The organism is Polaribacter cellanae (assembly GCF_017569185.1).
In the GTDB taxonomy this organism is placed as follows: Bacteria; Bacteroidota; Bacteroidia; order Flavobacteriales; family Flavobacteriaceae; genus Polaribacter; species Polaribacter cellanae.
The window spans coordinates 749,728-865,070 of the sequence record NZ_CP071869.1 but is presented as its reverse complement, the minus strand read 5'-3'; the positions used below and the strand labels follow the sequence as shown (position 1 = coordinate 865,070).

Here is a 115,343-nt window from a genome sequence, read left to right as displayed (position 1 = left end):
TCTTACTATTCTTATATCAACTATAAGAAAGGAGATGGGTTTAGACCCAACTCTAATTTCAATTCTAAAAATGCCTTTGTTCATGTAGCATATAAGCCAAGTGATAAAAATGTTTTTAGTGCAGAGTTAACCTATTTAGATTATTTGGCACAACAAGGAGGAGGTTTAACCGATCAAATGTTTAGAGAAAATCCGTACCAAAGCAATCGAAAAAGAAATTGGTTTCAGGTAAATTGGTTGTTGTATAATTTAAAATGGGAGCATACTTTTTCAGAAAAAACAAATTTTTCTTTCAACTTTTTTGGGTTGAATGCTTTAAGAGATGCCTTAGGGTTTCGAACGAATAGAGTAAATCAAGTAGATCCAGGAAACGAAAGAGATTTAATAAAAGGAACTTTTAAAAACTTTGGTTTCGAATCGAGATTGGTACATAAATACAGCGTTTTTAATAAAAAAGGAACGTTCTTAATTGGTTCAAAATTTTACAAAGCAGAAAATACCAATATGCAAGGCCCAGGTTCAAATGGTTCGGATGCAGATTTTTCGATGAAATTAGATCAATATCCTAACTATCCAAGACAATCGAATAGTACGTTTCCGAATTTGAACGTGTCTTTATTTGGAGAAAATATTTTTTATATAAATGAGAATTTTTCAATTACTCCAGGCTTTCGGTTCGAATATATAAACACACAAAGAGACGAGATTATTAAAGATATAGTTTTGGATCAAGCTTTAAATGTTATCAACGAAAATTTAAGAGACGAAGAAGAAACCAACGAAAGAAATTTCTTTCTTTTTGGTGTGGGAACAAGCTATAAGTTGAATAGATCACTAGAGTTTTATGGAAATATTTCTCAGAATTATCGTTCTGTAACTTTTTCTGATATTAGTACTGCAAACCCAGCTTTCGAAATTTCGCCAGATATTACAGATGAAAAAGGATTTACTGTAGATGCTGGTTTGCGTGGAAATTATAAGAATTATTTTTCTTACGATGCCAACGTTTTTGGGTTGTTTTATAATGATAGAATTAATATTTACACACGATCAGATGGAAAAGCAGAAAGAGACAATATTGGTGATGCCAGAATTTTAGGAATAGAGAGTTTAATCGATTTTAATGTGAAGAAAATTTTCGAAATGAATCAAGATTATATCCTTAACTATTTTATCAATTCTTCCTTTATTACTTCAGAATATACAAGTTCAGAAAAAAGTGGAGTGGTGGGTAATGAAGTTGAATTTATACCAAATGTAAATTTAAAAACGGGTATTCGTTTTGGGTATAAAAATTTCTTATCGAGCATTCAATATTCGTATTTGTCGAGTCAGTTTTCAGACGCAACCAACGCCAAAGGCGGAAGCATTAGTGGCGTAACAGGAGAAATACCTGCTTACGATATTTTAGACCTTTCTTTATCTTATAAATACCGATTCTTAAAATTAGAAACAGGCGTAAATAACTTGTTAAACAACGCCTATTTTACCAGAAGAGCAACAGGATATCCTGGGCCAGGAATTATACCATCTGCTCCAAGAAATTACTATGTGACGTTAGAAGTTAAGTTTTAGTTTTTATGTTCAAGTTACTCTAATCGCCATCGTTATCTGTAAATGTTACAGTGATAGACAAAGTACTGGCTACATCCACTTTTATCAATACAATTAATTCTTTAATGTGTTGATATAAGTTATTTACTTTTAAATTCTTAGCATTTATAACTTCTTTAAGCGAAGAATTAGAGAATGAAGAAATATCATTTTCAATTGCTAAAAATTGATTTTTTATAGCTGTGTTTATATCATCATTATTAGAAATTAGGCTTACATAATCGTCTAAACCATAGGTGTTTCCAAAATAGGTAGCTTTTAATGACTCGATATTTTTTTCAATTATATCTAAAGAAATTCCACTTTTATCTGCTTGAAGTAAATTGGTGCTTACAGTTGTAGAATTCTCTAAACCAGAAGGTTCTCCGATCTTAAAACGTTTTATATTTTCTAATAAAACATTCATTTGGTTAACAATCCTATTTATACTTCCATCAAGGCCAGATGTTTTGTTTTTGATAAAAATGCTACTATAAGATTCCCATTGATCTTTTAATGAATTTACTTTTTTTAACAAATTTTCTCCTAAATAAATTAGGTAATCTAAACGTCTTTGATCGGAAAAAGCAGTAATTGTTTCTGCAGTAGTTTTTTCAAAAATTAAATATTCAATAGCGCTTAAACCTCTAGTTTTTGTGGGAGAACTGTTTATAGAACTTTCGGAAATTACATGAGTAGAAGCAATAAAATTTTCTATACCTGTTTCGTTTGCAGTCCAACTATAAATTGCTAAATGAATTCCGGTATTTTTGATGACTCCGAAATCACCAACTTCGGTTTTAGAATAAGATAAAGCTGCATTTTTCCAGGCAGTTTTTAGGCTTAATAAATTTTGATTATTTAGGTTTGTTGAAAATTTTAAAATAGCCTCGTTTAGTTTCTCTGAATTTAAAACAAATTCCTCATTGGCAGGAGTTATTGTATTATTTACAAATTCTGTTTGATACTTTTGAATGTCAAAGGCAACTTTTTCTGAAAAATTATCTTTATTACAAGCAATTATAGTGCAGAAAATAGCAATTAAAAATACTGTTTTTTTAATCATTTTAAAGAGAGTTAATAAAAGCCAGTACATTTGTTCTGTCTTCTTTTGTTAATTTTTTGTAGTTGTTTTTTGCGTTTTCAGCCTCTCCACCATGCCAAAGAATGGCTTCTTGAATGTTTCTTGCGCGTCCATCGTGTAAAAGAAATGTATGACTGTTTACTTCGTGAATCATTCCAATTCCCCATAAAGGTTGTGTTCTCCATTCTTTACCAGAAGCCAAAAAATCGGGTCTGTTATCTGCTAAATCTTCACCCATATCATGTAAAAGAAAATCGGAAAAAGGTCTAATCGTTACGTTTTGTAAAATAGGGTTAAAAGGATAATTATTAGAAGTTGTAAATACTTCTGTATGGCAACTTGTACATTTTAAATCTCTAAATATTTGTTTTCCTTTTAAAACTTCTTCAGCATTGTAATTTCTTCGAATGGGTACAGAAAGCGAGGATGAGTAAATCATTATATTATCTAAAGATTTATCTGTTACTTCTGGCGTTCCACCATTTTCTGCATCTAAACAATCTTTTTGTGGAGAAGGGCAATTTTTATCAGGAAATATAGAAGTGGTTAACCCCATATCTCCACTAAAAGCACCAGCAACTTGCTGACGTAAAGTAGGTTGATTCGCTTTCCAACCAAATTTACCCAATACCGTTTTTTTGGAAGAAAAGTCCCATACGTAATTTGCTCTTCCAGAAATTCCGTCGTTATTTGTATCCATCTCGTCTTCATTGGCAAGAATAGCTTCCTTAGATAAAGCGTCAATTAAACCTAAGCCAATAACTTGTTGCCCAACTCTTGGAGACGTTAATACATTTTGAAGTGAACCAAATTGTTCATTAGAAATGGTGTAAATTGGTTTTCTTAACTCATATTTTTCACCATCGCTAAAAGTGCCAGAAATAGTGTTGAATTTTACACTTACTTTTGCCTCAAACGAAACCCCTAAATTTGCGTGCTCTTGAATTTGATCTCCATAGTTTGCTACATTTTTGGGGCCACCAACTGCATTTTGTCCATGTTCGCTTATTCTCATTAAAAAACCTGCGGAAAATTCTTGTCCAACATCCAAAGGCATTCCTCTACCATCTTTATTGTGGCAAGAACTACAAGACCTGGCGTTAAATGTTGGCCCCAAACCATCTCTGGCGGTTGTTGAAGAGGGCGCACTCACCCAATTTTGTCTAAAAAGAGAATTTCCAACGAAAAAAAGTAAATCTGTATTCGTAGGCAAACCTGGTACTGCTTGGTCAAAAGCATTAGAACCTAAAAGGGTTGTGGTTAGTTTTCCTGCGGATAATTCTTCTCCTTCTTCATAATTTCCAATAGAAATATAAGTTTCTTTTTTACTACAAGAAATAATTAAAATTAGACCAAACAAAAGAGGTAAATGTTTCATTTATAAAAAAAGGTTTAATGCAAAAAACCAAACTATCTTTGCGAATAGAGATAGTTTGGTTACATAAAATATGATATTTCGTTAAGAAAATTTTAGACACTTGGGGCAATTGTTTTTCCTGTAATTGTTTTTCCAGATTGTGCTAATAAATCGCCTTGTTTTCTTAAAGATAAAACAGCAGCCATTACTGGTTTGTTAAAATTATCTAACGTTTCTCCGATAATTAAAAAATCGAAATATTTAGCATCAGAAATAGCTGTAACTTTGGTCATTACTTCGCTTGTAGTCGTAGCTAAATCTGTAGATTCTTTTGTGTTTATCAATGCTAAAACATCCAATAAAGAAGTCCCAGAAATACTTGTTCCGTCTATTCTTTTATAAGTTCCGTTAATAATATTATTGATAGATTTTGCATTTAAAAATATATCTCTATTTGTATTGTCAGAAAAACAAGAATGTTCGTCTTCTTGCGATTGATTTTTAACTGCAACCGCCATTCTTTCTCCGGCTAATTCACCTTTACTTAATTTTGCAGCACCTCTAAGAATCATGCTAATTGCATCATCTGCTGGCATTCCTAAAAAAGATTCTCTATAAGTTGCGCCTATTTTCCATTGGTTTGTAACAGATTTTAAATCGTCAATTAACAATTCTGTGGCAACTTTTAAATATTGCCCTCTTCGCGTTGCATTTGCATCTGTTGTATAATCTGTTAAAGGTCTTTGTCCGCTCATTTTTGCTGAAGGTGCTGTATTGTCTTGACCCCATAAAAGAAATTCAATTGCGTGAAAACCAATGGTTACATTCGATTCATTTTCATTATAACCAGAAATATTTTTAAGAGTTTCTTTGGTTAAATTAGGATATTTACTTGCATTACCAACAATATTTTGTCTATTATCAGACAAATCCTGTCCACCCGTTCCATTTGCCACATAATCTATTAAAGCCTCATCCAAAGGCCAGGCGTTAATGTAACCTTCTGGTTCTCCATCAGCACCATCAATTGGCCCATCATAAAAACGGTATGCTTCCGTTTGTCCATAAGGTTCTCTAGAAGCTAGCCAAGCAAGCTTAGCGTTTTCAAAAGTTGTAGTAGTTGGTGTTTCAACAAAAGCATCAACCGCTGCTTTTAACTCATTTAATTTTTTTACAGAATCTTCATAACTTGCCAAAACAATGTTTGCATAGTTTTCTACAAATGCTGTTTTCTTTTCAGCTAGGTTATTGGCAGGGTTTGTTGGATTATCGTCCTTTGAACAGCTTTTTAGGATAATTACTGAGCATAACAATAAAGTAATTTTAAATATACTTTTCATTTTTAAATTTTATTTAGATTAGTTTTAAATAGACTGCAAATTAAAAAAATGGTTTTCAATAAAACAAGATTTATTTAGATTAATTAAGGATAATGATTTTCAACATTTTAGATATGTTGTAAAATAATTATCAAACAATTCATTAATTAATCGTAAATTTGCACGCAATTATACTTTAATTGCACTATGACAGCACACAACAACAAAATTTTAGGAGAAGGTTTAACGTATGACGACGTTTTATTGGTTCCTGCCTTTTCAGAAGTACTTCCAAGAGAAGTAAGTATTCAAACAAAATTTACAAAAAATATTACCATTAACGTTCCAATAGCCTCAGCTGCGATGGACACTGTTACAGAATCCGCTTTGGCAATTGCCATTGCAAGAGAAGGTGGTATTGGCGTTTTACATAAAAATATGACAATTGCTCAACAAGCATTGGAAGTTAGAAAAGTAAAACGTGCAGAAAGTGGAATGATCTTAGATCCTGTTACTTTGCCTTTAAATGCAACTGTAGGAAATGCAAAAGCATTTATGAAAGAACACAGTATTGGCGGAATTCCTATTGTAGACGACAATGGAATTTTAAAAGGAATTGTTACCAATAGAGATTTGCGTTTCGAGCATGATGCAACAAGACCCATTGTAGATGTTATGACCAGTGAAAACTTGGTAACAGCAGCAGTGGGAACTTCTTTAACAGATGCAGAGAAAATTCTACAGAATTATAAAATAGAAAAACTTTTAATTGTAGATGATGTTTATAAATTAAAAGGATTAATTACTTTTAGAGATATTACCAAAGTGACTCAGAAACCAATCGCTAACAAAGATTCTTTTGGTAGATTAAGAGTTGCTGCTGCTTTAGGAGTTACTGGAGATGCTGTAGAAAGAGCAGAAGCGTTGGTAAATGCTGGAGTAGATGCAGTAATTATAGATACAGCTCATGGACACACAAAAGGTGTGGTGATGGTTTTAAAACATGTAAAAGAAAAATTTCCAGAATTAGATGTTGTGGTTGGAAATATTGCAACTTCTGCTGCAGCTAAATATCTAGTAGAAGCTGGTGCAGATGCTGTAAAAGTAGGTATTGGTCCAGGTTCTATTTGTACAACAAGAGTAGTGGCTGGAGTTGGTTTTCCTCAATTTTCTGCGGTATTAGAAGTTGCTGCAGCGATTAAAGGAAGTGGAGTTCCAGTGATTGCAGATGGTGGAATTCGTTATACAGGAGATATCCCAAAAGCGATTGCTGCTGGTGCAGATTGTGTAATGTTAGGTTCTTTATTAGCAGGTACAAAAGAATCTCCAGGAGAAACCATTATTTACGAAGGAAGAAAATTTAAATCTTATAGAGGAATGGGATCTGTAGAAGCGATGAAACAAGGTTCTAAAGATCGTTATTTCCAAGATGTGGAAGCAGATATTAAGAAATTAGTGCCAGAAGGAATTGTAGGGCGTGTGCCTTATAAAGGAGATTTAGATGAAAGCATCCACCAATTTATTGGTGGTTTGCGTGCAGGAATGGGCTATTGTGGCGCAAAAGACATCGAAACTTTAAAAGAAACAGGACAATTTGTTAGAATTACCGCAAGCGGAATTAATGAAAGTCATCCTCATGATGTGGCAATTACCAAAGAAGCACCAAATTATAGTAGAAGATAAATTTACTTTTTATAAATATGAAAACCGAGCAATTTGCTCGGTTTTTTTGTTTCTTCAATTTTGTTATTGAGGCTGATTTATTCTTTGCCTGTTGTAATAATAAGCAATTCCGATAATGGTTAAAATTTCTGCGATTACAGATAAATAAGAACCTTCAAAACCAAAAGCGCCTCCATTTACTAAATTTGCTTCATTTATTTTAAACTCAATAATGGAATAGGCGTCTTGACCACTAACATTAAATCCTAAAAGTGTTTGAAACAAGTTCCAACTTAAATGCATTGCAATTGGAAACCATAAATTTTTGGTATAAATATAAGATAAACCCAGTACAATTCCTGCTAAAAACAAATCAAATAAAGAAAATAAGTTTACATTTGGGTTGAAACTATGTGCCAAAGAAAATAATATGGATGATAGTATTAAAGCTATGTATTTGTGAAAAGAACTCATTAAGTTTTTTAAAACATAACCTCGAATAAGTGTTTCCTCAACAATAGCGACAATTGTAAATAAACATATTGATATTAATAATTCTTTAAAGTCGAAATTTATCTTAACGAAAAAGATTTCTTCAAAATATATTAAGAGAAAATAGCCTAACACCATAATTATAAAACCAATGATAATTCCATAAATAAAATCTTTGAATCTATTTTTAGTTTGAAAACCAAGTTCAATAAATTTCTCTTTATCTACAAACTTCATAAAAAGCCAAATCACTAAAAAAGTACCTGCTAAATCGAAAAAACTTGTTGTAAGCTGTTGAATAGATGTTTCTTTATATTCAAGGTTTGTATAATCGACACCAGCAAGATTCGCTCCAATTAGTTGAAATATGCCAACTATAAAGAAGTATGCAATTATAAATAGAAATATTCTTCCTATTGTGTTGCATTTTAGGGTTTTTCTATTCATTTATGATTGGCTAGGTTATTGATTTTTGTTAACAATAATAACATAAAACATTCTAATGATTTAAATAATAAGTTAGCGAAATTATAATGACACTTTCCCACAAAGTGTGTAAGTTAAAAATCAACAGGTACCCTCCCTAATTTCCTTTTTTTATCAACAAAACAGCCTTCTCAGCAAAACGCTCTCCCATGATTTTATAACCATTTTTAGACATATGTAAGTCGTTAATTATTTCTTTATTGTTTCTAATAATTCCGTCATTTAAGTCGTCTGTATTTATCCATGCAAAATTTGGTTGTGATTCTGCAATTTTTACTTGGGCTTCTCTAACGAGTGTCCAATCTGGGTATCTTTCATTTTTCATATCGAAATCGCACAATCTTCCAATGACAAAATTTACGTCTTTTCTTTCCAAATCATTAGAAAGCTGATTGTATAAACCCAATAAACTTTCTTCATACACATTTCCTTGGTTGGTTCTTGCATCGCGTTCGCCTTGCATCCAAATGAAAGTAACTGTGTCAAAATTTTTAGTTTTGATGGCTTTATTCACTTTTACCATTAAAGTATCGTATAAATTTCCGTTTTTAGGATCAATTTCTCCATGTAAAGGTTTCCAGTTTTTATACCAACGTTTTATAGGTTGCGTTCCTAAAGCATATTTTACGACAGTTACATTATTTTCTCCAAACGCCTTTTTTACGGCTGGCGTAAAAGAAACATTAGGATTTAGACGTGCCATATTAGACTGTCCAGAAAGAATAAATAAATGTTGCTGATTTTCTTTTTTATTACAAGAATTCAATAGTAAAGCGATACATACAATAAATAATATTTTTGATAATTTCATATGCTTAAACGGATTTTGGTTTTTTATTTTTTTGATTTTTCTACCAATTCTAATTTATCAACGGAAGTTTTTGTGGTAAAAAAACCATAGTTAATGGTTACTTTTTTCTTATCGATTTTATCGATAGTTCCCACAGAATTGGAATCGATAATTCGCACTCTGTCGTTTATTTTATATACGTATTCCAATTTTTCTTTGGCAATTTTAGCGGCTGTAATTTTCTTTTCTTTACGAACTTCTACTACTTTTTCTAAAACTTCTTTTTCTACTTTTTTAATAACTTGTTGCATTTGCTTTTCAATAACTTTGGCTTTCTTTTGCTGAGCCTTTGTAGTTTTTAAAGGTCTTTTTTTGGCATATTTTACTTTTTCATCTGCAACCCATTTGTTAAAATTGGTATTTAACTCTTTTTTGTTATTCGTTTGAAAGTATTTATTTAGTAATTCGTTTGTTTTTCTGCCTAAAGACAACATTTTCTGATTCTGGTCGTACAATTCTTGAAAACCAGATAATTTATCTTGAATTTTCTGTTCTTTTTCCTGTAAACTCTCTAAGTGTTCTTGTCCTTTTGTTTTCTGTTTCTCTAAACTGTCCGAATTTTTTTGAAGTTTATTTCGTTCTTTTTGAAGTTTAGAAATGGTTTTATCCAAACGAATTTTCTCGTTTTCAACACGCTTTTTTGCTTTGTTAATTAAACTATAAGGAATTCCATTTTTTTGAGCGACTTCAAAAGTAAAAGAGCTTCCTGCTTGCCCTACAAAAAGTTTGAATAATGGTTCCAAAGAACGCTCATCAAACTGCATATTGGCGTTGGTAACATTCTCCAATTCGTTCGCCAATACTTTTAAGTTGGAGTAGTGGGTTGTAATAATTCCGAAGGCTTTTTTATTATAAAATTCTTCCAAGAAAATTTCAGCCAAAGCTCCACCCAATTCAGGGTCGGAACCTGTACCAAATTCATCAATTAAAAATAAGGTATTTTCGTTACATTTTCGTAAAAAGTAACGCATATTTTTTAATCGATAACTATAGGTACTTAATTGATTTTCAATAGATTGGTTGTCTCCAATATCTGTTAAAATCGTATCGAAAATATACGTCTTACTTCTTTCTTCCACAGGAATTAAAAGTCCACTTTGTAACATTAATTGTAACAAACCAATGGTTTTTAAAGTGATGCTTTTTCCACCAGCATTGGGTCCAGAAATAACAATTATTTGCTGTTTTTCATTCAGTTCTATACTTTGTGGAACGATTTTTAGGTTTTTCTCTTTATTTTTTTTCCATAAAATAGGATGATAAGCATCTTTAAACAAAACCTTTTTTTCTCGAGAAATTTTGGGTAATAATCCATTAATTTCTTGCGCATATTTTGCTTTTGCGCCTATAGCATCTATATGTGTTACATATTCTAAATATTCGTGAATTAAATCGATCACAGGGCGAATGGTTTCCGCAAGATTTCGTAATATTTTTAAAATTTCTTGTTTTTCTTCGTATAATAGATTTTGATATTCTCTAGAAAAAGCCAAGGTTGCTTGTGGTGCGATATAAACAATATTTCCAGATTTGGAAGCACCTAAAAAACTACCAGCCACTTTTTTACGATGCATTGCTAAAACAGCCAAAACACGCTGATTGTCGATAACACTTTCCTTAATATCATCTAAATAACCAGCAGATATGGCTTTGCTTAACGCATTTGAAAAACTTTGCCCGATTTTTCCTCGAATATGATTGATATCTTTTCGGATTTGTTTTAAAGCAGAAGAAGCGTCGTTTTTTACAATGCCGCTTAATTCTATAATTTTTTTGATTTCATCATCTACAAAAGTGCTGAATTCAATTTCTTGCGTCAATTTATAAAACGTAGGAAACTGAACTTCAAACTTCTTAAAAAACTTAATATGTTCGTTTACAGTTAAAGCAATACTCGCAATTTTTAAATACGCTTCTGGTTCTAAAAAGCTATTTTCTATGGCAAGTCTGTGAATGTCTTGCGTAACATTATCAAAACCATGATTTGGAACTCTGTTTTCGCTCTGAAAAGATTTTAGATATTCGTCTACTAAATTCAGTTCTGTAAAAAGTGTTTTTTTATTTGAAATTGGTAGAATTTCGAGTACTCTTTCTTTCCCCAATCCAGAAATGCAAAACTCTGAAACATGTTGCAAAACTGTTGAAAATTCTAAATCTTGTAATGTTTTTTCTGAAATGTTTGTTCTCAAATTTGTAATTTTGATATTTACTATTATCTCTGTTCGAACGCAGTCGAGAACTATCTAGATAACCTTTCGATTAAACTAAAAAGAGACATTTTAATCTATTGAACTCAAAGCACAAAAATAACAAACAATGCAAGTAAAAATAGCTGATTCTTGGAAAAATATTTTAAATCAAGAATTTGAAAAAACGTATTTTAAAAAATTAATTGGTTTTGTAAAAAACGAATATAAAAACCATACTTGTTTCCCAAAAGGACAAGATATTTTTGCTTCGTTTGATTTTTGTTCTTTTAACGATTTAAAAGTAGTAATTATTGGTCAAGATCCATACCATGGACCAAATCAAGCAAACGGATTGTGTTTCTCTGTAAAAGATGGCATTCCTAATCCACCTTCATTAATTAATATTTTTAAAGAAATTTCTAAGGATTTAGGAAAAGAACCCCCACAAAGTGGAAATTTAGAAAAATGGGCAAAACAAGGAGTTTTACTATTGAATGCAACGTTAACAGTAAGAGCTCATGAGGCTGGAAGTCACCAAAAACAAGGCTGGGAAACGTTTACAAACGAAGTAATTAAACAGATTTCTAAAGAAAACGAAAACATTATTTTTCTACTTTGGGGCGGATTTGCAAAAAAGAAAGCAAAATTAATTGATAAAAAGAAACACTTCATTTTAGAATCGGGGCATCCATCTCCATTAAGTGCAAATAGAGGTTACTGGTTTGGAAATAAACATTTCTCGAAAACAAATGAAATTTTAAAAGATTTGGGGAAAAAGGAAATTTTGTGGTAATTACACAGCAAGGGAGCATGCTCCCTTGTCAAACAAGAATGCCACAAATTCACGAATAAAAACTTATTCCTGTAAGTGTTCTCGATACAAAATTCTTGAAAAAAGAATTTCACTCGATTTAACAGCATTTTCTTACGCATTCGTAAAATAGTAAACTCACGTTTTGTAAGCTCGAGTGATTTTCGACTTTAGGAGAAAATTGTATCGAGAACTTTTGAGTCTGTAATACCTCCTTTTCGGCTTCGCTTATGATAAACTCTGGCAGAAATCTAAACAAAAACGATAAAAACTCTATAACTATATTAAGAATTAACATTTAGTTTTTAATCAAGCCCTGATTGAACCTTCCGATTTTGCTTAATACATGCTAATTGTTTAATCTGTTTTTTTAAGAGATTATAAGTAGTGAAAGCAAGAAATAGCTCCAAAAAATAATTGCAAGAGTATAATTCGTGTATTAGAGGTATTTTAAAAAAGCTGAAACAAGTTTAGTATAAAAAAAATCCGCTAAAAAAAAAGCGGATTTATCGAATTTGAAATTAAGAAACAAACGGATTTTATAACAAATCTGACTGTTTTAATGTTGTTTGAATAGTTGTGTCTGCATCTGCTAAACCACAAGATTGGGAAGTGCTTCTACATGAAGAAAAACAAATAATCCCTAAAACACAAATTGCAACAAATACTATTTTTTTCATTTTTTACTATTTTACGGGTTAAATGTACATATTTTTTATGAACTCTCCTGAATTTATCTTCTCTTCAATAACGTTAAAAGAAATCATTTTATTTTGAATACGAGTAATTAAATTTTTTGTCATTGGTTTTCCATCATTCCACTCTGTTATTTTTAGCCATTTTTGGATGTCTTCTAACTTCTGTTCATAACGTTTTGCTAAGATTTTATCAATATTATTAATTTCTTTAAAATCTTCGGTTTCTTTGTTAATTATATCTAAAACCTTCTTTACTTCGTTTAAATTATTTTCTAAAACTTCGTTTCTAACAGCAATTACAAAACAGGGCCAAGGAGTAGGGCAGTCGTCAATTCTTCTAAATGTTCCATCGTTTACCAAAGGTTTTGTAGTAAAATGTTCCCACATAAAATAATCGGCCTCACCATTGGTTAAAGAATCGATACCACCTTGTAAATTACCAACTACTTTAAACTTTAATTTGTCGATATTCCAACCTTGATTATAAGCATTTACAATCGCCATTAAATGCGAACCAGAACCAAATCTGCTAATTGCAATGGTAGCATTTTCTAAATCTTTAATTTTTTTAAAAGACGATTTTGCGTCTACGTGAATACCCCAAATTAAAGGTGTATCTACGAAAGTTTGCACAATTTTTGATGGATTTCCGTTTGCAATATCTTTTATAATTCCTTCTGTTAAAACAATGGCAATATCTACATTTCCGTTTCTTAATGCTTTGCACATTTGCCCAGTTCCACCATAATAATCTTGCCAACGTAAATTAATGTTTTCTTTGGTGTATTCTTTATTTTTTAATGTGAGATACCAAGGATAATTAAAGTGTTCTGGTACACCACCGATTTTTAAATCTGTCATTATATAATAAGCTTTTTAAGCGTATATTTTATTAAATCTTCCACTACTTTTTTGGGGTTTTCGCTAAAAGTACCATTTGCTCTGTTGGCAATAATGGCATTTAACGAAACTGCTTTATGACCTAATAATTTAGACAAGCCGTAAATTGCGGAAGTTTCCATTTCTAGGTTGGTAATTTTATGTTTTTTATACTGAAAACTATCAATTTTTTTATTTAAATTTTCGTCTTCTAATTGTAATCGTAACACACGACCTTGTGGTCCGTAAAAACCACCAGCAGTTGCTGTAATTCCTGAAAATATTTTTTCTGAAGTAAATTTTTGAGCAAGTTCTTGGCTATTTTCAACCAAAATAGGATGTGCTTTTTTAGTACTCCAATTGGTATGTTCTACAAAAGCATTTTCAATTTCTGAATTTGAAATTGCATCAATTTGGTAGGAGTGAAGCATACCATTTAAATCTAAACCATAAGAACTCATTAAAAAAGAGTCTACAGGGATATCTTTTTGCAGGGATCCTGAAGTTCCAATTCGAATGATATTTAAAGATGTTAAATTGTTTTTTGGTGTTCTTGTTTCTAAATTAATATTTACCAAAGCATCTAATTCATTTAGAACAATATCGATATTATCTGGGCCAATTCCTGTTGAAATTACTGAAATTCTTTTTCCTTTATAAACTCCAGTGGACGTTTTAAACTCTCTTTTTTGTGTTGTAAACTCAACAGAATCGAGGTATTTGGTAATTTTTTCTACTCTGTTTTGATCTCCCACAAAAATAATATCTCTCGCAATATTTTTGGGTTTTAAATTTAAGTGATAAACACTGCCATCTGGATTTAAAATTAGTTCAGATTTTTTTATACTCATATTCTTAAGAGGTAATTTGCCACAGTTTTTCGGTGGCATTGCTGTACAAAAAACTGTATTTTTTAGAACCTCCAAGATACGTTTTTTCTGAACGTATTTCTCTATAAAAATTAGCCTGATTGTCTAAAACATTTTTCCCTTTCTTAGAAAGTTTTACAGGATTAAAAGAAGAAAATAATTTTTGAAGTTTGTTTAAATTATTATGATATTGGATATCTCCAAAACCAAAAACTTCTTGTTCGGCTAATAATTTTCCAACCAATTGATTTTTGGATGGTAAGCCATTGTTGTTTGCGGTTTGTAAAATAAAATTTTCCACGTTATTTAACCCATTTTCAATAGAAGGAAACCTTTTTAAATGCGCTTCTAATGCTTTTGTTAAATATTTAAAAGGCGACATTGGATTAAACTGGTGTACTTTTTCTAATCGCAAAGGACTGTCGGAACAATACAATTGCCAAATATAATCGGCATATTCGATATCGTCTTCCGAAAGCTCTATTCTGTTTTTGTAATGTTGTTGAATCTGTTGTTCCGAAAGTTCGGGAATAGCTAGCATTTTTGTGGCAGCTTTTACTTTTCCACTACAAACTAAAGAAATTTCATACCCTTTTCTGTAACGTTTTAACCAACTTATTACAGCAATCATATTAATTTGACAAAACAAATCGTACTCAAACCATAATACTATTTGTTTGTTTTCTTTCTTATTACAGAGTTTTCGATATTCTTTAACTGTGTAGTCTATAAAATTTTGTTTGCTTACTTTGTAAGCCGATTTAAAGAAATCGTATCTAGTTTTCCAAAAAATATCACTCCCAACATTGGTTGTGGTTTTTCCTTCACAGAGCATTTCTCTCCATGTAATAAAATCTCCAGAAATTTGTAGCTTTTTTAGATAGTTAGTAGTACTATCTCCATTTGTAATGTGTAAAATTGAAGAACTCATAATGAATTGACAACGTTAATAATTGATTTTTGTTGTGTTGGCATAAAAATTAACTATCCACCAACGCGTTTTACTTTAAAACCTTTATCTTTTAACATAGACATAATTTTGTCTCTAAAATCACCTTGAATAATGATTTTATCATCTTTAAAACTTCCACCAACAGATAGTTTTGTCTTAATTTCTTTGGCTAAAAGTTTAAAGTCGGATGTCGCGCCATTATACCCTTCTAAAATGGTAATTGGCTTTCCTTTTCGTTTTTCATATTTGCAAAGAATTGGTTCGTCTTGCAACCAAATATTCGATTTTTCTTTTTTTGGTTCCTCAGTTTCTTGGTGTTCTGGAAACAAATTTTTTAGTTGATCTTTTAAGTCCATTTTTAAGTATGCAGTTGGCAGTTTTTAGTTCTCAGTCTTCAGTTGGCAGTCTTCAGTAGATAGTTAGTTGTTTACTTGTAGACTGCTTACTTATTTTTTAAGTCCCAATTCCTTTAATCTTTCGTCTAAAAACTCTCCAGCAGTAATATCTTCGAATTGTTTTGGATTGTTTTCGTCGATGCAATTTTCTAAAACATCGAGTTTCATATCGGATATTGGATGCATAAAAAACGGTACCGAGTAACGAGAAGTGCCCCACATTTCTTTTGGCGGATTTACAACTCTATGAATCGTAGATTTTAACTTGTTATTACTATGTCTAGACAGCATATCTCCAACATTAATCATTAATTCATCGGGTTCTGCTATGGCATCTATCCATTCTCCTTTATGGTTTTGAACCTGCAAACCTTTTCCTTGAGCACCCATTAATAAGGTAATTAAATTAATGTCTCCATGAGCTGCAGCTCTTTCTGCGCCTTTAGGTTCTGTTTTTATGGGTGGATAATGGATTGGTCGTAAAATACTATTTCCGTTTTTAATGTAATTGTCGAAATAAGTTTCTTTTAAACCTAAATGTAAAGCCAAAGAACGTAAAACGTATTTTGCCGTTTTTTCTAACATTTGGTAGGTTTGCTTTCCAACTTCGTTAAATCTTGGTAATTCTTCTACAATAACATTTTTTGGATATTCGTTTTTATATTTGGAGTCGTCTTCTACATATTGTCCAAAATGCCAGAATTCTTTTAAATCTCCTTCTTTTTTTCCTTTGGCAGATTCTTTTCCAAAAGAAACGTAACCACGTTGTCCGCCAATTCCTGATATTTCATATTTTTCTTTGGTTTCAATTGGTAAATTAAAGAAATTTTTAACTTCTTCATATAAATTTGAAACTAACTTATCATCTAAAAAATGACCTTTTAAAGCTACAAAACCAATGTTTTCGTACGCGTGACCAATTTCATCTATAAATTTTTGTTTTCTGTTTTTATCATCAGATAAAAAATCTGCTAAGTTTACGCTTGGAATTTTATTCATTATTAGAAGTTTAATAAAGGGGGATAAAGTTACTAAAAAATTAGGAATATTAATTTATAACAACCAAAATTTACGTTGAAAATAACTTTCGAAATAAAATAATTATTTTTTTGCAAATGGAATTAGATAAGAAAGTGTGTAATTAAAACCAAAACCAGTGTTACTTTCAAAAATTCTGTTGAAACCTGGCGCATATAAAGATTTAAATTTTTTTGGATCTTTTACACTCATCATTATTTTGTAAGATACACTAAAGCTAATAAAAAGGTTCTTAAAAGTTTCTGCTTTTATACCAATCATTAATTCGGACCAATGTGCATTTAAACCTGTTGTAGTTTTTGGTGTTGTAATTGGAATTGTTGGAAAATAATCTCCAAAATCTTTGCTTGAAGTATTGGGAGTATAACTATTTAATGTTTGTTCGAATAAACTAAACCCATATCTGTAACCTACAAAAATTTCGTTGTTCATGTCTAACCAATTTTTATAGGCATTGTAATTAACTCCTAAACGAATGTAATTTCCTTTAGAAGTTGAATTTGTGTAATCTTCGAAAGAGATTTCTTTTTCATAACCAATTTCTGCAGCTATATATAAATTTTTTTTAATTCGATAATCTCCAATAATTTCGAATCCGCTATAAGATTTATCAAATTGTGCTCTTATAGGTTTACTAACATCAATTCCAAGACGCAAACCATAACCTGTTTTGTAAATGATGCTGTCTTTTGTTTTAATTGTTAAAGAATCTTTTTTCTGTTCTTGTGAAAAACCATTAACAAAAACAAAAAAGAAACAAATGCTAATGAAATATTTGTACATGAGCAGAATTTTGATTGTCTATAATTGTTACTGTTGTGGGTGTAAAATCGGTAATCCAAGTATTTGGTTCTGCAGAAAAGGCTACATTTTTAAAAATAACACGATAACCACAAGAACGAGAAATATATTCTTGTTCAGTTTCATAAGTTATTGTAAAAGTGGCAAATTGATTATCCTTTCTTGCGCCATTTACTGTATTCTTTTTTAAGGTATACACTGTTTTTAAAGCGTTTGTGTTTAAAGGAATAGCAATACTATCTAAACTAGAGTTATTTACGAATAAACTATCTAATCCTTTGCTCTTAGCTACTAAAGAAAAACGCTGTACTCTTTTACGTGTTTCTCTATTGGTATCATCAAAAAAAGTAATAATTAAACGTGGCGTTACTGGATTTTGCAAACAGAAATCGTCTTTTTCGCAGGCGGAAATAAATGCGAGTATTACTAACAGAAAAAGAAATGTTTTTTTCATAAACTTAGTCTTCAACTTCTACAATTTTATTAATTGCTTCTGCCAATTTAAAATCTAATTCAGTAACTCCATCTGCATCGTGTGTTGTTAAAGTAATATCTAAAGTATTATACACATTCGTCCATTCTGGATGATGGTTTAATGCTTCACATTCAAAAGCAATTCTGTTCATGGCAGACATACAGTCTTTAAAATTATCGAACTCAAAATCAGTATGAAGCGCATCATCATAAAAATCCCAATCTGGTAGGTTTTCTATTCTTTTTTCTATTTCTTGGTCTGTAAGTTTTTTCATAAGAAGGTTTTTTTCTTTGTTGCTAAAATAGTTTGATTTTTATAAATAAAATAAGATTCTTTTAGAATTATGAGTTGATTTAACATTTATTTCAGGAATTTATACATTTTTACAAAAACAAATTTTGTAGATTAATTATATTTTGAAGCTAATAAAATAGAATTCATTTTCAAAAGTAAAATAGATCAATAAAATTTTTATATTATTATAGATTTCCTAATATTTATACACGTGTAAATAATTAAAATAAAACACGTATATTTACAAAAAGAATTAAAATGAACACAAAATTAACTTTAACTTTAGAAAAAAAAGTGATAGAAATCGCCAAAAAATACGCGAAAGAAAAAGGGCAAAGCCTTTCTGAAATGGTCGAAAATTATTTTAAGTTTATAACCAAAAGTGAAAATGTAGTGGAAGAAAAAGAGCTTTCTTATAAAGTAAGTAAGTTAAGAGGAATTATAAAAACGGAAACAGATATCGATTATAAGAAAACTTTAACAGAAGAATTATCTAAAAAATATGGCGCATAAATTATTTATAGATTCTGATGTAGTTATTGATTTTTTTACTGATAGAACTCCATTTGCAAATGCAGCAAGCAGAATTTTTGAATTGAATGAAAATGAGAATGTGGTCTTATATTTATCTGCAGTAAGTATTAACAACATTTATTATATTGTAAGAAAATATCTAGGTCATAAAAAAACACTTGAAATTATTGATATTTTGATAGAAATGACTGAAATAATAGGAACTACAAAGCAAGAAATTATTCAAGCTTTAAGAAATAATTTTAAAGACTTTGAAGATTCTATTCAATATTCTTCTGCGTTAAAAATTAAAGGTTTAGACGCTATTATAACTCGAAATATTAAAGATTACAAAAACTCAAAAATTGCGATTATGACACCAGATAGTTTTTTAAAAATGAGAAAAACAATTTAACTTTTCTCAAATAAAACCACAGTCTCAATATGACTCGTATGCGGAAACTGATCTACCAAACTAATTTTCTTCATTACATAACCCGCTTCTCTTAACAATTCTGTATCTCTTGCCTGCGTTGCAGGATTGCAGGAAACATACACCATTCTGTCTGCATTTAAATTGATAATTTTTTGCAATGTTTTTGGTGCAATTCCTGCTCTTGCAGGGTCTAAAATAATGGTTTTTATTTTATTTTGATATTCAGGATGTTGATTTAAAAACTTACCAACATCTGCAGCGAAAAACTTTAAACCTTCAATATTATTTCTGTTGGCATTTTTTTTTGCATCTTCAATAGCGGAAGCTACAATATCTACACCAACAATTTTTGCATTATTACTTTTAGCAGCTACAATTTGTCCAATGGTTCCTGTGCCACAAAACAAATCCATTACAACAGTATTATCTACTTTGGTTTTGTCTTCTAACACATATTCTACTACTTTGTTGTATAGTTTTTCGGCACATTTTGGGTTGGTTTGAAAAAAGCTTTTCGTGCTTATTTCAAAATTTAAACCTAATAATTCTTCTACAATTTTATCTTTTCCATAAACGAGTTTTAAACTTCCGGAGGTAGCTATGGTTCTATCGCCAGTTTCGTCGTTAATGGTGTGTAAAAGTCCTGCTAAACGTTTTCCAAAAATGCTTCTCAAAAATTCTGCAAATTTCTGTAAATCGAATTTATCCAAATCAGGAGAAGTTGTTACTAGATTACATAACAATTCGTCTGTTTTAAAAGATTTTCGGACTACAAAATACCTGAAAAAACCTTCTTTTTTGGGGCCATGCCAAGGAGCCAAACCCGTTTCTAAACAATAGTTTCGTATGTTTTTTAAATTGTCTTCCAATTGTTTGTCAAATAAACCAGAATCTTTTTCTAAATTATCGCCCATCCACCAAACGCCACGTCTTTTAAAACCAAGTGTAAATTCGTCTTTGTCGGTTTTGTTAATTCTGTCGTAACCAATTGCAGAAAAACCATATTCCATTTTATTTCTATAATGAAACACGTTTGGCGAGGTTACAAATTCGTCGAATAAATCTTCTATATTTTCTACTTTTCCTATTCTTTTAAATAATGAAAGTGTGCTTTCTTTTTTATATTTATGTTGAAACTTAATAGGTAATTGAATATAAGGCGCACCAGGAATGTCTTGAAAAGGAACTTCCACTTCGTCTTCTGAAGGTTCTAAAACATCAATTAATTTGGCTTCTGCGTAGTTTTTGCTAGATTTACTAATTTGTGCTTTTACCAATTGTCCTGGCAACGTATTCGGAACAAAAACAACAAAACTTCCTTCTTCGGAATGAATTCTGGCAATTCCTTTTCCTCCAAAAGCATAATCTTCAATTTTTAACTCTAAAACTTGATTTTTTTTTACAAACTTGTTGCGTTCTCTACGTGGCATTTTCAATTATTTTGGTTTGCAAAATTAAGGAAATAGATGATTTTTATAGCTGAAAAACTTATTTATAATTAATTTATCTTTAAAAAATAAAAACGATTTGAACCTTTTCATTTTTTATACGTCTATGTTGTGTAATCGATTATGAATAAAAAAAGCATTCTTTCTGACAAAATTTTGATTGAAAACTACCAAAAAGGAGATAAAAAAATGATTTCTCTTTTGGTTGAAAAATGGCATATTCCGTTTTGTAAGTTGGCTTTTTGGATTGTAAAAGATGCGGATATTGCCAAAGATGTTGCCCAAGAAAGTTGGACAATAATTTTAAAGAAATTACCAACTTTAAAAGAATCAGAAAAGTTTAAAAGTTGGGCAATTAGTATTGTAAACAGAAAAGCAATTGATTTTATTAGAGCGAAAAACAGAGAACATTTAAAACTTGAAAAATTATATTTCGAAAGTGAAAAAGCAGCATTAATTTCTGAAAAAATAGAAGATAATTCTTTGCATAAAAAACTTTTAAAATCAATAGAAAAACTATCAACCGAACATCAAATGGTGGTTCGTTTATTTTACAAGGAAAGTTATAGTTTAAAGGAAATTAGTGATATTTTAAAAATTTCTGTAGGAACCACAAAATCGAGATTATTTCACGCAAGAGAAAGGTTAAAAACAATTTTAAAAGATATAAATTATGAGAGATAATATAGAAGAAATAGACAAATTAATTAAAGAAACGTTATCAAAAGAGGAAGCAAAATTTTACGATGGTTTAAAGGAACAAAACATGTTAGATTCTGTTCTTGGATTGTTTCAAGGAAAAAATAAATGGATTATGTTTTTAATGAATTTTATGACATTGGTTTTTTTTGGTCTTTTTGTGTATTGTACTGTTAATTTTTTTAATACAGATGTTACAAACGAATTAATTAAATGGGGAATTGGAGGCTTGGTTTTTCTTTTCGGAGTAAGTATGTTAAAGATTTTTGCTTGGATGCAAATGGATAAAAATACGTTGATTAGAGAAATGAAAAGATTGGAGCTTTTAATTTCGGCTACTCAAAAATAGTATTTTTTAAAAACTGTTTTTTAAAGTTGCAATTCGCGTTAGGGATTGCAGTAGAAATTCTTTTACTTTTTTTAAAGTAAAAGATTGTAGCCTTTCGACTGCGCTCAAGATAAACTCCAAGCCCGACTTTTTTAGGGAACGCCCAAATACTTTAGCAAGCTCTGTATTAAATATTGTTATTATTTTATTACTTTTGTAAAACTTCGGGGATGATTTCTTTCCCACGCTGAATTTCTGAAACTTTCAGAAGGATAAAGGTAGAACAGGAATGGTTATTTAATTATAAACATTTAAAAGCTTAAAAATGGCTGTTTTAGACAAATTAACTTCGCAAGAAGCAATCGAATTAGAGAACAAATATGGTGCGCACAACTACCATCCACTTCCTGTGGTTTTAAGTAGAGGAGAAGGTGTGCATGTTTGGGATGTTGAGGGTAAAAAATATTACGATTTTTTATCGGCTTATTCTGCCGTAAATCAAGGGCATTGTCACCCAAAAATTGTTGATGCAATGGTAAACCAAGCAAAAACTTTAACATTAACTTCGCGTGCATTTTATAATGATATGTTAGGGAAATATGAAAAGTTTGCGACTGAACTTTTTGGTTTCGACAAACTATTACCTATGAATACTGGTGCAGAAGCTGTAGAAACTGCTTTAAAAATTGCCAGAAAATGGGCGTATGAAGTAAAAGGAATTGATGAAAATAAAGCAGAAATAATTGTTTGTGAAAATAATTTTCATGGTAGAACAACAACAATTATATCGTTTTCTAATGATCCTGTTGCGCGTAAAAACTTTGGGCCTTATACAAAAGGTTTCATAAAAATTGAATACGATAATTTACAAGAATTACAGGAAGCTTTAGAAAGTAGCAACAATATTGCTGCCTTTTTAGTAGAGCCAATTCAGGGGGAAGCTGGTGTTTATGTACCTTCTGATGGTTATTTAGCGGCTGCAAAGAAAATGTGTGAAGACCATAATGTTTTATTTATTGCAGATGAAGTACAAACAGGAATTGCAAGAACTGGTAAAATGTTGGCTGTAGATCATGAAAATGTAAAACCAGATATTTTAATTCTTGGAAAAGCACTTTCTGGTGGAGCATATCCTGTTTCTGCAGTTTTGGCAAATGATAATGTGATCAATGTGATTCGTCCTGGAAATCACGGTTCTACTTTTGGTGGAAATCCAATTGCTGCTGCTGTTGCAATGGCGGCTTTAGAGGTAGTAGCAGATGAAAATTTGGCCGAAAATGCTGAGAAATTAGGAGAAATTTTTAGAGCTGAATTAAGTGAATTCTGTAAAAACAATCATTTAGTAGAATCTGTAAGAGGAAAAGGGTTGTTAAATGCAATTTTAATTAACGATTCCGAAGACAGTTCTACGGCTTGGGATATTTGTATAAAACTTCGTGATAATGGTTTGTTAGCAAAACCAACTCATGGAAATATCATTCGTTTTGCGCCACCTTTAGTAATGACAGAAGCGCAATTAATGGACTGTATTGCTATCATTAAAAAAACAATTTCTGAATTTTAGGATTCACTTTATATACTATTTATTATTTAGCCACAAATTTTAAAATTTGTGGTTATTTTTTTTATTATTTTTGAAAAACATTAACTATAAGAAAAAAAATTATGCAAAATGCAATTACAGAATTAGAAGAATTAACATTAACAAGTTCGGCAAAAAGCTTTTTAAAAGAAACAGCAAAATGGGCTAAATTTTTATCAATATTAGGTTTTATTGTTGTTGCTTTAATGTTACTTGGTAGTTTTTTTATTGGCTCTATTTATAACAATATGCCACAAGCACAAGGAATTCCTATGAATTTAGGGGGAATTATGACAGGTGCATACATTGTATTTGCACTAATTTATATTTTTCCAGTGTATTATTTATACCAATTTTCTGTAAAAATGAAAAATGCTTTGGTTTCTAAAGATGATGCTGTGTTGGCAAAGGCTTTTGAAATGTTAAAATCTCATTATAAATTTATTGGAGTTTTAGCAATAATTGTTTTATCGCTATACGCTTTAGCGTTTATTATTGGAATAATTGGTGCAGCTACAGCATTCTAATATTATTCTAATAAAATTTGATGTAGAAATAGATTGTTAAAATAGAAATAATAGGTTAACCTTAAGAAGACTAACAGGTTTTTTTATAAATTAGTTTTTCTTTTTAATGGTGTCTTTTTTCTTCTTCCCAAAAAGGCTACCTAAAACGTCCTTTACTTTGTCTTTCGTTGTTTCTTTTGTTTTAGTAGAATCTTTTGGGTTGTCTTTATTGCCACCTAACAAGTTTAAAATTTTGTCTTTCCCTTTGTTAAGTAAGTTTTGTTTTTGCTTCTCTACAATGGTTTTCATTAAATTAGAAGTCGCACCTTTAATGTTTGTAGAAAAATTAGGGCTTGAAAAACTCCCTGTTAAATTCGCATTTACTGGAATTGTTTTAATTTCATTTGCATCTTTTGCAGTTAATTTTGCAATGGCATTTGTAACAGTGGTTCCTAAATATTTTACGGGTAAATTAAATACAATATCGTAATTCATAGTATTGTCAAAACCATGTTTTCCACCAATTTGAATGCCAATATCTTTGTAATTTAGGTTGAAGGGTTTTACGGAAACTTCTCCATTATTAAATGTAAATAATACACTTGCTTCGTTTAAGCTTAGTTTGCTTACATCTAAAAAATTGACTTTAGAAGCAATCACACTCAATACTTTAGAATCGGCTACCTTTAGCTTTGTGTTTAATAACTGTCCCAATAAATCGCCTGAAATTGAGTTTAAAACAGGTGTCATATCTTCCGATAAATCTCCAGAAACATTAATTGTAGAATTTATTTTACCTTCTAAACTTTTTGCAATTGGAGCAATGGCTTTTAGCATTTCTAACTGAGAAAAAGATGCTGCAATGTTTAATTCTTGCAGTTTTAAACTCATCTTAAAATTCGATTTATTTCCTTTGGTAGAAATCTTTCCATTGAAACCCATTGTACCATTAAAAATAGTAGAACTTACATTTTGCAGACTTACAGTTTCATCTTTAATAAATAAATTACCAACCACGTTTTTTAGAGTGATGTTATCATACACCACATTGGTTGCTTTTGCATTTAATTTCACATCTAAAAAAGTTGGAATTTTTAAGGCTTTTGAAGTTGTAGTAGTTGTTTTTTCTTCAGTTTTGGCTAAAAAATCATCTACTTTAAAATTGTTAGAATTTAAAGTGAAATTTCCTTTTAATTGTTGATTTTTAAATAAATAGCCATATAAATTTTCTAAATTTCCAGAAATGTCTAAATCAGAAGAACCTGTTTTTGCGTTAAATTCTTCTAATTTAATGGTATTTGCATTAAATGTTACTGAGGTATTGTCAATAATAAATTCATTTGCAACATCTTCTCCTTTATATTTAAAATTAGAAATAGTAATATTTCCCTTATTTTTAATATTCTGATAATTTCCTTTATCAACAGAATTCATGTCGAAATTTGTAGTAATATCTGCTTTCAAAATTCCTTCTAATTGGTTTTTAAGTTTTACAGGATATACTTTGCTAATGTTTGCCAAATTAATAGTTCCGTTTGCTTTTAAGTTGGTATTGGCATTTTCTGTGATGTTCGAAATATTTCCACTTGCGTTAAAAACATCTTTATCAATTCTAAAAGATGTATTATTTATAGCAACATACGTGTCTTTTGCAAATCCTGTTTTGTTGATAATATTCGCATTCAAATTAATGTTCTGGACTGCTTTTGGTAAATCTGCATATTTAAACATTGCATTTTTAGAGATAAAAGAAATATCTAATTTTGGGATTGTAGTTTTAGAATACGTTCCTTTTACAGTTCCATTTAAATCGAAATTCCCTTCTGTGGTTACAGATGCTAAATTTCCTGAATATTGTTTTGGAACCAAAGCTAACAAGTTTTTAAAAGAAGATGTTGGTGTTTTAAAGGTAATATCATACAACTGATTTTCATCCACCAATTGAATGAAGCCATCAAATTCTAAAGGCAATTGATTGATATAACCCGTATTTTCCTTAAATGTATATTTTAAGTTTTTTAAATCGATTCCTAAAACAGCCTCTAATTTTATGGCCACATTTTGTAAATAGTTTACATTTTCCACATCAAAAGAAACTTTTGCGGTGGTTTTTGTATCTAAATCTAAAATATCTTTTGCGAAATTTCCTTTTCCTGTATGATAAATGCTATCCAAACTCATTTTTATTTGCGAACTTTCATCAACATAATTAAAACGCATATTTTCTAATTTATATTCTTGAATATTTAATGAAAGTGAGCTTTCAGTTGATGTTTTTTGCGTGTTTTCATTCTTTAAAGCAATATCATAATTCCCAATGTTATCTTTATTAAAAATAATATGTACCTCACCATTTTCAGCTGAAATACTTTTAATTTCTAAAGTTTTATCAGTACTTTTAAAAAGTTCTGTTATTTTTAAATTAAGGTTTAATTCCTTGGCATTAAATAAAGTATCTCCAAGAAATGGTTCTTTATTTATTACAGCAATATCGTTAATGGTTAAACTTGCTGAAGGGAAATTCCGAAACAAACTTAAATCGGTTTCTTTAAAAGTAACTTTAGCATTTATACTATTGTTCACGGTATTTGCTACCATTTGAACAATTTTATCTTTAAACAAAAACGGAATAGAAATCAGCCCAATTAGTAAAACTAACAGCGTAATTGCAACCCATTTTATTATTTTTTTAGCAGTAGATTTCTTTGCTTTTTCTGTTTTCATTATTACAAGTATTGTTACAAAACAAAAATACCCCTTTCACAGAGGTATTTTTGTTTAAATGATGTTAAATGTAACTCGTTTGAAAATCCATAAAAAATAATAGGTTTACTATTAATTACAAACTTTTATTAATTAGTAACAATCAAGTTTTTATACTTAATTCTAAAAGCGAAGCGATCTTAATGCTACTTCAAAGCTTACTTAAACATATCCATTCCAGGAATATTTGGCATTCCAGCTTTTGCAGCAACCGCCATTTCATTTTCGTTAATTGTAGTCGCTTTTTCAATGGCTTTATTCAAAGTAAGAATTAAATAATCTTCCAATTCTTCTGTATCAGAAAGTAAAGAATCGTCAATAGAAATTGTTTTAATTTGCCTGTTTGCTGTTAAAGTTACTTTTACTTTTCCGTCAGAAGAACTTTCATCAACCAAAACCGAATTTAATCTTACTTTGGTTTCTTCAACTTTTTGTTGTGCCTCCTTTAATTTACCCATCATTCCTGAAATATCTCCGAACATAATTTTATGAATTTAATTTTACAATTTATTTTGATGCAAATTTACTAAATTTACAAAGAATTAAAACCAACTAAAAATGAGGAAAATATTTATATTATCTACGTTATTAAGTCTTATTTTTGCTGTCGCTTGTAAAAATGAAACCATGAAGAATACAGATGCAAAAGCACCTATAGCACACAAACAACCAACTACTTTAGAAAAACACGGAGATGTTAGAAACGATAATTATTTTTGGATGCGTTTGTCCGACAAACAAAAACTAGCAGAAGTAAAAGATAAACAAACTCAAAAAGTAATTAATTATTTAGAAGCAGAAAATGCTTATTATAATAAGGTTACAGCACATACCAAAAGTTTCGAAGCAGAATTATTCGAAGAAATGAAAGGTAGAATTAAAGAAGACGATTCTTCTGTACCTTATAAAGACAATGGTTATTTTTACATAACTAGCTATAAAAAAGGAATGCAATATCCTATTTATAGTAGAAAAAAGGAGACTTTAGAAGCCGAAGAACAAGTAATGTTTAACGTAAATGAAATGGCAAAAGGTTTCGATTATTATCAATTAGGAGGTTTAAATATTTCGAATGATAATAAATTGGCTGTTTTTGCAACAGATACCGTGAGTAGAAGACAGTATTTTTTACGCGTAAAAAACTTAGAAACTGGCGAAATTTATAAAGATATTATAGACAATACAACTGGAGGTTCTGTTTGGGCGAATGATAATAAAACGTTTTTTTATACCAAAAAAGATCCAGTAACTTTAAGAAGTTCTAAGATTTACAGACATGTTTTAGGAACACCATCTGCTGAAGATGTAGAAGTATATCACGAAAAGGACGAAACATTTGGAACGTATGTAACAAAATCAAAATCAAACAAATACATAATTATTGGTTCTTATAGCACAGTTTCTACTGAAGCTCAGTTTTTAGATGCAGATAAACCAGCAAGTAGCCTACAAATGTTACAACCTCGTGAGCGTGATTTGGAATATAGTGTGGCACATTTTGGAGACGATTTTTATTTATTAACGAATAAAGATGGCGCAACCAATTTTAAATTGATGAAAACGCCTGTTTCTAAAACTGAAAAAGAAAATTGGGTAGATGTAATTCCACATAGAGAAGATACTTTATTGGAAGATTTTTCGATATTCAAAGATTTTTTAGTGTTAGAAGAGCGCAATAATGGTTTGAATAAAATCCGCATAAAACGTTGGGACGAGAAAGATGATTATTATTTACCTTTTGATGAAGAAACGTATGCTGTAAGTGTGTATTCGAATCCAGATTTCGATACCAATATTATTCGTTATTCGTATAACTCTTTTACAACACCAGCTTCTGTAATTGATTTTAATATGGATGTTAAATCTAAAGAAGTTAAAAAGGAACAAGAAGTTTTAGGAGGAAAGTTTAACAAAGAAAACTACAAAAGCAAGCGTGTTTGGGCAACAGCAAGAGATGGAAAAAAAGTGGCCATTTCTTTGGTGTATCATAAAGACACTAAATTAAACGCTGAAACGCCATTATTACAATATGCCTATGGTTCTTACGGATATACAATTCCTGATAGTTTTTCAACAACACGTTTAAGCCTTTTAGACAGAGGTTTTGTGTATGCTTTGGCTCACATTCGCGGAAGTCAGTATTTAGGAAGAGAATGGTATGAAGATGGAAAAATGTTGCATAAAAAAAATACTTTTAACGATTTTGTAGATTGTTCTAAATACTTAATTGAAAATAACTATACCTCACCAAAACATTTATATGCGATGGGTGGTTCTGCTGGTGGTTTATTAATGGGTGCTGTTGTAAATATGAATCCAGAATTGTACAATGGAATTATTGCAGCTGTACCTTTTGTAGATGTAATTTCTACAATGATAGACGATTCGATTCCTTTAACAACAGGAGAATATGACGAATGGGGAAACCCGAATGATAAAGAATATTATGAGTATATAAAATCATATTCACCTTACGATCAAGTGGAAGCAAAAGCATACCCAAATATGTTGGTAACCACTGGTTTTCACGATTCGCAAGTACAATATTGGGAACCTGCAAAATGGGTGGCAAAACTTCGTGAATTAAAGACAGACAACAACTTATTAATGTTAAGAACAAATATGGAAGCTGGTCATGGAGGCGCTTCAGGACGTTTTGATGCTTTAAAAGAAACTGCAAAAGATTACACGTTTTTCTTAGCTTTAGAAAACAAATTAGATACAGAGCCAATTAAGCCTTAAAATCAATTTTATATTTCATTTCGAAAATGTACTTTTGCAAGCGATAAAAGAAAACCTCACAGGTTTTATACTGAACTAAATTCAGCACAATAAACTCTGTGAGTTTTTTTTGAGTAAAAGATAGAATGATTAAAAACAAAGGGATAAATAATAGTATTTTAGAATTAGTAGGGGAGACTCCATTAATTAAACTTCAAAGAATTACTAAGAATTTAAAAGGTTCTTATTTCGCTAAAGTAGAGGCTTTTAACCCTGGTCATTCATCAAAAGATAGAATTGCCTTACATATTATTAACAATGCAGAAAAAAAAGGAATTCTTAAAAAAGGAGCAACAATTGTAGAAACTACTTCAGGAAATACAGGTTTTAGTTTGGCAATGATTAGTATTGTAAAAGGCTACAAATGCATTTTAGCAGTGAGCGATAAATCTTCTCAAGATAAAATCGATTTACTAAAAACAATGGGTGCAGAAGTGCATATTTGTCCAGCAAACGTTCCTGCAGACGATCCAAGATCTTATTATGAAGTAGCCAAAACGATTCACAAGAAAACGAAGAATTCTGTGTATATCAATCAATATTTTAATGAATTAAATATTGAAGCACATTACAAAACCACGGGTCCAGAAATTTGGGAACAAACAGCTGGTAAAATTACACATTTAGTAGCCGCAAGTGGAACAGGAGGTACAATTTCTGGAGCAGGAAAATACCTAAAAGAGCAAAACCCAGATATTAAAATCTTAGGTGTAGATGCCATTGGTTCTGTATTAAAAAAATTCCACGAAACTGGAGAATTCGATACGAATGAAATAAAACCTTATAAAATTGAAGGTTTGGGAAAAACATTAATTCCTACAGCTACAGATTTTGATGTGATAGATATTTACGAAAAAGTATCTGACAAAGAATCTGCTTTTGCAGCAAGAGAATTAGTAAAAAAAGAAGGTCTCTTTTGTGGATATACTTCAGGAGCAGTAATCCAAGCTACCAAACAATACAACGCTTTAAATATGTTTAATAAAAATAGTTTTGTAGTCTTAATTTTTCCAGATCATGGTTCTCGATATCAAAATAAAATCTACAACGATTCTTGGATGAAAAAACAAGGATTTCTCTAAAAATCTGTTTTTTCTCGCAAAGTCGCAAAGTTTTTTTATGTTGTAATCTTAGTGTATTAACTCGTAGAACATTTGTGAAATACGTGTCTTTTTAAATTATTGATAAAGTCTCACAATTCATAAGACTTCTGTAAATCTCTGTTTAATCTTTATGAAACAACCATACAAAATCCACCAATCTTCTTCTATTTGAATAACGCTATTTATTTGCTACCTTTGCACGCTCAAAAACAGTTGAAAAATGGCGGTAGATTTATTTGATAGAATCATTAAAGACAAAGGTCCTTTAGGAAAATGGGCAGCACAAGCAGAAGGATACTATGTTTTTCCTAAATTAGAAGGCCCAATTTCTAATAGAATGTCTTTTAATGGTAAAAAAGTTGTAACTTGGAGTATTAACGATTACTTAGGGTTGGCAAACCATCCAGAAGTTTTAAAAGTTGATGGAGAAGCTGCTTTAGAACACGGAATGGCTTATCCAATGGGCGCAAGAATGATGTCTGGCCATACACCTTTTCATGAACAATTAGAGCGTGAATGTGCAGAATTTGTAGATAAAGAAAAAGCTTATTTATTAAATTTTGGTTACCAAGGAATTATGTCTGCAATAGACGCTTTGGTAACAAAAAACGATATTATTGTGTACGATATGGACACACACGCTTGTATTATAGATGGAGTTCGTTTACATGCAGGAAAGCGTTTTGTGTATCGTCATAACGATATGGAAAGTTTCGAAAAGAATATAAAACGTGCTGCAAAAATGGCAGAAAAAACTGGAGGAGGAATTTTAGTAATTTCTGAAGGTGTTTTTGGAATGCGTGGAGAGCAAGGTCGTTTAAAAGAAATTGTTGCCTTTAAAAAACAATATAATTTTAGATTATTAGTAGATGATGCGCATGGATTTGGAACTTTAGGAAAAGGTGGAAGAGGAACTGGTTTCGAACAAGGCGTTCAAGATGATATTGATGTGTATTTTGCAACGTTTGCAAAATCTATGGCAGGAATTGGTGCTTTTTTAGCAGGAGATAAAGATGTTATTCAGTATTTGCAATACAACTTACGTTCGCAAATGTTTGCAAAATCGTTGCCAATGGCAATGGTTAAAGGTGCATTAAAACGTTTGGATATGATAAGAACAATGCCAGAATTAAAAGAGAAATTATGGGAAAACACTAATGCTTTACAATCTGGTTTACGTAATGCTGGTTTCGATTTAGGAACTACACAAACCTGTATTACCCCTGTGTTTTTAAAAGGAGATATTCCTGAAGCAATGGCAATGGTTAACGATTTACGTGAAAACCACGGAATTTTTTGTTCTATTGTTGTGTATCCAGTAATACCAAAAGGATTAATTATTTTAAGATTAATTCCAACAGCAACACACACACAAGAAGATATAGACGAAACCATTACTGCCTTTTCTGCAATTAGAGAAAAATTAGAAGATGGAACCTATAAAAAAACTGCAGCAGCATTGGTGTAGTTTTACTTTTTTATAATACAAAAGAGGCTATCTTAAAAATATTAAAATTTGTCATTTCGATACTGTAGTGGATAAATTTTATTTATTGAATTTCAATATTTTATATTTTTCGACTTCGTTAAAAATGGCAACTAAACTTACTTTTAAGATAGTCCTTTTTTGTTTGAGATAATTTCATCAAAAATAAATAAATTACTCTTTTGTTTGCTTTGGAACTGTAATCCCTAATTTTTTAATGACTAATTCTGTGATGTCGAATTTTTCGTCGATGTAAGCAAATTCATTTCCAGAAGTTGTTAAAATTTGAGTATAACCATTTGCTTTCGCAACTTCTGCGATTGCATTGCTTAATTTCTTATAAAGAGGACGCATTAACTCATCTCTTTTTAACTGCATTAATTTATTTCCATTTTCTTGATATTTTTGAATATCTTGATCCAAGGCAACTAACTCTTTTTGAGTTGTCTTCTTCATCAATTCGCCCATTTCTTTTTCTTTGGACTTATAGTCTGCGATTTTAGCTTTATAATCTTTTACTTTAATACTAAAAGAAGAATCTAACTTAGTAGCATAGGCTTGTGATAAGGTAACTACGGTTTTTGCTTCTGGCATTATATTAATAATATAATCGCTATTTACTGTGCCAACTTTAGATTGTGCATTTAAACTAATGCTTATAAAAGCAATTAAAAAAAGTGTAATTTTAAATTTCATTATTATTTTATTTTTTGTGTAACAAAGATATAAAAGCGAGTGACTTACCCAAATATCAATCGTATAAAAAAAGTTAAATTTTAATTTTTGTTTGAATTAGAAATGTACTCTTTCAGTTTATTAAAGTCATTTTTGTTTGCAATCTCTCTTTCTGCATCTTTTAACAATAGGTCTATTTCATTATTAACAACTTCTTTGTACGTATTTAAAGTGGCTTTCTTTTTCAAATTTTCTAACAAGACTAATAATTTTCTAACAATAATAACATCATGAGTACAATAGGTTCTCAATGGTGCCATTACATTATAAATTAAATCTTTAAAATTTACTGAGTTTAAAATAATTAAAATAGTATTCTTTTCTTGTACTAAGTCTATATCTTGTTTTTGTACACGTAGAATAAATAATTGAGAAAGGTAATCTATCGCGTTAATTGCGGTTCCTGGATCGTTAATTCCTGGTGACATTGATTTTACAGCAACTTCGGTTATTTGCTTAAAAGCGAGTAGATAATTATCGTCAATCAATTCACTTTTAGAGAAATTAAAATTTGAGTAAATTTTTTCAATTATAGAATTATCTATTTTTTTATCTACTTTAAAAAGTATTGCATCTTCGTTGCAGTAAGAACCTTTATTAGAAACTATTTCTATTTTAATATTATTTTCTTTGGCAATGTGTAGTAATGTTTCTGTTGAAATGGTATTAAAATAACCAGAAGATTTTGCATTATATGTAGTCCAGTTATTAGAATTTGGTTTAGAACTATCGATTTCTTTTTCTTTCTCTATAATTTTTTTCAATCTATTTTCCGAAGAAGAAAAAATATTATAAAGAATATTATTAATTTGAATTTCTTGTGAAATAGAATGTATAAAGTAGATAAAAGCCGCTAAGGAATTTACCATAAAGAAAATAGAAAGCAAAACAGAAAAACCTGGTAATTGGTATTTTTTTCCTGAAGGTTCTATAAAAACTAAAATAAAAATACAATAGATAATCGTAAACAAATAAATACCCAATATAATTTGGTGTCTTCGATTAGAAATTAAACCAGGCAATAAACGTGGCGAAAAATTACTAGATGCTTGGTTTAGCAAAATCATTACCATAGAAAAACTAAACACCATTATAGATATTAAACCACCAATAAAAGTCGTTAAAATAGCTCTTGCAGTTTCTGTGTCGTTTATAACCAATTCTGGAAGAAATTCAAGAATGTACTTAGAAATTCCTTTGTTTTCTAAATACATCATTATATACGCGAAAATAGCTCCTGCAATAGCAATTATGGATGGAAAAAAAGCGATTTTATCTTTTAAATTATATGCTTTATAGAGCAATTTTAGCAATTTGTCTTTCATTAATTTTTTATCTTTTTCTTAATTTCTTCCATAATTGCATTTACATCGGTTTTATAATCGAACCAAAGGGTGTCTTTATCTTTTTTAAACCAAGTTAACTGCCTTTTTGCAAAACGTCTGGTATTTTTTTTAATTTCTGAAATGGCAAATTCTTTGGTAAATGTTCCATTAAAATAAGAAAATAATTCTCTATACCCAACTGTTTGTAGAGCATTTAATTCTTTGTGAGGGTATAATTTTGTTGCCTCTTCTAACAAACCAGCATCCATCATTAAATTTACACGTTGGTTTATTCTGTTGTAAATTATTTCTCTATCTGCATTTAAACCAATTTTAATTGAAGAAAAATTTCTTGGTTTTTTCGGCTTGTTTTTAAAGGTAGAATAGGGAGTTCCAGTACCAATACAAATCTCTAAAGCTCGCATTAAACGATGTGGATTTTCGATTGCAATTGAATTATAAGTTTCTAGATCTAACTCTTTTAATCTTTCTTGTAACGTTTCAATTCCTTTTTCTGCTAGTTCTTTGGTTAGGTTTTCTCTTATTTTTGGATCTACTTCTGGAAAATAATCCAAGCCTTTTAATACAGCATCTACATACAAACCACTTCCACCAACCATAATTTGTACTGGGTTTTGTTGAAATAATTCTTCTAGTTTAGATAACGCATCTCTTTCAAACTCACCTACATTATAACTTTCGAAAATACTTCTATTTTGTATAAAATGATGTTTTGCAGCTGCTAACTCATCTGTATTTGGCACAGCTGTTCCAATGGTCATTTCTTTGTAAAACTGCCTAGAATCGCAAGAAATAATAGCTGCATTAAAAGCGTTCGCCAATTTTATGCTTAGTGCTGTTTTTCCTATTGCTGTTGGGCCAACAATGGTAATTAAATAATTATTAGAAGCCATTTTTAGTTTAATTTACTTCCACAATTGTAACAATGTTTGGCTTTGTCTTTATGTTTCTCTGCAGCACAAGTAGGGCAAGTTTGTGTATTAATATCTAAAGTTGTTTTTGTCATTTCCGAACTTACAATACCAGTAGGAATGGCTATAATACCATATCCTAAAATCATAATAACACTTGCAATTAATTGTCCAAGAGGTGTTTGGGGTGCAATATCTCCAAAGCCAACTGTGGTTAATGTAACAATTGCCCAATATACGCTTCTTGGAATGCTTGTAAAACCATATTCATCTCCTTCTATCATATACATTATAGTTCCAAGAATAATACATATAATAACGATAAAAAATATAAAAACGGCAATTTTAGCTTTGCTTGCTTTTAAAGCTAAAAGTAATTTATTTGAAGCGCCTACATATCTGGCCAATTTTAAAATTCTAAAAACACGTAACAAACGTAAAGCTCTAAAAGCGGCAAAATGATGAGAACCAACAAATATAATAGAGAGGTATTTAGGTATTGTTGAGAGGAAATCTATAACTCCATAAAAACTAAAAATATATTTGAATGGTTTTTTTATAGATATAATCCTCAATATATATTCAATTGAAAACAGGATAGTAATTATCCATTCACTTATATTTAAAAAATTATGATATTTATCATCAAAACTTTTTACACTTTCTAACATTACCAATATAATACTCGCAACTATGGCAATAAGTAAGACAACATCAAAAAGTTTTCCTTCTTTTGTGTCTGCTTCATAAATAACTTCATGAAGTTTCTCTTTCCAAGACGTATTATTCTCTGATTTATTCAAATTTGTGTTTGTTTTCTCCTACAATACTACAATTATTTACTGAATTTAAAAATAATTTCTATTAATTTTCTTTGTGTTTACAAGGGGTTTCAAAATAAAATAGAAATAAAGTACTTTTTTTAAAACCGTACTTACAATTTCCTCGTAAGTATATATGAGATTCAATTAATAATTAACTTAAAAACTCACACAATGAAAAAAAGTAAAATTTTATTAGGAACCGTTATTATTGCAATAGTCGGTTTAATTACAGTTGTTGCAGCCGACCATATTGATGCGCCAGCAGCAAAAGGAACAACAGCAGATATTACAGATTTCTATGCTTTTCAAGGAGAAAACACAAGTAATTTGGTTTTTGTAGCAAATGTACAAGGTTTGTTAGCACCAACTGCAACTGCAGGAGCATCTTTTGATGAAAATGTTTTAGTAGAATTTAATATTGATACTAATAACGACAATGTAGAAGATTTAGTAATTCAAGCAATACCAAGAGATGGCAAAATGTATTTCTTTGGACCTGTTGCGCCAAGTACTACAGGTTTAACAAGTAGCATTAACTCACTTATCTTACCATCGAGTGTAGCAATTACAAAGTATGGTTCTAATGCAGTTGTTGCAGAAGCAAATGGAATGAAGATGTTTGCAGGACCAAGAGACGATCCTTTCTTTATGGATTTTGCTAGATATGGAGAAATTATTGGTGGAAAAGCAACAGCTTTTAACAATCCAGGTACAGATACTTTTAAAGGTACCAATGTTTTATCTATTGTTGTAGAAGTTCCAAAAGCTAGAGTTGGTGGGAAAGGGAAAATTAACACTTGGGTAGAAACTAAAGTAAAGCAATAATCTAACGAATTTAAAAAACAAATATCATGAAATTTAATTTTATAAAATACACCACAGCAATAGTTATAACCTCTTTAATTTTGGTAAGTTGTAGTAAAAAAGATAACGATTCTGAACCATTAGGACCAGATTTTTCTGGAACTTATATGCAAAAAGATCAAATGGGTAGACCAGCAGTTAATACTGTTTTTGTATCTGCAAATAAAAAGGACGAATTTAATGTAACAGTTCCTTCTCAACAAAATGCAAAATTCCAATCGATGTTCGAAACAAATTTAAAAGGCTTAAGCCCTGCTTTTGCAAATCCTGGAGATAAAAATGCTTTAGGACAAGATGCAGCAGCTTTTACAGGTTTATTAGCAACAGATGTTTTAAATGTTTCTTTAGATGGAAAAACAACTTTTTTTGATGGTGTAGCAGCAAATACATTATCTGGTAGAGCTTTAGCAGATGATGTAATTACAGTTGAATTAATTCTAATCTTTGGAGGTGAAGATGGGTTAACAAATTCTGAAAACCCAACTTTGTCTGACGATAATGTAAGTGCAAACGATAAAGACTTCTTAACAAGTTTTCCTTACTTAGCTTCTCCTTGGTAGAAAGTAGAAATTTATAAAAGTTGAGAAATCTTAATCTCAACATTCAAACTAGCGCATGTTTAGGGGAATATGTGCTAGTTATTTAACTATTAAAAATACAAAAAATGAAATATATCCAACTAATTTTATTATTTGTAACTTTTTCAATGGCAATTAGTTGCAATACAAAAACAAACCAAAAAATTACAAACCCAGCAGATTATAACTCTTTTTTAAATACTGAAAAGAACGAATCTCTGGAAAATACTATTCTAGAATATAACTTTTGGAAAAAGAAGCTAAAAGAAACACCCAACCAATATCCTTACAATGCAAAATTAGCAGCAACTAATTCTTCAATTTTTCAATTAACAGGAAATATTAAAGCTTTAAAAGAAGCAGAACAAAACTTAATTATTGCAAACGAAAAAACGAATTACAATAATGCAGGATATTTAAGAAGCTTGGCAAGAAACTACATTTCCCAGCATAGATTTAAAGAAGCTTTAGAATTACTTAAAAAAGCAGAGGCAAATGGAGAAAAATTACAAGCTACACACTATATGTTAGTTGATGTAAATCTAGAATTAGGAAATTTAAAAACTGTAGAAAAACACCTAACAAAAGTTAGAAATTTTAAAGATTTCGATTATTTAATTAGACTTTCTAAATACAACGATCATATAGGAAACTTAGACAAAGCAATTGAATATTTAGAAACATCTTTAGAAATAGCAAAATCTTCTAATAACAAAGGTTTAATGCAATGGAATTATACAAATTTAGCAGATTATTATGGTCATGCAGGCAGAATTGAAGATTCTTACAATGCTTATTTAAAAGCTTTAAAATTAAACTCTAACGACAGTTATGCAAAAAAAGGAATCGCTTGGATTGTGTATTCTTATGAGAGAAATCCAAAAGAAGCATTGCGAATTTTAAAAAGTGTAACCAAAGAACATGCAGCACCAGATTACCATTTACTAAAAGCAGAAATAGCAGAATTTATAGGTAAAAACAATATGAAAGAAAAAGAAATTGCTTTGTATTTATTAAAAGTAAAAGATACAAATTATGGAGTTATGTACCATAAATACGATGTTTTATTATATGCAGAAGATGCCAAAAGTAAAGAGAAAGCATTAACAATTGCGCAGCAAGAAATTAGTGAAAGACCAACAGCACAATCTTACGATTTATTAGCTTGGTCTCTGTATAAAAATGGTGAAAAAGAAAAAGCTTTACAAATTTCTGAAAATTATGTAATTAATAAAACCTTCGAACCAGAAGCAATGTTACACACTGCTTATATTTTAAAAGCAAATGGTAGAGAAGAAGAGGCTTCGAAAATAAAAAAAGAGTTACTTGGAGCAGTATATGAATTGGGTCCTTTAGTTGAAAAAGAACTAAAAAGTATTTAAATTCGCAAAAAAATTTAAAAAATTAGAAATGAAAAATCAATTAATCATATTTTTTTCAGTTGTTTTTTGTGTAAATACTTACAGTCAACAATTAAAAGGTAGAGTTTTAGATGCATTTAACGAACCTATTGAAAATGCTTACGTATATAATTCGAATTCTAATTCGCATACACATACAGATTTAAACGGGCGTTTTGTATTAGACAATACAACTATTGGAAATACAATTCAAATAGGAATTTTAGGATATCAAAAAAAAGAAATAACATTAACGAAAGAGAGTTTTACGAACTTTAGTATTCAGTTGCAAACGAAAGTTTTTCAATTAGAAGAAATGGTTTTAAGAAAAGAAATAAATGCATTACAAACCATTGCAAAGGTAGATTTAAGTGTAAACCCTGTGAATTCTTCACAAGAAATTTTAAGAAAAGTTCCAGGTTTAATTATTGGACAACATGCAGGTGGAGGAAAAGCAGAACAAATGTTTTTGCGTGGTTTCGATGTAGATCATGGAACAGATATTACACTTTCTGTAGATGGAATGCCAATAAACTTGGTTTCTCACGCACATGGACAAGGTTATAGCGATTTACACTTTATCATTCCAGAAACCATAAAGAATATCAACTTCGGTAAAGGACCTTATTATGCGAACCAAGGTGATTTTAATACAGCTGGGTATGTAGACTTTTCTACAAAAAGCAGCATAAATAAAAATGTAATTTCTTTTGAAGCAGGACAATTTAATTCGAAAAGAATGTTAGGAATGTTTAATCTTTTAGAATCTAAAAAAGATGAAAACGCTTATGTCGCAATAGAATATATTGCTACAGATGGACCTTTTGAGTCGCCTCAAAATTTTACCAGATTAAATATTTTTGGAAAATACAGTGCATTTTTAAATGGAAAAGATAGAATTACCTTAACAGCTTCTCATTTTACAAGTAGTTGGGATGCTTCTGGGCAAATTCCAGAAAGAGAAGTTGCAAACGGAAATATAGGCAGGTTTGGTGCAATTGACGATACAGAGGGAGGTAACACAAGTAGAACCAATTTTAATGTTCAGTTTCATAAAACTTTATCCAACGAATCTATTCTAAAAAGTAATGTTTTTTACTCGAAATATAATTTTGAGTTGTTCTCTAACTTCACTTTTTTCTTAGAAGATCCAGTAAATGGAGATCAAATAAAACAGTTCGAAAATAGAGATATTTTTGGAGCAAATGCTCAAATAATTTCGAATAAAGAATTTGGAGATGTTGAGGTGAAATTTACAAAAGGAGCAGGTTTACGTTACGATTTAATAAACGATGTAGAGTTATCAAGAACTAAAAACAGAAAAGAAATATTAGAAAGAATTCAATTAGGAGATGTAAAACAAACGAATATGTATGCATTCTTTAACTCAGAATTTGAGATTGGTAAATTTAAAATATCGCCAGCTGTACGTTTAGATTATTTTAAATTTCTTTATAATAATGCTCTAACCCCAACTTATAAAACACTAACAAAAACGAAAGCAATTATAAACCCGAAATTAAACTTTTTATACACTCAAAACGATAATTTACAATGGTTTTTAAAATCGGGAATTGGCTTTCATTCAAACGATACAAGAGTCGTTTTACAACAAAATGCAGATAAAGTATTGCCAAGAGCCTATGGTTTAGATTTTGGAAATATTTGGAAACCCACAAATAATTTAGTGTTAAACACTGCTGCTTGGTATTTATTTTCGGAAGAAGAATTTGTGTACGTTGGAGATGCAGGAATTGTAGAGCCATCAGGAAAATCGGAGCGTTTTGGATTCGACTTAGGTATTCGTTATCAGTTTACAGATTGGTTATATTTAGATACAGATGCTACATTTACAAGGGCAAGAAGTTTAGAAAATGCTAGTGGAGAAGATTTTATTCCTTTAGCGCCAGATTTTACAATGGCAGGAGGTTTGTCTTTTAATAATTTAGGTAATTTCTCTGGAGGTTTACGTTACAGATATATAGATGATAGACCAGCAAATGAAGACAATTCTATAGTTGCAGAAGGTTATTTCGTATCCGATTTTAACATCAATTATAAAATGAAAGATATTACGCTAGGTTTGGCAATTCAAAATATTTTCGATGTAGATTGGAATGAAACACAATTTGCAACAGAGTCTAGACTACAAAATGAAACAACCTCTGTAGAAGAAATTCATTTTACACCAGGAACACCATTTTTTGCAAAAGCATCGATTAAATATCAATTTTAAAAATATTTAAAATTTTAACCATGTTTGTTTGGTTAATTTTAGTTGGATGAAGTGTCTATCACAGCAATGTGGTAGGCATTTTTTTAATTTATATTTTTTGATTCTTAATCCATTTTTTCGTCGGTTTTAACCAAGCATTTATAGGTTTGTATAGAAAACCATGTCCTAGATTTGTTTTTAACGCTATTTGCTCAAACTTAGTAGTTAAATTCTCTTTATTTTGCCAATAATCATAGTTTTTACCAGCAATTGTATCTGAAATTTCATAAATACAAAGTACTTGACCGTGAAACTTCCAATTTCTATTGTTTTCTTGATAATTATTATTACCAGCAAGTAAAACATAATTGATATAATTTTTATTGATAGTCGCAACATAACTCGCAATTATTGCTCCTTTTGAAGCTCCTATAACAGTTATGTTGTTTGGTTTTACACCCTTTTCTACAAGACGATTAATTTGCTTAGAAACTTTTTTAGCGTATTCTATATGATCTACATTATTATTTCTTATAACAGCTATAATACTATCGGTTTTATTGTTTAAAGCCTTTATAATATTATCAAATTCATATTTTCCATATACGTTACTTACAGCATTTTTTCCTTGTACTTCAATAATTCGTCCATGTAAATAATAGATATATTTTTTTTGATTTTGAGCACTACTTTTTAAGAATGAAAATATTGTAAGCAGTGTAAATAAGAACAAACGTTTTAATATCATTAATTTATAGTTGGATTCAAATAACATCGTTAAATTTTTAAAATCTAAATATCGCAAAAAAAAACCTCACTAAAAAGTGAGGTTTTTATATATAATTTATGTGAATTCTATGGAGCTGCTGTAACTGCACCCAAAGTATATAATTGCTCTAGAGTAGGAGATTCACTACCACCTGCAGGCTCTAAAGTAATACCAAATGCTTCTGAATCGTTTGTGTTTTCTATGGTAAATATCTTATTAGCATCTGCTGTAAATGTTTCTATAGTTCCTAAACTTGTTGGTGTTAAAGGACTTAATTTTAAAGACCAAACTTGGTACACTTTTCCTTTTGGTGGATCTGGTAAGCCTTTTGCATCTAAATAAATACTGTTCGTTTTCTTATCCCAATAAACTTTTGCATACGAGTTTGGCGAAACCTTTTGTCCAGCCAGAGGTACAGAAATAATATCTTTATCTCTAAAAATTGTAATTAACTTTTCTGCTTCAGCTAAATTATTAGAAGCTTTATCTATCTGCTCTTCTAACTGTTCTTTTTCTGTAGCGATTTGTTCTTTTAATTGGTTGTTTTTTGAAATAGACCAAATTAAAGCACTTCCAATAAGAATGGAAGCAGCCCAACCAGTATATTGTAACCAATTATTCTTTGGTTTAGAGATTGAAACTACTTTGGTCTCTTTGCCATCAATTTCTCTTTTTATGGTTGTAAATAAATAAGAAGCATCTTTTTTAGAAGCTGCTGCTGTAAGTTTTACAATCGCATTTTCTATTGATAACACTTCTGTTAACAACTCTGGGTTTTCTTGAATTGCAGCATGCACTTCTTCATTCTCTTTTTCAGAGAGCGAACCTGCAATGTACAGTTCTAAAATTCCTGATGCTATGTATTCTTTTATATTCATTTATTTAAACTCCAAGCATAGTACGTAATTCGCCTATACAATTTCTATTTCTTGTTTTTATAGTACCAATTGGCATTTCTAATTCTTCTGATGCTTCTTTTTGAGTGAATCCTTTAAAATAAAGCAATTCTATGACTCTTTTACATTTATTACCTAACTTGGTAACGAATTCTTTTAAACCAATGGCATCTGTAGAATTATCTAAACTTCGACTCGTCTCTAATATATCTACGAAAAAATCGGAGTTAAGGTTTTTTTTAGACTGTTTATATTTTTTAGAACGTGTATAATCAATCGCAGCATTTCTTGCAATGTTAAGTATCCATGTGAAAAAACGGCCTTTTTTGGAAGAGTAAGAAGCTGAGTTATTCCAAGCTTTTATAAAAACATCTTGTGTAATTTCTTGTGAGACATCATCATTTTTAACAATGTTGTTCACTACTCCAGAAATACTATTACAATACATATTGTATAGTTTTTCGTACGCTTTTACGTCTTTTTTCTGGAATTCTAATATAAGTAAATCTAAGTTCATAATTTTGACAATTGCTAAACTATAAAATAAAATTCACAAATTATTGATTTTCAAAAAAAATATCAAGAATAAATCTTGAGATTGTTAAATACTTCTTTTTCGTATATTGGAGAAATACACAATTTATATTTAAGAATTTTTTTTCAATATAAGCTTAGTCGGAATTCTTAAAACAATAGTTAAAATATTTTTTAAGATATCTTTATTTTTAATAAGAAAGATTACAATCGAATAATTTTTTGAACCTTATTTTTATTCAAATAATTTTTAATAATTGTTTTGGCTAATTCCTTATTTTCAATTGGAGTAAGTACTTTTTTTAAAATGTCTAATTTATTTTCTTGGTATGCCAAATTCGTGTAACCATAGCCAAAAACTTCGTTATTTTCTATTAAGATAACAGCATGTTCTTCAATTTCTCTTCCTTTATCGATTATAATAAAATCATTATTATTAAAATTTTGATGAAAAGGTTTTCTCTTTTTCTTAAAATTATATTTTGGTGATAAAGCTTCCAACTCTATATAATATTTTAAGCGTGTAAAAAGTTCATTACCAGTTTTTTCAAATGATATTGAATTTACTCTATCTTGAATTTTAATAGACCTTTTTGTGTCTTTTAAAAATAACCTATTTACTTCTGCTTTTATATTTTTTCCACGTCCTAAATAAATTACTTTTCCTTCGGAATCGTGTACGTAAAAAACTCCCATTACTTTGGCTGTGGAATCTATTAATTTTTGATGTTTGTCTTTCTCTATGCTGCGATTGTAATATTTTACAGAATTCTGAATGATATTTTTTTGAACATCTTTTTCTAATAGCAACTTAAATAATTGTACAGTTGCCAACGCATCTCCAGAAGCTCTGTGCCTATCTGTCATAGGAATTCCCAAAGATTTGGTTAGTTTTCCTAAGCTGTAAGAAGGTTGGTCTAAAATTAAAGCCTGACTCAATTCTACAGTACACAATGTATTTCTGTTAAAATCGTAGCCTAAACGTTCGAATTCTGTGCTTAAAATTCGATAATCGAAAGAAGTGTTGTGGGCAACCAGCGTACAATTGTCGGTAATTTCTATAATTCTTTTGGCAACTTCGTAAAATTTTGGTGCATTTTTTAACATGGTATTGTTAATACCTGTTAGTTTTACTACAAATTTCTGAATTTCCTTTTCAGGATTTACCAAGCTAATAAACTGGTCTACAATAGTATGTCCGTCAAATTTATAGATAGCAATTTCTGTAATGCCTTCTTCGTTAAACTTACCTCCAGTTGTTTCAATGTCTAATATTGCGTACAAATCGTTTTTTTATCGGGGAAATTTATTAATTATAATTTCTACTGCCAAAGATAGAACTTCCTACACGAATCATCGTACTTCCATTTTCAATTGCCAATTGATAGTCTCCACTCATCCCCATAGAAAGGGTGTTTAATTGGCAGTTTTTAGAAACAGTTTTTAGTTTTTGTACTTCAAAAAAGGTGTTTAATGCTGAAAATTCTTCATTTAATTGCTCTTGGTTGTCTGTAAATGTAGCCATTCCCATAAACCCAACAATTTTTATGTTTTCTAAATCTTTTAATTCTGATGAATTTAGGATTTCCTCAATATCTTCAAAAGACAATCCGAATTTAGTGTCTTCTTTTGCAATTTTCGCTTGTAACAAACAGTTGATAATTCTATCGTGTTTTTGGGCTTGTTTGTTAATTTCTTTTAATGTTGAAAACTTATCAACTCCATGAATTAAATCTACAAAATTAGCCATATATTTTACCTTATTACTTTGTAAATGACCAATCATGTGCCATTTTATATCTTTGGGTAAAACCTCAAATTTCTCTACCATTTCCTGAATCTTATTCTCGCCAAAAACACGCTGACCAGCATTATAAGCTTCCTGTAGATCTGCAACAGGTTTGGTTTTAGAAACTGCAACTAAGGTTACGTTTTCAGGAATGTTATTATGTATATTTTTTAAATTTTCTTTGATGTTCATTCTGTTTTTTTGAATTAAAATTTTGCGTTAAAAATGTTCTCGATACAATTCCGATGAAAAATCGAAATCACTCGAACTGACGATATTCAATAGTTTTACTTTAAAATTCTAAATAGTTAAAACTCATAAATTGTTAATGCACTTCTTAATTTAGGCTCGATATAAGTGGTTTTTGGAGGCATTAACAAATCGGAATCTACAATTTCTTTCAACTCATTAATATTGGTTGGTAACATTCCAAAAGACACTTTAAAATCGCCAGCATCTACTTTTGTTTTTAACTCTAAACTATCCGATTTATCTTGAGAGTATACAATTTTAGAGTCGTTTCTAATATCCTCTATTCCTAAAATTGGTTTTAAAACTGTGGAATATAAAATTTGAGCATCTAATTTACTTAAAGCATCTGTAAAATTATAGATAGATTTTCGCAAATACAACGCATAAAACTCTCCATTTAAGTACATACTAAAATGGTGTTTTTCTTTTGGTTTGTAGAGTTCTTGTTTTCGATTTTCAATTCTGAAAAAGGTGTCCAATTCAATTAGAAATTCATCCGCAGTTAAACCATTTAAATCTTTTATAAAACGATTAAATTCATAGATTTTCAAATTACTTTCTGGCAACAAATAACTCATAAAAAAGTTATAATCTTCTTCTCCTGTATGATTTGAGTTTTCCCTCGCCAACCTTTGTGCCAACAAACAAGAAGATGTAGACCTGTGGTGCCCATCAGCAATATATAATGTTTCCACATCTTTAAAAGCTTCTGTTATTTTTTCAATATCATTTGCATCATTTACTACCCAAAGTAGGTGTAAATCTTTATCGGTTGTAGAAAACTCGTATTCTGCTCTTTGTTGTTTGTATTTTTTAATGATGGCTGTAATTTCATCATTATCAGGATATGTTAGCAATACAGGTTCTGCATTAAAACCTGTATTTTTTAGATAATTTTCGAACAGTAACTCTCTTTTCTTAAGCGTTCCTTCGTGTTTTTTTATCACATTATTATGATAATCTTCCACAGAAACTGCAGCAATAATACCACAGAAAGTATTAGTAGGAGTTATTTTCTCGTAAATATAAAAAGCAGGCAAGCTATCTTTTTGAAAGACGTTATTTTCTTTAAATTCTAAATACCTGTTATGTACCAATTTAAATCGTAATTCTTCTGTAATATCTTGCTTATGATATTTATAACCAGGATTAACTACGTGTAAAAATGTAAAAGGATTAAAGGCTAATTTAGAATACAACATTTCTGGAGTATAAATTTCGTACGATTTCGAAGAAACCATCGCAACTTTATCTCTTGTAGCTCTTACTGCTTTAAAAGGTTTTACAATTGCCAACTTATTTTAAAAGTTTTATAATTTGATTTGCAATTTCTACACCAACTCTTTCTTCAGCTTCATTGGTGCCAGCTCCAATGTGTGGAGATAAAGACAAATCTGGATTCATTAATAACTGAATTTCTGGGGTAGGTTCGCTTTCAAAAACATCTAAGCCAGCAAATTGTATTTTTCCATCTTTTATGGCATTAACCAAAGCGACTTCATTTAAATTTCCTCCTCTAGATGTGTTTATGATTCCAACACCATCTTTCATTTCTTCGATTTCATTGGCATCAATTATATAACCATCTTGGTCTGGAGCGTTAATTGTAATAAAATCTGCTTCTTTTAATAATTCTTCTTTAGAACTCATTTCAATATTAAAATTTACTTTTTGTCCATTAAAAAAATCTAATGTAATGCTTTCAGAATCCATATTTTCGTCCATTGCAATTACTTCCATTCCAATTCCGATGGCAATTTTCGCCACTTCTTGTCCAATACTTCCAAAACCAATAATTCCTAATTTTTTACCACGCAATTCTGTTCCATTAGAATACGCTTTTTTTAATTCTCTAAATCTAGAATCTCCTTCTAAAGGCATTTCCCTATTGGCAGAATGAAGAAATCTTGCCATTCCAAAAAGATGTGCAAATACCATTTCTGCCACAGAAATTGTAGAAGATTCAGGTGCATTAATTACGTGTAGACCTTTATCAATCGCATAATCTACATCTATTGTGTCCATGCCAACACCTGCAAAAGCGATGAGTTTTAAAGATGGACATTCGTCAATTAAATCGTCTCGAACTTCTGTTAAACTCTTTACTACAAGTGCATCTATGTTGTGTTCGTTTATGTAATTTTCTAATTGATTTTGAGCTACTTTCGTATTTAAAACCTCAAAACCTTCTTTTTCTAAAGCGTCTATTCCACTTTTTGATAATCCGTCGTTTGCTAATATTTTCATTCCATGCCAACCTTCCCAAAGGGAAGGAGTTTTATTTATAATTTAATTTATTCTTTTAATATACCCACAGCAGTTTTCTTCCCTTAAGGAAGAATTAAAGATGGGATTTTTCTAATTCTTGCATTACATCTACTAAAGCCTGTACACTGTATAATGGCAAAGCATTGTACATACTTGCTCTGTAACCTCCAACACTTCTGTGTCCATTTAATCCGTTAATTCCTGCTGCTACCCACATTTTGTCGAATTTTTCTGTTAAAGATTCATCCGTTAACGTAAAAGTTGCATTCATAATACTTCTATCTTCTTTTGTTACCATTCCTTTAAAAAGAGGATTTCTATCAATTTCAGCATATAAAAGAGCAGCTTTTTTGTTGTTTACTTCTTCAATAAACGGAATTCCTCCTAAATCTTTTAACCATTGCAAAGTTAGCATCGAAACATACACAGGAAAAACTGCAGGTGTATTAAACATGCTATCTTTATCGATATGAACTTGATAATTTAGCATTGATGGAATGTGTCTTTCTACTTTTCCAAGGATTTCTTCTTTAATAATAACCAAAGTTGTTCCTGCAGGTCCCATATTTTTTTGTGCTCCAGCATAAATTAAATCGAATTTTTCGAAATCTAATTGACGAGAAAAAATATCGGAACTCATGTCACAAACCAAAGGAACATTCGTTTCTGGAAATTCTTTCATTTGCGTTCCTGCAACTGTATTGTTACTTGTACAGTGAAAATAATCTGCATCTTCAGGAATCGAATATCCTTTAGGAATGTAAGAAAAATGGTTGTCTTTAGAAGAAGCAACTTCTACCAATTCTCCAAAATGTTTTGCTTCTTTAATAGCTTTGTAAGACCAAGTTCCTGTGTTTAAATACGCTGCTTTTTTGTTTAATAAATTGTAAGCAACCATTAAAAATTCCATACTAGCACCACCTTGTAAAAACAATGCTTTGTAGCCTTTATTTTTTAAACCTAACAATTCTAAAGCCAAACTTCTGGCTTTTTCCATAACTTCTACAAAAGGTTTACTTCTGTGAGAAATTTCTATTAACGATAAATTATCGTTATTAAAATTTAGAATTGCTTCAGATGCTTTTTGTAAAACTTCTTGAGGCAGAATACAAGGTCCTGCACTAAAATTGTGTTTTTTCATTTCTTAAGTTTCAAAGTTTCAAAGTTTCAAAGTTGCAGAGTTTCAAAGTTGCAGAGTTGCAAAAGTTAAACTTTGTAACTCTGCAACTTTGCCTCTTTGCTATTATATTAAATTTCCGATAAAAATTGCAATGTATTTATACCATCAGCATAATCCCACAATTGCGGATTTTGAGTTTCACCAAAATCAACTTCATTTTCTATGAAGTCTTTTGCAACAATGCATTGTATCTTATCTTTATCTTCGTATAATTTTATTTTTAGATCTATTTCATTATCGTAATATTCATAAAAAACAGTAGCAATAGGAGAGGAGTAACTCTTATCTTCCTTAATCATTAAAAAACCGTTTTCTAACAAATCGAACTCACTCATTAAATACACAGCCTTATTATAATCGTAATTATTCGCATATTTCGCATTTTCTATTATGTCTTTTTTAACATACATTCCGTTAAAAAAGTTATTAAAATCATAGTTTTTTGGAACATAAATTTTAGAAACAGACCTACAACCTAACCCGAAATAGGTAAAAACATCGTCAGCTAATTTTTGTAAATCTTCTTCAGTTTCGTTTCCTTTTAAAACTGCTACAGAGTTCCTACTTTTTCTAATAATATTTGGTTTATCTTTGAAATAATATTCGAAATAACGCGCTGTATTATCGTTTCCAGTTGCAATTACGGCATCGAAATTTTCTAATTTTTCTTCTGTAAAAGTAATGTTTCCTTTAAATTCTTCTTCAACATATTCTAAATACTTAGCTAAAAAAGGCAATATATGTTTATCGCCAGAAGATTGTTTTACTAAAACAGAATGTCCAGAGATTAAAACCGATAAAAAATCATGAAAACCAACCAAAGGAATATTCCCTGCCATAACAATCGCAACTGTTTTTGGAGTTTTAATTTTTAAATTATTATTAAAAATCCATTTCTCTAAATTGCTTTTAGTTAGAGTTTTAGACCAACTTTCTAAAGAGAATAATAAGTTTTCTTTGGTAAACCAAGAGTTGTTTTCTTGTGCTATTTTTAATTGATGTTTAAAGCCATCAAAAAATAAATCGTTGTGTTCGATATTCTCTTTTTTTGCTACTTTTTCTTGCGAAAACTGACTTAAAAAAGTGCCTAATTTGGCAAAAGCAGTAATTCTATTTTGAATACTATCCATTTATTTTGGTTGTAACTTATTTTGGCGTTATTTTTGCAACTGCAAAGGTACAAATTAGAAAAGAAAATTATGGCAATTATAATAACAGATGAATGTATAAATTGTGGGGCTTGTGAACCAGAATGCCCAAATACAGCAATTTACGAAGGAGCAGACGATTGGAAATATTCAGATGGAACAGATTTAAGCGGAAATGTAGTTTTACCAAATGGAAAAGCTAAAAATGCTGATGAAGATCAAGAACCAATTTCCGACGAAATTTATTACATTGTTGCAGATAAATGTACAGAATGTAAAGGTTTCCATGAAGAGCCACAGTGTGCTGCAGTTTGTCCTGTAGATTGTTGTGTACCAGATGACGATAATGTAGAGACTGAAGAAGAGCTCTTAGCGAAACAAAAATTTATGCATAACGATTAATTTTTTGATTTTTAGAATTAAGAATTAAGAATTAAGAATTAAGAATTAAGAGTAAAGAGTAAACAGAATAATGTTTAGACTCAAGAAATAAGACAAAATAATTCCGAAATAAAATTCGGGATTTTTGTTGCTTAATACTTTTGCAAATATTCTTTAATTTTAGTTCTGTTTTTCCAGGGAGAATTTTCATATTTTTCTTTTGATAAATAGGTTGTTCTCTTTTTTAAATCTTCTTTCTTGAAAGTTTTTATTTTTGAAGCATCAATTATTGTGGGTTCTTTTAGTAAGATTTCCTCAGTATCAGAAATATTTACTTCCACTTTTATGTTAAATTTCACTTTTTCTCTTTCCTTTGTATTTTCTATAAATTTTATAGGTCTGTTTACATAAGCATAGCTTGTTTTTGTTTTATAATAGTAAGAAAGATAGATTTTTCCAGATTCGTTTTTTTCGTAAAATAAAGTAACTGAGTTTTTATTTTCTGAAAACTTAACCCCAAATAAAAATCTAAGATTTAAGTGTTCTCCACGTTTTCCAGTAGCAAATTTATAGGCTATTTTTTTTATTGAAAAATCAGAAGCATTAATGTAAATTTTACCTGCATATTTTGCTTTCGATTTTCTGGGTTCAAAAGAAATTACATAATATTTAGAAGATCCTAAAAACTCGTTTTTTTCTAGATGATGGTTGTAATATTTTCTATTAAAAAAGTTATGCTGCGCATCTTTATTAAAAAAAGTACTTTCTTTATTTGTATGCATTAAAAAATCTGAAATTCTTACATTACTAAAACTGTTACTTTTTTCGATAGAATCGTTTTTTTCGATTACTTTTTTTAATGATAAAGAATCTTCTACCTTAAACCAACCCGATTTTACTTTATAGGTTTTTTCTTTATTTAAATGTTTTAAAACGATATTTTGAAGTCTTTTACTGATGTTTTTAACGGTTATTCCTGCTCCAATATTTGCTTTGTTGTAACCTTGTATGGAATCTGGAATGTAAAAAGTAAGTGTTTTTTTTACTTTTGGCTCATAAATAGTTCTAGATTTTACAATCGTTTTATATTCCGATGAAAACTCTGGTTTTCTTTTTTGTAGGTTTTTAGAAAATTCTTCTAAATCTTTTTCTGCCAATTTTCTTTTTTTTCTACTTAATATAGAGCTAGATTTTAATGCTACATCTAATTTTTTAAAATCCATTTTCTGGCTCTCAATAGCATATATTTCTTGTTTTGTTGTTTCTTTTAGAAAGTTTTCTTTCATGCTTTTTTCAGACTTTATTAATAAAGAATCCAAAGAAATCGTTGCAAGGTTTAATTGAATTTCGTCTAATTGATTAACAGACTCAGCTAAACTCACCCGATAATTAAGTGCAATTAACTGTTTTTTAGAAAGTGTTTTTGTGGAATACCCTAAGAAAGAAAAGGTTATTGTTTCAACATTATTTAAATTGAGTGTATATTTTCCAAATGGGTTGGTTGTGGTTCCTGTTTTTAAATTGGTTGCTATCGAAACATTTTCTATAGGTTTTAAAGAGTTTTCTGAAACTACCTTTCCAGTAATTGTCTGAGAGAATGTTGCTAAACTTAACAAGAATAACAACAAAGAGATACGTAATTTTGGGCTCATTGATTTTTATTTTAGGGGAAAGTAGCTCAATTCTATATTTCTAAATAAAAGTCTGTTTAAGTTTAACAAAGTATTATCTTTGCATTCTGAAAATTTTAAGAAAGTTAACTTAATTTTAAGTAAAACAGACCTTTCGAAGATAATACATATATAATGAAAGCCGGAATTGTAGGATTACCAAACGTTGGAAAATCAACTTTATTTAACTGTTTATCAAATGCAAAAGCACAAAGTGCCAACTTTCCTTTTTGTACGATAGAACCTAATTTAGGAGTTGTAAATGTACCAGATAAAAGAATAGAAAAACTAGAAGAATTGGTAAATCCAGAACGTGTTTTACCTGCAACTGTAGAGATTGTAGATATTGCTGGTTTGGTAAAAGGAGCAAGTAAAGGAGAAGGATTGGGAAACCAATTTTTGGCAAATATTCGTGAAACTGATGCCATTTTACATGTGGTAAGATGTTTCGATAACGACAATATTATTCATGTAGATAATTCAATAGACCCAGTTAGAGACAAAGAAACGATTGATATTGAGTTGCAACTAAAAGATTTAGAAACGGTTCAAAAAAGATTAGAAAGAGTAAAAAGAACTGCAAAAACAGGAAATAAAGAAGCACAAGCAGAATTAGTTGTTTTATTAAAAGTTGAAGAAACTTTATTAAAAGGACAATCTGTAAGGACTTTAGATTTTTCTGAAAAAGAATTAGAATTTGTAGAACCTTTACAATTTATTACTTTAAAACCAGTTTTATATGTTTGTAATGTTGATGAAAAATCTGCAGTTTCTGGAAACAATTATGTAGAAAAAGTAAGAGAAGCTGTAAAAGATGAAAATGCGGAAGTTATTGTGTTGGCAGTAGGTACAGAAGCAGATATTACAGAGTTAGACGATTATGAAGAGCGTCAAATGTTTTTGGCAGACATTGGTTTAGAAGAAGCTGGAGTTTCACGTTTGGTACGTTCTGCATACAAATTATTAAATTTACAAACCTATTTTACTGCAGGTGTAAAAGAAGTAAGAGCTTGGACCATTCCTATTGGAGCAACTGCACCACAAGCAGCAGGCGTTATTCATACAGATTTCGAAAAAGGCTTTATTAGAGCCGAAACTATTTCTTACGAAGATTATGTTACTTATGGTTCGGAAGCAAAAGTGAAAGAAGCTGGTAAAATGAGAGTAGAAGGGAAAGAATATATTGTAAAAGATGGAGATGTAATGCATTTCCGTTTTAATGTATAAAAAAATATTGAAGGAAGCCAAATATGGCACATTAATTGAAAACGAATTGTTTAAACATTTTAATTATGAAGAAAATTATATTTTTAACAACATTTGTTTTTTTACTAATTTCTTGTGGAGGAGTAAAAAAAACACAAAAAGCTGTTGCTAGTGGAAATTATGATAAAGGCATTGATTTAGCAATAAGTAAACTTCAAAAAAATAAAACAAAAAAAAGCAACCAGCCTTATATTTTAATTTTAGAAGAAGCTTTTGCCAAAGCAACATCTAGAGATTTGGCAAGAATTTCCTATTTAAAGAAAGATAATAATCCAGAAAATATAGAAACTGTTTACGAATTATACGAAAACCTAAAAAGAAGACAAGAAATTTTAAAACCATTGTTGCCATTAAGAATTTTAGAAGAAAATAGAAATGCAAATTTTCAATTTAAAAATTACGACGATTATATTATAGCTACCAAAGAAAAACTATCGGACTATTTATACGCAAAAGCCAAAAAATACTTTAATGCAGATAATAAATTCGATTATAGAAACGCCTATTCAGATTTAGAATATATAGAAAGAATAAATCCTAATTTTAAAGATGTAAGAAGGTTAATGAATATATCGCGTGAAAGAGGTTTAGATTTTGTGTTTGTTTCTATGAAAAATAAAACACAAAAAGTTGTACCAAAAAGACTCGAAGAAGATTTATTAAATTTTAATACCTATGGTTTAAACGATTTATGGACTGTATATCATAGCACAAAAGACAAAAAAATAAACTATGATTTTGGTTTAGAATTAAACCTAAGAAATATTCAAGTTTCTCCAGAACAAGTAAGAGAAAAAGAATTTGTTAAAGAAAAAGAGGTAAAAGATGGTACAAAATATCTTTTAGATAAAAATGGAGATCAAGTATTAGACAAAAATGGTAAAAAAATTAAAGTAGATAAACTTGTAAAAGTACGTTGTGAGCTGTATCAATTTACACAATTTAAATCGGCAAAAGTAACAGGGCAAGTAAAATATATAGATTTTAAATCGAAACAGGTTATAGATACTTATCCTATTACCAGCGAGTTTGTTTTTCAGCATATTTATGCAAATTACAAAGGCGATAAAAGAGCTTTAGAATCTTCTTTTTTAGATTTAATTCGCTTAAAAGTAGTTCCTTTTCCTAGTAACGAACAAATGATTTATGATACAGGTAGAGACTTGAAACAAAAATTAAAATCTATCATAACCAACAATAAGTTTAGAAGCTAAATTTAACTTAACAACTTTAATTAAATCCCAATCAAATTTTATTGATTTGGGATTTTTTTTACCCAAAATTTGTTTTATCTAAATTTACTCTTTTAAGAGAATAAGAATATCTTCCTTTAAAAAAGTCAAATCGTCTTTATCTAAAGAATTATACAGTCCCCTAATTTGCATTTTTTTGTCCAATAAAATTACATAACTGGTGTGATATAAAATTTCATTATCTTTATTGCTAATAGAACTTAAATAATATGTTGCTATTTTTGAAAGTTCTTTTTGTGTACCTCTTAAAAATATTCTATTTGTACTTTTTGTACGGTCGTAATATTCTTTTAAAACAGGAATCGTATCATTCTCAGGGTCAATGGTGAAAGAGATAAATTTTACATCAGCATTGTTTTCAGCCAAATCATTTAAAGGAATTTCCATCATTGGGCAAATTGTTTTACAGGTTGTAAAGAAAAAGTTTACCAGATGCACATTTCCCTTTAGAGAATAAAAATCAAAGGCTTCATTAAATTGATTTCTAAACTGAAAAGCATCGATTTCGGCTTTATGAATATTGAATGTATTACTAATTATAGGAACTTTTTTCGAAGAATTTTCACAAGAAAAAAACATCAAAATAAAAAATATAAAAATTAATTTAAAGCCGATTTTAAAGCTCATTAGAATATTTTTTGGAATTATTTTCTCTTAAATCTGTCATTGGTTTTTCGAAAAAACGATACAAAACATAAGATAAAATTAATGTAATTAAAAGATATATAAAACAATAGAATACAATACTGTTTGTTGATAAATTTTCAACAGGATAATAATGTTTCATTAAATGTAAAACAACGGAATTATGCAGTAAATAAATAGCATAAGAAGTAATACTTATAAAAGAGATGGGGTTTAAAATCCATTTTGTAGCTGTTTTTATTTTTGTAAAATAAGGAATCATAAATGCAATTGATATCGAAATTATTGGTAAATAAAGTACATTCCAGAAAAATAAATTATCGGTAAAATTTAAAATTCCAATAGCAATTAAAGTATGAATAACTCCAAGAACTAAAAATCCAAATATTAAAAAAATATTAGAAAATTGATACCATTTTTCTTTTTTAGTTATATAAAAGTAAGAAGCTAAAACACCATAAAAAATAGCATCAATTCTATAAATTACAGTAGTTCTAAGGTTGATGTTCCAAAAAACAACACTCTCGTTTTCCAACGAAAAATGATAAACTACTTTTGATACAAAAAACAGCAATAGCAAAAGTAAAATACAATTTCTAAATTGTATAATTTTTAGAGTTTTTAATTTTAAAAATGATAAAAGAAGTAAAGAAAAAGGCAATAATAAATACGTAAATTCTTCTATGGATAAACTCCAAGATTCCATAAAAAAGGGAGGTAATTCAGAAGAAAAATTATGTAAAAAGAAAAAATATTTCCAAAGAGAATTTGGTAATTCTTGTTGAATTAATTTAGAAATAAAAATGTTAATAATTAAAATAAGAAAGTAATTTGGTAACGTTCTAAACCATCTTCTTTTCCAGAAATATTTTACGGAGTTAAAATTATAATTATCTTTTAAAAAATCATTCAATAGAATCTTACCAATTAAAAAACCGCTTAAAACAAAGAAAATTTCGACTCCCAGAACTCCAAAAATACTTAAAACTTGTTCTATTATTTTAGGAAGATTGGGCATAATCCATCTCATGTGAGAAAATACGACCAACAAAATTGCAGTTGCTCTTACAATGTCTAATCCAAAAATTCGGTGGGTATAATTTATTTTCAAATTAGAAATTATTAAATTTCTGACTTTAATTTCTCGTCAAACTCTTTGTCGTAAAAATATACGAAGAAACTTCCCATCATATCTATTTCTTCTTTGGTTGTATTATTTACAGTCAGTTTCATTTTATATTTATGGTCTGGATATAAAACAACACCTTCTTCAGAAGAAAAAGAGGTAATATTTTTTATACCTTTTTTATGCTGTGCATTTGTAATTATCGATTCGAAAATAACTGTATTTGTTGTGGCATCTACCAAAGCTAAATTTGTTGCATAAGGATGTACATGAACATTTATATAATGCATGGTTTCTTCTTTATTAAGTGCCAATAAATTGGTTACATCACTAGAGTAAATGTGTTTTCCAACAGGAACTTTCCAAAAAGCAGTAATGTTTTCGCCTTTTTCATTCACGCTTTCGTGTCTGGAGTTGCTATTGGCACCAGCACAAACAACGTACTCTGGTAAATTGTCAATCGAAGTTTTAAATTGTGGTTTTGCTTCGTCTTTATAAGGCAAGGTTAAAACCAAATATTTCATATATAATGGTTTTATAGTCTTCGGATTTTCTTTGGAATAATGTATTTTAAAGTTGTAATTTACATTAAACCAATCATTTTTATCATTTAAATTTAAAGCCTGAGAACCCAATAATATTTTTTCATTAGAATAGACAGGATATCCAAAACCTTTTGGAAACTTAACATTTAAACCACCAGTGGTTAAGGTAATTAATTGCGATTCTTTTTGCGCGCCAATTCTGTCTTGAAAACCCATTCTCGAAAAATGTTCTACAGTACTATGATATAAGTTTACGTGACAAATAAAATCGTTAGAATTTCCTTTTTTATTATTGGTACTGTTTGCTTTTGCCTCAAATTGATGAATCCAATAAAGAGCATCTTCATTTTTATTTAGCATTGTTTTTTTATAGGTATATGGACCTTCCATGGAAGAATATACATCGTCGATTAATAAAGTTGGCGAATCGAAATTCGCGATATATTCGTTCTCCTTTTTCTTTATATTGATGTTCCAATCGGATTCTAAAATTCCTAAATTATGATAAACGAAATGCTTTATTTTATTTTTCTGAAGTTTTGTTGCTGAAAAATAAAAAATAGACCCACCTAAAATTAGAAAAAGAACACTAAAAATGGAGATTTTTTTTATCATTGAATTATCATTAAATAATTAGTATCAAAAGTATTGATTTTCAATTTAATAAAAAAGAAAGGAAGTGTCATAAAAATTTTGCTCTATAATTGGCTGAAAAGAAATAGATTCATTTTTCTTTTTATGTAGTTCAGAAATATAATAACCTGCCAAAGCTCCTAAAGTGTATCCTAACATAACATCCGTTAAAAAATGTTGGCCAGCTTGCATTCGAAAATAACTAACTGCTGCAGGTAAAATTGTGGCTTCTGCATAAACATAAGGTATTGCATGTGAATCTGGAATAAAATCTTGATACACTTTTGAAGAAAAAAACGTGGCAGTTGTAGCTGTAGCAACATGTCCAGAATAAAAAATCTTGTGGCTGTAATACTTTTTCGTTGTTCTAAAGGCACATTTTTTAATAAGTATAAGGTCGGCTTCTGTTAAATAAACCTGCTGTAATAATAAACAATGCAACTGTGTTTGCCAAACTTTCTATATAAATTCTGAATAATTGCCCAGAATGATTTTGTGTTTTCTTGTCTAATAATAAGGCAAGAGAGTTTTAATTCCCTTTTATTCTTTTCCATAAATCGGATAACAATTTTTTGCCTTCACTTTTATCTTTAGGTATTTCAACAAAAAAAGGAGTTCCATTTTTATCGACAGTAATTTTATACTTAAAAACAAAATTGGTTGCATTTGGTTTTATACTTAATGTACCAAAGCGTAAATCGTTATAATAAAGCGTATTATTTACTTTATTAATCGTGTACCAACCTTTAGAAATCGCAATCATTCTTTTCATTTTAGGATGATTTTTCAACTCACCTAACAACTCATGATTTTTAGGATATTTAGAGAACTGAATTGGATTCTTATCTAAAAAAGAGGAATAACCTATTAAAAAAGCATCTTTAGTTTCGATATTTGCAGTCCATAAAATAGTATTTAATGGAGCAGGTTTTGTTTCAATATTAAGATACGTAATGTTTTTAGAAACAAGTTCTTTCGTGAATTTTTGATATGAAACTCCTTTCAAAATTAAAGTTAGAATTAAATAAGAGCTACTAACTATCAACCCTAAATTATTGTACAAACGTCTTTTTTTCGAATCCTTTTTTTGAAGCATTGCCAAAATCAAAAAAACTAAAAACGGAATTGTGTATAAAGGATCAATAACAAACACATTTTTAAATGCCAATCGAATATCTAAAGGCCAAAATAATTGTGTTCCCCAAGTGGTTTGGGCGTCTAAAATAGGATGCGTTACAAAAGCCAAAAAGAATAACAGTGTCCAGTTTTTGAAGTTTTTATACTTTTCATATTTTATAACAATAAAAGCAAAAAGTGGAGCAAAGAGTACAGAAAATAAGATCGAATGCGTAAAACCTCTATGGATTTCTAAAGCTGTAACAGTGTCTGTAAAGTAAGAGGAAATAATATCTAAATCTGGAATTGTACCAGCAATTGCGCCATACAACATCGCTTTATTTCCTATTTTTCTCCCTAGAACAGTCTCGCCAACTGCAGCTCCTAAAACAATTTGAGTTAACGAATCCAATTTTTTTCTATTTTTTAATTTTAGTAACTTTTTACAAAGTTTTTCTCAACCGAAAAATTAATTAAATTCATAAAATTTTTATGAACACCTAAATTAACCTCTATTTTTAATTGATGTATTAACTTTTTTAATTGATGTATTAACTTTAAAATTAAGTCTGGTTTGTATTGTAAATCTGGTATAGAAATATATTTCTCGAAAATATCGCCGAGAGTTTTATAATATAAGTTTTCAAAGGCATTTAGGTTTTCTGGTTTTTCGTGAACATATTTATAAGAGTTAATATTAAAAGATTCTAAAACATCGCCAACATAATTTTTATGAAGTATTTGTGTTGGGTTGATAATGTTTAATTCTTTGATCTTAGGGTTTAAAAAAGCATGTAAAACGGCTTTCGACACAAAGTCTACAGGAACGATGTTTAAACCACTTTTTTTATCGATCCAAATTCTAAAATTTTCGATAGATTTATTGGCATATTTGGCTAAAAACATTGGCCAAGCATAAAAAACATCAAACTTTGGGGTTTCAAAAAACGGTTTGTCTATTAAACGTCCACAAATAATGCTAGGTCTTAATATTTGAGATTGTATGTTTCTAGATAAACAGGTTTCTTTTACAAATTTTTCGCTCTCATATTTAGATTTTTCATACGGATTTCTAAATTCGTTAACATCGTAGTTTTCAATTTGATCATTTACTTTTTCATTTTGAATTCCAAAAGAATAAGCTGTACTTATATAAAGAAACCGATTAACTTTTTCTGGTAAATTACCTAAAAGATGTTTTGTAACTAAATAATTTTGAGTGTGAACGATTTCTTTAGAATCGTTTGTATTTAATAAACTTGTAGAACCTGCACAGTGTATAACAGTATCGAAATTATATTTCTCTAAAGTGTTTTTTGTGATGTTGGTTAAATCGTTAGAAATAACTGTTATTTTTTCTAAACAAGCTTCTAAAGTAAAATCATTTAAAAAATTAGGGCGAGAAGCGTCGTTTAAAATAGCTTTTAAACGTTGTTTTGCAGGTTTTTTATTATCTCTAATAATTACAAAAAGATGATTTACAGATTTTTCGACTATCGATTTATGTAGCCATTCAAAAAGAATATGACTTCCTAAAATTCCAGTGCCACCAGTTAATAAACAATTCATATTTTTTTTAAAATAAAAACCTCATAAAAAGTGAGGCTTTAAATGTTTTTAATTTATTTTTTATAAAAAGGCAACTTAACAATAGTTGCAGGAATTGCTTTTTTACGCACCTGAATATGTATTTGTGTGCCCGATTTTGCAAAAAGCCTAGGAACATAACCCATTCCAATTCCTTTTTGTAAACAAGGACTCATGGTTCCAGAAGTTACGTTTCCTATTACATTTCCATTTCCATCTACAATATCGTAACCTTGTCTTGGAATGCCTCTTTCGTCTAATTCGAAAGCTACCAAACGTCTTTCTGGTTTGTGTTCTTTTTCTTTGGCTAAAGCTTCATGATTTACAAAATCTTTGGTAAACTTAGTAATCCAACCTAAACCAGCTTCAATTGGCGAAGTTGTATCGTCAATATCATTTCCATACAAACAATAGCCCATTTCTAAACGCAATGTATCTCTTGCAGCCAAACCAATGGGTTTAATTCCAAAATCTGCACCTGCTTCAAAAACTTTATTCCAAATTTGTTCCACTTCAGTATTTTTACAATAAATCTCAAAACCTCCAGAACCAGTATATCCAGTTGCAGAAATAATTACATTTTCAATTCCAGCAAAATCTCCTAGTTTAAATTTATAAAAAGGAATATCTGCCAAATCTAAAGAAGACAAAGATTGCATTGCATCAATTGCTTTTGGGCCTTGAATTGCCAATAAAGAGTAATCTTCCGATAAATCTTTTAAATCTGCTTTAAATTCTTCGTTATACGAAGAAATCCAGTTCCAATCTTTTTCGATATTAGAAGCATTCACGACCAATAAATAAGTGTTTTCCTTAATTCTGTAACAAATTAAATCGTCTACAATTCCGTTTTCAGTATTTGGAAAACAGCTATATTGTGCGTCTCCAATTGCTAATTTAGAAGCGTCATTAGAAGTTACTTTTTGTATTAAGGCCAAAGCATTTTCTCCAGAAACTAAAAATTCTCCCATGTGACTTACATCAAAAACCCCCACAGATTCTCTTACTGTTAAATGCTCTGCTGTAACACCTTCGTACTGAACTGGCATGTTGTAACCAGCAAAAGGAACCATTTTTGCTCCTAAACTTTCGTGAATTGAATGTAATGCAATATTTTTCATTGATAGATTTCTTAAATTTTCAGCTAAATTATTGAAAAATTCGCAATTATCAAGCACTAATTTTTTGTTAATATTCTAAACTTGAAAAATAAATAATAGTACTTTTGATAAAACAATTTATAATCAATAAATAATGAGCAAAGAGCAACCTAATAATCCACTTCACGGAATAAAATTGGCAACAATTTTAGAACAACTTTTTAAAGAATATGGTTGGGAAGAATTAGGCGATATTTTAAATATAAAAGCTTTTAAAAATAACCCAACTTATAAATCGAGTTTAAAATTTCTTCGAACGACACCTTGGGCAAGACAAAAAGTAGAGAAGTTTTACGAAAAGAATATGCTTAATTAGTTTTTTTTTTGGAGCTATTTCCAGCTTTACACACTCGCTTTTTTTTTATGCTGAATTTATTTCAACATCTTTCATTTTTAAAAAGTAAGTGAATTAAAGTAACAGATATTAAATCGAGTTCAGCATAAAAAAAGAGCTCAAACAAATGCTTCAATCTGGGCATAAAAAATAGCCCCAATAAAATTGAGGCTACACAAGGTAAACTTCCAGTGAATGATCACAGTATGTTTCCTCTCTGTTAAATCAAAAATAATAAAAAATTATAGAATAAAATTAGGAATTAAAGATAGTACCTAGACCTGTTTGCTAACAAATAAAACAAATAGAATATTAAATACATTTTGTAAAATTAAATGATATCTAAAAAACAACTCATCACCACAGAATTAGAAGATTTTTACAACAAAGCCTCAGAAGAAACACGTTTAGAGAGTGGAATGGGTTTTTTTGAGTTTGAACGTATTAAATCTCTAATTAAAAGACATATTTCTAAACCAAAGACAACTATAATAGATGTTGGTGGAGGCACTGGGAAATACTCTGAATGGTTGGCTGAAAATGGGCACAATGTTCATTTGATAGAACCTGTAGAAAAACACATAAAATTAGCGCAAAAAAGAGCCAATAAATCAAAAAACAAATTCTCTGTAACATTAGGAGAATCTCGCAATTTAGAAATCGAAAACGAAGTGGCAGATTTGGTTATTTTGCATGGTCCTTTGTACCACCTTCAGCAAAAAGAAGATCGTTTGCAAACGATAAATGAAGCAAAAAGAGTCTTAAAAAAAGGTGGACTTATTTTAGGTTTTGCCATTAATTCATCAGCATCTACTGTTGCAGGTTTAATGCAAGGTTTGGTGCATAAAAAGCCATTTTTAGAAATGTGTAAAACCGAATTAACTTCAGGAATTCATAACCCACCAAAAGAATTTCCTTGGTTATTAGCAGACGGGTTTTACCACAAACCAAAACAGTTAAAAAAGGAATTTACGTCTCAAAATTTAGAAATTATCAACCTTTTTGCAGTAGAAGGTATAATTTGGTTAGACAATGAATATTTTGCAAATATGCTAAATCCAAAGAAAAAAGAAACTTTATTAACATTATTAAAAATTACAGAATTAGACGAATCTGTTTTAGCTTTTAGCCCACATATGATGTTGGTTGCAAGAAAGTAGCTGTTTTTCTAAAAGGTTTCAAAAACTTCCTGCAAGGTTTCAAAAACTTTGTAGGTATAAAATATAACTAATTTACTTTCTTAACTTTACTCGTTTTTTTATCACCAGAAATAGTTACAACAAACAAACTTGCGTTGTCATTATCATCTAAATCTTTGTAATTTTTCTTACCTAAAATTTTGTTTACAAAAGCAGGAGTTGTGTTGCTGTGTCCAACTACTAAAACTGTTTTTCCTTTGGTTTCTTTTTCGAACTCTGCATTAAACATGTTTCTTGGATTGTAGCTTTTAATGTTTAAATCTTTGCTTTTTGCTGTAGGAGCAGCAGTTTGCATCGTTCTATTATAATTAGTAGAATATACAGCGTCTAAATGGATATTGTTAAAATAAGCAGCCCATTTTACAGCTCTTTCTTTTCCATCTTCATTTAAATCGGGGTTTCTATTTGTCTTATCTGTTCTGTTTTTTTCTGCATGACGAATTAAATAATAGGTGGTTGTTTCTTGAGAATTACAAAAGCTTAATAATGCAAAAGAAAATACAAATAGTAGTAAGATTTTTTTCATTATAATTAATTTAGGTATACGAATATAATTAAAAAAGAAAAGCTTTCTAAAATTACTATTTAAAGTATTTTTTAGAAAGCTCTTATTTAATTTAAAGTTGCTTTAAATTTTTCTGTTTTTTATAATAGCTATTTTTTAAAGAATCCATTCTTTTTAGCATTTTATCTATCTTTTTTTGATGATTTTTAAAATGGTTTTTAAAAAAATCATCTGTATAAAAATTAGGCTCTTTAAATGGAGAATTTCCAAAGAAATCATTTATAAAAATAGAATCTAAAGGACTGCTAAGTTTATGGTTGAAATTGGATTTAAATTTCTTGTAAAAATTTTTTTCTAGTAAAGAGTCTCCCTTAATATTCGAATAAAAATAAGTGTAGGTAGAATCTAAACTTATTAAATTACCATTTTCGTCATATTCTTTATGAACTTGGACATTTGTTTTGGGTTTAATGGTGTCTTTTTCGACCTCACCATTATTTTTCTGTTTTGTATTTTGACTTTGACAATTAAAAAAGGTTAAAGTTAAAATACATAAAATTACTTTTTTCATGACTTTACAATTTTAAATAAACAAAGGCTGTTGAAGAACAGCCTTTGTATTAAATTAGTTTTTAAAAATTAGTGAACTTCAATTAATTTTGCAGGCTTTGGCTTTGCTTCTTCCAATTTCGGGATTGTAATTCTTAACTCACCATTTTTATAGTTTGCCTTTATTTTATCGCTATCTACAACTCCTTTTGGAAGTGTAAAGCTTCTCCTGAAAGACATATAACTGTATTCTTTTCTTGTGTAATTATCATCAGTTTTTTCGTTTTCTGTCTTTTTTTCTGATGAAATTGTTAACACATCATTGTCTAAATCTATCTTAAAGTCTTTTTTATCCATTCCTGGCACAGCTACATCTACAACAAAATCATTTTCACTTTCTCTAATGTTTACAGCTGGTAATGTAGTGTTCGTGTCAGAAAAATTAGTCGAAGACCAATCTCTAAAAAAGTCGTTAAAGACATTTGGTAAAACCGGAAAATCTGTTTTTTTTAATAACATAATTTACATTTTTTAAAAGTTAAACATTTATTTTTTTAATACATAAAAAGCAAATAAAATGCCAAAATAAAGAGTGTGACAATTTTTCAATAAAAATGAAAAATTGTCATACTATTCTAACTGTTAGCTGTTTATGTTAAAAAAAAGGCGATTCAACTTTCGTTAAACTGCCTTTTCTAAATTAACCAAAAACTATTTTTAAATTTGTTTTATGATAGTTTGTCTACCAAATCTGACTGATTTCTAAAAACCAATTTATCATCAAAAGAATCTAATAAAATAATACTATCTGTTGTTATTTTTCCAGAGAGAATTTCTTTTGAAAGTTCATTTAAAACTTCTTTTTGAATAACTCTTTTTACTGGTCTTGCACCAAATTCTGGCTGATAGCCTTTTTTCGCCAAATATTTAATTGCATCATCTGTTGCGTCTAATGTAATTTCTTGTTTGCCAATTACTTTCTTTAAATGCTCGATTTGTAGTTTTACAATTTCGAAGATATTCTTTTCAGTTAAAGGTGTAAACATAATTACATCATCAATTCTGTTTAAAAATTCTGGTCTTACAGATTGTTTTAGCAATCCTAAAACTTCAATTTTTGCCACCTGTGTAATTGCTTCTAAATCGGCTTTTGGGTCAGAAAATTTTTCCTGAATAATATGACTTCCCATATTCGAGGTCATAATAATTATGGTGTTTTTAAAATCTGCAACACGTCCTTTATTATCCGTTAATCTTCCTTCATCTAAAACTTGTAAAAGAATATTAAAAGTATCTGGATGCGCTTTTTCAATTTCATCTAAAAGCACCACAGAATAAGGTCTTCTACGAACAGCTTCTGTTAATTGTCCACCTTCATCATACCCCACATAACCTGGAGGAGCACCCACCAATCTACTTACAGAATGGCGTTCTTGGTATTCGCTCATATCTATCCTTGTCATTGCATTTTCATCATCAAACAAATATTCTGCCAACGCTTTTGCCAATTCAGTTTTACCAACTCCAGTGGTTCCTAAAAATAAGAAACTACCAATTGGTTTGTTCGGATTTTGCAAACCTGCTCTCGAACGTCTTACAGCATCTGAAACTGCAACAATTGCTTCTTCTTGCCCAACAACACGTTTGTGTAATTGGTCTTCTAATCTCAGTAGTTTCTCACGTTCCGATTGTATCATTTTCGTTACAGGAATTCCAGTCCATTTTGCAACTACTTCTGCAATATCATCTAAAGTAACTTCCTCTTTTATTAAAGATTTTTCATTTTTATTTTCACTTAAAACTTTTTGAAGTTCCTCTAACTTTTCTTGAGCTTGCTTAATTTTTCCATATCTAATTTCTGCAACTTTTCCATAATCTCCTTCACGTTCTGCTTTTTCTGCTTCAATTTTAAAGTTTTCGATATTCGATTTTGCATTTTGGATATTATCGACAACTTCTTTTTCTGATTTCCACTTTGCATTAATCTCGTTTCGTTCTTCTTTTAAATTGGCTAAATCAGAGCGTAAAGATTTTAATTTCGTTTCGTCTTTTTCACGTTTAATGGCTTCAATTTCAATCTCTAACTGCATTACTTTTCGGTCTAAAACATCTAATTCTTCTGGCTTCGAATTTATTTCCATACGTAATTTCGATGCAGCTTCGTCCATTAAATCAATCGCTTTATCTGGTAAAAAACGATTGGTAATATAACGTTGAGACAATTCTACAGCACCAATAATTGCTTCGTCTTTAATACGGACTTTGTGGTGAGTTTCGTACTTTTCCTTAATTCCTCTTAAAATAGAAATCGCACTTTCTGTATCTGGTTCCTCTACTTGCACTTTTTGGAAACGTCTTTCTAAAGCTTTGTCTTTCTCGAAATATTTCTGATATTCATCTAACGTAGTTGCTCCAATGGCACGCAATTCTCCACGAGCCAAAGCAGGTTTTAGGATATTTGCAGCGTCCATAGCTCCTTGACCACCTCCAGCACCAACCAAAGTGTGAATTTCATCAATAAAAAGTACAATATCTCCATTTGCATTGGTAACTTCTTTAATAACGGCTTTTAAACGTTCTTCGAATTCTCCTTTGTATTTTGCGCCCGCAATTAAAGCACCCATATCTAAAGAAAAAATTAATTTGTCTTTTAGATTTTCTGGAACATCTCCATCTACAATTCTGTGAGCTAAACCTTCTGCAATTGCGGTTTTACCAGTTCCTGGTTCACCTACTAAAATTGGATTGTTTTTTGTTCTTCTGGATAAAATTTGCAATAGCCTTCGAATTTCTTCATCTCTACCAATTACTGGGTCTAATTTTCCATCTTGGGCTAATTGGTTTAGGTTTTTTGCAAACTTATTTAAAGAATTATAGGTTTCTTCTTGAGATTGCGAGGTTACTCTTTCTCCTTTTCTTAGCTCTTCAATGGCCGCTTTTAAATGTTTTTCTGTAACACCTTGGTCTTTTAAAACCTGTGCAATGTTGCTTTTTGATTTAAAAATTGCTAACACTAAATGTTCGATAGATACATAATCATCTTTCATGTTTTTTGCAATTACAGATGCTTCTGTAAGCGTTTTGCTAGCTTCTCTCGAAATCATTAATTCTGCTCCAGTAACTTTAGGTAAACTTTCTAATTGTTTGTCTAAAATTTGGTTTACAACATTTAAATTGATGTTTAATTTCTTCAATAAAAAGGGCAACACATTTTCATCTACTTGTGTTAAAGCTTTAAAAATATGCTCGTTTTCTATTTGATTATGACCAAAGCCTTGCGCAATTTGTTGCGCCATTTGTATGGTCTCTTGCGATTTTGTTGTATAATTATTAAAGTTCATATTTTATGTTTTAAGCAAGGGAGCATGCTCCCTTGTTGTTGTTTGTTTAATTTATTTTTACAACCGATTAAAAGCAAATTCAGTACCAAATAAATTTATCAGAAAAAAGACGTCAAAATGTCGCTAAAAGCACTGTAAATACTGACTTTTTGTCAATTGAAAGTTTCTTATATTTGTGCCGACAAAGAGCAAAAAACGTAAAATGAGCATATTTAACAATATATTTGGAAGTAAAAGTAGTAAGGAATTAAAACCAGAAAAAAAGACATATTTAAATTGGATTTCATTAACTTCTTTAGAGCAATTAGAAACTATAAAAAAGGAATCTGAAACAGAATCTGTTTTAATTTTTAAGCATTCTACCAGATGTGGAATTAGTAGTATGGTTATAAAACAGTTCGAAAAGTTGTTTTCGGAAGAACATAAAAATTTAAAAGTGTATTATTTAGACTTGTTAAATTACAGAGATATTTCTGATGAAGTAGGATATAGCTTCCAAGTAATGCACCAATCTCCACAATTAATTGTGGTTAGAAATGGCGTTTCTGTATACGATGCTTCACATTATGAAATCACTCAAACTGACTTATCGAGATTTATGTAGTTAAAATTTGGGTAAAACCTATAATAAGTCTTATTTTTGTCTCTCTAAATTTTTAAACTTTTGGCAGAAACAAACACTTCGCAAACAATTATAGGTAAAGAATTATACGGATATCAAAAGGATGCACTTCAAGAGATTTTTAATCGCTTCGAAACTGCACCACAAGACTATCATTTATTATATCAATTACCAACTGGAGGTGGAAAAACGGTAATTTTCTCTGAAATTGTTAGACGTTATATCGAAACTTTTAAAAAGAAGGTTTTAGTTTTAACACACAGAATTGAGCTAAGCAAACAAACGTCTAAAATGTTAGACGAGTTTGGTGTTGATAATAAAATAATAAATAGTACTGCAAAATTAGACGATCAAAACGAGTACATGTGTTTTGTGGCGATGGTTGAAACCTTAAAAAATAGGTTGAATGATGATAAATTAGATATTTCGGATATCGGTTTAGTAATTGTAGATGAGGCACATTACAACTCTTTTACGAAAATATTCAAGTTTTTCGACCAATCTTTTATCCTTGGTGTAACAGCAACTCCTTTAAGCTCTAACATTAAACTGCCAATGTATGAGAATTATCAAGAATTGTATGTTGGGGAGCCAATTCATCAATTAATTGAAAGTGGTTATTTAGCACAAGCGAATATGTATTCTTACAATGTTGGTTTAACTTCGTTGGAAGTTGGTGCTAATGGAGATTATACTGTAAAATCTTCCGAAGATTTGTATATGAATACAGACATGCTTACCAAATTGGTAAGTGCGTACGAAGAAACTGCAAAGGGCAAAAAAACGTTGATTTTTAACAACGGTATTAACACATCAATCCAAGTTTTTCATGCATTTAAAAAAGCAGGATATCCAATTGCACATTTAGACAATACAAATACAAAAAAGGAACGTGAGCTTATTTTACGATGGTTTCACAAAACGCCAAATGCAATTATAACTTCTGTAAGTATTTTAACAACTGGTTTCGATGAACCAAGTATAGAGGCTATTATCTTAAACAGAGCAACAAAATCGTTGACGTTATATTATCAAATGATTGGACGTGGATCTCGTATTTTCGGAGAAAAAGACACGTTTGATGTGATAGATTTAGGAAACAATTTCCACAGATTTGGTCCTTGGGGCGCAGATTTAGACTGGCAAAAAATGTTTAGAGCGCCAGATTATTACTTAGATGCCATTCTTTCTGATGAAGAAATAGAAAGCACATTTAGATACGAGTTACCAGCAGATGTAAAGAAAGAATTTGCGAATTCTAAAGATACCTATTTCGATATGAAAAATGTGTATATAGAAACAATAAGAGCAGGAGAATCTTCGAAAAGAGTACTAGAAAAATCGATTGTACACCATGCAAAAATGTGTATAGAAAACAGTGAAGATGTTTTTGATGCGTTAATTCTTGCCAAGAAATTAGGGGAGGAGATTGACGATAGAATTAATAGATATGCAAAATGTATTTCTAAAAGTACACACAACTTTGTAACGTGGTTAAAAGACGATTATAGAAAGAAATTAAATGCTTATTTACGAGAAAATTTCGATGAAGACTTTGAGAAAATTCATGGGCATCCACCAATTGAAGAATAAAATAATAAATTAAAAGCGCTGAATTTTCAGCGCTTTTTTTATGCTTAATAATTGCGTTTATGTAATTGAAGAGTGTTTTGTTTTTTATTATCGGCTTTAGCCAAAATATGGTTTGTTAAAGCCAACTGCCTGTAATTTATTTATAATATCCAGCTAAAGCTATATGTAATTTACAAGGTTTTATTTTACATCATAAGATTAGGCAATTATAGATTTTTATTTATTTTGATGTAAAAAAGTTGTTTTTAAGCAGAATTTAGAAAACTTATAAAGCTTATTTTCTAACTAATTCTTAAATATGATACTTTTAAAATAACTCAAGTACTTATATAAAAGGGAAATATTACAGCTAAAAATATTATCTCTTTTTTTATACTTTTGTTTTTTATATTAAAAAATAATATACATTTGCTGTACTTATTTAAGTAAAATGTTTAGTTTTTCTTATTTCGGAAGTAATATTCAATTGGAGAATATGTATTACAATGCATTTTGGAAATGCAACCGAAAAATTAAGGTTTCTCCTTCTTTTTATCTAAAAGAAATTATGCAATGCTTCGCAAAGTTGCATGTTGTTTACATGAAATTTATACAGTGATAATCTTTTCTTAATGACGAAGATTTTTTATGTGCTAAAATTTTTATAATTTTAAGCATCAACAACATTTGTATAATATTTAAAACACATTGTGAACACAAAATACGCAGATTTAGTAGATCAAACATTCCACTTTCCTCAAGAGGAATTTAAAACAGAAAACAACAAATTATTTTGGCATGGTATTAATTTAATGGAATTGATTGAGGAATATGATTCTCCATTAAAATTTACTTACCTACCCAAAATATCGGAAAATATAAACAAAGCAAAAAACTGGTTTAAAAACAGCTTCGAAAAACACGATTATAAAGGAAAATACTTTTATAGTTATTGTACGAAAAGTGCCCATTTTAAGCACATTTTACAAGAAGCTTTAAAAAATGACATTCATATTGAAACATCATCGGCTTTTGATATTGATATCGTAAAAAGCTTAAAGAAAGAAGGCAAAATAAAAGACGATACGTTTGTTATTTGTAACGGGTTTAAAAGAGACCAATACATAAAAAATATTGGTGAACTAATTGAATCTGAACATAAAAACTGTATTCCTATTATCGATAATTATGAGGAATTGCCTTTAATTCAAAAAGAAACAAAAAAGAAGTTTAAAGTTGGTATTCGAATTGCTTCTGAAGAAGAGCCTAAATTCGAATTTTATACTTCAAGATTAGGAATTGGATATAAAAACATTGTTTCTTTTTACGAGCGTGAAATTGCTGATAATACCCAAGTAGATTTAAAAATGCTTCACTTTTTTATCAATACTGGTATTAAAGACAATGCTTATTATTGGAACGAATTAATGAAATGCTTAAATGTGTACATCAACCTGAAAAAGGTGTGTCCTACTTTAGACAGTTTAAATATTGGTGGTGGTTTTCCTATAAAAAACTCATTGGCTTTTGAGTATGATTATCAATATATGATTGATGAAATTACCAATCAAATTAAACAAGCCTGTGATGAAGCAGGAGTAGATGTGCCAAATATTTTTACAGAATTTGGTAGTTTTACAGTGGGTGAATCTGGATCATCTATTTACAAAGTTTTATATCAGAAAAAACAAAACGATAGAGAACGTTGGAACATGATAAACTCTTCATTTATAACAACTTTACCAGATTCTTGGGCAATTAATAAACGTTTTATTATGTTGCCATTAAATAAATGGAACATGAAATACGAACGTGTTTTATTAGGTGGTTTAACTTGCGATAGTGACGATTATTACAATTCCGAACAACACGTAAACGGAATTTATTTACCCGTTTACGAAAAAGAAAAACCTTTGTATATTGGTTTTTTTAACACAGGAGCGTACCAAGAAACTATTGGAGGTTTTGGTGGATTGCAACACTGTTTAATTCCGACTCCAAAACATTTAATTATCGATAGAGATAAAGATGGAAATTTGGATATTAAAGTATTTAAAGAACAACAAAAAAGTAGCGAATTATTATCAATATTAGGGTATTAACACAACAAGGGGTTTAAACCCTTTGCAACAAAAAATAAAATGAACACAAACAACACATATGCAGGAATTCCAAACGAGTTTGGAAACCTGTCAACATCAAAAATAGTAATTATCCCAGTTCCTTATGATGGAACAAGTACTTGGCAAAAAGGTGCAGACAAAGGCCCAAAAGCCTTTTTAGAAGCTTCAGAAAATATGGAATTGTATGACATAGAAACAGATTCTGAAGTGTATAAAGAAGGTGTTTTCTTGGCAGAAGAAATTACAGAAAATTCTTCTCCAGAAGCAATGGTAGAAGCTGTGCATCAAGAAACGAAAAAGTACATCAACAGAAATAAATTTGTAACTGTTTTTGGTGGAGAACATTCAGTTTCTATTGGAACTATTAGAGCTTTTAACGAATGTTTTAGCGATTTAACAGTTTTACATATAGATGCACATGCAGATTTGCGTAAAGAATATGAAGGTTCTTCTTGCAATCACGCTTGTGCAGTTTACGAAGCGAATCAGCATACAAATTTAGTTCAGGTTGGCATTAGAAGTATGGATATTTCTGAAAAAAGAAGCATGAATTTAGAGAAAGTTTTCTTTGCACATGACATGGCTGTAAACGAAGATTGGATGGACGATGTTGTAGATCAATTGACTAAAAACGTGTTTATTACGTTCGATTTAGATGCGTTAGATCCTTCCATAATGCCAAGTACAGGAACTCCAGAACCAGGAGGAATGTTTTATTATGAAACTTTAGAGTTTTTAAAAGCTGTATTCGAGCAAAAAAATGTTGTTGGTTTCGATATGGTAGAATTATGTCCGAATGACAATGAAAAATCATCAGACTTTTTAGCAGCAAAATTATTCTATAAAATGTTGAGTTATAAATTTGCTTCAAACGACGATACGTATGATGTTGGAGAAGATCTTTCGGATAACAATCCTTTCAGCAAATTATCGAAATTTAAAGATGATATTGACGATTTTTAAATAAATATGAAAATCGAAAACATAGAAAATATAGAATTACAGTATTTAACAATTGAAGATTATCAAGAATTAAAACAAGCAATGATAGAGGTGTATACCAATATGCAAAGTACTTATTGGGAGGAACCTCAAATTAAAACTTTAATAGATAAGTTTCCTGAAGGTCAGGTGGTTATAAAAATTAATGGAGCGCTTGCAGGCTGTGCTTTGTCTTTAAGAGTCGATTACGATAAATTCGACGACCATCATACCTACCAAGACATTACTGGTAATTTTACCTTTAGTACACACAGTAATTTTGGAAATGTTTTGTATGGAATAGATGTTTTTATAAAACCAGAATATAGAGGTTTACGATTAGGACGAAGATTGTATGATTACCGAAAAGAATTATGCGAAAAACTGAATTTAAGAGGCATTGCCTTTGGTGGAAGAATTCCGAATTATCATAAATATGCAACGCAAATTTCACCAAAAGAATACATAGAAAAGGTAAAGCGTAAAGAAATTCACGATCCTGTTTTAAACTTTCAAATATCTAATGATTTTCATCCATCGAAAGTAATGAAAGGATATATAGAAGGAGATGCAGAGTCGAACGATTTTGCGGTTTTATTGGAGTGGGATAATGTGTATTACAAAAAAGAAACTGCAAAAGCGGTTATTAAAAAGAAAGTAGTTCGTTTAGGGTTAATTCAGTGGCAAATGCGTTTGTACAAAGATTTGGAAGAATTAATGCAACAAGCAGAATATTTTGTGGATGCAGTTTCTGCTTACAGAGCTGACTTTGCGTTGTTTCCAGAGTTTTTTAATGCGCCTTTAATGGCAGACAATAATCATTTGCCAGAATCGCAAGCCATTAGAGAATTGGCTAAATATACACCAGTAATTGTTCAGAAATTTTCTGAATTGGCAATCTCGTACAACATCAATATAATTACAGGAAGTTTTCCAGAATTAAAAGACGGAATGTTATACAATGTTGGCTATTTATGCAAAAGAGATGGCTCTACAGAAAGGTATGAGAAATTACACGTAACTCCAGATGAAGCAAAAGTTTGGGGGATGCAAGGAGGGAATGAATTAAAAACTTTCGATACAGATTGTGGAAAAATTGGAGTTTTAATTTGTTACGATTCCGAATTTCCTGAATTGAGTAGAATTTTGGCAGCAGAAGGTATGGATATTTTGTTTATTCCGTTTTTAACAGACACCCAAAATGGCTATTCTAGAGTTAGGCATTGTGCCCAAGCAAGAGCGATAGAAAACGAATGTTATGTAGCAATTGCTGGTAGCGTTGGAAATTTACCGAAAGTGAATAATATGGACATTCAGTTTGCGCAATCGATGGTTTTTACACCTTGCGATTTTTCATTTCCCGCAAACGGAATTAAAGCAGAAGCAACTACAAATACAGAAATGATTTTAATTGCGGATGTAGATTTAGATTTGTTAAAAGATTTGAATCAATTTGGAAGTGTACGAAATTTAAAAGACAGAAGAACAGATGTTTACGAAGTAAAGAAACTTCAGAAAAAATAATTAAAAATTAATTTTAGATATTAAATAAAATTATTATTGATAACTATTAGTGTCAGTTCGAGTGATTTTTCCTTTTTGAAAAATCGTATCGAGAACATTTTAAAGAATATCATAAAAAAATATAAAAATGAGCAAATCAATTACAAATTTTATAGAAAAATACTTCTTACACTTTAATGCAGCAGCTTTAGTGGATGCAGCAAAAGGTTATGAAGCACAATTAAACAAAGGATCTAAAATGTTAGTTTCTTTAGCAGGCGCAATGAGTACAGCAGAATTAGGAAAGATTTTTGCTGAAATGATTCGCCAAGATAAAGTGCAAATTGTTTCTTGTACAGGTGCCAATTTAGAAGAAGATGTTATGAATTTAGTAGCACATTCTCACTATAAAAGAGTACCAAACTACAGAGATTTAACACCACAAGACGAGTGGGATTTGTTAGAAAAAGGTTTAAACAGAGTTACAGATACCTGTATTCCTGAAGAAGAAGCATTTAGAAGAATTCAAGAACATATTGTAAAAATATGGAAAGATGCAGAAGCAAAAGGAGAGCGTTATTTGCCACATGAATACATGTATAAATTATTACTTTCTGGAGTTTTAGAGCAATATTACGAGATAGATATTAAAGATTCTTGGATGTATGCAGCAGCAGAAAAAAACTTACCAATTATCTGTCCAGGTTGGGAAGATTCTACCATGGGTAATATTTTCGCTTCTTATGTTTTAAAAGGAGAGTTAAAGGCAAGCACTGTAAAATCTGGTATAGAATATATGACCTTTTTAGCAGATTGGTACACCGATAATTCTAAAAATGGAATTGGCTTTTTCCAAATAGGAGGAGGAATTGCAGGAGATTTTCCTATTTGTGTGGTGCCAATGTTGTACCAAGATATGGAAAAGCCAGAAACACCATTTTGGAGTTATTTTTGTCAGATATCCGATTCTACTACAAGTTATGGTTCGTATTCAGGAGCAGTTCCTAACGAGAAAATTACTTGGGGGAAACTAGATATCGATACACCAAAGTTTATTATAGAAAGTGATGCAACCATTGTTGCACCTCTTATTTTCGCTTATTTATTAGAAATGTAACACGTTTGTCATTTCGAGCGCAGTCGAGAAATCTTTGATTTTAATTCGGAATTTTAATTAGACCTTTCAACTGTACTCAAAGTGGTAAAAAATATTAAAAAAAATGAAAAGAGTAATCGTAGAATACGCAAAACTAACCAAAGACATATTAGATATGTTAATTGACAAATATCCTGATGGTTATGATTATACAGATGTAATTTCCTTTAAAAACGCCAAAGGAGACACTATAAAAGCAGTAGAAGTAAAAACGGAAGACACTGTTTATTTGGTTAAAATTAGTGATCGTCTAGAAAATGCCATGGAAGAATATGCAGAAGATGAGGAGTTTTTCGATGATAATGACGATTTTGATGCCAATGATTTGGAAGAAGAAGATTAGTACACTCATTGATTTATAAAATATAAAAGTCTCTTTTCTTAACGGAAAAGGGATTTTTTTTCGTTAACTTGCTTATATATGTTGTAGCGAATTTTTTATGCATAACTGTAAATGTTTATTTTTTCACAATCGTGTTCGTTTCCGTAAATAAATAATGGTTTTTTAATATTCAAGTCGCTGAATAATTCCACTTGATTTTGTTCAAAAGCTTTATTCAGCAATAAATAGGTTTTATAGATGTATGAATTTCTCAAATTTTGATAAAAATCTGTTTCAAAAATGTCATCAAATATTTCAGCTTCTTCCAAATATTTTTCTAATTTTATTAAGTTACTCCAGACTTTAGAATAATCAACACGCCCTAAAATCTCAAAAAAGTCCTTTTTATAATTGAAATCAAAGTATTCAGGTTTTTTTAAAATTGGATATTTACCTTCTCCAAATCCACTTATCCAAGCATAAGGCTCAAAATTATAAGTAAGAATGATTATTTGAATCTTTGAGCCTTCAATTTTTCTAATTCCTTTTTTGATTTTTTCAAATGATACTATTAGGTCTTTCGAAAAACTATTAATAATTTCATTTTCATTAATATTTAATTCAATTGTTTTTTCATAACATTCAAGAAGTTTTGTGTTTTTTTTAGCTCTTTCAAAATTTGCAATTATAAATTTGTCGTAAAGTTTAACTGTCTTTTGTTCGTTAATGCTAAAAGTATCTGGATTTTCTGTTTTTAATAAGTCTATCCATTGAGAAAGTGAAGCGTGTTCAATTTCTCTATAATTATTTAGAAACAGACTTTCTAAATTTGAAATTATTGTTTGATTTAGGCTCATTCTTAAATTGGCTAGTGCTCTAAAGATAAGGTAAGTTTTAATTAACTTTATGTTGAGTTAGCGAAGTTATATTTTTTAAAGTAGAAAATCAACAATTAAAACACCTGTTTTTTTTTCTAAACAAACTTTTTTAACTCCAAAAAATCAGCAATCACAGCATCTGCATTTTCTAAAGTTTGTTTTTCTGAAAGTTTATTTGCATAGCCAAAAACAAAAATATTAGCATCGTTTGCTGCTTTTATTCCATTGTCGGAATCTTCGATAACAATACAATTTTCTTTTGGTATGTTGGCTAAAATAGCTGCTTTGTTAAAAATTTCTGGATGTGGTTTCGACTCTTTTAAATCTGCACCCGATATTTTCGCAGAAAAATATTGATTCAAATCAAAACGATTAAAAACACGATTTATATTAACCATTGCAGAAGAAGAGGCCAATATTAAAATGATTCCTTTTTCGTAGAAATATTTTATAATTTCTTCCACATTTCTTACCAAATGCAAATTCGGATCGTTTTCAAAGAAATTTATATAGCGTTTTCTTTTGTCTAAAACGAGTTCTTCAGGATTTTCATCTAAATTAAAATGAGCCACCAATCTTTGAAAAGCATTAATGGTAGAAGAACCTGTAAAAGATTTGTACAATGCATCAGAAACCTCTAAACTTAAAGAAACAAAGGTTTCGTAATACGCTTTTTTGTGAATTTCTTCGGAATCTATAATTACGCCATCCATATCAAAAATAACACACTTTATTTCTTTTGGTAGTTTTCTCTTCATTTTTTACTTTCTTGCTATTTTATCACATAGAAAATAGAAAACATAGTTTTTGGTTTTGTAATCTAAAGTCTTGTGTTTTTTTTGTCTTACGTCTTACGTCTTACGTTATTTCTATCATTTTGCTTGCACTAAAAACTCAAATATTTTCATACCTAAAAATTATAATTGCTTAATACTTTGTACCCAATACTTAATTCTATGCTAAAAATTTCGCTTTTAATTCTGGAGTAGGCATCATGCAACTTTCTTTCTTGCCAAACCATTTGTAACGGTTTTTGGCAATATAATCGTAAACAAAATTTCTAAAACCCTCAGGAAAAATCCATAAGAGTTTTGTTAGGTTCCAAATGCCACCAAAATCATTTATCACTTTTAAAGCGGCAGTCGATTTTACATCGTAAGAAACATTAGGTTCGTATAAAATAATAGAATCAATTTTTGTAGTATCAATTCCTAAGTAATTGGTAATTTTTTTTCCAGAATCCGATTGTAAAGAAGCGAATAAAAAAGTATCTTTTTTGTCGTGTTTAATCGCTTTTATTACAGAATTATTACACAAATTACAAACGCCATCAAACAAAATTACTTTCTTATTTTTAGGGATATCAATCATTTAATCAAACAAAATTAAGTTCGTTACAAAGATACTTCAACTTTTTTTAAAAGGGAAAGAATTCTTAGAAGAGGCGCTTTTAAATTTCCTATAAAATTTTTATTTTCTTTTCAAGAAAATCTAAATAAAGTTTTATGTTATCTAACGTGTTAAAATTATATTCTAGAGACATATTAAAATAAAAAAAGCTTTATTTCTTGTAACAATATTTAATTTAAAGCGTCTTATGTTTGTATTTGATGCAATATTAGCTTTTAACAAAAAATTAGTAATTGCTGTGTATGGCTTTAGGTACATTCGTGATAAAATAACCAACTGATGATTAAAATTGAAGAACTGCACAAGTCTTATCCGATTGGAAAAGATTCTCTACACGTATTAAAAGGAATAGATTTACACATAAAAGAAGGCGAATTTGTTTCTATTATGGGTTCTTCTGGTTCAGGAAAATCTACACTATTAAATATTGTAGGTTTATTGGATGTTCATGACGCAGGTAATTACTACTTAAATGGACAGCTAATAAAAGATATGAATGAGAAAAAAGCAGCGCAATTGCGTAACAAATTCTTAGGGTTTATCTTTCAATCATTCAACCTTATTTCTTACAAAACAGCTGTAGAAAATGTTGCTTTACCTTTATATTATAAAGGAATTAGCAGAAAAGAGCGTTTAGAAATTGCCTTAGATTATTTAGATAAAGTAGGTTTAAAAGATTGGGCGGGTCACTTACCAAACGAACTTTCTGGAGGTCAAAAACAACGTGTTGCCATTGCAAGAGCTTTGGTTACAAAACCAAAAGTTGTTTTGGCAGATGAGCCAACAGGAGCATTAGATTCTACCACAACAGACTCTGTAATGGATTTGTTAAAAGATATTAACGACGAAGGAATGACGGTTTTCGTAATTACACACGAAGAAGAAGTTGCAGAACAAACGAAAAGAATTGTTCGTTTAAAAGATGGTAGAATTATTAGCGACGAATTCACAAAAGCATCTAAAGCAGTTTAATATGTTTGATTTAGATCGCTGGAGAGAAATTTTTCAAAGTATTAATAAAAACAGGTTACGTTCTGTAATGTCTGGTTTTACTGTTGCTTTTGCAATTTTACTTTTTACACTATTATTTGGAGTTGCAAATGGGCTTGGTAATTTTTTTAAAGGAGCTTTTGCAGATGACGCACAAAACTCTATGTTTGTAAGAGTTTGGAAAACTTCGAAACCCTATAAAGGTTTGCAAACAGGTAGAAGAGTTCAACTAAGAAACGACGATTATAATTTTGTTGCAGACGAGTATGAAGATAAAATACAATATCAATCTGCAAGAATCTACAAAAATTTTAGTATAAAATATAAAAGTGAAGCTAATACTTATAATGTTAGAGCTGTAAATCCAGATCATCAATTTTTAGAGAAAACAATTATAGACGATGGCCGCTATTTAAACGAAAGAGATTTAAAAGAGAAATCGAAAGTTTTGGTAATTGGTCGATTGATTAAAAAAGATTTATTTGGAGAAAAAGTTGCCTTAGGAAAAAGAGTAAATGTAAATGGAAGTTCTTTTTTAATTATTGGTGTTTTTTCTGATGAAGGAGGAGATAATGAAGAAAGAATTGCATATATGCCTGTAACTACAGCACAAAGTATGTATGGAAATAACGATTACATTAGTCAAATAAACCTAGGATATAACCCCAATTTAAGTACAGATGCAGCCATTGCTTTCGGTAATAAAATGGAGCGAGATTTACGAAAAAGATTAGACATTCATCCAGATGACCAAAGTGCTTTATCCGTAAGAAATATGGCAGAAGCTAATAAATTTATTAGTACTGTAATGCTTGCTTTAACTTTTATTATTGGTTTTATAGGTTCAGGAACCCTAATCGCTGGAATTATTGGTATTTCTAATATTATGATTTTTGTAATAAAAGAAAGAACCAAAGAATTTGGAATTAGAAAAGCACTGGGAGCAAAACCAGCTTCTATAGTTGGTATGGTTGTTCAAGAATCGGTTTTAATTACCACACTTGCAGGGTATGCAGGTCTAACCTTAGGAACCTATATATTAAGTTTAGTAGGCAATAGTTTAGAAGAAGATTATTTTATTAAAGACCCAAGTGTAGGTTCTGGAACTGTAATTGGTGCAACTGTTATTTTAATAATATCAGGATTAATAGCTGGTTATCTTCCAGCAAAAAGAGCTGCAAATATTAAACCTATAGAAGCATTAAGAGCAGATTAAATATGAAATTTTTATTCGATTCAGATACTTGGCAAGAAATTTACGGAAGCATTCGTAAAAACAAAGTAAGAACAGCAATTACTATAATTGGTGTTTTATGGGGTATCTTTCTCTTAGTGGTTTTATTGGGAGCAGCAAGAGGTTTAGAAAATAGTTTTAATAAACTCTTTGGAAATTTCGCAACCAATAGTGTTTTTGTTTGGACGCAATCTACAGATACACCTTTTAAAGGATTCCAAGAAGGAAGAAGGTTTAGTTTAACAATGAATGATATTGAGGTTCTAAAATCGGAATATTCAACTGAAATAAAATTATTAGCACCAAGAAATCAAACAAATAATTTAATAATTAAAGATTTTAAGTCTGGAGATTTTAAAGTAAGTGGAGACTATCCTGTTTTAGACCAAATTCAAAAAAAGCAATTAATATATGGTCGTTTCATAAACGGAAATGATATTTTAAATAAGGCAAAAGTTGCTGTAATATCAGAAGATATGTACAAGCAGTTGTTCGATAAAGACGAAATGCCAATTGGGCAATACATAAAAATTAATGCGATTGGTTATCAGGTTATTGGAGTCTATAAACCCTCCAATACCATAGATTTTGATGGAGACTGTGCCTATATACCTTTTACGACTTTTAAAAAAGTATACAACACTGCAAATAAAGTCGATTGGATGATGATTACCGCCAATGAAGGCACCAATATCGAGCAAATGGAAAAAGATGTACTTTTAACTTTAAAAGGACTTCATAAAGTACATCCAGATGACGAAAGAGCTTTTGGCAGCGCAAATTTAGGAAAAGAAATAGGCAAAGTAACTGGCTTTTTAGTTGGAATGCAGTTTTTAACATGGTTTGTAGGAATTGCTACATTAATTGCTGGAGTTTTCGCGATTGGAAATATACTTTTAATTACCGTAAAAGAACGTACCAAAGAAATTGGAATTCGAAGAGCCTTAGGAGCAACCCCCAAAAGTATAAGACAACAAATTATATTAGAATCTGTATTTCTAACAACCATTGCAGGAATGTTAGGGATTATTTTCGGAAGTTTTATATTATTTTTAATAGATTGGAAACTTGGCCAAGGAGAAGATGCAACTTTAATAAACCCAACAGTTAACATTCCAATTATTTTAATAGCATTTGCCACTTTAATTGTGTTAGGAACTTTAATCGGTTTAATACCTGCACACATGGCAACAGTAGTAAAACCAATAGAAGCATTAAGAGAAGAATAAAATCAATTAACAACAAATCATGAGTAAGAGATCAAAAATTATTTTAGGTATTATAGCAATATTGTTTATTGCAGCACTTATTTGGTTCGGAAAAAAGAACCAAAAAAGTATTGTAGAATACGAAACTGAAACTCCATTTAGAACTACAATTGTAAAAAAAACAGTAGCTACTGGAAAAGTAACACCTTTAGAGGAAATTGAAATTAAACCACAAATAACAGGTATTATCGATAAGATTATGTTGTTAGAAGGTTCTAAAGTTAAAAAAGGAGATCTAATTGCAACTGTAAGAGTTGTACCTAATGAGCAATCTTTAATTAGTGCAAGAGGTAGAGTAGATAATGCGAAATTAAGGTTAAATAATGCTCAAATTTCTTATAAAAGAACCAAAAACCTTTTCGATAAAGGTGTAATTGCAAGATCTGAATTCGAAGGCGTAGAATTAACTTACAATCAAGCGAAGCAAGATTTAAAAAATGCACAAAACGATTACCAAATTATAAAAAGAGGCTCTGCAGGATCTGGAGGTTCTGCAAACACAAACATTGTAGCACAAATGTCTGGTACAATTTTAGAAATTCCTGTAAAAGAAGGAGATCAAGTAATTCAATCGAACAACTTTAATGCAGGTACAACAATTGCATCGATTGCAGACATGAGTAAAATGATTTTCGAAGGAAAAGTAGACGAATCTGAAGTTGGTAAATTGGTAAAAGGATCTGATATTGAAGTTTCAATTGGCGCGATTGAAGGAAAGAAATTTCCAGCAAAATTAAATTTTATTGCACCTAAAGGAACAGAAGAAGGTGGTGCTGTACAATTTAAAATTAAAGCAGATGTTTCTTTAGACGATAAATTTTTTATTAGAGCTGGTTACAGTGCCAATGCAGATATTGTTCTAGAAAAAAAAGACAGTGTTTTATCTATAAAAGAGGCTTTATTAAGGTTCGATAAAAAAACAGAAGAGCCTTATGTAGAAGTAAAACAGGCTGATGATACTTATAAAAAAGTAACTGTTAAATTAGGAACTTCAGATGGCGTAAATGTGGAGGTTTTAGAAGGAGTTACAGAAGAAGATCAAATAAAAATTTGGAACAAAGCTTCAAAAGATTCTAAAAAGAAAGATAATTAGTTCTAAGAATTAATTGATTTTATAACAAAGGAATTTCATTCGTGAAATTCCTTTTTTTTAATTTTGACATAAGACATAAGACATAAGACATAAGACATAAGACATAAGACATAAGACCAGTTTTTATCCTATTAAGTGATCTTAAGTCATAAAATCATCAGTCATTTTAACTCCACCAAACCAAAAAGAACTTTTCCATTTCTCCATTTGTTTTTTTAAGCCAACAGAGTGGAGCAAATTGTCTTTCTAAATACTCAGTAGAATTTTTTTTAAAATCCTTAAAATTGAGCCATTTTATATTTGTATGAGGAATTAGCAACCAATCTTTTTTATGGGGAATGTAAAATTTACAGTCTTTAAATTGATATAATTCTTTTGTATTGCTATAAAACCCAGCAATGCAATTATTGTTTAGTTGTTTTAAGTTGATATTTCTATCTGAAAAAGGAACAAATAATTGTGCTTTAAAATAAACTTGCTGTTCTATTTCATTAGGTTTTAAGTTGATCGTTTTCAAAAAAGATGCACATTCATTAGAGTAGAGCAGTGGCAATTGCTTTTCTTTGAGTTTTGTAAGTTTTTCTATTAAAGAATCTTTTCTATTCGGACCAATAAAATGGTTAATTTCTGAAGTTCCAATAGAAGCATCATATAAGTAGAATTTATAAATAACTTCTAAATGAATTGGTTTACCATCTTTTAGAAGAATACAATCCAATTCACCTAAAGTTCTTTTTTCTTGTTGAATTTGGATGTTTTCTGCAAGAATTTCAATGTTTTTTTCTTGAGCGATTTGGAAAGAAACAAAACGTTCTATATATTTTCCAAGCCGTAATTTTTCATTGATTTCAATATTTATTTTTACAGATGTATTTTCAATATAAAATTGATTTAAACCATAAATAACTTTATTATTCCACAAACCATTTGTTTGTAGAAAACCATCATATCTATTCTGAATTTTTGTTGTTTTTTCGTGCATTAATTATTGATATGAACCTAACAAAGTTACAGCATTAAAACTTTACAATTCTTGAATTTTAAAATACCATCCAATTATTTTTTATAAATTAACAAACTAAAAAATTGTTAGATTTTTTAAAATCTACATAATCTGTGAAATCTGTGTCTTTTTTACTTTTTTTTCAATCTATTTTCTATATAAATATTCGTAAATTTAACATCTAAAATTTTTGTAAAATGCAAATCGAAAAATCTACGCTCCAATATTTAGAAAATTTAAAAAAGAACAACGACAGAGATTGGTTTGCAGAACATAAAGAAACCTATTTAAAAGCACAACAAAATACTAAGGATGTATTTGCAGAAATCCATCTAAATCTTCAAAAACACGACGAAATAGAGACATCTAAAATGATGCGTATTTATAGAGATGTTCGTTTTTCTAAAGACAAAACTCCTTACAAAGCACATTTTGCAAATTCCTATTCGAGATTAGGAAAAGAATTAAGAGGTGGTTATTTTCTAAGGATTAGACCAGGAGAGTCTTTTTTAGCGGGCGGATTTTGGGAACCGAGTAAAGAAGATTTATTCCGAATTCGTAAAGAAATTGAATTAGATGCTTCCGAAATAAAAGACATTTTAGAAGAGAAGAATTACAAAAAACATTTTGGTGGAAAATTCGAAAGTTTTAGCGAATTAAAAACAGCTCCAAGAGGTTTTGATAAGGAACATCCAGATGTAGATTTGTTACGTAAAAAAGGATTTATTGCCACTAAAAATTTTACAGATAAAGAAGTGTTGTCTCCTAATTTTGTGCAAGAAGTAGACAAAAGTTTTAGAGCTTTACGTCCGTTTTTTAATTTATTTAGCGATATTTTAACGACAAATTTAAACGGAGAACGAATTATTTAAATTTTAAAATTAATATATATTTAGAACGATTGTTTCAGTTTTAAACAACTTATTCTATCACAGAAATTATGTCGTAAATTACATTTTGTAGCTTATAATCATTTTCAGGGAAGCTTTTCATTATTTGCAAACCTTGGTAAGAAGTTAATAAGTAATTTGCATACTGTTTACTGGATTTACTGTTGTTTATAGAACCCAAACCTTGCCCTCTTTTTACAATATCTTCAAATAAATCTACAAAATATGCTTGTTGGTTATCAATCAATCTACTAATTTTGGGTTCTTTATTTTTAATTTCAGAAATATAATTCGGAATTAAATAACCATTAATACTTTTATTAATAGAGAGTTCTAAAATTTGTCGAACTGATTTTAACGGATTGGTAGACGCCATTATTATTTTTTGAATGTCTCTTCTGTATTTTGTTTCGCAAGAATCAAAACACGCTATAAACAATTCTAATTTACTGCCAAACGTATTGTAAATACTAGACCTGTTTAGGGTACTCGCTTCAACAATGTCTTGCATAGAAGTTGCACAATAACCTTTTGAATGAAAAAGTGTGGTAACTTTATTCAAAATTTTCACTTTATTAAAAGATGTGTTTTTTGACATAGGTTTGAAACAATCATTTCAAAATTAATAATTAGTTTAATTTACTAAATTAGTCATAAATTTAACTTAAAACACAAAAAGAAAACTATTTTATTAAAAGGATATTAACAAAAAGAAGAAAATCTATTGGAGATTTTTATCCACTTCACTTTTTAAAACGATAATCGTAATAATTGTAGATAACGTATCTGCAATTGGAAAAGACCACCAAACTCCATTTACACCATAATACATAGGTAAAAAATAAGCCAATGGAATCAAGAAAATTCCCTGTTTTAAAAGTGTTAAAAATAATGCTGGCATTGCTTTTCCTGCGGCTTGAAAATAGGCAGCTCCAATTAATTGCATCGTTACAATGGGTGTGACTAAAAATACGATGAGCATTGCGTTTGGAGTTTTGTCTAACAATGTTGTATCGTTGGTAAAAATCCAGATAATTTGTTCTTTAAAAATAACAATTCCAATAAAAATAATTGTTCCTATAATAGAACCAAAATAAATAGACTTTTTAATAGTTTCTTTAACTCTGTCGTTTTTTTCTGCCCCAATATTAAAACCAGCAACTGGTAAAAATCCTTGAGAAACTCCTAAAACTGGCGATAATGCAAACATCATTACTCTGTTTATAATCCCGAAAACCGCTATAGAAATTTCGCCTCCATATATAAAAAGAGAGTAGTTTAAAACAATCATTAAAATGCTAATTGCGCCTTGTCTTACGACAGAAACTCCACCTAATTCAACAATTTCTCGTACAATTTTAAAATCTAATTTAAAGTTTTTCGGAATTATTTTTAATTCACTTTTAGACGATAAAAAGAAATACAAAATATATAAGCCACAACTGGCATAAGATAAAGAAGTAGCCAAACCCGCTCCATACATTCCCCAATCGAAAACTTTTATAAATAATATGTCTAAAACCACATTTAAAACTGCTGGAACCATCATTGCATACATCGCAAATTTTGGTTTTCCTTCGGCACGAATTACTGGATTTCCCATCATTGCAAACGCTAAAAAAGGAACTCCATAAATAATTACACCAAAATATTCGGATGCAATTGGTAAAATAGCTCCTTTTGCGCCAAATAAATTCAAAATAGGAACGCTAAAAATGTTTCCAAGAGTTACAAAAAGAATGGCAAGTATAACAGTTAAACAAATCTGGTTTCCAAACGTTAAAAAAGCTTTTTCAGGTTTATTTGCACCTAAAGCTCTAGATATGATAGAACTTCCTCCAATTCCAATTCCCATTCCAATGGAAGAAATTAAAAATGCAATAGGTAAAACCACAGTAATTGCTGCAATTGCCAAAACACCAATCCATTGTCCTACAAAAATGGTGTCTACAATCATATTTAAAGACATTACAAGAATTCCAATGGTTGCAGGAACTGCTTGTTTAATCAATAATTTGCTAATTTTTTCGGTGCCTAAGTCGCTTGCTAATTTATTCATAAGAGAGTGCAAAGAACGTAATTATAAACTGTTTTATCTAAATTGAAACATCAATTATTATTATATGCTTATTAAAATTTCTAAGTTTGCAAAAAATTGAAGTATGAAGTCTGTTTTTGAATATAAATTAAAAGTAACATCAAAAGATTTAGACGATTTAAATCATGTAAACAATGTGGTGTATGTAAAATGGATGGATACTGTCGCTTTTGAACATTGGTCTTTTTTAACCAAAGAAAATCCTTTGCAACAATATATTTGGGTAGTTCTAAAACACGAAATAGAATATTTAAAACAAGCAGTTTTGGATGATGAAATTACTGTTAAAACCTGGGTAGGAGAGACCAGAGGTTTTAAATCGGAACGTTTGATGGAGTTTTATAAAGGTGAAGAATTATTGGTAAAAGCAAAAACGGTTTGGGGAATGTTGGATGTTAAGACTTATAAACCTGTAAGAATTCGAGAAGAAGTTTTGGGGGTTTTGTATGCTGAAAAGTAGATACTTATTTCTCTAATTACACAAAAACTGGGTATTTAAAAAGGTGACTCAGATTTCACGGATTTTTAGGATTTTGACTGTTGATAGTTTGTGTGTTAAAAAAATAGATATGATTTTTTTTAATTGCTCAAAACTGTATGCTAAAAAAGTGACACGGATTTCACTAATTTTTAAAATCTAATTGTTTTTTTCTCCTGCAAGGTCTTTTTTGACCTTGTAGGTTTAAATGTATAAATTGATACAAATAGTCCTAAATAAATACCTACAAAGTTTTTTAAACCTTGTAGAAAACTCGTGAATTTGTGGCAAAAAAATTTCTTAAAACATTAGATCTTATAAAAGATATAATTTTATTCGTGTAAATTTGTGAAATCTGTGTCTTTAAATTTTAATAAAAGTATCTTTGCAAAATATATTAGAAAGATTTATTATGTCTACATTTTTAGAGTTAGGAATTAAGAAAGAATACCTTCAAGGATTAAAAGAATTGGGAATTAAAGTCCCTTCAGAAATTCAAGAAAAAGCAATTCCTATTTTATTAAATTCAAAAACCGATTTTGTAGGTTTGGCACAAACAGGAACTGGTAAAACTGCTGCTTTTGGTTTGCCAATCTTACATGCCATTGATGCAGATAAAGATGAAATTCAGGCTCTAATTTTATCTCCTACAAGAGAACTGGTGCAACAAATAAAAAAGCAACTTTTTAAATATACAAAATACTGTAGCGAAAAAATCTTTTTGGAAGCTGTTTTTGGTGGCGAAAAGATTGATATTCAAATTGGGAAATTAAAAAGAAAAACCCATGTTGTAATTGCAACTCCTGGAAGATTAGTCGATTTAATTGAACGTGGAGAAATAGATATTAGCAATATAAAAACCTTGGTTCTAGATGAAGCAGATGAAATGCTTTCTATGGGTTTTAAACAAGATTTAAACCGAATTTTAAAGTTTACCACTGGAGAAAGAAATACATGGCTTTTTTCTGCAACAATGCCAGATGAAATTCAGCGAATTATTAAAACCTATATGGATTCTAACGCTCCAAGAGTAGAAATTAACAGAAACTCTTTGGTAAACGAAAATATTAGACACCAATATGTTAGAACTTCAATCAAACAAAAAACAAACGATATTATTTCTTATATCGAAAAAAGAGGAACAGAAAGAGGAATTATTTTCTGTAGAACAAAATTAGGTGTTCAGAATTTATACAATCAATTAAAAGAGGAAGGTTTTTCTGTGGCTGCTTTGGAAGGAGATATGCAACAAAGAGACCGCGAAAAAGCAATGAGAGCTTTTAAAAATGAAAGTGTGCAATATTTAATTTCTACAGATGTTTCTGCCAGAGGAATAGATGTACGAGGTTTAGAGTTTATCATTCATCATCAATTACCAGAACAGTTAGAATATTATACACATAGAAGTGGTAGAACAGCCAGAGCTGGAAAAACCGGAAATTCAATTGCGTTTATTCTACCAAGTGAATTGGAAAGAATCCACGAAATTCAGAAAGATTTAAACATAAAATTTACAGAACTTAAAGTTTAAATGAGTGTAATTTACGTATTAGATATTTTAGGAACTTTTGCATTTGCTGTTAGTGGTGCTTTGGTTGCTTTAGATAAAAAACTCGATATTTTTGGGGTAATTATTATCGCTTTTGTTACTGCTGTTGGTGGTGGTATGTTGCGTGACGTTTTAATAAACGCACATCCAATAAACTGGATTGGGGATTTAAATTATTTATACACCATTTTTACAGCTGTACTATTTACTTTTTTGTTTAAAAGTAAAATTGCGTATTTAAGCAAAACCATGTTTTTGTTTGATACTGTTGGTTTGGGCGTGTTTACCTTATTGGGTTTAGAAAAAGGACTTTCCTATAATCTTCACCCAATTATTGCGTTAATTATGGGAATGACTTCTGCAGTTTTTGGTGGTGTTTTAAGAGATGTTTTAACGAATAAAGTACCTTTAATTTTCGAGAAAGAAATATATGCATCTGCATGTTTAGCGGGTGGAATTATTTATTTGTTAGTTTATCAATTTACGATAATCCCAGAAAATATAAACTTTATAATTTCTGCTTCTGTAGTTATAATTATTCGAGCTGTTGCTGTAAAATTTAACTTGGAATTACCTAAAATTAAAGACGATTTATTTACTAAAAGTTAGTGTATGAAACCATTAGAATTTGAAAACTTTAAGGAGTTTAAAGCTATGATTGGTAAACAGTTACCAGTTGGAAATTGGTATACAGTTACACAAGAAATGATTAACGATTTTGCAAACGCAACGTTAGATAAACAGTGGATTCATGTAGATGAAAACAGAGCTAAAACAGCATCTCCTTTTAAAAGTACAATCGCACACGGATTTATGTCTGTTGCAATGATTTCTAAATTATTAGAAGATTTATTTTTAATAAAAAATATAAAAATGGGCTTAAATTATGGGCTGAATAAAGTCCGTTTTCCAAACCCTGTTCCTGTAAATAGTCAATTAAGAATGTTGGCTGAAGTAAAAGAAATTGAAGATTTAGAAAATAACGGAATTAAAATAACGTTTTCTTGCTTGATAGAAATTAAAGGACAAGAAAAGCCAGCCTGTGTTGCTGAGTTTTTGTGTGTTTTGTATGAGTTTTAAACCACATTTAAGTGTAAAATATGATGATAGTGTTTTGCACCTAAAGGTATAAGTATTTTAGGGGAAATAGCGTTTTTACTTTGAAGAAAAAAAATCTCTGTAAGAAAAATTCTTACAGAGATTTTATACAGAATTTAAAAATTTACGAATTTAAAAGTGGTACGCAAAACCAATTAAACCTTGAAAAAAGTTACTAGCTTTAGCAGTATCTGTAGAAGTATTAAATCTTATGGTTGGCTCTATGCTTAAATTATCTGTAAGAAACAAAGCATAACCACCTTGAATACCAACCCAATTTACGCTGTTATTTTTAGCAGAAGCTCCTGTAAAATCTACACCAACAGGAAATTGATTTGCAATATAATATTTTGCACCAACTTTGTAGTTAAAAACATTTTGATCAGAGCCTAAAGATGTATATCCTAACCCTACCTTAATACCTAAATTGTCAAGAACAAAATAAGATCCTTCTGCACCAACTGACCAAGCAGTATTTCCATTACTGGTTGATAAAGAAAAACCTGTTGCGCCTACAGAATTTGCTCCAGTATTAATTTCAACTTGAAATTGCCCTTTTTTAATAGCTCCATGATCTTTTTGAGCATTTGCACTAACAATTGTAAATAGTACAACTGTTAAAGATAAAAATAATTTTTTCATAATAAAATATTTCTTTTTTGTTTCTACAAATGTACTTTTTTTGAAAGATAAAAGCAATAAAATTATTTTTATTTAGCGAATCGTTTTAAATAGATTCTTGAATATCAATAATTTACAACAAGAATATTGTTTTTAAACCACCTGATTGTTAAATAATTACAACAAAGGTTTAAATTACCTCAGTATGAAAGACGTAATAATGTAAATTCTTTTTTACATTTTTTTATCATAGAGAAATTAAAAAAGGCTTGTTTTACTTTAAAATACCATCTGCAATACATTTCTTAGAGTACCAAATTAGGCAAATACATATTATAATTATCATTATTGGCATTACAATGCTTAACGTATCTAGGGTTGTTAGAAGGTAAATTTGTTGAATTGTAGCACAAATTCCAGAAATAAAAAATAAATAATAGGCCATTTTTTTTCTTGCAAGAAAGAGAATACATCCTAAGAATCCTCCAAAAACAGCAAGCGCAAAGAGTGCTGTTAACCAAGCTGGGTGTTCTATTAAAAATTCTGCTTGTTGTTGTTCAGGTAATTTTGCAATCATTTCTTCTGTTGCAAAAGCTTGGTATAAATAAGCGCTTACACCCATAAGATTCCATAAAAGTGCAAGTACACCAATTATCCAAAAAGTTGTACTTGGTTTGTTCGTTTTTGTTGTCATAATAAAAAGGTTTTGTTAATTGATTTCAATAAAAGTAATAAAAAAACTTGTGAAATTACAAAATGTAAACTATACTTGTCTTTATGTAAAATAAACATATCTAATTGTAAAACAAATAAAATGTCGAAACAAACCATTTTGTGAAAGAGAAAGAAGTTATATCGAGAAAATGAACAAATTCCAATTATCTCATAAACTTAAAAAGGTAGGATATTATTTTACTTTTTGGAGTTTTTATTTTAATGATTGTTCAAAAACTTTTTGAAGAGCCTTCTTGGGTAAAACCAGCATTAAGAGGTTTTATACTTTTTGGAATGTTATTAATTTCTATTTCCAAAGATAAAATTGAAGATGAATTTATAGAAAGTTTAAGGTCTCAATCTTATAGAATTGCTTTTATATTGGGTATTTTATACTCATTATTACAACCTTTTATAAATTATGGAGTAGATTTACTTTTCGATAAAAATGGAACAATGGAGAGTTTTAGTTATTTTTAAGTATTGTTTTATATGTTAGTTGTTCAATTAATGGTTTTTTGGCAATTAAAAAGAATGAATAAATAAGATGAAAAATACCCTAAAAGTACAACGTGCCATTTTAGATTTAACGCAAGAAGATTTGGCTAAAAAGATGGGGGTTTCTAGACAAACCATTAATTCTATTGAGAAGAATAGGTATGTTCCATCTACTGTTTTGGCTTTAAAATTGTCGAATATTTTTAAAATTCCAGTGAATGATTTTTTTACATTAGAAGATGAAGATTAATTTTTAAACGCAAAGTCGCAAAAGTTTTTTTAAGTGAAATTTTTACCCAGAACTTTGAATATTGAACTTTAAACTTTGAGCATATTTTAACGTAAAACTTCCACAGAGAATTTTAAATATCGAACATATTTTCGTGCAAAGATTTACTTTGATTTCTATGTGATTAGTTTTAAACGCAAAGACGCAAAGACGCAAAGTCGCAGAGTCTTTTACGCAAAACTTCTACCCAGAACTTTAAACTTTTTCACATTGAACATCCCTGGTTATTTTCGTGTAAAGATTGACTTTGTTTTCTTTGATATCTATCTGATTAATTTTTAAACGCAAAGTCGCAAAGACGCAAAAGTTTTTTTAGTGAAATTTTTACCCAGAACTTTGAATATTGAACATTGAACATGTATTTCGAATAAATAAACCGTTAAAAAACTTTAATTACTGCTTCTTTAAACAAAGTCGCTTTCGATTTAAAGAAAGAATTTTCTAAGCTAATCGCTTTTAATTTAGAGTCGATATATTTTTCTTCTCTGTAATTCACTAAAAAAAGTGAGCTTTCTCCTAAGAAGAACTTGCGTTCTTCAGCTTTTAACAAAACCTCGTAATCTCTTACAATATTTGCTGTAAAATTACTCTGAATTATAAATGAATTAAGTTCTTGCTGAATGGCATCAATCTTATTTTTAATAACCACTTTTGCAGTTTCGCTTTCTAGTTTTTTGTCTTGTAATTTAATTTTGGAAAGCTTTAAATCTCCACGCTCTTTTCTTATAAATAAAGGCATACTAAAATTGATTCCTGCTTTGTAATTATTGTTGTTAAACGAATTTATTTGATTTCCATTTTGAGAAATAAAATTGTATTGCAAGTCTATTTTTGGTAATAGATTGTTCATTTTTAAACGCCTGTCTATGTCTAAACTTTTAATCTTAAATTCTAAAGACTTTATCTTAGGATGATTTTCTATGTCAAAATTTTCATTATTAAAAAGCGCAATATTAAAGGTTTTGTCAATTGTATTAAAAGTATTCAAATCCGGAATTATATTTTCTTTCAATTCAATTGGAGTGTTTTCATTCAACCATAAAAAATTAGACAATTCTAAAGACGCTTTTATTAATTTAATACGTGCTTTTTCTAAATTTAATTTTCTTGTATTTAAGGTAATTCCTGCTTCTAAGGTGTCTATTGCAGGTTTTTCACCTTCTTGGAAAGCTCTTTTTGTTCCTTTAAAACGAATTTTTGCATTGTTTAAAAAATCGTCGTAAACTCTTTTTTCATTATAGGTTTTTAACCAATTAAAATAAGCGAGAGACGCATCGTATAAAATATTGTTTACCATTATTTGTTGGTCTTCTTTTGCCTGTTCTAAAAAATACTTTGCTTGTTTTAAAGAGGCCATTCTTTGGTTAGTTAATAAACCTCTTGCTAAAGAAACCGAAACTCCTGCACTGTATAAACCATCTAAAGGAACGTTGTTTTCAGGATTCAAAAACACGCCATCATTTTTTTCGAAATTGGCTTTAAATTCAACTCCATACCAAGTTGGTATTTTAAATGCGCCATTTAATTTGTTGTAATATTCTTTTTCTTTAAATTGTTTTTTAGCAAAATCTACTTCAATTTTAGGATCGAAAGAACCTCTTGCTTTTAGCAATTTAGCTTCACTATTATTTAGAATTAAATTTGCCTGTTTAACAATTGGATGATACATTTTTACATAGCCCAAATATTCAGAAAGTGTCATTACAGAAACGGTTTCTTCCTGTGCTTTTAAAGATGAAAATGAAACGACAAATAAAAATATAATTAATTTTCTCATCTAAATTATTTTTTAGAATTCGATTTATATTTTCCTGCATTTTTTGGTTGATAATAGTTAGGAGGAAAGCTGTTTAGCTGTCTCCATAATTCATACCAAATTTGCACATCTTCTAGCAATGCAATGGTTCTTGCTCCAGAACCTACTCTTATCGCTTCTGGCCAAGTATGGTCTTTTTCATCTGGCGCTAATAAAACTCTGTATTTTCCATTATCGCTAATAAAATTTTCAATCGCAACCACTTTTGCACCATACGTTCCGTAAGAAACATTAGGCCAACCAGAAAAAACAATTGCTGGCCAACCATCAAACTGTACACGTACTTTTTCTCCAATATGCAACAAAGGTAAATCTATTGGTTTTACATAGGTTTCGACAGCTAAATCGTACTTTTCTGGCATAATTCCCACCAAAGATTCTCCTTCTTTAAAAGTACCTCCAATACCGCCTTTTATGGCTTTATTAATATAGCCATTGTGTGGAGCTGTAATATATAAAAGACTATTTCTTACTCTGTAATTGCTATTGCTGTTTTCCAATTTAGAAACTTGTGCTTTTGCATCGAAACCACTAGATTGAGCAGTGTACATATCGCTTTGAGCCTTGGAAATTTTATCAGTATATGTCGCGCCAATTCTTGTTAGTTCTAACTTTGCATTTAAAACCTCGTTTTTACTCGCTAATAATTTATTTTCTTGTGCAATTAATTTCGCCTGAGTTTCCTGTAATTTTAAACGTTTTTGCTCGACATCTACGACTGCTTTTAAGCCTTCTTTTTGTAAGGTTTCTGTTCGGTTAAACTGTTTTTGGGCAATGTTTAAATTTGTTTTTGCAGCTTCAAAGGAAATACTATCACTTTGTACTTTTAAATGAGCTTGTAATAATTTGTTTTTTGTTTGCTTCAACTTTAAACTACGTTCTTGTTTTAATGCTTCAACCTGTCTTTGCAAAGCTTTTACTTTTCCTTGATACGCATTTACAGATGATGTTTTTGCACTAATTTGCTCATTGGTTCTTTCAATTAAACGATTATCGAAATACTCGCTTTTAATTTCAGAAATTCTAAGAATGGTATCTCCTTTTTTTACATAATCTCCTTCACGAACAAACCATTGTTCAATTCTACCAGGAATTTGCGATTGAATAGATTGTGGTCTTTGATCTGGGGTTAAAGTGGTTACAATACCTTGCCCAGATATATTTTGTGTCCAAGGCAAAAACAATACAACAAAACCTATAATAGCAAAGGCTAACAAGAATTTATTAAATGCTTTATAATATTCTTTGGAAAAAATTTCTTTACCAGATTTAAACTGTTTTAAATCTACTTTTTTATTTAACTGATTGTTAGAAATGTTTAACATAATTAGTTTTTTATAGATTTAATTTCTCCTTTTTCTAGTGTAACTATTTGGTTACATTGGGTTCTCCAACTTTTTTTACTACTCACTACAATTAATGCCCAAGGTCTTTTACTATCTGTTAAATAACTAATAATTTTCTTAGTTTCATCTAAATTAAATTGATCTAAAGGATCTTCTAAAATCATAATTTTTGGTTGCTTAATAATTGCTCTCGCTAAAATTATTTTTTTAGCAATTGTAAAAGACATTTGTTTTCCTTCTGGGTAAATAATAGTGTCTAATCCATTGGGTTGTTCTTTTAAAAACTGATTCAGCCCAACAGTATCCAAAGCTTCAAAAATTATTCTTTCTTCTATTTCTGGATTTCCAAAAACCAAATTATCTTTAATTGTACCTTCGAAAGGCGTTTCATCTGAAAGAGATAAACCCAATTGAGAACGATAATGGTTTAATTGTAAGCTGCTTAACGACAAATTGTTGATGTAAATATTTCCAGAAGTTGGCTCGATAACTCCAGATAATAATCGTAATAAACTCGATTTTCCTGCACCACTTTCTCCCATTACTAAAATTCTACTTTTAGGATTTAATGTTAAAGAAATATCTTTTAAAATACGTTTTTGTCTGTTTTCGACACTGTAAGAAACTTCGTCTAATTCTACAGTTAAACCGTTTTTAAATAAAGGTTTTTCTCCTTCTTGTGGCTCTAATTCCTTATCTACTACTTGCCCAATTTTTTCAATAGAAGTTAAAACGTCGTAAAAAGACTCTAAGCCAATAATTAACTTTTCTACAGAAGCAATTACCAATAAAATAATAATTTCTGCAGCGACAAATTGCCCGATATTCATTTCTTGATTTAGTACCAAAGCACCACCAATTAACAATAAACTTGCAGTTACAATTGCTTTGAAACCAATCATTTGAGAGAACTGAAGAATTAGAATTTTAAAGTGTTTCTCACGAGCGTCTAAATATTTGTTTACTAATAAATCGTTCTTTTTTAATGCCAAACTTGTGTTTCCAGAAAGTTTAAAACTTACGATTGTTCTAGCCACTTCTTGAATCCAATGTGCAACTTTATACTTGTTTTTAGACTCTAAAAGACTGGTTTCTAAACCTCTTTGTGCTGTAAATTTAAAAACCACATAGATTAAAAGCAATAATAAAATACCAAATATGATAAAAAATGGATGATAAAACGATAATAGAATCAATGCAAAAATAATTTGTAATAATGCTGTTGGTACATCAATTAGTATTTTTGATAATCCTTTTTGAATTGTTAATGTATCGAAAAATCTGTTTGCCAATTCTGGTGGATAATATTTAAGTAATTCATTCATTTTAATTTTTGGAAAACGATAACTTAATTCGAAAGATGCTCTTGTAAAAATTCGTTGCTGTATCGTTTCTATAATTCTTAACTGCATTAATTGCAATGCTCCAGAAAATACAACTCCAATAGTTACTAAAACAACTAATACTATCCAAGATGTAGAAATTTGAGCTCCTTGTATTAAATTGATAATCGCCTGTATTCCTAAGGGTAATGAAAGCGCAACAATTCCACCAAAAATTGCATAATAAAAGATTTGAAAAATATCTCTTTTTTCTAATTTTAAGAGTCCTATAAATCGTTTCCAAGGTGTTAATTGATTATTTTCCATATTTACTGTAAAGCAGTTTTAGCTAAATGAACAAAAAATTTCGTGGGTGTGTTATTTTTTTTAGAATTGGTAATTGATGGAAAATGTTCTTGCAAAAAATGCTGATGCAAACCACCTTCTAAAATTGTACTTGCCAAACTTAAACCAAATTTATAGTCGGGTTTAACAGCCAATATCATTTCGTTTAAACGAGAAATAAGTCTTTTGTAAATTTCGAAGTACCCTTCTTTGTTTTTATAATCTACTTCTTTGGTTAAAAAAGATTTAGAACTTTCATTTACAATAATTTTGTATAGAATTGGTTCGTTAATGTGAGAGTATTTACTATCGTCTTTTACAGTTTCTGTTACTGTTACAATAGCTTTTTCTAACTTTTGTTCAGTATTAGAAATACTAAAAGTTTCTAAAACTAATTTATATTCTAACCAAGCCCAATACCAAGAAGAAAGATAGAGTAGTAGTTTGTGTTTGCTTTCGAAATATCTGTAAATAGAACTCTCATTGGATCCAATTTTAGCTCCTAACTTTTTAAATGTAAAGCTTTCAAAACCAATTTTGTTAATTAATAAAATACTATGTTCTACAATTCGCCTTCCTAAATCGGATGTTTCTGGGTCTTTGATATAAATTTTATCAGGAACAGAAATTTTTAAAACAGATAATAAATTTTTCATAGTAAAAATATTTGATTGCAAATATAATAGTAATACTATTGAAAAAGAAAATAATACTAATAAATTAATGATTTATTAACATTATTTAGTTTCCAAGCATAAGAAAAGATTTTTAGTTTTACAAAACTTGTAATGATTGTATATGGTTATACCAAAAGAACTTTGTGTTTTACAATTGTATAGTTTAAAGATGCATTTTGCATATACTAAAAAAAGTAGGTGTGTTTTCTATTTTTTAAATAATTACAAAAATTAAAATATCTACCAAAGCTTTATTTTGAAAAAAATTAAATTTGTACTATCTTTGTAATGTGTAGAGAATATCTCCTTGATAATATTTTGTTGTTTAAAGTAGATTTTTTTTTGAATTTATTTTCAACTTACACAAATTCTTAATAAAAAATCTATTTAAAATTTAATGGCAAAATCGCAACAAACATTTAGTAAAAGTGAAAAAGAAAAGAAACGTTTAAAAAAGCGTTTAGATAAGCAGAAGAAGATGGAGGCTAGAAAAGCCGAAAAAGAAGAAAATGGGTCTACTGGAATTCAGTTTGCCTATGTAGATCATAATGGAAATTTAACAGATACTCCACCAGATCCAGAATTAAAAGTAGAAGTTGAGTTAGAAGACATAGAAATTTCTGTAACTAAAAAAGAAGATTTACCAGAAGAAGATCCTGTTAGAAAAGGAAAAGTATCTTTTTTTGACACTTCTAAAGGTTTCGGTTTTATTATCGATACAGAAAATAACGAAAAATACTTTACGCACGTAAGTGGTTTAATTGATGAAATTGGAGAAAACGATAAAGTTTCATTCGAATTAGAGAAAGGAATGCGTGGTATGAATGCTGTTAAAGTGAAGAGAATTTAACTGAAAATAAATTTTGAGAGCTTGTTTAAAATAAATGAAAAGAACTCGTTTTTAGCAAGCAACATAAAAAAGGAGAATTAATTTTAAATTAATTCTCCTTTTTTATTTGATATATTCCAATTATTTTTCAATTTTGTCATAAGTCATAAGTCATAAGTCATAAGTCATAAGTCATAAGTCATAAGTCATAAGTCATAAGTCATAAGTCATAAGTCATAAGTCATAAGTCATAAGTCATAAGTCATAAGTCATAAGTCATAAGTTATAAGTCATAAGTTATTTTTAAGAATTATAAAACTCCATACTCTCCACAATTAGCTCTTCAGAAACTTTACAGTCTAATTTATGGTTTTCATAGTCATTTAAAAGCACGAAATTTACCTGTCCATTTATGTTTTTCTTATCGTGTTTTAATAATTCCATAATTTTAGCGAAATCTTCTTTTAAAAGATGTACTTTATCATAAATAGACAAAACAACCTCTTTAATTTCGTTTAATTTTTCTTCAGGAAAATTTAAAAGTTTGTTAGAAATATAACTTTCACACACCATACCAATAGCAATAGATTCGCCATGAGTTAGGTTTTCTTTATCTTCGGATTCTAGGTAAAAAGACTCAATTGCATGTCCAATGGTATGTCCGAAATTTAATATTTTACGTAAGTTTTTTTCTTTAGGATCTTGTAAAACAACTTCATTTTTAATTTCAATAGATCTAAATATTAAATCTTTGATATGTAGTCCTTTATTTCTCTTTATTTCATTAAATAGTTTAGCATCATAAGTAACGCCATATTTAATAATTTCTGCCATTCCAGATTTTATTTCTCGCTCTGTAACTGTTGTTAAAAAATCCACATCAACCAAAACCAATTCTGGGTTCGAAAATAACCCAATTTGGTTTTTTAAAACACCTAAATCTACACCAGTTTTTCCACCAACAGAAGCATCAACCATAGATAACAATGTAGTTGGAATGTTAACAAAATCGATTCCACGTTTAAAACAAGAAGCTACAAAACCACCTAAATCTGTAATAACACCACCACCTAAAGTAATTAATAAACTCTTACGATCTCCACCAAGTTCGGTAATTGCATTCCAAACACCAATACAGGTTTCTATATTTTTATTGATTTCTCCAGATTCGATTTCTATCACTTCAATTTTCTTATTTGTAGCTAAATTTGATATAAATTTCGGATAACAGTGCTCAAAAGTATTCTCATCAACCAAAATAAAGAGTGTAGAGTAATTGTTTTTAGAAATTAAATTAGAGATTTTTTTATATGCTTTATCCTGAAAATGAACAGGATAGTTAATTGCTTGTATGGATTTCATTTTATAAATATTAAAGATGCAAATTAAGTAGAAATTATTGAATTATTTGTAGTCTTAAACTATCTTTGTTCTATAAATATTACTGAATGAAACTTTTCGATAATACAAAAGTAGCTTTTGCTTTAAAAACAGATTCTCAATTAGAACGTGCTTATTTTCTTTTTAAAATGATTCAAAGTCAGCCAATGGTTAAAATTGGTAGTGTAATAACCAACTTTGCTTTAAAGGCACATTTGCCCATAGAAGGTTTAATTCGTTCTACTGTTTTCGATCATTTTTGTGGTGGAGTAACAGAAGAAGATTGCTTGCCAATTATCGATAATATGTATAATAATGGTAGTGTACATAGTGTTTTAGACTATTCTGTAGAAGGGCAAGATAAAGAGGTTAGTTTCGATGGTGCTTTAGAAAAAATTTTAAAAATTGTAAATTTTTGTGAAGAAAGGAATTCCATTCCATATGCCGTTTTTAAACCAACTGGATTTGGGCGTTTTGCATTATATCAAAAAATATCTGAAGAAAAAGAACTTACACAAGAAGAGCAAGCAGAGTGGGAGAGAGTAATTAATCGCTATCATAAAGTGTGTAAAGCGGCTGTAAAAAAAGATGTACCTTTATTAATAGATGCAGAAGAAAGTTGGATGCAAAAAGCGGCAGACGATCTTATCGAAGATTTAATGGAAATTTATAATAAAGAAAAGGCAATTGTTTTTAATACACTTCAAATGTATAGACACGATCGTTTGGAATATTTAAAAGACTTACACCAAAAAGCACATCAAAAAGGATTTCATATTGGTATGAAAGTTGTTCGTGGCGCTTATATGGAAAAAGAAAGAGAAAGAGCAGAGGAAAAAGGATATCCATCTCCAATTTGCGAAAATAAAGCAGCAACAGATATCAATTACGATAAAGCCATCGAATATATGATGGAGCACAAAAAAATGGCACTTTTCGCAGGAACTCATAACGAAGAAAGTTCCTATTTAGTAATGGATTTAGCAACCAAATTCGCAATAAAAAAAGACGACAAAAGGCTTTGGTTTGGTCAGTTATTTGGTATGAGCGATCATATTAGTTATAATTTGGCCGACCAAGGATACAATGTTGCAAAATACCTTCCATTTGGTCCTGTAAGAGATGTTATGCCTTATCTAATAAGACGTGCAGAAGAAAATACTTCGGTTGCAGGACAAACAAGTAGAGAGCTAAATTTAATTAAAACAGAAAGAAAACGTAGGAAATTATAATGAAAACTGTAGAAGAAATTAAAATTTTACTACACAAAAATAAATTGAGGTTACACCAAGAGTTACTTCAGAGTAAAGAAGCGATGGCTTTAATTAAAAAAGCGACACATACACAATTAACAGTAGAAGAGAAGTTAAAAATACGAATTCAAATGTTAGATATTTGTAAAGCAATACCAGCTTTAACCGTATTTTTGCTTCCTGGTGGCGCATTATTATTGCCACTTTTAATAAAATTAATTCCAGATATTTTACCATCTGCATTTAGAGATCTTCCAGATAATAAGGTATAATTTGGGCGTTTCTTAAAGGTTACATTTAGAGCTTTATTAAAGGTAGTAAAAAGGCTTTAAATCTTTATTTGTAGATTACTTTGTGCTTTTGTTTCTTTCGAAACTTCGAGACACTTATGTACATTTTTACAAGCTTAATCTATTATTTAGAAACTTAGCTTTTTATAAAAAATCTTTTAAATTGTTGTCAAACAACAATCATTTCTATAAATCAAAAATTACAATAAAAAAATAAATTGGTAGAAATCGTTTAAATTATTTAGAAACAACTACTTTTGCACGAAATTTAAGAAAGTACAAATGCACGAAATTAGAAACATCGCAATTATTGCTCACGTAGATCACGGAAAAACAACTTTGGTAGATAAAATAATAGACCAAGCAAAAGTTTTAGACGAACGTAAAGAACGTACAGATTTATTGTTAGATAATAACGATTTAGAGCGTGAAAGAGGAATTACAATTCTCTCTAAAAACGTTTCTGTTACCTATAAAAACACAAAAATTAATGTTATAGATACTCCTGGTCACGCCGATTTTGGTGGAGAAGTAGAACGAGTATTAAAAATGGCAGATGGTGTTTTGTTATTAGTAGATGCATTCGAAGGGCCAATGCCACAAACTCGTTTTGTATTAGGTAAAGCTTTAGAATTAGGTTTAACACCAATTGTGGTTGTTAACAAAGTAGATAAAGAAAACTGTACACCAGATATCGTTCACGAAAAAGTATTTGATTTAATGTTCGCTTTAGAAGCAACTGAAGAACAATTAGATTTTACAACTATTTATGGTTCTGCAAAGAATAATTGGATGTCTACAGATTGGAAAAACGAAACAGATAACATCGTTCCATTATTAGATGCTGTTATCGAATCGATTCCAGCAACAAAATACAACGAAGGAACACCACAAATGCAAATTACTTCTTTAGATTTTTCTTCTTTTACAGGAAGAATTGCTATTGGACGAGTGTTTAGAGGAGATTTAGAAGCAGGTAAAGATTACATGTTATGTAAGGCAGATGGTTCTACCAAAAAAGTTAGAATTAAAGAATTACACGTATTCGAAGGAATGGGTAAAGCTCAAGTAAACAAAGTTCCTTGTGGAGATATTTGTGCAATTACTGGTGTAGAAGGTTTCGAAATTGGAGATACAATTGCAGATTTAGAAAATCCAGAAGCATTACCAAGAACAGAGATCGACCAACCTACCATGAGTATGTTATTTACAATTAATAACTCTCCATTTTTTGGTAAAGAAGGTAAATACGTAACATCTCGTCACTTAAGAGACAGGCTGTTTAAAGAATTAGAGAAAAACTTAGCATTAAGGGTAGAAACTACAGATTCTGAAGATAAATTTAACGTTTTTGGACGTGGAGTGCTACACTTATCTGTATTAATCGAAACAATGCGTAGAGAAGGATATGAATTACAAGTGGGAAGACCACAAGTAATTTTAAAAGAAATCGATGGTAAGAAACACGAGCCAATGGAAACATTGTCTATCGATGTTCCTGAAGAAGCAGCTTCTAAAGCAATTAATTTAGTTTCTCTTAGAAAAGGAGATTTACTAATTATGGAGCCAAAAGGAGATTTACAGCATTTAGAATTTTCGATTCCTTCTCGTGGATTAATTGGTTTAAGAAACAGAATTTTAACAGCAACAGCTGGTACAGCAATTATAAACCATCGTTTTTCTGAATACGGACCTTACAAAGGAGACTTTACAGAAGATGTAAAAGGAGCAATTGTTTCTTCTGCAGCTGGTAAAGCAACTGCGTACGCATTAAACCGTTTACAAGATAGAGGTCGTTTCTTTATAGATATCAATCAAGAAATTTATATTGGTCAAGTAATTGGAGAAAATAGTAAGGACTCAGACTTAGCTGTAAACTTAATTAAAGGAAAACAATTAACAAATATGCGTAAATCTGGTACAGACGATGCTATGAAAATTGCACCAAAAGTAGATTTTTCTTTGGAAGAAAATATGGAATATATTAAAGAAGACGAGTATTTAGAAGTTACTCCAGAAAGTTTACGAATGCGTAAAATAAACTTTAAAGGATAAGAAATAGTTGCAATTTCTTAATATTGATTGCTTCAGAATATTGGTAATTAAATAATTATAAATATATAAAGCTCTAGTTTTAAAACTTGAGCTTTTTTAATATAAATTTAAATTCTGCTCGAAATTCACAATACATGGTTATGTTTTAAATTACTGATAAACAAAATTTTACACCTGTTAGTATCTCGACTATAAGATAATTAAAACTTCCCTATTATATAACTCAAAAAATATTTTTCACCAACTTAACCTAAAAAACTTATCTTCTTTTAAATCTTTCACATTTAAAGTATCAATCCAATAAAAAGGAACAGCAGGTCTTGTATCTCTGTAAAAACGAATACTATAATTTCCTTTTTCATTGGTTTTAAAACTAATAATGCCTTTATCATCAGTTCTTAGTGTATGAATCAAAATAAAGCTTCTCATTGAAAATAGAGGGTTTTTCACCTTTAAAACCTCAACTCTTAAGTTTTTCCTAGGTTGATTGTTAGTAGCCTCTATAGCTTGAATTTTTACTTCTATTGCTCCTTTTTTAGATACACATGACATAAAACAAATGCTTAGTAAAATAAATACTATTACTATATTTTTATATTTCATAATTAAAAACTATTATAAGAATTATAAAGTGGATCACTTAAACTGAACCTAATAATGTTTAAATGCGTTACATTTTTTAATCCAGTATAATTTACATTATAAGCTCCTCCTCCTTTAATTGGGCTACCCCAATTATGGATTCTTACCCCACCAACCTAATATTCCACCAGTTCTCGGGTTTCTTTGATAAAAATTAAGAACTTTGCCAACCCTATGTTTTAACTTAAAAGTACCACTCCATAAATGATGTGGATCAAAAGTAACTAATCTACTGACATAAATTCCAGCGTTACCTAAGCTGTTGACGATACTAATAGCTACATTTCCTCCTCGACTATAACCATAAATTTCTATGCTTTTACCATTGTGATTATTTTTTACATAATCTAAAGCCTTACCTTCTTCGTAAAATTCAAACATCTTACCCCCTTTATTTTCAACATATTTTTTTAAAGTACTGCCATCACCACTTCCTTCGCCTCCAGCTCCATATATTCCAACAACCAATCTTTTTGCTTTTTGAACAGCATTTTTAACCATATGCATCACATGATTTAAAGAAGTACTAATCGCCCCATTTCTAAAGCCATCCCAAAACTTACCACCAGCGATAACACTGCCAATACCACCAGAAAGAGAACCTGCTGTAATGGTACCTGCGGCTTTCCAAAAGTTGTTAGCACCTACACGTTCTAGACCTTTTAAAGCATAATGCCCAATCGCAGAACCAACAGCACCAGCAGCAAAGCCACTAAAATAGTCACCACCCATAGCCAAAGACATCATTCCACCTAAATGCCCATGAGCTACAGCTTGTACACCTACTTTAAGAATACCTTTGAGCCCTTTTACAGCATTACCTATTGCTTTAGCAAACACACCACCAATAGCGCCAGTTAAAGCAGCCAAACCTGCCCCTTGAAAGAAAGGTCTTCCCTCTATTACATTTATAATTCCATTGGTAGCTACACTAATTAATGCCCCAATTAATGCCGCTACTATAAACTCCCCACTTTTATCAGTAAATTTTAACGGATTATTCCAAACATACCCATATCTATTAAAACTTTGCGTACTAAATGGTTCTTGTATATAATTATCAGGCGATAAAAAACGCCCTAGTTTGGCATCGTACATACGACCATTCATATGTATTAAACCAACACTTATAAAATGTTCGTGCCCTGTATAGCCTCTGTTTAATAAGGTAGTATTGCTTGTAAAAGCTACCTCGCTATTGCCGGTTTTAAATTTATCTACATCGCCCCAAGCACCAAATTGGCGTTGCTTTTATGTTAAAGAACGTTTGTTAAATATACTATTTTTTTTAAAAGTAGCTATTCCGTTTATAGGTATCTTTGTGTTACAAGAAACCAACTCTACTGTAAATGGTTCTTCTTGGGCTCTACAATATTGCTATCTTCTGAGCTACACAAAAAAAGCATAATAGTAAGTAGAAATAGTATTATTCTAATTTAATTTTCCTTTTTTATTTCTAATTTGTTGTAAAATTATCAAATTCTAATTTTCCTTTTTTATTTTCCATTATTTGAATGAAAGGTTTTCCACTGCTACATCTAACATATATTTTCTGACCTTTATGTAATGTTATTATTTCTTTTTCATCACTTTTATTATTTCTTAAAAAATATTCCCCCTTTTTCTTTAGGTATATAGTTTTCTTGATATTACTATTAATTTCACAGATAAGGGAGTCGTTTAAATATAAATTGTAATTTACTAAAAAACCACCTCTATATCTATAAATATATAATGTTGTTTTATCAGTTATAATTTTATCTTTTGGTTTACTTACGTGTTTAGAATAAAAGATATCTGCTTTTATTCGGTGCCTAGTTCCACCAAAAAGCTTATTACTTTCGAGATGACTTTGTTTTTTTATCTTAACTATATTTCCACCATATTTTAAAGCTTCTTTCTTTAAAGATTTTAGTAATGAGTAAAAACTTTTATTGAGGTCAGTAGTTAAGAACATATCATTTTGTTTTGATACATTTTATCAGATTTGACCATTCTTTGAATTAAATTATCAAAGATATTTATCTTGCTTTGAGATCTATTTAAACGATAACAAAATTCATCTAAATACCTATTTATATTAAAGTCACTTACACAAGAATACGTTGTTCTAATCCAAGATTTTACTTGATGTATCATTGTGTGTAAAGCCATAAAATTTTTACCATTATCACTCTCTATTTGTGTAATCTTATATTCTTTAGATAAAGGACGATACCCTTTCCATAAATCAGTTGTTATTGTTGCATTTTCATCAATATGTTTGGTAAATATTTTCTCTAATTCTTTGGCTGAAAAATTATCTATTTTCAAGGCATACATTCTTTTTATTTTTCCTTTATCAGTTAATTCTACTGCAGTTACGACCTTTTTCTTTTTACTATCATAACTTCTTCCAGGTTTTCCTTTTTCATAACCACCAACTACAAATTCATCGATATGAACATTACCTTTCATTGGATGATTTTCGCTAGATTTCATAGCTTCTCTTACTTTATGCATAAATAAACGAGCCGTTTTTTCCGTGATTCCAAAACGAACTCCCATATAACTTGCTGATAAACTTTTTGTAGTGGTTGACATCTCAAAACAGATAAAAAAAGCTTTACGTAAACCAAACTTTACTTTGTGAAATAAAGTGTTGGCAGAAGCTGTTTCTGTATGGCTACATTTATTACAAGTACGTGCAAAATTCTTGCGAATTTGACTCGTTTTGTTACTACACTTTATGCATTTGAATTCATCTTTCCACTTAATAGTTGCTAAATATTCTTTACAACAATCATCTGTTTTGAAGCGTTCAGTAAACTCTAAAAGGTTTCTTCCTTGAAAAACATCCATAATTCCCTTATTTTATTGACTACAATATATGAAATTATCTACTGACCTCAAAACTTTTATTTTTAGTTGAAAAATAATCGAACCCTATAGAAAAAACATCGTAACCTAATTTTACCTGCTTTAATTTTTTTGAATCTTTAGGTATTCTCTCTTTTTCGTTAAATACATATACACTATCTATCAATTTAAAGTTATGATCTTGATTTATCTTTTGTGATTTGCATGCTAAAATTCCGAAAATGAGAAAGCAATAAAAATATCTATTCATTTTTTTTATTTTTAAAATTATTAACTATTAAAGAAAGGTTTTTAATATAATTTTGCTTTGTTGATTTTTTAATATTCGGTTTTTTATTGTTCATAAAGTAATTATAGCCATTAAAACTTTTATTTAAATTAGTGTTTTGATTATTTGAATTTGGATCTGGTAAAGAATTCATAAAATCATGAACGTTATTATCAATAAATTCTTCAACTTTTATACCAACATAAAGCAGAGTCGAAAAAGTTGTTAAACTTGAAATAAAGCCTACAAAAGTTCCTAAAATACTATCTGTACCAAATAGAGTTGTAATAAATCCACCTGTTTCAATAGCTGCTATCGTAATTAATGCTACAGCTGCAGCAGAAACAATAATTTTAAAAGCCTTATAAACAAAATCTAAAAATCCTTTAAGACTTAATTCTCCACTTTTATCAGTAAATTTCAACGGATTATTCCAAACATACCCATATCTATTAAAACTTTGCGTACTAAATGGTTCTTGTATATAATTATCAGGCGATAAAAAACGCCCTAGTTTGGCATCGTACATACGGCCATTTATTACTACTATTAGATTCTCCTGTTAATTTAGGTTTATCAGTAGTAATTTTCCTTTCTAAACTATAGATAAATAATACTATTTTTACCAAAATAAATTCCTTTAAATTTTTCTTTTCTTATTAACTCAAAAACTTCGAGTGAAATTATCAAAAAAGGACTTAATTCATAAATACCACCAAATTCTATATCAGACCTGTATATTGTGTTTTTAAGTTTTTTATCTGAATATTTTGAAAATGCAGGTGTGCCTCCTGCAACAGAAGTAAATCTTTTGCATTTATCACAATATCTATCAAATTTAACTTTTCTTCTAATAGGGTCTATTTCAAAAATATTATTAGATCTAAATACGTAAAAATTTTTATCATTAGGTAAAGGGCTAAAAACTAATCCTTTAAAATTATTTTTTAAACAAAATTGTTTAAACCTTTCTGAAACTATAGTATAACCATCATAAGTATGTGATAAATCGTATTGTTTTTTCTTTAATTTATATTGAGGGTTTATACCTTTATTTAAAGGAGTAGAACATTGAATGCATTTGTTAGGGAAATCTCTATTAGGATACATGTGTGTATCATTGTCTAATCCATCTAAAGCTTTTCCAATTATTTCCTGAAAATTTTCCATTGTAAGTTAAATTGGTTCGTATTTTTATAAAAGTCGAATGTTGATCGTGGGTATTTATACCAATTCTGATTATAAAATGTTTTAAGTTTATTTACTCTTATTTGTGTATCAAAGTTTCGCTGAATTATTTTTCCTGAATTACCTCTTTGAGGTCTCATATGATTTCCAAAACCATCGGTTTGGTTTTTTAGAAAGTTATTCATATCCCTATGTAATTGTTTGTGTGATTCTTCTCCTATGTTTGTCAACTTCTGATTCGAGTCTCCTCCCATAAATTTAGGAAAAGAGTGGTGGCCATTAATTTTTTGACCACTCCAAGGATCAATTTTATTGTCGATAGCCCATTTATAAGCACCTACACCTCCAGCAACACCTCCAATAGAAGCTCCCATTGCCAATCCACTTAATCCTGCTTTGTTTGCCAAACTTAAATTACCTGTCATTAAATATCCACCAGCAAATCCGCCAACATATCCACCAGCGGCTCCCCCAATTGCTCCTCCAACAATACCTTTAACTACTGGGCTTGCAATATTTAAACCATTAATAACAACATTTCCTAATCCTTCTGCCGCCCATTGTCCTGCAACTCCTCCAGCTAAACCAGATATCGCACCCACACCTGCACTTTTGAGTATATCCCAACCTTTTGCTCCACCTAACCATGCATTTGTACCTCCAACTATCGCTCCTCCAGCGGCCCAACCAGCTGGTCCATATAGCGACAAAGTACCTGCTGCTGCTCCCGCCCCAAAAGCCGCTAATCCATCTCCCCAACTATGAATATTGCCTTGAATAGCATTTGAAACCAAATTTATGACTCCTCCAATTATTCCTGCAACTAAATCATCTATTCCAAACCATTCTCCAGTAATATCTGTAAATTTTAACGGATTATTCCAAACATACCCATATCGATTAAAACTTTGTGTACTAAACGGTTCTTGTATATAATTATCTGGCGATAAAAAACGCCCTAGTTTGGCATCGTACATACGACCATTCATATGTATTAAACCAACGCTTATAAAATGTTCGTGCCCTGTATAGCCTCCGTTTAATAAGGTAATACTGCTTGTAAAATCTACCTCGCTATTGCCGGTTTTAAATTTATCTACCTCGCCCCAAGCACCAAATTGGCGTTGCTTATGTTAAAGAACGTTTGTTAAAAATACTATTTTATTTTTAGAATAGCTACCTTGTTATATTTACGTTTGTGTTTGTAGCTACTAACTTTATTGCTAATGGTTCTTCTTGTGGCTCTACAATATTATTATCTTCTGAACTACACGAAAAAAGCATAATAGTTAATAGATTTATTATTATGTTTTTCATGAATTAATTTTATTAATATACAATTTATTGAATCTTTTTTAACACCACTTTTTTTCCATACTCTTTTAGCTTATCAAAAGAATCAAAACTCACTTTTGTATCTAAAAAATTAATATTCTTAACAATAGGTTCTTTATTTGGATATTCATTATATTGATTAAATTTAAATGGTTCTTTCCCATCTATGTATATAATTGTAAATGAATTATCATTAGTCCATTTATCATAAATATAATTTTTAGTCAAGTTAAAATATCTTTCACTTCCTCCATTAGGAATTCCTATCAACTTATTTTTCGGAGATATTACTAAAGCACTATAAGGTAGTAATTTATCAATTGAAAAAATAACAACATAATTATCATTTTTCTTTTTTATGATTTTTGAAGGTATCTCTTTACCAAATTCATTGAATATTGCGTATTCTCTATTTACTTTATAAATATTTTTCATTTTGATAAGTATGACTATTAAAATAATTAATATAATTAGCGTTATAATTTTTTTCATTTTTTTATTTTTAATTACCTACATATCTTCTATAAACATATCCATTATTTCCAGGATATTCAGAAAGATTATAAGAACTTGTTCCAAAATTAGTAATCCTTACTGTATAATGACTAGCTCCAATTGATTGGGTTCCACTAATCATTATACCAACATGACCGGTTGCATCTGAAAAATTAGCACTTACTGCAACTACATCTCCAGCTTTAGGGCTTGATACTACATCCCAACCAGGTATATCGTAATTAGGATCAGCCCATTGGGAAGCTGTTGGAGGTGAACCATAACCGAAAAATTTCTTAATCGGATTACCATTTGGAAGCCCTGGAGAAGCCCCAGATTCAGTTAAAATATCATAAACAAACTTATTACATTTATTAGTATTAGATTTAAAATTATCTTTTTCCGCTTCATAACTCCATTTTTTTGATTTATCATATTTTTTAGCATTTTTTACAATCTTTTTAGATTTTGCACTTTCTTGAATCATATGCATCACATGATTTAAAGAAGTACTAATCGCCCCATTTCTAAAGCCATCCCAAAACTTACCACCAGCGATAACACTGCCAATACCACCAGAAAGAGAACCTGCTGTAATCGTACCTGCGGCTTTCCAAAAGTTAGAAGCGCTTAATTGTGTAAGTTTTTAATTATTCAGTATAATTTCCTCCTCCAAAATAGAATCTTTAGGAATTTCTCTCAATTTACTAATATATTCAATTGCATCTTTAACTTTAATAAAATTTAAATGTATTAAAAAATAACATCTTCTAATATAAAAAGGATTTAATTGATTTTTTTCAATGCTACCCTTTTTAAATGGTATTTTATACATATAATATTTAGCAGAATTATTCTCTAGAATTAAATATTGATTATTCACTAAATTAATATTGAATTCTTGGTTGTTAAATATTAAATTATTCTCTAAAACTTTATATTTAAAAGGTCCTATTTTTCCATAATATTCTGAATAGATATTAATTATTTTATCACTAAACTCAATTTCAGAATAATTAATATTTTGTTTATCATTTTTTATGAATGTCCATCTTCCCCCTGTAAACTGATGCGCTTTTCCGCAACTACAACTATTAAATAACAAAAAAAATGTTAAGAAAACGAGTGCTTTAATTTTATAGTTCATTGTATATCTTTTTTAAATAATTATAACCTGCTGTTGTTTTTGCTCCTATAGTAATTAAATAGTTTCTTTCATTTCCAGTTAAATAAAACCCTCGATAATATCCTGAATTATATTGAGGTGATGGTTTAAAACTGGAAAACCTATCTAAATAACCGAAACCTGCTTTAAAAACTTTATAATAATTTTTATTCTTAGTAAAATCATTAACATCATAACCTTTTACTCTTAATTTGAACTTATGTCCATCAAGGTTTATCTCTTCAGAGAACTCATTATAAATACCATCAGCATAATCATTGGGTTCAATAATGTCAAATAAATTAGAAAGTTCTTTATTCTGATTTGCTTGTTTGAATGCTTTGAATATCTCTTTAATCTTATTTTTAGATTTTTGTAAATTTACTTTTTCTATTTTATTCTGTATTATATGCACCACATGATTTAAAGAAGTACTAATCGCCCCATTTCTAAAGCCATCCCAAAACTTACCACCAGCGATAACACTGCCAATACCACCAGAAAGAGAACCTGCTGTAATGGTACCTGCGGCTTTCCAAAAGTTGTTAGCACCTACACGTTCTAGACCTTTTAAAGCATAATGCCCAATCGCAGAACCAACAGCACCAGCAGCAAAGCCACTAAAATAGTCACCACCCATAGCCAAAGACATCATTCCACCTAAATGCCCATGAGCTACAGCTTGTACACCTACTTTAAGAATACCTTTGAGCCCTTTTACAGCATTACCTATTGCTTTAGCAAACACACCACCAATAGCGCCAGTTAAAGCAGCCAAACCTGCTCCTTGAAAGAAAGGTCTTCCTTCTATTACATTTATAATTCCATTGGTAGCTACATTAATTAATGCTCCTATTGCAACCGCTACCCAAAAGAACTCCCCACTTTTATCAGTAAATTTCAACGGATTATTCCAAACATACCCATATCGATTAAAACTTTGCGTACTAAACGGCTCTTGTATATAATTATCTGGCGATAAAAAACGCCCTAGTTTGGCATCGTACATACGACCATTCATATGTATTAAACCAACGCTTATAAAATGTTCGTGCCCTGTATAGCCTCTGTTTAATAAGGTAGTATTGCTTGTAAAAGCTACCTCGCTATTGCCGGTTTTAAATTTATCTACCTCGCCCCAAGCACCAAATTGGCGTTGCTTTTATGTTAAAGAACGTTTGTTAAATATACTATTTTTTTTAAAAGTAGTTATTCCGTTTATAGGTATCTTTGTGTTACTAGAAACCAACTATATTGTAAATATACTGTAAATGGTTCTTCTTGTGGCTCTACAGTATTATTGTCGTTTTCTGAACTACACGAAAAAAATATAATAGTAAGTAGAAATAGTATTGTTCTAATTTTCATATTCTTTTTAATTTATTTTTCATTAGAAGAAACCATTTTAAAATTATAAATTTCATTATTAATAAATATTATTGATTCTATTGTGTCATTTGTCCATTTACTTTTAAAATAATCTTCATTTTTTTTTGTTATCTTCTTTTTGTTAAAATAATCAATAATTAACTTAAGGGTATCTTTAGCTTGGACATTGATTGATTGATTTCTATAATAAGTTTTTTTTTGCTTTAGCCCCTTAATATGAATGGAATCAAAATTTCTAATTAATATAGTATCATAGTTTATTAAATTAGATTCGATTTTAAAGTCATAATTATTTATTTCCTTTCTTTCATTATCATAATTTATTAAATAAACAGTTTGAGACATCCCAATAAACCTTCCATTAGGTGTATATTTTACACCCAAACCTAGGTTTTCAATAATTATTTTTTTTCTTTCTTTCTTTCTTTTTATTGCTTTATATGAGTAATAATTAGGAGGCCCTAACATTAAACATGATTGAAATATCAATGAAATTAATATTAAAAATTTTATATACCTCATATCTTAATTTTCTAATTGCACTTATTTCCATATAAACACAAGTACTCATCTGCCTGATATTCTAGATAACCTTTAGTTGTATAAGGATCAATATACAGAGAAAAACTATTTATAAATTGCTCATATATCCCTCTTGATTGAAATCTAGCCCATCCTAATTGACTTACTTGGATTATATGACCAAATTCATGTCCCATAGTTCTTGCGCTTGTATCTGAAAAAGTTGAAACATTATTACCCCATGTAACATCTCTTTTATATTTTAATGCTTACCATAATAAAATTTAAAATGTTTTACCATTTTGTTTTTTTTCATTAGAATTTTAATAGTATCTCCTTCAATGAAATTTAGATTTTTTGCTTCTCTTCTGTAAGGCATTTCTTTTTCATAAAAAAGTAAACTTCTTTCAGTCTTTATATAATTTAATTTTCCTAATTTGATAGATTTAATTGTGAAATCAGTTTTTGAAACATTAGAATTATTTGGATTAATTATCACTACTACTTTTCTCTCTTTTTTCTTTATAAATGAATTTAAATATCCCACTCTAATCTTAAAATAATTATCGCTAAAAGCTATTAAATAAAAACCTTCTACTTCAGTAGCTCTATTAACTGGTTTATACTTATAGAAATGAGCTGGTGGGCATCCCATTAATATAAGTGATATTATTATCAATAATAGTATTTTTCTCATAATCTATCTGATTTTTAATGTACTGGACAATAACCTCTCATAGAACAGCCTCCATTTGTATGTAAATACTTTTCGGCGCCATATTCGTTAGTTTCAAATTTTCCATACGAACTACTACCAAGAATTAGTTGTTCATAAATTCCTTTTGCTTGAAATATAGCCCATCCTTGGTCTCTAACCTGAATAATATGACCAAATTCATGCCCAAAGACATCAGCATCTGTTTTGTTAAAAGTAGCTACATTATTACCCCACGTTACCTCTCTTTTATTATCCAATAAAGACATTATTCCTTGATAAATACCTCCTTTTCTCCAATTAACGCTTTTAGCAGAAATACCAGTTGCTTTAGCCATTCTGTTTACATATTCTAATTTTTTCGCACTTGGTTTATAAGTAGCTCCAAAAGCAGCAATCATTGCAATTGATTGTGCTCCTCCTCCAATGGCACCATTTTTGGCACCATTGGCTATTCCTTTACCTATATTACCTCCATCAATTAATGCTCCAACACCTCCTGTTGCAGAACCTCTAATAGCTCCTCTAGCAGAGTTGAATCCAATTTCTCCAAGAGTATTTTTCAACCATCCTCCTTTAACACCTTTCCATTTAGGTAATTTTCCACCAACTAATCCACCTGCAATAGACCCCACAACAGTTCCTAAAGTGATATTATCTCCCATACTCAAGCTCGCTCCTGCTTGTGATGCAAATTCAGAAAGCATATTAAAGGTAGTGCTTTGCCAAAAGGCACCCGTTCCTCCACTAGTAATAGCCGATGAGGAAAGTAAGGATCCTGCAGCACTCACCCCCCCCCCCTGAAATTGCTCCCCCAATAGCTCCATATAAAAGAGAAGTACCAAAGGCACTCCAAGACCAATTTCCTGTTATTAAAGCGGAAGCAGTATATACAACAGCAGACACTGCTGCGCCTACTATTGCTCCATATAAAACAGCCCCTAAAACAGCAAAAATAAACTCCCCACTTTTATCTGTAAATTTTAACGGATTATTCATTATTAGAGCTACAAGAAAAAAATTAAAGATAACATCAATACTTTATTACAATATTATTCACATGTTATTTCCTTTTTTATTAGTTTATTATTTTTAATTGTTAAAATGTAATTAGGTATTTCATGCTCTGTAGTCCAATTTTCTGTAAAAGTACTGTCTTTTGAATAGGAAATATTATTTCTTCTTGTAATTTTAGGATGCCTTTTCCTAAGTAAACCAAATAACACTTCCTTTTTAATTCTAAAATCATTTAAATTTTTGTCTCGAATAAAAATTATTTTTCCACTTACTTTAGCTATTTGATTAACCTTAAAATAGGGTATGAAATTATAATAATCAGAAATATATGTGATTCTATATTTTTTTTCATCCTTTTTTTCTGAAAAAATTGATGAAAATTCAATTGCAATTTCCTCTTTTTTCTTATTTGTATTAATTATATATTTTTTAATAAATTCGATGATTTGCTCTTTTAATATACCATCGGAAACATCACAAAACACATATTTATAACTCTTCTCATATTTTTTATTTTCAGAAGTTTGCAGCCACCATAAGTCTTTTTGTTGTGCTATACTACTATTATAAAATAGAAGAAATAAGAATAATATTACTACTTTTTTTACCATGTTCCATTATTTTTTAACGAATAATTAAATCCATATTTATTAAACTGATTACCAGCACTTAAAATCCATTCATTACCTCTATATAGAATCGACATAGACGCTCCTTTAAATCTATTAAACATTAAACTTAAGTCATTTTTACTAACACCTATTCTACCAGGTGCATATTTCATGCCAGAAGGATGAGTATGAAATTGTGATTTTATCTTATAAAACTCTCCTTCAAATTTCACATAACTTTCGCCATTTTTAATTGTTATAGGGTTTTTAGATTCTGTTCTGGTATTATCTGAAGGGTCTAATACAATATAATCACCATTTTCTAAAGCAAATCCAGAAACTTCTCTCTCCAAAACATATCCATCTCCCATATCAAGTAAAATAGATTTCTCTTGAGCATAGTTAAAAGCATCTTTCTTTTTTTCAAAATAATGATGTATCTTTTCTTGAATCATATGCATCACATGATTTAAAGAAGTACTAATCGCCCCATTTCTAAAGCCATCCCAAAACTTACCACCAGCGA

The 115,343-nt window shown here is 29.7% G+C and carries 117 protein-coding genes and 1 pseudogene (2 of these 118 only partly in view); 43 read left to right on the top strand and 75 right to left on the bottom strand.

The features are described from left to right. Positions 1 to 1,575, top strand: partial view of a TonB-dependent receptor family protein gene (locus J3359_RS04015; protein WP_208079464.1) — the 3' portion only. Its footprint begins 834 nt before the window's first position; only the last 1,575 of its 2,409 coding nucleotides appear in the window; its start codon lies off the left edge, out of view; the stop codon is at positions 1,573 to 1,575. 19 nt (positions 1,576 to 1,594) lie between these two features. On the opposite strand, the gene J3359_RS04010 is transcribed toward J3359_RS04015, so the two are convergent. The 3 genes from J3359_RS04010 to J3359_RS04000 form a co-directional block, all read right to left on the bottom strand. Continuing rightward, on the bottom strand, positions 1,595 to 2,659 hold the full coding sequence (locus tag J3359_RS04010) for an imelysin family protein (RefSeq protein WP_208079463.1): 1,065 nt from the start codon (positions 2,657 to 2,659) through the stop codon (positions 1,595 to 1,597). 1 nt (position 2,660) lies between these two features. Beyond that, entirely contained in the window at positions 2,661 to 4,055 is a 1,395-nt protein-coding gene (locus J3359_RS04005) for a di-heme oxidoreductase family protein (protein ID WP_208079462.1), read from the bottom strand. A gap of 92 nt (positions 4,056 to 4,147) precedes the next feature. Continuing rightward, entirely contained in the window at positions 4,148 to 5,374 is a 1,227-nt protein-coding gene (locus J3359_RS04000; RefSeq protein WP_208079461.1) for an imelysin family protein, read from the bottom strand. A gap of 186 nt (positions 5,375 to 5,560) precedes the next feature. Between J3359_RS04000 and guaB the strand changes: the two genes are divergently transcribed. Next, positions 5,561 to 7,036 (top strand): IMP dehydrogenase, encoded by a 1,476-nt coding sequence (guaB, locus tag J3359_RS03995; protein ID WP_208079460.1) that lies wholly within the window; start codon positions 5,561 to 5,563, stop codon positions 7,034 to 7,036. Positions 7,037 to 7,099: 63 nt separating this feature from the next. Here the strand turns inward: guaB and J3359_RS03990 are convergent, their stop codons facing one another. The 3 genes from J3359_RS03990 to J3359_RS03980 all read right to left on the bottom strand — a co-directional run bounded on the left by J3359_RS03990 (position 7,100) and on the right by J3359_RS03980 (position 11,032). Next, entirely contained in the window at positions 7,100 to 7,954 is an 855-nt protein-coding gene (locus J3359_RS03990) for a CPBP family intramembrane glutamic endopeptidase (RefSeq protein WP_208079459.1), read from the bottom strand. Positions 7,955 to 8,090: 136 nt separating this feature from the next. Continuing rightward, entirely contained in the window at positions 8,091 to 8,804 is a 714-nt protein-coding gene (locus J3359_RS03985) for a sialate O-acetylesterase (RefSeq protein WP_208079458.1), read from the bottom strand. Between the two features lie 23 nt (positions 8,805 to 8,827). Further along, positions 8,828 to 11,032 carry an endonuclease MutS2 gene (locus J3359_RS03980; RefSeq protein WP_208079457.1) on the bottom strand — a complete coding sequence of 735 codons (2,205 nt, stop codon included), beginning with the start codon at positions 11,030 to 11,032 and terminating at the stop codon, positions 8,828 to 8,830. Between the two features lie 127 nt (positions 11,033 to 11,159). Here J3359_RS03980 and J3359_RS03975 point away from each other — a divergent pair, with 127 nt between their 5' ends. Continuing rightward, positions 11,160 to 11,825 (top strand): uracil-DNA glycosylase, encoded by a 666-nt coding sequence (locus J3359_RS03975; protein ID WP_208079456.1) that lies wholly within the window; start codon positions 11,160 to 11,162, stop codon positions 11,823 to 11,825. A 557-nt stretch (positions 11,826 to 12,382) separates the two neighbouring features. Here the strand turns inward: J3359_RS03975 and J3359_RS03970 are convergent. The 9 genes from J3359_RS03970 to J3359_RS03930 form a co-directional block, all read right to left on the bottom strand. Then, positions 12,383 to 12,523: a hypothetical protein gene (locus J3359_RS03970; RefSeq protein WP_208079455.1), complete on the bottom strand. Its 141-nt coding sequence runs from the start codon at positions 12,521 to 12,523 to the stop codon at positions 12,383 to 12,385. Positions 12,524 to 12,541: 18 nt separating this feature from the next. Then, on the bottom strand, positions 12,542 to 13,402 hold the full coding sequence (locus J3359_RS03965) for a substrate-binding domain-containing protein (protein ID WP_208079454.1): 861 nt from the start codon (positions 13,400 to 13,402) through the stop codon (positions 12,542 to 12,544). Further along, a complete protein-coding gene (locus tag J3359_RS03960; protein ID WP_208079453.1) occupies positions 13,402 to 14,271 on the bottom strand; it encodes a nucleoside phosphorylase in 870 nt (289 codons plus the stop codon). Before J3359_RS03960 ends, J3359_RS03965 begins: the two co-directional genes overlap by 1 nt. Before the next feature lie 4 nt (positions 14,272 to 14,275). Beyond that, complete coding sequence (locus J3359_RS03955) at positions 14,276 to 15,220, bottom strand: DUF1835 domain-containing protein (RefSeq protein ID WP_208079452.1); 945 nt, start codon at positions 15,218 to 15,220, stop codon at positions 14,276 to 14,278. 53 nt (positions 15,221 to 15,273) lie between these two features. Continuing rightward, the gene (locus J3359_RS03950; protein ID WP_088353623.1) at positions 15,274 to 15,597 is read right to left on the bottom strand and encodes a translation initiation factor; all 324 of its coding nucleotides are present in this window, start codon (positions 15,595 to 15,597) and stop codon (positions 15,274 to 15,276) included. Positions 15,598 to 15,687: 90 nt separating this feature from the next. Next, positions 15,688 to 16,635, bottom strand: coding sequence for an isopenicillin N synthase family dioxygenase (locus tag J3359_RS03945; RefSeq protein ID WP_208079451.1), 948 nt, complete (start codon positions 16,633 to 16,635; stop codon positions 15,688 to 15,690). Positions 16,636 to 16,737: 102 nt separating this feature from the next. Then, positions 16,738 to 17,457 (bottom strand): DUF6048 family protein, encoded by a 720-nt coding sequence (locus J3359_RS03940; RefSeq protein WP_208079450.1) that lies wholly within the window; start codon positions 17,455 to 17,457, stop codon positions 16,738 to 16,740. Beyond that, positions 17,438 to 17,929 (bottom strand): DUF6452 family protein, encoded by a 492-nt coding sequence (locus tag J3359_RS03935; protein WP_208079449.1) that lies wholly within the window; start codon positions 17,927 to 17,929, stop codon positions 17,438 to 17,440. The genes J3359_RS03940 and J3359_RS03935 overlap by 20 nt, the downstream gene beginning before the upstream one ends. Before the next feature lie 4 nt (positions 17,930 to 17,933). Continuing rightward, entirely contained in the window at positions 17,934 to 18,224 is a 291-nt protein-coding gene (locus tag J3359_RS03930; protein ID WP_208079448.1) for a 4a-hydroxytetrahydrobiopterin dehydratase, read from the bottom strand. Positions 18,225 to 18,502: 278 nt separating this feature from the next. Here J3359_RS03930 and J3359_RS03925 point away from each other — a divergent pair, with 278 nt between their 5' ends. Beyond that, on the top strand, positions 18,503 to 18,757 hold the full coding sequence (locus tag J3359_RS03925) for a DUF6364 family protein (RefSeq protein WP_208079447.1): 255 nt from the start codon (positions 18,503 to 18,505) through the stop codon (positions 18,755 to 18,757). Next, on the top strand, positions 18,747 to 19,172 hold the full coding sequence (locus J3359_RS03920) for a type II toxin-antitoxin system VapC family toxin (protein ID WP_208079446.1): 426 nt from the start codon (positions 18,747 to 18,749) through the stop codon (positions 19,170 to 19,172). The genes J3359_RS03925 and J3359_RS03920 overlap by 11 nt, the downstream gene beginning before the upstream one ends. Here the strand turns inward: J3359_RS03920 and rlmD are convergent. Continuing rightward, positions 19,169 to 20,623, bottom strand: a complete 1,455-nt coding sequence (gene rlmD, locus J3359_RS03915) for a 23S rRNA (uracil(1939)-C(5))-methyltransferase RlmD (RefSeq protein WP_208079445.1) — start codon at positions 20,621 to 20,623, stop codon at positions 19,169 to 19,171. The two genes, J3359_RS03920 and rlmD, sit on opposite strands and share 4 nt — an antisense overlap. Before the next feature lie 141 nt (positions 20,624 to 20,764). On the opposite strand from rlmD, the gene J3359_RS03910 reads away from it, so the two are divergent. The 4 genes from J3359_RS03910 (at position 20,765) to J3359_RS03895 (ending at position 23,777) form a co-directional block, all read left to right on the top strand. After that, positions 20,765 to 21,325, top strand: a complete 561-nt coding sequence (locus J3359_RS03910; RefSeq protein ID WP_208079444.1) for an RNA polymerase sigma factor — start codon at positions 20,765 to 20,767, stop codon at positions 21,323 to 21,325. Further along, complete coding sequence (locus J3359_RS03905) at positions 21,315 to 21,689, top strand: DUF6768 family protein (protein WP_208079443.1); 375 nt, start codon at positions 21,315 to 21,317, stop codon at positions 21,687 to 21,689. Before J3359_RS03910 ends, J3359_RS03905 begins: the two co-directional genes overlap by 11 nt. A gap of 304 nt (positions 21,690 to 21,993) precedes the next feature. Beyond that, the gene (gene rocD / locus J3359_RS03900; RefSeq protein ID WP_208079442.1) at positions 21,994 to 23,232 is read left to right on the top strand and encodes an ornithine--oxo-acid transaminase; all 1,239 of its coding nucleotides are present in this window, start codon (positions 21,994 to 21,996) and stop codon (positions 23,230 to 23,232) included. Positions 23,233 to 23,333: 101 nt separating this feature from the next. Then, on the top strand, positions 23,334 to 23,777 hold the full coding sequence (locus J3359_RS03895; protein ID WP_208079441.1) for a DUF5362 family protein: 444 nt from the start codon (positions 23,334 to 23,336) through the stop codon (positions 23,775 to 23,777). Between the two features lie 90 nt (positions 23,778 to 23,867). On the opposite strand, the gene J3359_RS03890 is transcribed toward J3359_RS03895, so the two are convergent. Then, positions 23,868 to 26,480: an AsmA-like C-terminal region-containing protein gene (locus tag J3359_RS03890; RefSeq protein WP_208079440.1), complete on the bottom strand. Its 2,613-nt coding sequence runs from the start codon at positions 26,478 to 26,480 to the stop codon at positions 23,868 to 23,870. A gap of 197 nt (positions 26,481 to 26,677) precedes the next feature. Next, the gene (locus tag J3359_RS03885; protein WP_208079439.1) at positions 26,678 to 27,001 is read right to left on the bottom strand and encodes a YbaB/EbfC family nucleoid-associated protein; all 324 of its coding nucleotides are present in this window, start codon (positions 26,999 to 27,001) and stop codon (positions 26,678 to 26,680) included. A 145-nt stretch (positions 27,002 to 27,146) separates the two neighbouring features. Here J3359_RS03885 and J3359_RS03880 point away from each other — a divergent pair, with 145 nt between their 5' ends. The 3 genes from J3359_RS03880 (at position 27,147) to capB (ending at position 31,871) form a co-directional block, all read left to right on the top strand. Next, positions 27,147 to 29,261, top strand: a complete 2,115-nt coding sequence (locus tag J3359_RS03880; protein ID WP_208080406.1) for a S9 family peptidase — start codon at positions 27,147 to 27,149, stop codon at positions 29,259 to 29,261. Positions 29,262 to 29,386: 125 nt separating this feature from the next. Continuing rightward, positions 29,387 to 30,382: a cysteate synthase gene (capA, locus tag J3359_RS03875; protein ID WP_208079438.1), complete on the top strand. Its 996-nt coding sequence runs from the start codon at positions 29,387 to 29,389 to the stop codon at positions 30,380 to 30,382. A gap of 241 nt (positions 30,383 to 30,623) precedes the next feature. Next, positions 30,624 to 31,871 (top strand): cysteate-C-fatty acyltransferase, encoded by a 1,248-nt coding sequence (gene capB, locus J3359_RS03870; protein ID WP_208079437.1) that lies wholly within the window; start codon positions 30,624 to 30,626, stop codon positions 31,869 to 31,871. 192 nt (positions 31,872 to 32,063) lie between these two features. Here capB and J3359_RS03865 read toward each other — a convergent pair whose 3' ends face one another. The 4 genes from J3359_RS03865 to J3359_RS03850 form a co-directional block, all read right to left on the bottom strand. Further along, on the bottom strand, positions 32,064 to 32,585 hold the full coding sequence (locus tag J3359_RS03865; protein ID WP_208079436.1) for an OmpH/Skp family outer membrane protein: 522 nt from the start codon (positions 32,583 to 32,585) through the stop codon (positions 32,064 to 32,066). Between the two features lie 80 nt (positions 32,586 to 32,665). Then, a complete protein-coding gene (locus tag J3359_RS03860; protein ID WP_208079435.1) occupies positions 32,666 to 33,949 on the bottom strand; it encodes a DUF2254 domain-containing protein in 1,284 nt (427 codons plus the stop codon). Beyond that, on the bottom strand, positions 33,949 to 34,863 hold the full coding sequence (gene miaA / locus J3359_RS03855; protein WP_208079434.1) for a tRNA (adenosine(37)-N6)-dimethylallyltransferase MiaA: 915 nt from the start codon (positions 34,861 to 34,863) through the stop codon (positions 33,949 to 33,951). The genes J3359_RS03860 and miaA overlap by 1 nt, the downstream gene beginning before the upstream one ends. Before the next feature lie 2 nt (positions 34,864 to 34,865). Then, the gene (locus tag J3359_RS03850; RefSeq protein WP_208079433.1) at positions 34,866 to 35,684 is read right to left on the bottom strand and encodes an ion transporter; all 819 of its coding nucleotides are present in this window, start codon (positions 35,682 to 35,684) and stop codon (positions 34,866 to 34,868) included. A gap of 192 nt (positions 35,685 to 35,876) precedes the next feature. On the opposite strand from J3359_RS03850, the gene J3359_RS18370 reads away from it, so the two are divergent. From J3359_RS18370 to J3359_RS03830, 4 genes are all read left to right on the top strand, one after another. Beyond that, positions 35,877 to 36,530 (top strand): DUF4331 family protein, encoded by a 654-nt coding sequence (locus J3359_RS18370; RefSeq protein ID WP_208079432.1) that lies wholly within the window; start codon positions 35,877 to 35,879, stop codon positions 36,528 to 36,530. A 26-nt stretch (positions 36,531 to 36,556) separates the two neighbouring features. After that, positions 36,557 to 37,129 carry a DUF4331 family protein gene (locus J3359_RS18365; RefSeq protein WP_208079431.1) on the top strand — a complete coding sequence of 191 codons (573 nt, stop codon included), beginning with the start codon at positions 36,557 to 36,559 and terminating at the stop codon, positions 37,127 to 37,129. Positions 37,130 to 37,233: 104 nt separating this feature from the next. After that, the gene (locus J3359_RS03835; RefSeq protein WP_208079430.1) at positions 37,234 to 38,529 is read left to right on the top strand and encodes a tetratricopeptide repeat protein; all 1,296 of its coding nucleotides are present in this window, start codon (positions 37,234 to 37,236) and stop codon (positions 38,527 to 38,529) included. A 28-nt stretch (positions 38,530 to 38,557) separates the two neighbouring features. Next, positions 38,558 to 40,783: a TonB-dependent receptor gene (locus J3359_RS03830; RefSeq protein WP_208079429.1), complete on the top strand. Its 2,226-nt coding sequence runs from the start codon at positions 38,558 to 38,560 to the stop codon at positions 40,781 to 40,783. Between the two features lie 88 nt (positions 40,784 to 40,871). On the opposite strand, the gene J3359_RS03825 is transcribed toward J3359_RS03830, so the two are convergent. The 9 genes from J3359_RS03825 to J3359_RS03785 form a co-directional block, all read right to left on the bottom strand. Continuing rightward, positions 40,872 to 41,537 carry a hypothetical protein gene (locus J3359_RS03825; RefSeq protein WP_208079428.1) on the bottom strand — a complete coding sequence of 222 codons (666 nt, stop codon included), beginning with the start codon at positions 41,535 to 41,537 and terminating at the stop codon, positions 40,872 to 40,874. An 80-nt stretch (positions 41,538 to 41,617) separates the two neighbouring features. Further along, positions 41,618 to 42,409 (bottom strand): anti-sigma factor, encoded by a 792-nt coding sequence (locus J3359_RS03820; RefSeq protein WP_208079427.1) that lies wholly within the window; start codon positions 42,407 to 42,409, stop codon positions 41,618 to 41,620. A gap of 4 nt (positions 42,410 to 42,413) precedes the next feature. Then, positions 42,414 to 42,944, bottom strand: a complete 531-nt coding sequence (locus tag J3359_RS03815; protein ID WP_208079426.1) for an RNA polymerase sigma factor — start codon at positions 42,942 to 42,944, stop codon at positions 42,414 to 42,416. A 221-nt stretch (positions 42,945 to 43,165) separates the two neighbouring features. Next, positions 43,166 to 44,245 carry an exonuclease domain-containing protein gene (locus J3359_RS03810; protein ID WP_208079425.1) on the bottom strand — a complete coding sequence of 360 codons (1,080 nt, stop codon included), beginning with the start codon at positions 44,243 to 44,245 and terminating at the stop codon, positions 43,166 to 43,168. A gap of 25 nt (positions 44,246 to 44,270) precedes the next feature. After that, on the bottom strand, positions 44,271 to 44,942 hold the full coding sequence (locus tag J3359_RS03805) for a YggS family pyridoxal phosphate-dependent enzyme (protein ID WP_208079424.1): 672 nt from the start codon (positions 44,940 to 44,942) through the stop codon (positions 44,271 to 44,273). A 116-nt stretch (positions 44,943 to 45,058) separates the two neighbouring features. Beyond that, the gene (locus J3359_RS03800; protein WP_208079423.1) at positions 45,059 to 46,297 is read right to left on the bottom strand and encodes a DUF1015 domain-containing protein; all 1,239 of its coding nucleotides are present in this window, start codon (positions 46,295 to 46,297) and stop codon (positions 45,059 to 45,061) included. 1 nt (position 46,298) lies between these two features. Continuing rightward, positions 46,299 to 47,249, bottom strand: a complete 951-nt coding sequence (locus J3359_RS03795) for a D-2-hydroxyacid dehydrogenase (protein WP_208079422.1) — start codon at positions 47,247 to 47,249, stop codon at positions 46,299 to 46,301. Between the two features lie 94 nt (positions 47,250 to 47,343). Further along, positions 47,344 to 48,411 (bottom strand): 3-phosphoserine/phosphohydroxythreonine transaminase, encoded by a 1,068-nt coding sequence (serC, locus tag J3359_RS03790; RefSeq protein WP_208079421.1) that lies wholly within the window; start codon positions 48,409 to 48,411, stop codon positions 47,344 to 47,346. A 107-nt stretch (positions 48,412 to 48,518) separates the two neighbouring features. After that, on the bottom strand, positions 48,519 to 49,580 hold the full coding sequence (locus J3359_RS03785) for an acyl-CoA reductase (protein ID WP_208079420.1): 1,062 nt from the start codon (positions 49,578 to 49,580) through the stop codon (positions 48,519 to 48,521). A 69-nt stretch (positions 49,581 to 49,649) separates the two neighbouring features. On the opposite strand from J3359_RS03785, the gene J3359_RS03780 reads away from it, so the two are divergent. Beyond that, positions 49,650 to 50,000, top strand: coding sequence for a 4Fe-4S dicluster domain-containing protein (locus tag J3359_RS03780; protein ID WP_208079419.1), 351 nt, complete (start codon positions 49,650 to 49,652; stop codon positions 49,998 to 50,000). A gap of 131 nt (positions 50,001 to 50,131) precedes the next feature. On the opposite strand, the gene J3359_RS03775 is transcribed toward J3359_RS03780, so the two are convergent. After that, complete coding sequence (locus J3359_RS03775) at positions 50,132 to 51,631, bottom strand: carboxypeptidase-like regulatory domain-containing protein (RefSeq protein ID WP_208079418.1); 1,500 nt, start codon at positions 51,629 to 51,631, stop codon at positions 50,132 to 50,134. Between the two features lie 153 nt (positions 51,632 to 51,784). Between J3359_RS03775 and ychF the strand changes: the two genes are divergently transcribed. Continuing rightward, positions 51,785 to 52,876, top strand: a complete 1,092-nt coding sequence (ychF, locus tag J3359_RS03770; protein WP_208079417.1) for a redox-regulated ATPase YchF — start codon at positions 51,785 to 51,787, stop codon at positions 52,874 to 52,876. A 65-nt stretch (positions 52,877 to 52,941) separates the two neighbouring features. Continuing rightward, positions 52,942 to 54,129: a hypothetical protein gene (locus tag J3359_RS03765; protein ID WP_208079416.1), complete on the top strand. Its 1,188-nt coding sequence runs from the start codon at positions 52,942 to 52,944 to the stop codon at positions 54,127 to 54,129. Between the two features lie 84 nt (positions 54,130 to 54,213). Here J3359_RS03765 and J3359_RS03760 read toward each other — a convergent pair whose 3' ends face one another. From J3359_RS03760 to gcvT, 7 genes are all read right to left on the bottom strand, one after another. Then, entirely contained in the window at positions 54,214 to 54,795 is a 582-nt protein-coding gene (locus J3359_RS03760; protein ID WP_208079415.1) for an SCO family protein, read from the bottom strand. Beyond that, a complete protein-coding gene (locus tag J3359_RS03755; RefSeq protein WP_208079414.1) occupies positions 54,785 to 55,924 on the bottom strand; it encodes an acyltransferase family protein in 1,140 nt (379 codons plus the stop codon). Before J3359_RS03755 ends, J3359_RS03760 begins: the two co-directional genes overlap by 11 nt. Before the next feature lie 11 nt (positions 55,925 to 55,935). Further along, a complete protein-coding gene (locus tag J3359_RS03750) occupies positions 55,936 to 57,099 on the bottom strand; it encodes a hypothetical protein (protein WP_208079413.1) in 1,164 nt (387 codons plus the stop codon). 45 nt (positions 57,100 to 57,144) lie between these two features. Beyond that, entirely contained in the window at positions 57,145 to 57,558 is a 414-nt protein-coding gene (locus tag J3359_RS03745) for a phosphatase PAP2 family protein (RefSeq protein ID WP_208079412.1), read from the bottom strand. An 88-nt stretch (positions 57,559 to 57,646) separates the two neighbouring features. Then, on the bottom strand, positions 57,647 to 58,645 hold the full coding sequence (locus tag J3359_RS03740; protein WP_208079411.1) for a metal-dependent hydrolase: 999 nt from the start codon (positions 58,643 to 58,645) through the stop codon (positions 57,647 to 57,649). Between the two features lie 20 nt (positions 58,646 to 58,665). Continuing rightward, entirely contained in the window at positions 58,666 to 59,802 is a 1,137-nt protein-coding gene (locus J3359_RS03735; RefSeq protein WP_208079410.1) for an SDR family oxidoreductase, read from the bottom strand. Positions 59,803 to 59,855: 53 nt separating this feature from the next. Then, on the bottom strand, positions 59,856 to 60,941 hold the full coding sequence (gene gcvT, locus J3359_RS03730) for a glycine cleavage system aminomethyltransferase GcvT (RefSeq protein ID WP_208079409.1): 1,086 nt from the start codon (positions 60,939 to 60,941) through the stop codon (positions 59,856 to 59,858). 133 nt (positions 60,942 to 61,074) lie between these two features. Between gcvT and J3359_RS03725 the strand changes: the two genes are divergently transcribed. Next, positions 61,075 to 61,296 (top strand): VF530 family protein, encoded by a 222-nt coding sequence (locus tag J3359_RS03725; protein WP_208079408.1) that lies wholly within the window; start codon positions 61,075 to 61,077, stop codon positions 61,294 to 61,296. 353 nt (positions 61,297 to 61,649) lie between these two features. Continuing rightward, positions 61,650 to 62,474: a class I SAM-dependent methyltransferase gene (locus J3359_RS03720; protein WP_243765980.1), complete on the top strand. Its 825-nt coding sequence runs from the start codon at positions 61,650 to 61,652 to the stop codon at positions 62,472 to 62,474. Positions 62,475 to 62,541: 67 nt separating this feature from the next. Here J3359_RS03720 and J3359_RS03715 read toward each other — a convergent pair whose 3' ends face one another. The 4 genes from J3359_RS03715 to clpB all read right to left on the bottom strand — a co-directional run bounded on the left by J3359_RS03715 (position 62,542) and on the right by clpB (position 66,908). Further along, positions 62,542 to 63,039, bottom strand: coding sequence for a phosphoglycerate mutase family protein (locus tag J3359_RS03715; RefSeq protein WP_208079407.1), 498 nt, complete (start codon positions 63,037 to 63,039; stop codon positions 62,542 to 62,544). 91 nt (positions 63,040 to 63,130) lie between these two features. Continuing rightward, positions 63,131 to 63,589 (bottom strand): hypothetical protein, encoded by a 459-nt coding sequence (locus tag J3359_RS03710; protein WP_208079406.1) that lies wholly within the window; start codon positions 63,587 to 63,589, stop codon positions 63,131 to 63,133. Positions 63,590 to 63,657: 68 nt separating this feature from the next. After that, complete coding sequence (locus J3359_RS03705; protein WP_208079405.1) at positions 63,658 to 64,086, bottom strand: Hsp20/alpha crystallin family protein; 429 nt, start codon at positions 64,084 to 64,086, stop codon at positions 63,658 to 63,660. 209 nt (positions 64,087 to 64,295) lie between these two features. Beyond that, positions 64,296 to 66,908 (bottom strand): ATP-dependent chaperone ClpB, encoded by a 2,613-nt coding sequence (gene clpB / locus J3359_RS03700; protein ID WP_208079404.1) that lies wholly within the window; start codon positions 66,906 to 66,908, stop codon positions 64,296 to 64,298. 202 nt (positions 66,909 to 67,110) lie between these two features. On the opposite strand from clpB, the gene ytxJ reads away from it, so the two are divergent. From ytxJ to J3359_RS03665, 7 genes are all read left to right on the top strand, one after another. Next, positions 67,111 to 67,512 (top strand): bacillithiol system redox-active protein YtxJ, encoded by a 402-nt coding sequence (ytxJ, locus tag J3359_RS03695; protein ID WP_208079403.1) that lies wholly within the window; start codon positions 67,111 to 67,113, stop codon positions 67,510 to 67,512. 60 nt (positions 67,513 to 67,572) lie between these two features. Continuing rightward, positions 67,573 to 69,123, top strand: coding sequence for a DEAD/DEAH box helicase (locus J3359_RS03690; RefSeq protein ID WP_208079402.1), 1,551 nt, complete (start codon positions 67,573 to 67,575; stop codon positions 69,121 to 69,123). Between the two features lie 689 nt (positions 69,124 to 69,812). Next, complete coding sequence (locus tag J3359_RS03685) at positions 69,813 to 71,204, top strand: type III PLP-dependent enzyme domain-containing protein (RefSeq protein ID WP_208079401.1); 1,392 nt, start codon at positions 69,813 to 69,815, stop codon at positions 71,202 to 71,204. Between the two features lie 39 nt (positions 71,205 to 71,243). Then, positions 71,244 to 72,188, top strand: a complete 945-nt coding sequence (gene speB / locus J3359_RS03680; RefSeq protein WP_208079400.1) for an agmatinase — start codon at positions 71,244 to 71,246, stop codon at positions 72,186 to 72,188. A gap of 6 nt (positions 72,189 to 72,194) precedes the next feature. Then, positions 72,195 to 73,730, top strand: coding sequence for a bifunctional GNAT family N-acetyltransferase/carbon-nitrogen hydrolase family protein (locus J3359_RS03675; protein WP_208079399.1), 1,536 nt, complete (start codon positions 72,195 to 72,197; stop codon positions 73,728 to 73,730). Between the two features lie 127 nt (positions 73,731 to 73,857). Continuing rightward, complete coding sequence (locus J3359_RS03670; RefSeq protein WP_208079398.1) at positions 73,858 to 74,826, top strand: deoxyhypusine synthase family protein; 969 nt, start codon at positions 73,858 to 73,860, stop codon at positions 74,824 to 74,826. Positions 74,827 to 74,929: 103 nt separating this feature from the next. Next, positions 74,930 to 75,208 (top strand): hypothetical protein, encoded by a 279-nt coding sequence (locus tag J3359_RS03665; protein ID WP_208079397.1) that lies wholly within the window; start codon positions 74,930 to 74,932, stop codon positions 75,206 to 75,208. Positions 75,209 to 75,303: 95 nt separating this feature from the next. Here J3359_RS03665 and J3359_RS03660 read toward each other — a convergent pair whose 3' ends face one another. The 3 genes from J3359_RS03660 to J3359_RS03650 all read right to left on the bottom strand — a co-directional run bounded on the left by J3359_RS03660 (position 75,304) and on the right by J3359_RS03650 (position 77,436). Then, positions 75,304 to 76,044, bottom strand: coding sequence for a hypothetical protein (locus J3359_RS03660; RefSeq protein ID WP_208079396.1), 741 nt, complete (start codon positions 76,042 to 76,044; stop codon positions 75,304 to 75,306). A gap of 116 nt (positions 76,045 to 76,160) precedes the next feature. Beyond that, on the bottom strand, positions 76,161 to 76,823 hold the full coding sequence (locus tag J3359_RS03655) for an HAD family hydrolase (RefSeq protein WP_208079395.1): 663 nt from the start codon (positions 76,821 to 76,823) through the stop codon (positions 76,161 to 76,163). A gap of 196 nt (positions 76,824 to 77,019) precedes the next feature. Beyond that, positions 77,020 to 77,436 carry a thiol-disulfide oxidoreductase DCC family protein gene (locus J3359_RS03650; RefSeq protein ID WP_208079394.1) on the bottom strand — a complete coding sequence of 139 codons (417 nt, stop codon included), beginning with the start codon at positions 77,434 to 77,436 and terminating at the stop codon, positions 77,020 to 77,022. Positions 77,437 to 77,754: 318 nt separating this feature from the next. Between J3359_RS03650 and J3359_RS03645 the strand changes: the two genes are divergently transcribed. From J3359_RS03645 to J3359_RS03630, 4 genes are read left to right on the top strand one after another with little or no spacing between them, the layout of a single operon-like run. Next, a complete protein-coding gene (locus tag J3359_RS03645; RefSeq protein WP_208079393.1) occupies positions 77,755 to 78,447 on the top strand; it encodes an ABC transporter ATP-binding protein in 693 nt (230 codons plus the stop codon). A gap of 1 nt (position 78,448) precedes the next feature. Then, positions 78,449 to 79,681, top strand: coding sequence for an ABC transporter permease (locus J3359_RS03640; RefSeq protein ID WP_208080404.1), 1,233 nt, complete (start codon positions 78,449 to 78,451; stop codon positions 79,679 to 79,681). 2 nt (positions 79,682 to 79,683) lie between these two features. After that, positions 79,684 to 80,928, top strand: a complete 1,245-nt coding sequence (locus J3359_RS03635) for an ABC transporter permease (RefSeq protein ID WP_208079392.1) — start codon at positions 79,684 to 79,686, stop codon at positions 80,926 to 80,928. Positions 80,929 to 80,947: 19 nt separating this feature from the next. Next, a complete protein-coding gene (locus J3359_RS03630) occupies positions 80,948 to 82,060 on the top strand; it encodes an efflux RND transporter periplasmic adaptor subunit (protein ID WP_208079391.1) in 1,113 nt (370 codons plus the stop codon). A 166-nt stretch (positions 82,061 to 82,226) separates the two neighbouring features. Here the strand turns inward: J3359_RS03630 and J3359_RS03625 are convergent, their stop codons facing one another. After that, positions 82,227 to 83,042 carry a DUF1853 family protein gene (locus J3359_RS03625; protein ID WP_208079390.1) on the bottom strand — a complete coding sequence of 272 codons (816 nt, stop codon included), beginning with the start codon at positions 83,040 to 83,042 and terminating at the stop codon, positions 82,227 to 82,229. A gap of 218 nt (positions 83,043 to 83,260) precedes the next feature. Here J3359_RS03625 and J3359_RS03620 point away from each other — a divergent pair, with 218 nt between their 5' ends. Then, entirely contained in the window at positions 83,261 to 83,935 is a 675-nt protein-coding gene (locus J3359_RS03620; protein ID WP_208079389.1) for a DUF2461 domain-containing protein, read from the top strand. A gap of 49 nt (positions 83,936 to 83,984) precedes the next feature. On the opposite strand, the gene J3359_RS03615 is transcribed toward J3359_RS03620, so the two are convergent. Both J3359_RS03615 and J3359_RS03610 read right to left on the bottom strand, forming a co-directional pair. Beyond that, positions 83,985 to 84,551: a TetR/AcrR family transcriptional regulator gene (locus J3359_RS03615; RefSeq protein WP_208079388.1), complete on the bottom strand. Its 567-nt coding sequence runs from the start codon at positions 84,549 to 84,551 to the stop codon at positions 83,985 to 83,987. Between the two features lie 123 nt (positions 84,552 to 84,674). After that, positions 84,675 to 86,012, bottom strand: coding sequence for an MATE family efflux transporter (locus J3359_RS03610; RefSeq protein WP_208079387.1), 1,338 nt, complete (start codon positions 86,010 to 86,012; stop codon positions 84,675 to 84,677). A gap of 103 nt (positions 86,013 to 86,115) precedes the next feature. Between J3359_RS03610 and J3359_RS03605 the strand changes: the two genes are divergently transcribed. The 4 genes from J3359_RS03605 to J3359_RS03590 all read left to right on the top strand — a co-directional run bounded on the left by J3359_RS03605 (position 86,116) and on the right by J3359_RS03590 (position 89,158). Beyond that, a complete protein-coding gene (locus J3359_RS03605; RefSeq protein WP_208079386.1) occupies positions 86,116 to 86,511 on the top strand; it encodes an acyl-CoA thioesterase in 396 nt (131 codons plus the stop codon). A gap of 430 nt (positions 86,512 to 86,941) precedes the next feature. Continuing rightward, positions 86,942 to 88,060, top strand: coding sequence for a DEAD/DEAH box helicase (locus tag J3359_RS03600; protein ID WP_208079385.1), 1,119 nt, complete (start codon positions 86,942 to 86,944; stop codon positions 88,058 to 88,060). Further along, on the top strand, positions 88,061 to 88,687 hold the full coding sequence (locus J3359_RS03595; RefSeq protein ID WP_208079384.1) for a trimeric intracellular cation channel family protein: 627 nt from the start codon (positions 88,061 to 88,063) through the stop codon (positions 88,685 to 88,687). It abuts the gene before it with no gap. A 3-nt stretch (positions 88,688 to 88,690) separates the two neighbouring features. Further along, positions 88,691 to 89,158: a MaoC family dehydratase gene (locus J3359_RS03590; protein WP_208079383.1), complete on the top strand. Its 468-nt coding sequence runs from the start codon at positions 88,691 to 88,693 to the stop codon at positions 89,156 to 89,158. 150 nt (positions 89,159 to 89,308) lie between these two features. Here J3359_RS03590 and J3359_RS03585 read toward each other — a convergent pair whose 3' ends face one another. Next, a complete protein-coding gene (locus J3359_RS03585) occupies positions 89,309 to 89,818 on the bottom strand; it encodes a hypothetical protein (RefSeq protein WP_208079382.1) in 510 nt (169 codons plus the stop codon). A gap of 253 nt (positions 89,819 to 90,071) precedes the next feature. Beyond that, a complete protein-coding gene (locus J3359_RS03580) occupies positions 90,072 to 90,491 on the bottom strand; it encodes a hypothetical protein (protein ID WP_208079381.1) in 420 nt (139 codons plus the stop codon). 242 nt (positions 90,492 to 90,733) lie between these two features. Between J3359_RS03580 and J3359_RS03575 the strand changes: the two genes are divergently transcribed. Both J3359_RS03575 and J3359_RS03570 read left to right on the top strand, forming a co-directional pair. Beyond that, a complete protein-coding gene (locus J3359_RS03575) occupies positions 90,734 to 90,991 on the top strand; it encodes a hypothetical protein (protein WP_208079380.1) in 258 nt (85 codons plus the stop codon). Between the two features lie 67 nt (positions 90,992 to 91,058). After that, a complete protein-coding gene (locus J3359_RS03570) occupies positions 91,059 to 91,259 on the top strand; it encodes a helix-turn-helix transcriptional regulator (RefSeq protein ID WP_208079379.1) in 201 nt (66 codons plus the stop codon). A 418-nt stretch (positions 91,260 to 91,677) separates the two neighbouring features. On the opposite strand, the gene J3359_RS03565 is transcribed toward J3359_RS03570, so the two are convergent. From J3359_RS03565 to J3359_RS03550, 4 genes are read right to left on the bottom strand one after another with little or no spacing between them, the layout of a single operon-like run. Next, complete coding sequence (locus J3359_RS03565) at positions 91,678 to 93,075, bottom strand: TolC family protein (RefSeq protein ID WP_208079378.1); 1,398 nt, start codon at positions 93,073 to 93,075, stop codon at positions 91,678 to 91,680. A gap of 5 nt (positions 93,076 to 93,080) precedes the next feature. After that, on the bottom strand, positions 93,081 to 94,439 hold the full coding sequence (locus tag J3359_RS03560) for an HlyD family secretion protein (RefSeq protein ID WP_208079377.1): 1,359 nt from the start codon (positions 94,437 to 94,439) through the stop codon (positions 93,081 to 93,083). Between the two features lie 2 nt (positions 94,440 to 94,441). Further along, entirely contained in the window at positions 94,442 to 96,109 is a 1,668-nt protein-coding gene (locus tag J3359_RS03555; RefSeq protein WP_208079376.1) for a peptidase domain-containing ABC transporter, read from the bottom strand. A 2-nt stretch (positions 96,110 to 96,111) separates the two neighbouring features. Continuing rightward, a complete protein-coding gene (locus J3359_RS03550) occupies positions 96,112 to 96,783 on the bottom strand; it encodes a TetR/AcrR family transcriptional regulator (RefSeq protein WP_208079375.1) in 672 nt (223 codons plus the stop codon). Between the two features lie 418 nt (positions 96,784 to 97,201). Here J3359_RS03550 and J3359_RS03545 point away from each other — a divergent pair, with 418 nt between their 5' ends. Next, the gene (locus tag J3359_RS03545; RefSeq protein ID WP_208079374.1) at positions 97,202 to 97,654 is read left to right on the top strand and encodes a cold-shock protein; all 453 of its coding nucleotides are present in this window, start codon (positions 97,202 to 97,204) and stop codon (positions 97,652 to 97,654) included. A gap of 282 nt (positions 97,655 to 97,936) precedes the next feature. Here the strand turns inward: J3359_RS03545 and aroB are convergent, their stop codons facing one another. Continuing rightward, a complete protein-coding gene (gene aroB / locus J3359_RS03540; protein ID WP_208079373.1) occupies positions 97,937 to 98,995 on the bottom strand; it encodes a 3-dehydroquinate synthase in 1,059 nt (352 codons plus the stop codon). 86 nt (positions 98,996 to 99,081) lie between these two features. On the opposite strand from aroB, the gene J3359_RS03535 reads away from it, so the two are divergent. The 3 genes from J3359_RS03535 (at position 99,082) to typA (ending at position 102,611) form a co-directional block, all read left to right on the top strand. Beyond that, positions 99,082 to 100,245 (top strand): proline dehydrogenase family protein, encoded by a 1,164-nt coding sequence (locus tag J3359_RS03535; RefSeq protein ID WP_208079372.1) that lies wholly within the window; start codon positions 99,082 to 99,084, stop codon positions 100,243 to 100,245. Next, positions 100,245 to 100,538: an LETM1 domain-containing protein gene (locus J3359_RS03530; RefSeq protein ID WP_208079371.1), complete on the top strand. Its 294-nt coding sequence runs from the start codon at positions 100,245 to 100,247 to the stop codon at positions 100,536 to 100,538. Before J3359_RS03535 ends, J3359_RS03530 begins: the two co-directional genes overlap by 1 nt. Positions 100,539 to 100,838: 300 nt before the next feature. After that, a complete protein-coding gene (gene typA / locus J3359_RS03525) occupies positions 100,839 to 102,611 on the top strand; it encodes a translational GTPase TypA (protein ID WP_208079370.1) in 1,773 nt (590 codons plus the stop codon). A gap of 237 nt (positions 102,612 to 102,848) precedes the next feature. On the opposite strand, the gene J3359_RS03520 is transcribed toward typA, so the two are convergent. The 19 genes and pseudogenes from J3359_RS03520 to J3359_RS03430 form a co-directional block, all read right to left on the bottom strand. Further along, on the bottom strand, positions 102,849 to 103,163 hold the full coding sequence (locus J3359_RS03520; protein ID WP_243765979.1) for a hypothetical protein: 315 nt from the start codon (positions 103,161 to 103,163) through the stop codon (positions 102,849 to 102,851). Between the two features lie 183 nt (positions 103,164 to 103,346). After that, positions 103,347 to 104,363, bottom strand: a complete 1,017-nt coding sequence (locus J3359_RS03515; RefSeq protein WP_243765978.1) for an RHS repeat-associated core domain-containing protein — start codon at positions 104,361 to 104,363, stop codon at positions 103,347 to 103,349. 346 nt (positions 104,364 to 104,709) lie between these two features. Continuing rightward, positions 104,710 to 105,210, bottom strand: coding sequence for a hypothetical protein (locus J3359_RS03510; protein WP_208079368.1), 501 nt, complete (start codon positions 105,208 to 105,210; stop codon positions 104,710 to 104,712). Beyond that, positions 105,201 to 106,094 carry an IS1595 family transposase gene (locus tag J3359_RS03505; protein ID WP_208078826.1) on the bottom strand — a complete coding sequence of 298 codons (894 nt, stop codon included), beginning with the start codon at positions 106,092 to 106,094 and terminating at the stop codon, positions 105,201 to 105,203. The genes J3359_RS03510 and J3359_RS03505 overlap by 10 nt, the downstream gene beginning before the upstream one ends. 260 nt (positions 106,095 to 106,354) lie before the next feature. Continuing rightward, a complete protein-coding gene (locus J3359_RS03500; protein WP_208079367.1) occupies positions 106,355 to 106,909 on the bottom strand; it encodes an RHS repeat domain-containing protein in 555 nt (184 codons plus the stop codon). A 71-nt stretch (positions 106,910 to 106,980) separates the two neighbouring features. After that, positions 106,981 to 107,550, bottom strand: a complete 570-nt coding sequence (locus J3359_RS03495) for a hypothetical protein (RefSeq protein ID WP_208079366.1) — start codon at positions 107,548 to 107,550, stop codon at positions 106,981 to 106,983. Beyond that, positions 107,529 to 108,557: an RHS repeat domain-containing protein gene (locus J3359_RS03490; RefSeq protein ID WP_243765977.1), complete on the bottom strand. Its 1,029-nt coding sequence runs from the start codon at positions 108,555 to 108,557 to the stop codon at positions 107,529 to 107,531. The genes J3359_RS03495 and J3359_RS03490 overlap by 22 nt, the downstream gene beginning before the upstream one ends. Before the next feature lie 187 nt (positions 108,558 to 108,744). Further along, positions 108,745 to 108,885, bottom strand: coding sequence for a hypothetical protein (locus J3359_RS03485; RefSeq protein WP_208079365.1), 141 nt, complete (start codon positions 108,883 to 108,885; stop codon positions 108,745 to 108,747). Positions 108,886 to 108,909: 24 nt separating this feature from the next. After that, positions 108,910 to 109,395, bottom strand: coding sequence for a hypothetical protein (locus tag J3359_RS03480; protein ID WP_208079364.1), 486 nt, complete (start codon positions 109,393 to 109,395; stop codon positions 108,910 to 108,912). 10 nt (positions 109,396 to 109,405) lie between these two features. Continuing rightward, entirely contained in the window at positions 109,406 to 109,885 is a 480-nt protein-coding gene (locus J3359_RS03475; RefSeq protein WP_208079363.1) for a CHAP domain-containing protein, read from the bottom strand. 159 nt (positions 109,886 to 110,044) lie between these two features. After that, positions 110,045 to 110,545: a hypothetical protein gene (locus J3359_RS03470; RefSeq protein WP_208079362.1), complete on the bottom strand. Its 501-nt coding sequence runs from the start codon at positions 110,543 to 110,545 to the stop codon at positions 110,045 to 110,047. Next, positions 110,535 to 111,608, bottom strand: a pseudogene (locus tag J3359_RS03465) (RHS repeat domain-containing protein); the annotation flags it as partial. The pseudogene J3359_RS03465 and the gene J3359_RS03470, both read right to left, overlap by 11 nt. 173 nt (positions 111,609 to 111,781) lie before the next feature. After that, on the bottom strand, positions 111,782 to 111,931 hold the full coding sequence (locus J3359_RS03460) for a hypothetical protein (RefSeq protein ID WP_208079361.1): 150 nt from the start codon (positions 111,929 to 111,931) through the stop codon (positions 111,782 to 111,784). A gap of 12 nt (positions 111,932 to 111,943) precedes the next feature. Continuing rightward, positions 111,944 to 112,420: a hypothetical protein gene (locus J3359_RS03455; RefSeq protein ID WP_208079360.1), complete on the bottom strand. Its 477-nt coding sequence runs from the start codon at positions 112,418 to 112,420 to the stop codon at positions 111,944 to 111,946. A 316-nt stretch (positions 112,421 to 112,736) separates the two neighbouring features. Next, complete coding sequence (locus tag J3359_RS03450) at positions 112,737 to 113,171, bottom strand: hypothetical protein (RefSeq protein ID WP_208079359.1); 435 nt, start codon at positions 113,169 to 113,171, stop codon at positions 112,737 to 112,739. Positions 113,172 to 113,185: 14 nt separating this feature from the next. Beyond that, positions 113,186 to 113,896, bottom strand: a complete 711-nt coding sequence (locus tag J3359_RS03445; protein ID WP_208079358.1) for a hypothetical protein — start codon at positions 113,894 to 113,896, stop codon at positions 113,186 to 113,188. A 40-nt stretch (positions 113,897 to 113,936) separates the two neighbouring features. Then, positions 113,937 to 114,188, bottom strand: a complete 252-nt coding sequence (locus J3359_RS03440; protein WP_208079357.1) for a hypothetical protein — start codon at positions 114,186 to 114,188, stop codon at positions 113,937 to 113,939. A gap of 53 nt (positions 114,189 to 114,241) precedes the next feature. After that, positions 114,242 to 114,817: a hypothetical protein gene (locus J3359_RS03435; RefSeq protein WP_208079356.1), complete on the bottom strand. Its 576-nt coding sequence runs from the start codon at positions 114,815 to 114,817 to the stop codon at positions 114,242 to 114,244. Continuing rightward, positions 114,811 to 115,343: the 3' portion of a hypothetical protein gene (locus J3359_RS03430; protein ID WP_208079355.1), read on the bottom strand. The gene runs 268 nt beyond the window's last position; 533 of the gene's 801 nt are visible here — the last part of the coding sequence; its start codon lies off the right edge, out of view; it ends in the stop codon at positions 114,811 to 114,813. Before J3359_RS03430 ends, J3359_RS03435 begins: the two co-directional genes overlap by 7 nt.

Excerpts from the sequence above, each read along its gene's own strand:
- J3359_RS04010 (WP_208079463.1), bottom strand. The coding sequence starts at position 2,659 with ATGATTAAAAAAACAGTATTTTTAATTGCTATTTTCTGCACTATAATT.
- J3359_RS04005 (WP_208079462.1), bottom strand. The coding sequence starts at position 4,055 with ATGAAACATTTACCTCTTTTGTTTGGTCTAATTTTAATTATTTCTTGT.
- J3359_RS04000 (WP_208079461.1), bottom strand. The coding sequence starts at position 5,374 with ATGAAAAGTATATTTAAAATTACTTTATTGTTATGCTCAGTAATTATC.
- guaB (WP_208079460.1), top strand. The coding sequence starts at position 5,561 with ATGACAGCACACAACAACAAAATTTTAGGAGAAGGTTTAACGTATGAC.
- J3359_RS03990 (WP_208079459.1), bottom strand. The coding sequence starts at position 7,954 with ATGAATAGAAAAACCCTAAAATGCAACACAATAGGAAGAATATTTCTA.
- J3359_RS03985 (WP_208079458.1), bottom strand. The coding sequence starts at position 8,804 with ATGAAATTATCAAAAATATTATTTATTGTATGTATCGCTTTACTATTG.
- J3359_RS03975 (WP_208079456.1), top strand. The coding sequence starts at position 11,160 with ATGCAAGTAAAAATAGCTGATTCTTGGAAAAATATTTTAAATCAAGAA.
- J3359_RS03970 (WP_208079455.1), bottom strand. The coding sequence starts at position 12,523 with ATGAAAAAAATAGTATTTGTTGCAATTTGTGTTTTAGGGATTATTTGT.
- J3359_RS03965 (WP_208079454.1), bottom strand. The coding sequence starts at position 13,402 with ATGACAGATTTAAAAATCGGTGGTGTACCAGAACACTTTAATTATCCT.
- J3359_RS03960 (WP_208079453.1), bottom strand. The coding sequence starts at position 14,271 with ATGAGTATAAAAAAATCTGAACTAATTTTAAATCCAGATGGCAGTGTT.
- J3359_RS03955 (WP_208079452.1), bottom strand. The coding sequence starts at position 15,220 with ATGAGTTCTTCAATTTTACACATTACAAATGGAGATAGTACTACTAAC.
- J3359_RS03950 (WP_088353623.1), bottom strand. The coding sequence starts at position 15,597 with ATGGACTTAAAAGATCAACTAAAAAATTTGTTTCCAGAACACCAAGAA.
- J3359_RS03945 (WP_208079451.1), bottom strand. The coding sequence starts at position 16,635 with ATGAATAAAATTCCAAGCGTAAACTTAGCAGATTTTTTATCTGATGAT.
- J3359_RS03940 (WP_208079450.1), bottom strand. The coding sequence starts at position 17,457 with ATGTACAAATATTTCATTAGCATTTGTTTCTTTTTTGTTTTTGTTAAT.
- J3359_RS03935 (WP_208079449.1), bottom strand. The coding sequence starts at position 17,929 with ATGAAAAAAACATTTCTTTTTCTGTTAGTAATACTCGCATTTATTTCC.
- J3359_RS03930 (WP_208079448.1), bottom strand. The coding sequence starts at position 18,224 with ATGAAAAAACTTACAGACCAAGAAATAGAAAAAAGAATAGAAAACCTA.
- J3359_RS03925 (WP_208079447.1), top strand. The coding sequence starts at position 18,503 with ATGAACACAAAATTAACTTTAACTTTAGAAAAAAAAGTGATAGAAATC.
- J3359_RS03920 (WP_208079446.1), top strand. The coding sequence starts at position 18,747 with ATGGCGCATAAATTATTTATAGATTCTGATGTAGTTATTGATTTTTTT.
- rlmD (WP_208079445.1), bottom strand. The coding sequence starts at position 20,623 with ATGCCACGTAGAGAACGCAACAAGTTTGTAAAAAAAAATCAAGTTTTA.
- J3359_RS03910 (WP_208079444.1), top strand. The coding sequence starts at position 20,765 with ATGAATAAAAAAAGCATTCTTTCTGACAAAATTTTGATTGAAAACTAC.
- J3359_RS03905 (WP_208079443.1), top strand. The coding sequence starts at position 21,315 with ATGAGAGATAATATAGAAGAAATAGACAAATTAATTAAAGAAACGTTA.
- rocD (WP_208079442.1), top strand. The coding sequence starts at position 21,994 with ATGGCTGTTTTAGACAAATTAACTTCGCAAGAAGCAATCGAATTAGAG.
- J3359_RS03895 (WP_208079441.1), top strand. The coding sequence starts at position 23,334 with ATGCAAAATGCAATTACAGAATTAGAAGAATTAACATTAACAAGTTCG.
- J3359_RS03890 (WP_208079440.1), bottom strand. The coding sequence starts at position 26,480 with ATGAAAACAGAAAAAGCAAAGAAATCTACTGCTAAAAAAATAATAAAA.
- J3359_RS03885 (WP_208079439.1), bottom strand. The coding sequence starts at position 27,001 with ATGTTCGGAGATATTTCAGGAATGATGGGTAAATTAAAGGAGGCACAA.
- J3359_RS03880 (WP_208080406.1), top strand. The coding sequence starts at position 27,147 with ATGAAGAATACAGATGCAAAAGCACCTATAGCACACAAACAACCAACT.
- capA (WP_208079438.1), top strand. The coding sequence starts at position 29,387 with ATGATTAAAAACAAAGGGATAAATAATAGTATTTTAGAATTAGTAGGG.
- capB (WP_208079437.1), top strand. The coding sequence starts at position 30,624 with ATGGCGGTAGATTTATTTGATAGAATCATTAAAGACAAAGGTCCTTTA.
- J3359_RS03865 (WP_208079436.1), bottom strand. The coding sequence starts at position 32,585 with ATGAAATTTAAAATTACACTTTTTTTAATTGCTTTTATAAGCATTAGT.
- J3359_RS03860 (WP_208079435.1), bottom strand. The coding sequence starts at position 33,949 with ATGAAAGACAAATTGCTAAAATTGCTCTATAAAGCATATAATTTAAAA.
- miaA (WP_208079434.1), bottom strand. The coding sequence starts at position 34,863 with ATGGCTTCTAATAATTATTTAATTACCATTGTTGGCCCAACAGCAATA.
- J3359_RS18370 (WP_208079432.1), top strand. The coding sequence starts at position 35,877 with ATGAAAAAAAGTAAAATTTTATTAGGAACCGTTATTATTGCAATAGTC.
- J3359_RS18365 (WP_208079431.1), top strand. The coding sequence starts at position 36,557 with ATGAAATTTAATTTTATAAAATACACCACAGCAATAGTTATAACCTCT.
- J3359_RS03835 (WP_208079430.1), top strand. The coding sequence starts at position 37,234 with ATGAAATATATCCAACTAATTTTATTATTTGTAACTTTTTCAATGGCA.
- J3359_RS03830 (WP_208079429.1), top strand. The coding sequence starts at position 38,558 with ATGAAAAATCAATTAATCATATTTTTTTCAGTTGTTTTTTGTGTAAAT.
- J3359_RS03825 (WP_208079428.1), bottom strand. The coding sequence starts at position 41,537 with ATGTTATTTGAATCCAACTATAAATTAATGATATTAAAACGTTTGTTC.
- J3359_RS03820 (WP_208079427.1), bottom strand. The coding sequence starts at position 42,409 with ATGAATATAAAAGAATACATAGCATCAGGAATTTTAGAACTGTACATT.
- J3359_RS03815 (WP_208079426.1), bottom strand. The coding sequence starts at position 42,944 with ATGAACTTAGATTTACTTATATTAGAATTCCAGAAAAAAGACGTAAAA.
- J3359_RS03805 (WP_208079424.1), bottom strand. The coding sequence starts at position 44,942 with ATGAACATCAAAGAAAATTTAAAAAATATACATAATAACATTCCTGAA.
- J3359_RS03795 (WP_208079422.1), bottom strand. The coding sequence starts at position 47,249 with ATGAAAATATTAGCAAACGACGGATTATCAAAAAGTGGAATAGACGCT.
- serC (WP_208079421.1), bottom strand. The coding sequence starts at position 48,411 with ATGAAAAAACACAATTTTAGTGCAGGACCTTGTATTCTGCCTCAAGAA.
- J3359_RS03785 (WP_208079420.1), bottom strand. The coding sequence starts at position 49,580 with ATGGATAGTATTCAAAATAGAATTACTGCTTTTGCCAAATTAGGCACT.
- J3359_RS03780 (WP_208079419.1), top strand. The coding sequence starts at position 49,650 with ATGGCAATTATAATAACAGATGAATGTATAAATTGTGGGGCTTGTGAA.
- J3359_RS03775 (WP_208079418.1), bottom strand. The coding sequence starts at position 51,631 with ATGAGCCCAAAATTACGTATCTCTTTGTTGTTATTCTTGTTAAGTTTA.
- ychF (WP_208079417.1), top strand. The coding sequence starts at position 51,785 with ATGAAAGCCGGAATTGTAGGATTACCAAACGTTGGAAAATCAACTTTA.
- J3359_RS03765 (WP_208079416.1), top strand. The coding sequence starts at position 52,942 with ATGAAGAAAATTATATTTTTAACAACATTTGTTTTTTTACTAATTTCT.
- J3359_RS03760 (WP_208079415.1), bottom strand. The coding sequence starts at position 54,795 with ATGAGCTTTAAAATCGGCTTTAAATTAATTTTTATATTTTTTATTTTG.
- J3359_RS03750 (WP_208079413.1), bottom strand. The coding sequence starts at position 57,099 with ATGATAAAAAAAATCTCCATTTTTAGTGTTCTTTTTCTAATTTTAGGT.
- J3359_RS03735 (WP_208079410.1), bottom strand. The coding sequence starts at position 59,802 with ATGAATTGTTTATTAACTGGTGGCACTGGAATTTTAGGAAGTCATATT.
- gcvT (WP_208079409.1), bottom strand. The coding sequence starts at position 60,941 with ATGAAAAATATTGCATTACATTCAATTCACGAAAGTTTAGGAGCAAAA.
- J3359_RS03725 (WP_208079408.1), top strand. The coding sequence starts at position 61,075 with ATGAGCAAAGAGCAACCTAATAATCCACTTCACGGAATAAAATTGGCA.
- J3359_RS03720 (WP_243765980.1), top strand. The coding sequence starts at position 61,650 with ATGATATCTAAAAAACAACTCATCACCACAGAATTAGAAGATTTTTAC.
- J3359_RS03715 (WP_208079407.1), bottom strand. The coding sequence starts at position 63,039 with ATGAAAAAAATCTTACTACTATTTGTATTTTCTTTTGCATTATTAAGC.
- J3359_RS03710 (WP_208079406.1), bottom strand. The coding sequence starts at position 63,589 with ATGAAAAAAGTAATTTTATGTATTTTAACTTTAACCTTTTTTAATTGT.
- J3359_RS03705 (WP_208079405.1), bottom strand. The coding sequence starts at position 64,086 with ATGTTATTAAAAAAAACAGATTTTCCGGTTTTACCAAATGTCTTTAAC.
- clpB (WP_208079404.1), bottom strand. The coding sequence starts at position 66,908 with ATGAACTTTAATAATTATACAACAAAATCGCAAGAGACCATACAAATG.
- ytxJ (WP_208079403.1), top strand. The coding sequence starts at position 67,111 with ATGAGCATATTTAACAATATATTTGGAAGTAAAAGTAGTAAGGAATTA.
- speB (WP_208079400.1), top strand. The coding sequence starts at position 71,244 with ATGAACACAAACAACACATATGCAGGAATTCCAAACGAGTTTGGAAAC.
- J3359_RS03675 (WP_208079399.1), top strand. The coding sequence starts at position 72,195 with ATGAAAATCGAAAACATAGAAAATATAGAATTACAGTATTTAACAATT.
- J3359_RS03670 (WP_208079398.1), top strand. The coding sequence starts at position 73,858 with ATGAGCAAATCAATTACAAATTTTATAGAAAAATACTTCTTACACTTT.
- J3359_RS03665 (WP_208079397.1), top strand. The coding sequence starts at position 74,930 with ATGAAAAGAGTAATCGTAGAATACGCAAAACTAACCAAAGACATATTA.
- J3359_RS03660 (WP_208079396.1), bottom strand. The coding sequence starts at position 76,044 with ATGAGCCTAAATCAAACAATAATTTCAAATTTAGAAAGTCTGTTTCTA.
- J3359_RS03655 (WP_208079395.1), bottom strand. The coding sequence starts at position 76,823 with ATGAAGAGAAAACTACCAAAAGAAATAAAGTGTGTTATTTTTGATATG.
- J3359_RS03650 (WP_208079394.1), bottom strand. The coding sequence starts at position 77,436 with ATGATTGATATCCCTAAAAATAAGAAAGTAATTTTGTTTGATGGCGTT.
- J3359_RS03645 (WP_208079393.1), top strand. The coding sequence starts at position 77,755 with ATGATTAAAATTGAAGAACTGCACAAGTCTTATCCGATTGGAAAAGAT.
- J3359_RS03640 (WP_208080404.1), top strand. The coding sequence starts at position 78,449 with ATGTTTGATTTAGATCGCTGGAGAGAAATTTTTCAAAGTATTAATAAA.
- J3359_RS03635 (WP_208079392.1), top strand. The coding sequence starts at position 79,684 with ATGAAATTTTTATTCGATTCAGATACTTGGCAAGAAATTTACGGAAGC.
- J3359_RS03630 (WP_208079391.1), top strand. The coding sequence starts at position 80,948 with ATGAGTAAGAGATCAAAAATTATTTTAGGTATTATAGCAATATTGTTT.
- J3359_RS03625 (WP_208079390.1), bottom strand. The coding sequence starts at position 83,042 with ATGCACGAAAAAACAACAAAAATTCAGAATAGATATGATGGTTTTCTA.
- J3359_RS03620 (WP_208079389.1), top strand. The coding sequence starts at position 83,261 with ATGCAAATCGAAAAATCTACGCTCCAATATTTAGAAAATTTAAAAAAG.
- J3359_RS03615 (WP_208079388.1), bottom strand. The coding sequence starts at position 84,551 with ATGTCAAAAAACACATCTTTTAATAAAGTGAAAATTTTGAATAAAGTT.
- J3359_RS03610 (WP_208079387.1), bottom strand. The coding sequence starts at position 86,012 with ATGAATAAATTAGCAAGCGACTTAGGCACCGAAAAAATTAGCAAATTA.
- J3359_RS03605 (WP_208079386.1), top strand. The coding sequence starts at position 86,116 with ATGAAGTCTGTTTTTGAATATAAATTAAAAGTAACATCAAAAGATTTA.
- J3359_RS03600 (WP_208079385.1), top strand. The coding sequence starts at position 86,942 with ATGTCTACATTTTTAGAGTTAGGAATTAAGAAAGAATACCTTCAAGGA.
- J3359_RS03595 (WP_208079384.1), top strand. The coding sequence starts at position 88,061 with ATGAGTGTAATTTACGTATTAGATATTTTAGGAACTTTTGCATTTGCT.
- J3359_RS03590 (WP_208079383.1), top strand. The coding sequence starts at position 88,691 with ATGAAACCATTAGAATTTGAAAACTTTAAGGAGTTTAAAGCTATGATT.
- J3359_RS03585 (WP_208079382.1), bottom strand. The coding sequence starts at position 89,818 with ATGAAAAAATTATTTTTATCTTTAACAGTTGTACTATTTACAATTGTT.
- J3359_RS03580 (WP_208079381.1), bottom strand. The coding sequence starts at position 90,491 with ATGACAACAAAAACGAACAAACCAAGTACAACTTTTTGGATAATTGGT.
- J3359_RS03575 (WP_208079380.1), top strand. The coding sequence starts at position 90,734 with ATGATTGTTCAAAAACTTTTTGAAGAGCCTTCTTGGGTAAAACCAGCA.
- J3359_RS03570 (WP_208079379.1), top strand. The coding sequence starts at position 91,059 with ATGAAAAATACCCTAAAAGTACAACGTGCCATTTTAGATTTAACGCAA.
- J3359_RS03565 (WP_208079378.1), bottom strand. The coding sequence starts at position 93,075 with ATGAGAAAATTAATTATATTTTTATTTGTCGTTTCATTTTCATCTTTA.
- J3359_RS03560 (WP_208079377.1), bottom strand. The coding sequence starts at position 94,439 with ATGTTAAACATTTCTAACAATCAGTTAAATAAAAAAGTAGATTTAAAA.
- J3359_RS03555 (WP_208079376.1), bottom strand. The coding sequence starts at position 96,109 with ATGGAAAATAATCAATTAACACCTTGGAAACGATTTATAGGACTCTTA.
- J3359_RS03550 (WP_208079375.1), bottom strand. The coding sequence starts at position 96,783 with ATGAAAAATTTATTATCTGTTTTAAAAATTTCTGTTCCTGATAAAATT.
- J3359_RS03545 (WP_208079374.1), top strand. The coding sequence starts at position 97,202 with ATGGCAAAATCGCAACAAACATTTAGTAAAAGTGAAAAAGAAAAGAAA.
- aroB (WP_208079373.1), bottom strand. The coding sequence starts at position 98,995 with ATGAAATCCATACAAGCAATTAACTATCCTGTTCATTTTCAGGATAAA.
- J3359_RS03535 (WP_208079372.1), top strand. The coding sequence starts at position 99,082 with ATGAAACTTTTCGATAATACAAAAGTAGCTTTTGCTTTAAAAACAGAT.
- J3359_RS03530 (WP_208079371.1), top strand. The coding sequence starts at position 100,245 with ATGAAAACTGTAGAAGAAATTAAAATTTTACTACACAAAAATAAATTG.
- typA (WP_208079370.1), top strand. The coding sequence starts at position 100,839 with ATGCACGAAATTAGAAACATCGCAATTATTGCTCACGTAGATCACGGA.
- J3359_RS03520 (WP_243765979.1), bottom strand. The coding sequence starts at position 103,163 with ATGTCATGTGTATCTAAAAAAGGAGCAATAGAAGTAAAAATTCAAGCT.
- J3359_RS03515 (WP_243765978.1), bottom strand. The coding sequence starts at position 104,363 with ATGAATGGTCGTATGTACGATGCCAAACTAGGGCGTTTTTTATCGCCT.
- J3359_RS03510 (WP_208079368.1), bottom strand. The coding sequence starts at position 105,210 with ATGTTCTTAACTACTGACCTCAATAAAAGTTTTTACTCATTACTAAAA.
- J3359_RS03505 (WP_208078826.1), bottom strand. The coding sequence starts at position 106,094 with ATGGATGTTTTTCAAGGAAGAAACCTTTTAGAGTTTACTGAACGCTTC.
- J3359_RS03500 (WP_208079367.1), bottom strand. The coding sequence starts at position 106,909 with ATGTACGATGCCAAACTAGGGCGTTTTTTATCGCCTGATAATTATATA.
- J3359_RS03495 (WP_208079366.1), bottom strand. The coding sequence starts at position 107,550 with ATGGAAAATTTTCAGGAAATAATTGGAAAAGCTTTAGATGGATTAGAC.
- J3359_RS03490 (WP_243765977.1), bottom strand. The coding sequence starts at position 108,557 with ATGAATGGTCGTATGTACGATGCCAAACTAGGGCGTTTTTTATCGCCA.
- J3359_RS03485 (WP_208079365.1), bottom strand. The coding sequence starts at position 108,885 with ATGAAAAACATAATAATAAATCTATTAACTATTATGCTTTTTTCGTGT.
- J3359_RS03480 (WP_208079364.1), bottom strand. The coding sequence starts at position 109,395 with ATGAAAAAAATTATAACGCTAATTATATTAATTATTTTAATAGTCATA.
- J3359_RS03475 (WP_208079363.1), bottom strand. The coding sequence starts at position 109,885 with ATGATTCAAGAAAGTGCAAAATCTAAAAAGATTGTAAAAAATGCTAAA.
- J3359_RS03470 (WP_208079362.1), bottom strand. The coding sequence starts at position 110,545 with ATGAACTATAAAATTAAAGCACTCGTTTTCTTAACATTTTTTTTGTTA.
- J3359_RS03460 (WP_208079361.1), bottom strand. The coding sequence starts at position 111,931 with ATGAAAATTAGAACAATACTATTTCTACTTACTATTATATTTTTTTCG.
- J3359_RS03455 (WP_208079360.1), bottom strand. The coding sequence starts at position 112,420 with ATGTTAGGGCCTCCTAATTATTACTCATATAAAGCAATAAAAAGAAAG.
- J3359_RS03450 (WP_208079359.1), bottom strand. The coding sequence starts at position 113,171 with ATGAGAAAAATACTATTATTGATAATAATATCACTTATATTAATGGGA.
- J3359_RS03445 (WP_208079358.1), bottom strand. The coding sequence starts at position 113,896 with ATGCTTTCTGAATTTGCATCACAAGCAGGAGCGAGCTTGAGTATGGGA.
- J3359_RS03440 (WP_208079357.1), bottom strand. The coding sequence starts at position 114,188 with ATGAATAATCCGTTAAAATTTACAGATAAAAGTGGGGAGTTTATTTTT.
- J3359_RS03435 (WP_208079356.1), bottom strand. The coding sequence starts at position 114,817 with ATGGTAAAAAAAGTAGTAATATTATTCTTATTTCTTCTATTTTATAAT.